General features: G+C 67.2%; 92 protein-coding genes and 2 riboswitches (2 of these 94 running past the window's edge). Of the genes, 41 read left to right on the forward strand and 51 right to left on the reverse strand.

Annotation, left to right across the window (positions count from 1 at the left end; genetic code table 11):
• The 9 genes from prpF to ACFWP0_RS06620 all read right to left on the reverse strand — a co-directional run.
• On the reverse strand, window positions 1–404 hold the start of the coding sequence (gene prpF, locus ACFWP0_RS06580) for a 2-methylaconitate cis-trans isomerase PrpF (protein WP_377840620.1). Its footprint begins 781 nt before the window's first position; the window shows 404 of its 1,185 coding nt (coding positions 1–404); the start codon lies at window positions 402–404; the stop codon falls past the left edge of the window.
• A gap of 73 nt (window positions 405–477) precedes the next feature.
• Complete coding sequence (gene acnD, locus ACFWP0_RS06585; RefSeq protein ID WP_377841176.1) at window positions 478–3,096, reverse strand: Fe/S-dependent 2-methylisocitrate dehydratase AcnD; 2,619 nt, start codon at window positions 3,094–3,096, stop codon at window positions 478–480.
• Window positions 3,096–3,806: a GntR family transcriptional regulator gene (locus tag ACFWP0_RS06590; protein WP_377840622.1), complete on the reverse strand. Its 711-nt coding sequence runs from the start codon at window positions 3,804–3,806 to the stop codon at window positions 3,096–3,098. The genes acnD and ACFWP0_RS06590 overlap by 1 nt, the downstream gene beginning before the upstream one ends.
• Window positions 3,807–4,080: 274 nt before the next feature.
• On the reverse strand, window positions 4,081–5,052 hold the full coding sequence (locus ACFWP0_RS06595) for a hypothetical protein (RefSeq protein WP_377840623.1): 972 nt from the start codon (window positions 5,050–5,052) through the stop codon (window positions 4,081–4,083).
• Between the two features lie 30 nt (window positions 5,053–5,082).
• Window positions 5,083–5,289: a hypothetical protein gene (locus ACFWP0_RS06600; protein WP_377840624.1), complete on the reverse strand. Its 207-nt coding sequence runs from the start codon at window positions 5,287–5,289 to the stop codon at window positions 5,083–5,085.
• Window positions 5,290–5,356: 67 nt separating this feature from the next.
• Window positions 5,357–6,328 carry a hypothetical protein gene (locus tag ACFWP0_RS06605; protein ID WP_377840625.1) on the reverse strand — a complete coding sequence of 324 codons (972 nt, stop codon included), beginning with the start codon at window positions 6,326–6,328 and terminating at the stop codon, window positions 5,357–5,359.
• A gap of 305 nt (window positions 6,329–6,633) precedes the next feature.
• Entirely contained in the window at window positions 6,634–7,605 is a 972-nt protein-coding gene (locus tag ACFWP0_RS06610; RefSeq protein WP_377840627.1) for a hypothetical protein, read from the reverse strand.
• Window positions 7,605–10,463, reverse strand: coding sequence for a toxin VasX (locus tag ACFWP0_RS06615; protein WP_377840628.1), 2,859 nt, complete (start codon window positions 10,461–10,463; stop codon window positions 7,605–7,607). The genes ACFWP0_RS06610 and ACFWP0_RS06615 overlap by 1 nt, the downstream gene beginning before the upstream one ends.
• Before the next feature lie 416 nt (window positions 10,464–10,879).
• Window positions 10,880–11,785: a LysR family transcriptional regulator gene (locus ACFWP0_RS06620; RefSeq protein ID WP_377840630.1), complete on the reverse strand. Its 906-nt coding sequence runs from the start codon at window positions 11,783–11,785 to the stop codon at window positions 10,880–10,882.
• Between the two features lie 111 nt (window positions 11,786–11,896).
• On the opposite strand from ACFWP0_RS06620, the gene ACFWP0_RS06625 reads away from it, so the two are divergent.
• A complete protein-coding gene (locus ACFWP0_RS06625) occupies window positions 11,897–15,433 on the forward strand; it encodes an indolepyruvate ferredoxin oxidoreductase family protein (protein ID WP_377840632.1) in 3,537 nt (1,178 codons plus the stop codon).
• 543 nt (window positions 15,434–15,976) lie between these two features.
• On the opposite strand, the gene ACFWP0_RS06630 is transcribed toward ACFWP0_RS06625, so the two are convergent.
• Both ACFWP0_RS06630 and ACFWP0_RS06635 read right to left on the reverse strand, forming a co-directional pair.
• The gene (locus tag ACFWP0_RS06630) at window positions 15,977–18,328 is read right to left on the reverse strand and encodes a cytochrome P450/oxidoreductase (protein ID WP_377840633.1); all 2,352 of its coding nucleotides are present in this window, start codon (window positions 18,326–18,328) and stop codon (window positions 15,977–15,979) included.
• A 67-nt stretch (window positions 18,329–18,395) separates the two neighbouring features.
• Window positions 18,396–19,385, reverse strand: coding sequence for a Bug family tripartite tricarboxylate transporter substrate binding protein (locus ACFWP0_RS06635; RefSeq protein WP_377840635.1), 990 nt, complete (start codon window positions 19,383–19,385; stop codon window positions 18,396–18,398).
• A 148-nt stretch (window positions 19,386–19,533) separates the two neighbouring features.
• Between ACFWP0_RS06635 and ACFWP0_RS06640 the strand changes: the two genes are divergently transcribed.
• Window positions 19,534–20,376, forward strand: a complete 843-nt coding sequence (locus ACFWP0_RS06640) for an IclR family transcriptional regulator (RefSeq protein WP_377840636.1) — start codon at window positions 19,534–19,536, stop codon at window positions 20,374–20,376.
• A gap of 17 nt (window positions 20,377–20,393) precedes the next feature.
• On the opposite strand, the gene ACFWP0_RS06645 is transcribed toward ACFWP0_RS06640, so the two are convergent.
• Together ACFWP0_RS06645 and ACFWP0_RS06650 are read right to left on the reverse strand one after the other, a co-directional pair.
• Window positions 20,394–21,434, reverse strand: a complete 1,041-nt coding sequence (locus ACFWP0_RS06645; RefSeq protein ID WP_377840638.1) for a DUF2235 domain-containing protein — start codon at window positions 21,432–21,434, stop codon at window positions 20,394–20,396.
• A gap of 279 nt (window positions 21,435–21,713) precedes the next feature.
• The gene (locus tag ACFWP0_RS06650; protein WP_377840640.1) at window positions 21,714–22,139 is read right to left on the reverse strand and encodes an organic hydroperoxide resistance protein; all 426 of its coding nucleotides are present in this window, start codon (window positions 22,137–22,139) and stop codon (window positions 21,714–21,716) included.
• A gap of 247 nt (window positions 22,140–22,386) precedes the next feature.
• On the opposite strand from ACFWP0_RS06650, the gene ACFWP0_RS06655 reads away from it, so the two are divergent.
• The gene (locus ACFWP0_RS06655; RefSeq protein ID WP_377840642.1) at window positions 22,387–23,148 is read left to right on the forward strand and encodes a 5'-methylthioadenosine/adenosylhomocysteine nucleosidase; all 762 of its coding nucleotides are present in this window, start codon (window positions 22,387–22,389) and stop codon (window positions 23,146–23,148) included.
• 3 nt (window positions 23,149–23,151) lie between these two features.
• On the opposite strand, the gene ACFWP0_RS06660 is transcribed toward ACFWP0_RS06655, so the two are convergent.
• The 3 genes from ACFWP0_RS06660 to ACFWP0_RS06670 form a co-directional block, all read right to left on the reverse strand.
• A complete protein-coding gene (locus ACFWP0_RS06660) occupies window positions 23,152–24,498 on the reverse strand; it encodes an ATP-binding protein (protein ID WP_377840643.1) in 1,347 nt (448 codons plus the stop codon).
• Complete coding sequence (locus ACFWP0_RS06665) at window positions 24,495–25,235, reverse strand: response regulator (RefSeq protein WP_377840645.1); 741 nt, start codon at window positions 25,233–25,235, stop codon at window positions 24,495–24,497. The genes ACFWP0_RS06660 and ACFWP0_RS06665 overlap by 4 nt, the downstream gene beginning before the upstream one ends.
• Window positions 25,236–25,316: 81 nt before the next feature.
• A complete protein-coding gene (locus ACFWP0_RS06670) occupies window positions 25,317–25,448 on the reverse strand; it encodes a hypothetical protein (protein ID WP_377840646.1) in 132 nt (43 codons plus the stop codon).
• A 174-nt stretch (window positions 25,449–25,622) separates the two neighbouring features.
• Here ACFWP0_RS06670 and ACFWP0_RS06675 point away from each other — a divergent pair, with 174 nt between their 5' ends.
• Window positions 25,623–26,312 (forward strand): cytochrome c biogenesis CcdA family protein, encoded by a 690-nt coding sequence (locus ACFWP0_RS06675; protein ID WP_377840648.1) that lies wholly within the window; start codon window positions 25,623–25,625, stop codon window positions 26,310–26,312.
• 16 nt (window positions 26,313–26,328) lie between these two features.
• Window positions 26,329–26,853, forward strand: coding sequence for a thioredoxin family protein (locus tag ACFWP0_RS06680; RefSeq protein ID WP_377840650.1), 525 nt, complete (start codon window positions 26,329–26,331; stop codon window positions 26,851–26,853).
• Window positions 26,854–26,867: 14 nt separating this feature from the next.
• On the opposite strand, the gene ACFWP0_RS06685 is transcribed toward ACFWP0_RS06680, so the two are convergent.
• Both ACFWP0_RS06685 and ACFWP0_RS06690 read right to left on the reverse strand, forming a co-directional pair.
• Window positions 26,868–27,032, reverse strand: coding sequence for a hypothetical protein (locus ACFWP0_RS06685; protein WP_377840651.1), 165 nt, complete (start codon window positions 27,030–27,032; stop codon window positions 26,868–26,870).
• 116 nt (window positions 27,033–27,148) lie between these two features.
• On the reverse strand, window positions 27,149–28,552 hold the full coding sequence (locus ACFWP0_RS06690) for a tetratricopeptide repeat protein (RefSeq protein WP_377840653.1): 1,404 nt from the start codon (window positions 28,550–28,552) through the stop codon (window positions 27,149–27,151).
• 154 nt (window positions 28,553–28,706) lie between these two features.
• On the opposite strand from ACFWP0_RS06690, the gene ACFWP0_RS06695 reads away from it, so the two are divergent.
• The 7 genes from ACFWP0_RS06695 to ACFWP0_RS06725 all read left to right on the forward strand — a co-directional run bounded on the left by ACFWP0_RS06695 (window position 28,707) and on the right by ACFWP0_RS06725 (window position 35,225).
• Window positions 28,707–29,138, forward strand: a complete 432-nt coding sequence (locus ACFWP0_RS06695; RefSeq protein WP_377840655.1) for a hypothetical protein — start codon at window positions 28,707–28,709, stop codon at window positions 29,136–29,138.
• A 44-nt stretch (window positions 29,139–29,182) separates the two neighbouring features.
• Window positions 29,183–29,881: a glutathione S-transferase N-terminal domain-containing protein gene (locus tag ACFWP0_RS06700; protein ID WP_377840656.1), complete on the forward strand. Its 699-nt coding sequence runs from the start codon at window positions 29,183–29,185 to the stop codon at window positions 29,879–29,881.
• 3 nt (window positions 29,882–29,884) lie between these two features.
• Complete coding sequence (locus ACFWP0_RS06705) at window positions 29,885–30,811, forward strand: LysR family transcriptional regulator (protein ID WP_377840658.1); 927 nt, start codon at window positions 29,885–29,887, stop codon at window positions 30,809–30,811.
• Window positions 30,812–30,888: 77 nt separating this feature from the next.
• Window positions 30,889–32,304, forward strand: coding sequence for an FAD-dependent tricarballylate dehydrogenase TcuA (gene tcuA / locus ACFWP0_RS06710; RefSeq protein ID WP_377840659.1), 1,416 nt, complete (start codon window positions 30,889–30,891; stop codon window positions 32,302–32,304).
• Entirely contained in the window at window positions 32,291–33,520 is a 1,230-nt protein-coding gene (tcuB, locus tag ACFWP0_RS06715) for a tricarballylate utilization 4Fe-4S protein TcuB (protein ID WP_377840661.1), read from the forward strand. The genes tcuA and tcuB overlap by 14 nt, the downstream gene beginning before the upstream one ends.
• 73 nt (window positions 33,521–33,593) lie before the next feature.
• The gene (locus tag ACFWP0_RS06720; RefSeq protein ID WP_377840662.1) at window positions 33,594–34,571 is read left to right on the forward strand and encodes a Bug family tripartite tricarboxylate transporter substrate binding protein; all 978 of its coding nucleotides are present in this window, start codon (window positions 33,594–33,596) and stop codon (window positions 34,569–34,571) included.
• Window positions 34,572–34,658: 87 nt separating this feature from the next.
• Window positions 34,659–35,225 carry a WG repeat-containing protein gene (locus tag ACFWP0_RS06725; protein WP_377840663.1) on the forward strand — a complete coding sequence of 189 codons (567 nt, stop codon included), beginning with the start codon at window positions 34,659–34,661 and terminating at the stop codon, window positions 35,223–35,225.
• On the opposite strand, the gene ACFWP0_RS06730 is transcribed toward ACFWP0_RS06725, so the two are convergent.
• The 6 genes from ACFWP0_RS06730 to ACFWP0_RS06755 all read right to left on the reverse strand — a co-directional run bounded on the left by ACFWP0_RS06730 (window position 35,222) and on the right by ACFWP0_RS06755 (window position 41,053).
• Window positions 35,222–36,634 carry a PLP-dependent aminotransferase family protein gene (locus ACFWP0_RS06730; protein WP_377840665.1) on the reverse strand — a complete coding sequence of 471 codons (1,413 nt, stop codon included), beginning with the start codon at window positions 36,632–36,634 and terminating at the stop codon, window positions 35,222–35,224. The genes ACFWP0_RS06725 and ACFWP0_RS06730 overlap by 4 nt on opposite strands.
• A gap of 28 nt (window positions 36,635–36,662) precedes the next feature.
• Window positions 36,663–36,806 carry a DUF2474 domain-containing protein gene (locus ACFWP0_RS06735; RefSeq protein WP_377840666.1) on the reverse strand — a complete coding sequence of 48 codons (144 nt, stop codon included), beginning with the start codon at window positions 36,804–36,806 and terminating at the stop codon, window positions 36,663–36,665.
• Window positions 36,806–37,813, reverse strand: coding sequence for a cytochrome d ubiquinol oxidase subunit II (gene cydB / locus ACFWP0_RS06740; RefSeq protein ID WP_377840668.1), 1,008 nt, complete (start codon window positions 37,811–37,813; stop codon window positions 36,806–36,808). The genes ACFWP0_RS06735 and cydB overlap by 1 nt, the downstream gene beginning before the upstream one ends.
• 4 nt (window positions 37,814–37,817) lie before the next feature.
• A complete protein-coding gene (locus tag ACFWP0_RS06745; protein ID WP_377840669.1) occupies window positions 37,818–39,254 on the reverse strand; it encodes a cytochrome ubiquinol oxidase subunit I in 1,437 nt (478 codons plus the stop codon).
• 287 nt (window positions 39,255–39,541) lie between these two features.
• Entirely contained in the window at window positions 39,542–40,414 is an 873-nt protein-coding gene (locus ACFWP0_RS06750) for an EamA family transporter (protein WP_377840671.1), read from the reverse strand.
• 21 nt (window positions 40,415–40,435) lie between these two features.
• Window positions 40,436–41,053 (reverse strand): nitroreductase family protein, encoded by a 618-nt coding sequence (locus tag ACFWP0_RS06755; RefSeq protein ID WP_377840672.1) that lies wholly within the window; start codon window positions 41,051–41,053, stop codon window positions 40,436–40,438.
• 137 nt (window positions 41,054–41,190) lie between these two features.
• On the opposite strand from ACFWP0_RS06755, the gene ACFWP0_RS06760 reads away from it, so the two are divergent.
• The gene (locus ACFWP0_RS06760) at window positions 41,191–42,087 is read left to right on the forward strand and encodes a LysR family transcriptional regulator (protein WP_377840674.1); all 897 of its coding nucleotides are present in this window, start codon (window positions 41,191–41,193) and stop codon (window positions 42,085–42,087) included.
• 21 nt (window positions 42,088–42,108) lie between these two features.
• Here ACFWP0_RS06760 and phbB read toward each other — a convergent pair whose 3' ends face one another.
• Genes phbB through ACFWP0_RS06790 form a run of 6 tightly spaced genes read right to left on the reverse strand, consistent with a single transcriptional unit; the run spans window position 42,109 to window position 49,793 of the window.
• Window positions 42,109–42,855, reverse strand: coding sequence for an acetoacetyl-CoA reductase (gene phbB, locus ACFWP0_RS06765; protein WP_377840675.1), 747 nt, complete (start codon window positions 42,853–42,855; stop codon window positions 42,109–42,111).
• The gene (locus tag ACFWP0_RS06770) at window positions 42,845–43,312 is read right to left on the reverse strand and encodes a hypothetical protein (protein ID WP_377840676.1); all 468 of its coding nucleotides are present in this window, start codon (window positions 43,310–43,312) and stop codon (window positions 42,845–42,847) included. Before ACFWP0_RS06770 ends, phbB begins: the two co-directional genes overlap by 11 nt.
• A 50-nt stretch (window positions 43,313–43,362) precedes the next feature.
• Complete coding sequence (locus tag ACFWP0_RS06775) at window positions 43,363–44,487, reverse strand: ABC transporter permease (RefSeq protein ID WP_377840678.1); 1,125 nt, start codon at window positions 44,485–44,487, stop codon at window positions 43,363–43,365.
• 1 nt (window position 44,488) lies between these two features.
• A complete protein-coding gene (gene rbbA, locus ACFWP0_RS06780; protein ID WP_377840679.1) occupies window positions 44,489–47,227 on the reverse strand; it encodes a ribosome-associated ATPase/putative transporter RbbA in 2,739 nt (912 codons plus the stop codon).
• On the reverse strand, window positions 47,227–48,294 hold the full coding sequence (locus ACFWP0_RS06785) for an HlyD family secretion protein (protein WP_377840681.1): 1,068 nt from the start codon (window positions 48,292–48,294) through the stop codon (window positions 47,227–47,229). The genes rbbA and ACFWP0_RS06785 overlap by 1 nt, the downstream gene beginning before the upstream one ends.
• Window positions 48,295–48,320: 26 nt before the next feature.
• Window positions 48,321–49,793, reverse strand: a complete 1,473-nt coding sequence (locus tag ACFWP0_RS06790; RefSeq protein WP_377840682.1) for an efflux transporter outer membrane subunit — start codon at window positions 49,791–49,793, stop codon at window positions 48,321–48,323.
• 199 nt (window positions 49,794–49,992) lie between these two features.
• Between ACFWP0_RS06790 and ACFWP0_RS06795 the strand changes: the two genes are divergently transcribed.
• Together ACFWP0_RS06795 and ACFWP0_RS06800 are read left to right on the forward strand one after the other, a co-directional pair.
• Window positions 49,993–50,652, forward strand: a complete 660-nt coding sequence (locus ACFWP0_RS06795) for a TetR/AcrR family transcriptional regulator (protein WP_377840684.1) — start codon at window positions 49,993–49,995, stop codon at window positions 50,650–50,652.
• Between the two features lie 92 nt (window positions 50,653–50,744).
• Complete coding sequence (locus tag ACFWP0_RS06800) at window positions 50,745–52,334, forward strand: EAL domain-containing protein (RefSeq protein WP_377840685.1); 1,590 nt, start codon at window positions 50,745–50,747, stop codon at window positions 52,332–52,334.
• Here the strand turns inward: ACFWP0_RS06800 and kch are convergent.
• Together kch and ACFWP0_RS06810 are read right to left on the reverse strand one after the other, a co-directional pair.
• A complete protein-coding gene (gene kch, locus ACFWP0_RS06805) occupies window positions 52,311–53,522 on the reverse strand; it encodes a voltage-gated potassium channel protein (protein WP_377840687.1) in 1,212 nt (403 codons plus the stop codon). The genes ACFWP0_RS06800 and kch overlap by 24 nt on opposite strands.
• Before the next feature lie 445 nt (window positions 53,523–53,967).
• Window positions 53,968–54,783, reverse strand: coding sequence for a response regulator transcription factor (locus tag ACFWP0_RS06810; protein WP_377840689.1), 816 nt, complete (start codon window positions 54,781–54,783; stop codon window positions 53,968–53,970).
• A gap of 601 nt (window positions 54,784–55,384) precedes the next feature.
• Here ACFWP0_RS06810 and ACFWP0_RS06815 point away from each other — a divergent pair.
• Window positions 55,385–55,771: a helix-turn-helix domain-containing protein gene (locus ACFWP0_RS06815; RefSeq protein ID WP_377840691.1), complete on the forward strand. Its 387-nt coding sequence runs from the start codon at window positions 55,385–55,387 to the stop codon at window positions 55,769–55,771.
• Here the strand turns inward: ACFWP0_RS06815 and ACFWP0_RS06820 are convergent.
• Window positions 55,752–56,900 (reverse strand): acyltransferase family protein, encoded by a 1,149-nt coding sequence (locus tag ACFWP0_RS06820; RefSeq protein ID WP_377840693.1) that lies wholly within the window; start codon window positions 56,898–56,900, stop codon window positions 55,752–55,754. The genes ACFWP0_RS06815 and ACFWP0_RS06820 overlap by 20 nt on opposite strands.
• A 307-nt stretch (window positions 56,901–57,207) precedes the next feature.
• Between ACFWP0_RS06820 and ACFWP0_RS06825 the strand changes: the two genes are divergently transcribed.
• From ACFWP0_RS06825 to ACFWP0_RS06835, 3 genes are all read left to right on the forward strand, one after another.
• Window positions 57,208–57,738 carry an META domain-containing protein gene (locus tag ACFWP0_RS06825; RefSeq protein ID WP_377840694.1) on the forward strand — a complete coding sequence of 177 codons (531 nt, stop codon included), beginning with the start codon at window positions 57,208–57,210 and terminating at the stop codon, window positions 57,736–57,738.
• A 30-nt stretch (window positions 57,739–57,768) separates the two neighbouring features.
• Window positions 57,769–58,566 (forward strand): DUF4377 domain-containing protein, encoded by a 798-nt coding sequence (locus ACFWP0_RS06830; protein ID WP_377840696.1) that lies wholly within the window; start codon window positions 57,769–57,771, stop codon window positions 58,564–58,566.
• 85 nt (window positions 58,567–58,651) lie between these two features.
• Window positions 58,652–59,389, forward strand: coding sequence for a sulfurtransferase (locus ACFWP0_RS06835; protein WP_377840697.1), 738 nt, complete (start codon window positions 58,652–58,654; stop codon window positions 59,387–59,389).
• Between the two features lie 66 nt (window positions 59,390–59,455).
• Here the strand turns inward: ACFWP0_RS06835 and metG are convergent, their stop codons facing one another.
• Both metG and ACFWP0_RS06845 read right to left on the reverse strand, forming a co-directional pair.
• Window positions 59,456–61,522, reverse strand: a complete 2,067-nt coding sequence (gene metG / locus ACFWP0_RS06840; protein WP_377840699.1) for a methionine--tRNA ligase — start codon at window positions 61,520–61,522, stop codon at window positions 59,456–59,458.
• A gap of 233 nt (window positions 61,523–61,755) precedes the next feature.
• Window positions 61,756–62,031, reverse strand: a complete 276-nt coding sequence (locus ACFWP0_RS06845; protein WP_175175082.1) for a hypothetical protein — start codon at window positions 62,029–62,031, stop codon at window positions 61,756–61,758.
• Window positions 62,032–62,132: 101 nt separating this feature from the next.
• Between ACFWP0_RS06845 and apbC the strand changes: the two genes are divergently transcribed.
• From apbC to dcd, 4 genes are all read left to right on the forward strand, one after another.
• Window positions 62,133–63,221, forward strand: coding sequence for an iron-sulfur cluster carrier protein ApbC (gene apbC / locus ACFWP0_RS06850; RefSeq protein WP_377840700.1), 1,089 nt, complete (start codon window positions 62,133–62,135; stop codon window positions 63,219–63,221).
• Window positions 63,222–63,225: 4 nt separating this feature from the next.
• On the forward strand, window positions 63,226–65,121 hold the full coding sequence (locus tag ACFWP0_RS06855) for an autotransporter assembly complex family protein (protein WP_377840702.1): 1,896 nt from the start codon (window positions 63,226–63,228) through the stop codon (window positions 65,119–65,121).
• Window positions 65,122–65,177: 56 nt separating this feature from the next.
• Window positions 65,178–68,804, forward strand: a complete 3,627-nt coding sequence (locus tag ACFWP0_RS06860) for a translocation/assembly module TamB domain-containing protein (RefSeq protein WP_377841178.1) — start codon at window positions 65,178–65,180, stop codon at window positions 68,802–68,804.
• A gap of 110 nt (window positions 68,805–68,914) precedes the next feature.
• On the forward strand, window positions 68,915–69,478 hold the full coding sequence (gene dcd, locus ACFWP0_RS06865) for a dCTP deaminase (RefSeq protein ID WP_377840704.1): 564 nt from the start codon (window positions 68,915–68,917) through the stop codon (window positions 69,476–69,478).
• A gap of 1 nt (window position 69,479) precedes the next feature.
• Here dcd and ACFWP0_RS06870 read toward each other — a convergent pair whose 3' ends face one another.
• The gene (locus ACFWP0_RS06870) at window positions 69,480–70,349 is read right to left on the reverse strand and encodes a GNAT family N-acetyltransferase (protein ID WP_377840705.1); all 870 of its coding nucleotides are present in this window, start codon (window positions 70,347–70,349) and stop codon (window positions 69,480–69,482) included.
• A 161-nt stretch (window positions 70,350–70,510) separates the two neighbouring features.
• Between ACFWP0_RS06870 and ACFWP0_RS06875 the strand changes: the two genes are divergently transcribed.
• A complete protein-coding gene (locus ACFWP0_RS06875; RefSeq protein WP_377840707.1) occupies window positions 70,511–71,752 on the forward strand; it encodes a diguanylate cyclase in 1,242 nt (413 codons plus the stop codon).
• A gap of 31 nt (window positions 71,753–71,783) precedes the next feature.
• Here the strand turns inward: ACFWP0_RS06875 and ACFWP0_RS06880 are convergent, their stop codons facing one another.
• Window positions 71,784–72,302, reverse strand: coding sequence for a GNAT family N-acetyltransferase (locus ACFWP0_RS06880; RefSeq protein WP_377840709.1), 519 nt, complete (start codon window positions 72,300–72,302; stop codon window positions 71,784–71,786).
• 117 nt (window positions 72,303–72,419) lie between these two features.
• Between ACFWP0_RS06880 and ACFWP0_RS06885 the strand changes: the two genes are divergently transcribed.
• The 8 genes from ACFWP0_RS06885 to gcvP all read left to right on the forward strand — a co-directional run bounded on the left by ACFWP0_RS06885 (window position 72,420) and on the right by gcvP (window position 83,262).
• Window positions 72,420–72,872, forward strand: coding sequence for a hypothetical protein (locus ACFWP0_RS06885; protein WP_377840711.1), 453 nt, complete (start codon window positions 72,420–72,422; stop codon window positions 72,870–72,872).
• 241 nt (window positions 72,873–73,113) lie between these two features.
• On the forward strand, window positions 73,114–75,375 hold the full coding sequence (locus ACFWP0_RS06890; RefSeq protein ID WP_377840713.1) for an Orn/Lys/Arg decarboxylase N-terminal domain-containing protein: 2,262 nt from the start codon (window positions 73,114–73,116) through the stop codon (window positions 75,373–75,375).
• Between the two features lie 23 nt (window positions 75,376–75,398).
• Window positions 75,399–76,601, forward strand: coding sequence for an NAD(P)/FAD-dependent oxidoreductase (locus ACFWP0_RS06895; protein ID WP_377840714.1), 1,203 nt, complete (start codon window positions 75,399–75,401; stop codon window positions 76,599–76,601).
• Window positions 76,602–76,755: 154 nt separating this feature from the next.
• Entirely contained in the window at window positions 76,756–77,370 is a 615-nt protein-coding gene (locus tag ACFWP0_RS06900; RefSeq protein WP_377840716.1) for a superoxide dismutase, read from the forward strand.
• A 30-nt stretch (window positions 77,371–77,400) separates the two neighbouring features.
• On the forward strand, window positions 77,401–78,294 hold the full coding sequence (locus ACFWP0_RS06905) for a ZIP family metal transporter (RefSeq protein WP_377840718.1): 894 nt from the start codon (window positions 77,401–77,403) through the stop codon (window positions 78,292–78,294).
• Window positions 78,295–78,368: 74 nt separating this feature from the next.
• A riboswitch (glycine riboswitch) is annotated at window positions 78,369–78,464 on the forward strand.
• A gap of 35 nt (window positions 78,465–78,499) precedes the next feature.
• A riboswitch (glycine riboswitch) is annotated at window positions 78,500–78,622 on the forward strand.
• 86 nt (window positions 78,623–78,708) lie between these two features.
• The gene (gcvT, locus tag ACFWP0_RS06910) at window positions 78,709–79,809 is read left to right on the forward strand and encodes a glycine cleavage system aminomethyltransferase GcvT (RefSeq protein ID WP_377840719.1); all 1,101 of its coding nucleotides are present in this window, start codon (window positions 78,709–78,711) and stop codon (window positions 79,807–79,809) included.
• Between the two features lie 99 nt (window positions 79,810–79,908).
• A complete protein-coding gene (gene gcvH, locus ACFWP0_RS06915) occupies window positions 79,909–80,286 on the forward strand; it encodes a glycine cleavage system protein GcvH (protein ID WP_042795177.1) in 378 nt (125 codons plus the stop codon).
• Window positions 80,287–80,388: 102 nt separating this feature from the next.
• Window positions 80,389–83,262, forward strand: a complete 2,874-nt coding sequence (gene gcvP / locus ACFWP0_RS06920) for an aminomethyl-transferring glycine dehydrogenase (RefSeq protein ID WP_377840721.1) — start codon at window positions 80,389–80,391, stop codon at window positions 83,260–83,262.
• 115 nt (window positions 83,263–83,377) lie between these two features.
• Here the strand turns inward: gcvP and ACFWP0_RS06925 are convergent, their stop codons facing one another.
• The 10 genes from ACFWP0_RS06925 to ACFWP0_RS06970 all read right to left on the reverse strand — a co-directional run bounded on the left by ACFWP0_RS06925 (window position 83,378) and on the right by ACFWP0_RS06970 (window position 98,311).
• A complete protein-coding gene (locus ACFWP0_RS06925; protein WP_377840723.1) occupies window positions 83,378–85,336 on the reverse strand; it encodes a DUF945 family protein in 1,959 nt (652 codons plus the stop codon).
• A 227-nt stretch (window positions 85,337–85,563) separates the two neighbouring features.
• Window positions 85,564–87,039 (reverse strand): M81 family metallopeptidase, encoded by a 1,476-nt coding sequence (locus ACFWP0_RS06930; protein ID WP_377840724.1) that lies wholly within the window; start codon window positions 87,037–87,039, stop codon window positions 85,564–85,566.
• A 27-nt stretch (window positions 87,040–87,066) separates the two neighbouring features.
• Complete coding sequence (locus ACFWP0_RS06935) at window positions 87,067–88,476, reverse strand: amidase (RefSeq protein ID WP_377840726.1); 1,410 nt, start codon at window positions 88,474–88,476, stop codon at window positions 87,067–87,069.
• A 26-nt stretch (window positions 88,477–88,502) separates the two neighbouring features.
• Window positions 88,503–90,200 carry an ABC transporter ATP-binding protein gene (locus ACFWP0_RS06940; RefSeq protein ID WP_377840727.1) on the reverse strand — a complete coding sequence of 566 codons (1,698 nt, stop codon included), beginning with the start codon at window positions 90,198–90,200 and terminating at the stop codon, window positions 88,503–88,505.
• Window positions 90,201–90,205: 5 nt separating this feature from the next.
• Entirely contained in the window at window positions 90,206–91,105 is a 900-nt protein-coding gene (locus tag ACFWP0_RS06945; RefSeq protein WP_377840729.1) for an ABC transporter permease, read from the reverse strand.
• Window positions 91,106–91,109: 4 nt separating this feature from the next.
• Window positions 91,110–92,051, reverse strand: coding sequence for an ABC transporter permease (locus ACFWP0_RS06950; protein WP_377840731.1), 942 nt, complete (start codon window positions 92,049–92,051; stop codon window positions 91,110–91,112).
• A 43-nt stretch (window positions 92,052–92,094) separates the two neighbouring features.
• A complete protein-coding gene (locus tag ACFWP0_RS06955) occupies window positions 92,095–93,660 on the reverse strand; it encodes an ABC transporter substrate-binding protein (RefSeq protein WP_377840732.1) in 1,566 nt (521 codons plus the stop codon).
• Window positions 93,661–93,740: 80 nt separating this feature from the next.
• Window positions 93,741–95,249 carry a M81 family metallopeptidase gene (locus tag ACFWP0_RS06960; RefSeq protein WP_377840734.1) on the reverse strand — a complete coding sequence of 503 codons (1,509 nt, stop codon included), beginning with the start codon at window positions 95,247–95,249 and terminating at the stop codon, window positions 93,741–93,743.
• Window positions 95,250–95,375: 126 nt separating this feature from the next.
• Entirely contained in the window at window positions 95,376–96,869 is a 1,494-nt protein-coding gene (locus ACFWP0_RS06965) for a CoA-acylating methylmalonate-semialdehyde dehydrogenase (protein ID WP_377840735.1), read from the reverse strand.
• A gap of 116 nt (window positions 96,870–96,985) precedes the next feature.
• Entirely contained in the window at window positions 96,986–98,311 is a 1,326-nt protein-coding gene (locus ACFWP0_RS06970) for an aspartate aminotransferase family protein (RefSeq protein WP_377840737.1), read from the reverse strand.
• Between the two features lie 160 nt (window positions 98,312–98,471).
• Between ACFWP0_RS06970 and ACFWP0_RS06975 the strand changes: the two genes are divergently transcribed.
• Window positions 98,472–99,890, forward strand: coding sequence for a PLP-dependent aminotransferase family protein (locus ACFWP0_RS06975; protein ID WP_377840738.1), 1,419 nt, complete (start codon window positions 98,472–98,474; stop codon window positions 99,888–99,890).
• Window positions 99,891–99,911: 21 nt separating this feature from the next.
• Here ACFWP0_RS06975 and ACFWP0_RS06980 read toward each other — a convergent pair whose 3' ends face one another.
• From ACFWP0_RS06980 to ACFWP0_RS06995, 4 genes are all read right to left on the reverse strand, one after another.
• Window positions 99,912–100,397 (reverse strand): dihydrofolate reductase, encoded by a 486-nt coding sequence (locus ACFWP0_RS06980; RefSeq protein WP_377840739.1) that lies wholly within the window; start codon window positions 100,395–100,397, stop codon window positions 99,912–99,914.
• An 84-nt stretch (window positions 100,398–100,481) separates the two neighbouring features.
• Complete coding sequence (locus tag ACFWP0_RS06985; RefSeq protein ID WP_377840741.1) at window positions 100,482–102,545, reverse strand: putative bifunctional diguanylate cyclase/phosphodiesterase; 2,064 nt, start codon at window positions 102,543–102,545, stop codon at window positions 100,482–100,484.
• 433 nt (window positions 102,546–102,978) lie between these two features.
• Window positions 102,979–103,950: a thymidylate synthase gene (locus ACFWP0_RS06990; protein WP_377840742.1), complete on the reverse strand. Its 972-nt coding sequence runs from the start codon at window positions 103,948–103,950 to the stop codon at window positions 102,979–102,981.
• A 114-nt stretch (window positions 103,951–104,064) separates the two neighbouring features.
• The gene (locus ACFWP0_RS06995; RefSeq protein ID WP_377840743.1) at window positions 104,065–104,508 is read right to left on the reverse strand and encodes an OsmC family protein; all 444 of its coding nucleotides are present in this window, start codon (window positions 104,506–104,508) and stop codon (window positions 104,065–104,067) included.
• A 122-nt stretch (window positions 104,509–104,630) separates the two neighbouring features.
• On the opposite strand from ACFWP0_RS06995, the gene coq7 reads away from it, so the two are divergent.
• From coq7 to ACFWP0_RS07035, 8 genes are all read left to right on the forward strand, one after another.
• Window positions 104,631–105,308 (forward strand): 2-polyprenyl-3-methyl-6-methoxy-1,4-benzoquinone monooxygenase, encoded by a 678-nt coding sequence (gene coq7 / locus ACFWP0_RS07000; protein WP_377840745.1) that lies wholly within the window; start codon window positions 104,631–104,633, stop codon window positions 105,306–105,308.
• Window positions 105,309–106,087: 779 nt separating this feature from the next.
• The gene (locus ACFWP0_RS07005) at window positions 106,088–107,194 is read left to right on the forward strand and encodes a glycosyltransferase (protein WP_056325286.1); all 1,107 of its coding nucleotides are present in this window, start codon (window positions 106,088–106,090) and stop codon (window positions 107,192–107,194) included.
• 94 nt (window positions 107,195–107,288) lie between these two features.
• Window positions 107,289–108,566: a Vi polysaccharide biosynthesis UDP-N-acetylglucosamine C-6 dehydrogenase TviB gene (gene tviB, locus ACFWP0_RS07010; RefSeq protein WP_377840746.1), complete on the forward strand. Its 1,278-nt coding sequence runs from the start codon at window positions 107,289–107,291 to the stop codon at window positions 108,564–108,566.
• Between the two features lie 11 nt (window positions 108,567–108,577).
• Window positions 108,578–109,603 carry an SDR family oxidoreductase gene (locus ACFWP0_RS07015; protein ID WP_377840748.1) on the forward strand — a complete coding sequence of 342 codons (1,026 nt, stop codon included), beginning with the start codon at window positions 108,578–108,580 and terminating at the stop codon, window positions 109,601–109,603.
• 1 nt (window position 109,604) lies between these two features.
• Window positions 109,605–110,954 (forward strand): murein biosynthesis integral membrane protein MurJ, encoded by a 1,350-nt coding sequence (murJ, locus tag ACFWP0_RS07020; RefSeq protein ID WP_377840749.1) that lies wholly within the window; start codon window positions 109,605–109,607, stop codon window positions 110,952–110,954.
• Window positions 110,955–112,088, forward strand: coding sequence for a glycosyltransferase family 4 protein (locus ACFWP0_RS07025; protein ID WP_377840750.1), 1,134 nt, complete (start codon window positions 110,955–110,957; stop codon window positions 112,086–112,088). It abuts the gene before it with no gap.
• 45 nt (window positions 112,089–112,133) lie between these two features.
• A complete protein-coding gene (gene asnB / locus ACFWP0_RS07030) occupies window positions 112,134–114,065 on the forward strand; it encodes an asparagine synthase (glutamine-hydrolyzing) (protein ID WP_377840751.1) in 1,932 nt (643 codons plus the stop codon).
• A 3-nt stretch (window positions 114,066–114,068) separates the two neighbouring features.
• Window positions 114,069–114,754 carry the 5' portion of a glycosyltransferase family 4 protein gene (locus tag ACFWP0_RS07035; RefSeq protein WP_377840753.1) on the forward strand. 430 nt of this gene lie beyond the right edge of the window, so 686 of the gene's 1,116 nt are visible here — the first part of the coding sequence; its start codon is at window positions 114,069–114,071; its stop codon lies beyond the right edge, outside the window.

The following is a 114,754-nucleotide window of genomic DNA, read 5'->3' on the forward strand; positions in this document are numbered from 1 at the left end:
CGCACGATGGCGATGCCGTCTTGCGGAATGCGGCCCGCGTCGACCAGGCCGTTGGCGATGGCGAACGGGCCCACCGCGGCCGACAGGTTGCCGCAGTTGCCGCTCCAGTCCACGAAAGGCTGGTCGATGGAGACCTGGCCGAACAGGTAGTCCACGTCATGGTCCGGGCGCGCGCTCTTGCCGACGATGACTGTCTTGCTGGTGCTGGACGTGGCGGCGCCCATGCCGTCGATCTGTTTGCCGTAGGGGTCGGGGCTGCCGATCACGCGCATCAGCAGCGCGTCGCGCGCGGCGCCTGGCGCGCGCGCGGATTCGGGCAGGTCGTCCAGCTTGAAGAACACGCCTTTGCTGGTGCCGCCGCGCATGTAGGTGGCGGCAATCTTGGTCTGGGGAGCATGGGCCATGGGGCAGTCCTGATGTCTCGGGAGAGGGGCGGCGGGCGCAGGCGCGCCCGCCAGTCTTGCGTTGCGGGGCGTATCAGCCGGCCAGCTTGCCGGCGCCCGATACGGATTCGGCTTCCAGGAAGTCCTGGGCAAAGCGCTGCAGCACGCCGCCGGCCTCGTAGATCGAGACCTCTTCGGCGGTGTCCAGGCGGCAGGTCACGGGGACTTCAACGGTCTGGCCGCCGCGGCGGTGGATCACCAGCGTCAGGTCGGCGCGCGGCTTGCGTTCGCCGATCACGTCGTAGCTTTCGGTGCCGTCCAGGCCCAGCGTCTTGCGGTTCACGCCCGGCTTGAACTCCAGCGGCAGCACGCCCATGCCGATCAGGTTGGTGCGGTGGATGCGCTCGAAGCCTTCGGCGACGATGGCTTCCACGCCGGCCAGGCGCACGCCCTTGGCGGCCCAGTCGCGCGAGGATCCCTGGCCATAGTCCGCGCCCGCCACGATAATCAGCGGCTGCTTGCGCTCCATGTAGGTCTCGATGGCTTCCCACATGCGCATGACCTGGCCCTCGGGCTCCACGCGCGCCAGCGAGCCCTGCTTGACCGCGCCGTCGTCGCTCTTCACCATTTCATTGAAGAGCTTGGGGTTGGCGAAGGTGGCGCGCTGCGCGGTCAGGTGATCGCCGCGGTGCGTGGCGTAGGAGTTGAAGTCCTCTTCCGGCAGGCCCATCTTGTCCAGGTATTCGCCGGCGGCGCTGTCGAGCAGGATGGCGTTGGACGGCGACAGGTGGTCTGTCGTGATGTTGTCGCCCAGCACGGCCAGCGGCAGCATGCCGCGCAGGCTGCGCTCGCCGGCCAGCGCGCCTTCCCAGTACGGCGGGCGGCGGATGTAGGTGCTTTGCGCGCGCCAGTCGTACAGCGGGCTCACCGCATTCTTGCGGTCGTCCTTGATGCCGAACATGGGGGCGTAGACCTTGCGGAACTGCTCGGGCTTGACCGAGGACTTGACCATGGCGTCGATCTCTTCGTCGCTCGGCCAGATGTCCTTCAGGCGGATCTCGCGGCCGTCGGCGGCAGTGCCCAGCACGTCGCGCTCGATGTCGAAGCGGATGGTGCCGGCGATGGCGTAGGCCACGACCAGCGGCGGCGAGGCCAGGAAGGCCTGCTTGGCGTAGGGATGGATGCGGCCGTCGAAGTTGCGGTTGCCGGACAGCACGGCGGTGGCGTAGAGGTCGCGGTCGATGATCTCTTGCTGGATCGCGGGGTCGAGCGCGCCGGACATGCCGTTGCACGTGGTACAGGCAAACGCCACCACGCCGAAGCCCAGTTTTTCCAGGTCTTGGGTCAGGCCGGCTTCGTCCAGGTACAGCTGCACGGCCTTGGAGCCGGGCGCGAGCGAGCTCTTGACCCAGGGCTTGCGCGCGAGACCCGCGCGGTTGGCGTTGCGCGCCAGCAGGCCCGCCGCGATGACGTTGCGCGGATTGCTGGTGTTGGTGCAGCTGGTGATGGCGGCGATGATGACGGCGCCGTCGGGCATCAGGCCAGGTTCGTTCTCGACCACGCCCGAGATGCCGCGCTCGGCCAGGTCCGCCACCGGCAGGCGGCGGTGCGGGTTGGACGGGCCGGCCAGCGTGCGCACGACGGTGGACAGGTCAAAGCGCAGCACGCGCTCGTACTCGGCGGTGGCCAGGCTGTCGGACCACAGGCCCGCGGTTTTGGCGTAGGTTTCCACCAGCGCGATCTGCTCGTCCTCGCGGCCGGTCAGGCGCAGGTAGTCGATGGTCTGCTGGTCGATCGAGAACATCGCGGCCGTGGCGCCGTACTCGGGCGCCATGTTCGAGATGGTGGCGCGGTCGCCCAGCGTCAGGCTGGAGGCGCCTTCGCCGTAAAACTCCAGGTACGCGCCCACCACCTTTTCCTTGCGCAGGAATTCGGTCAGGGTCAGCACGATGTCGGTCGCGGTGATGCCGGGCTGGGCGCGCCCGGTCAGTTCGACGCCGACGATGTCGGGCAGGCGCATCCAGGACGCGCGGCCCAGCATGACGTTTTCGGCTTCCAGGCCGCCCACGCCGATGGCGATCACGCCCAGCGCGTCCACGTGCGGGGTGTGGCTGTCGGTGCCCACCAGCGTGTCCGGGAAGGCCACGCCGTCCTGCGTGTAGATCACGGGGGACATCCGCTCCAGGTTGATCTGGTGCATGATGCCGTTGCCCGGGGGCACGACCTCGATGTTCTCGAAGGCCTGCTTGGTCCAGTCGATGAAGTGGAAGCGGTCTTCGTTGCGGCGGTCTTCCACGGCGCGGTTCTTGGCGAAGGCGTCGGGATCGTTGCCGTCGAATTCCACGGCCAGCGAGTGGTCGACGATCAGCTGCACCGGCACCACGGGGTTGACCTTGGCCGGATCGCCGCCTTTCTCGGCGATGGCGTCGCGCAGGCCGGCCAGGTCCACCAGCGCCGTCTGGCCCAGGATGTCGTGGCAGACCACGCGCGCGGGAAACCACGGGAAGTCCAGGTCGCGGCGGCGCTCGATGAGCTGCTTGAGCGCGTCGGTCAGCATGGCCGGTTCGCAGCGGCGGACCAGGTTCTCGGCCAATACGCGCGAGGTATAGGGCAGGCCGTCATAGGCGCCGGGGGCGATGGCCTCCACGGCCGCGCGGGCGTCGAAATAGTCCAGGCGGGTGCCGGGCAGGGTCTTGCGGTACGACTGGTTCATCATGCCTCCGTGCGCTGCAGGTTGCTCTGCGCGATCTGTTGTTCGATGTTGATGCGGGATGCGCGGATGTGGCGGCGCATCAGGATTTCGGCCAGCTCGCCGTCGCCGTCGGCGATGGCGTCAAGAATGCGGTGGTGTTCGGCGTAGGCCTGGCGGGGGCGGTTGGGCGTCGTCGAATACTGGATGCGGTACATGCGCGCCAGCTGGTAGAGCTCGTCGCAGAGCATGCGGAACAGCATCTGGTTGCCGCTGCCCTTGACGATGCGGTAGTGGAAATCGTAGTCGCCTTCCTGCTGGTAGTAGCCCAGGCCAGCCTGGAAGGCCTCGTCGCGTTCGTGCGCTTCCAGCACGCCGCGCAGTTCGGCGATTTCCGAGGGCGGCATGCGTTCGGCGGCCAACCGGCAGGCCATGCCTTCCAGCGATTCGCGGATTTCGTAGAGTTCGGACAGTTCCTGCTGGGTCAGGGACACCACGCGGGCGCCGGCATGCGGCACGCGCACCAGCAGCTTCTGGCCTTCCAGCCGGTGCAGGGCCTCGCGCAGCGGACCCCGGCTGACGCCATGGATGCGCGCCAGTTCCGGTTCGGAAATCTTGCTGCCCGGGGCGATCTCGCCCTTGACGATGGCGGACTGGATCTTGCGGAAAATGTGGTCCGAAAGCGTCTCGCCATCGCCCGGCGGGGCGCCCGGCAGGGTCAGCACTTTGCTCATGGTGTCAACAATCTATCCGGTTTTTGTGAAAAAATTCGGAATAAAGCGCGTATGCGCGCCAGATTGTCAACAATTTACCCCGGGGCGGGGTGCGACGCAAGCGTCCGGGGGCGCTTGCGCGGGGCACAGTATTGCCGGGCAGGTCGTGCGCTTCCAAGCGCAGTTAGCCGTTGCGGCTATTGAGTTCGACTGCCGCCGGATCGCTGAAGGAGTTTTCGATCGTCAGGCTCAAGGCCACATATGGGGTCGCCATGCATGCAGCAAAGAGCAGGCCTCACGCGATGGCTGCCGGACGCAGGTTGGATTTTCTTGGCGGAGGCAAACGCACCCCATTGCGATCGCATAGGTAGAAGCTCGCTCCGCGTGGGTCGTAGCGGTAGAAGATGTGCTTGTTTGACGCCACGGGTGTGGTGTCGTGGCCGGACAGGTCCGGGTTTTCGCCACACAGTCGTTCCACTTCATCGGGCCAACGGAATTTGGCTGCCTGATGCGCTGCCCAGCGATCGATCAGGGGGCCAAAGCCTACCCAGTAAAAGGTTGGAATCCGGGGAGGACCGGATGGTTTGCTATAGAAGGGGAGATTGGCCGAGGGCTGAATCGCATCGAGGCCTTCTTCCATGTAGCGGCGGATAAACTCAAAGCGTAGCGCGGCAGAAGGAATGTCACTATCGTCCAGGACGTCGAAACCGCCGTCGAGCCACAGGACACCATTTAGTACGATGCCCTCATGCGTCACGCCGGTCGGCGGGGGAAATGCCAATTGCAGATTGACGCGGCCGGGCATTTTGAGGCGGAAAAAAGGGAGTACGGTGCGCCAAGGCACAGCGACCACATTGCCTCTTCCGTCCATGGTCTGTACTAGCTGTGCCTGTCGATTAAAGCGGATACGCCCTCCTGGACGCGCAATAGCCCAGAGCGCGAGGAAGAACAGCGAGTTGAACAACAGGTATGGTATGACTAAATACCAAAGCGATGGGTCGGTGCAGACATAGGCCACCATAACCACTAAGAAGAAGGTATGCAGCATAGACAACATATAGGCGTCATCGATGAGCTTGCCGCTCCCTAGGCGGCTTTCGATAAAACGCTCGTTGAACAAAGTACGATCGCTGATATCGTTTTCGAATTTCACGTCTCCCGCCCACATCGCCAGGTCCACTGGCTCCATTGGCGCTTGATCGCCGCGCTTCATCCAGCGCGCGATACCATCTTCGAAACTAGGCAAGGTCTTTTTCTTCTTACCCATTAGTTTTTCACCTTGAAGGAAGTTTCTGGATCACTGAAGGCGTTGGGCCAATAGGTCGTCACGGTATCGCACGATTTGTGCGGCCGACTTGAAAGTGGGGTAGCTTCCGCCGTTCACCACTTTGACCTCGTCAGGATCATTGAAGTCCTGCTTCTTGTCCGGATCGCCGAAGGGCTGCTGCCTACCGCTGAAATTCCGATACCGCCATTGCGCCGGCAATTCCACTTTTTCCGGCAATCATGGCGCTTTCGTCTTCCGATCAAAGGTCGCCTGCTGGGTCGGTGTGCGTTCACCAAAAAGGGCATCAAACGTTGGCCGCTGGACGCAAGTTGGAATTTTTCAGCGGGGGCAAACGTACGCCGTTACGATCGCACAGGTAGAAGCTCTCTCCGCGTGGGTCATAGCGGTAGAAGATGTGCGTGTTTGACGCCACGGGTGTGGTGTCGTGGCCGGACAGGTCCGCGTCTTCGGCGCAGAGTCGCTCCACTTCATCGGGCCATCGAAATTTGGCTGCGTGGTAGGCGGCCCAGCGATCTATCAAGGGGCCAAAGCCCACCCAGTAAAAGGTTGGAATCCGTGGGGGACCAGAGGGTTTGCTGTAAGTGGGCAGATCTGCCGTAGGCTGAATCGCATCGAGGCCCTCTTCCATGTAGCGGCGGATGAACTCAAAGCGTAATCCGGCCGAAGGGATGTCGCTGTCGTCAAGGCAGTCGAAACCGCCGTCCAACCACAAGACTCCCTTGTACTCGTAGATCTTGGCTTTATTACCAAGCGGGGGAGGAAATGCTAACTGCAGATCAACGCGGCCTGGCATTTTGAGGCGGAAGAAGGGTTGTACGGTGCGCCAAGGTACGGCGGCCACATTCCCCTTCCCGTCCACCGTCTGCACCAATTGCGCTTGTCGATTAAAGCGGATGCGTCCGCCCGGGCGTGCAAAAGCCCCGATCGACAGAAAGAAAAAAGAGTTGAACAGCAGGTACGGTATGACCAGGTACCAAAGCGACGGGTTCTCGCAGATAGCCGCCACGATGCATATTAGAAAAATGGTGTGCCACATGGAAAGCGTGTAGGTGTTATCAAGGAGTTCGTTTTCCCCAATGCGGCTTTCGATAAATCGCTCGTTGAACAAGCTACGATCGCTGACGTCATTTTCGAATTTCGCGTCCCCCGGCCACATCGCCAGATCGACGGGCTCCATCGGCGCAGTGTCGCCGCGCTTCTTCCAGCGTTCGATTCCTTCCTCGAAACTAATGGTGGGCTTTTGTTTACTGGTCATCAATTTGCCACCTTGAAGGAAATCTCTGGATCACTGAAAGCGTTGGGCCAATAGGTCATCACGGTATCGCACGATATTTGCGGCCGACTTGAAAGCGAGGTGGCTCCGGCCGTTCACCACTTTGACCTCGTCAGGATCATTGAAGTCCTGCTTCTTGTCTGGATCGCCGAAGGGCTGCTGCCTGCCGCTGAAATTCCGATACCGGCATTGCGCCGGCAATTCCTATTTTTCCGGCAATCATGGCGCTTTCGTCTTCAGATCAAAGGTTGCCTGCTGGGTCAATGTGCGTTCACCAAAAAAGGGCATCAAACGTTGGCCGCTGGACGCAAGTTGGAATTTTTCAGCGTGGGCAAACGTACGCCGTTACGATCGCACAGGTAGAAGCTCGCTCCGCGTGGGTCGTAGCGGTAGAAGATGTGCTTGTTTGACGCCACGGGTGTGGTGTCGTGGCCGGACAGGTCCGCGCCTTCTGCACACAGCCTCTCCACTTCATCGGGCCATCGAAATTTGGCCGCCTGGTGCGCTGCCCAGCGGTCGATCAAGGGGCCAAAGCCCACCCAGTAAAAGGTTGGAATCCGTGGGGGACCAGAGGGTTTGCTGTAAGTGGGCAGATCTGCCGTAGGCTGAATCGCATCGAGGCCCTCTTCCATGTAGCGGCGGATGAACTCAAAGCGTAATCCGGCCGAAGGGATGTCGCTGTCGTCAAGGCAGTCGAAACCGCCGTCCAACCACAAGACTCCCTTGTACTCGTAGATCTTGGCTTTATTACCAAGCGGGGGAGGAAATGCTAACTGCAGATCAACGCGGCCTGGCATTTTGAGGCGGAAGAAGGGTTGTACGGTGCGCCAAGGTACGGCGACCACATTCCCCTTCCCGTCCACCGTCTGCACCAATTGCGCTTGTCGATTAAAGCGGATGCGTCCGCCCGGGCGTGCAAAAGCCCCGATCGACAGAAAGAAGAACGAGCTAAATAGCAGATGCGGTATGACCAAGTACCAAAGCGACGGGTTCGAGCAGAAAGCGGCGATTACAACCACCAGAGTAAAAGTGTGCAACATCGAGAGCATGTAGGTATTGTCAAGGAGCTCATTTTCCCCAATGCGGCTTTCGATAAATCGCTCGTTGAACAAGCTACGATCGCTGATGTCATTTTCGAATCTCGCGTCCCCCGGCCACATCGCCAGATCGACGGGCTCCATCGGCGCGGTGTCGCCGCGCTTCTTCCAGCGTTCGATTCCTTCCTCGAAACTAATGGTGGGCTTTTGTTTGCTGGTCATCAATTTGCCACCTTGAAGGAAATTTCCGGGTCACTGAAAGCGTTGGGCCAATAGGTCATCACGGTATCGCCGATCTGTGTTGTCGTTTCGAACGTGATGTAGCCTACGCCGTTCACCAGCTTGACCTTATCCGGATCGCCGAATTCGTACTCCTTATCAGGATCACCGAAGGCTTGCTCCTTGCCCTGGCCGTTGAAGTTCTTGTATTGGGTGAGCGCATACGCGCTGGCTTGCGGTTGCCAGCCGGGCAGCGTCACCGTTATGGTGCGGGCTGGCATGAGATTGACCAGCACGGGACCAATAACAGGAATGGCGGCCTTGCCCAGTTTTTCGTAGAAGTGCATATCCGTTTCGATGCGAGGCTCCTGGTACAAGCGCATGAACTCCAGGCGCTCCTCGCCTGTCGACTCCCATCGCGGCTGCTTGCCCCATAGGCAATGGGCCAGCCAATCGGTGATTTTTTGCTCGGATTTTTGCTCTTCCACATAGCCAGCCCAAAGCGTACGCAGGATGTCGAAGGCTATCAGCCCCAACCCCACTGGGCCGGCTTCGAGTTTGGCGAAATTCGCCAGCGCCGCAGTCCCATATTTCCCGCCAAATTGATTTCCGAACAGATATGCGGCGGCAACTGCCGCTTCGCTGAACTGCATGAGGCCGTCAATGATGATATACGCGCGCACACTGCCGCGTGCATCGTATTGGTCTACACCAGCCTTGAAGGCACCGGCCAATGCCGACACCGCCATAGCCCCAATCATGCTTCTATCCGCCTGCTCCATGACACGCTTGGCAGCGTTGGCGGCAAGGTTGTCGCCTGCAAGAATCGCCCGTTGCCTGGCTACATACTGCATTGCACTTTGCATGCCATACCCACTGGCGACGGTCCCTGCCGCGTTACTGCCGACATCCAACAGCTTGGCCACGATATTCCCATCATGCTGCCCCAATCTCTTGACGGCGTTGGACAGGTTGACCATGCTGCCCCATATGCCCAGCGTACTGGCGCCCATTTTTAGCCCGTGCCAAAGAGACAGCCGCTTCGCTAAACCCCGGACGTATTCCGCCCGTTCCACGTCCTTCAGTCGGGCTGCCTCCGCCTCAAAAAAGGGCATGGTTTCCTCTACCGCCACGCCGAGCTTGGTCCGCCGAAACGGCATCGTGCCCTTGATGCGCAGGCTGTCCCGCAGCTTTCCGGGCACCTCGTCCAACATCACTGGGACGCTACTCTTTCCCAGGCTCCCATCAAGCACCTCGATGATGCGTTGGTAACGCGAGCCAGGGAATTTCTCTGGTGCCGCCAACCCCTTCTTGGCCAGCAGCCCCATCGCGACTTGGCTGATCTGCTGCGAGGCGGTGTCGGGCGGCACCGACTTCAGGAGCGCATCCAACCGGCCCATGGCTGCGCTAGCCAGTTGGTCCCCGCTCATCGATGTCGTTTTCAGGACGGCATCATCGTAGTTGCCGCCGTCCGATTTAACAGGAGTAGGCGCATCAACATAGTTAACGACCACCGGGTTCGCGAGCATCGCGTAGTGGAAGACGCCCGTGGGACCATGCGCCAGCAGTTGTCCGGCCAGGACCTCGCTACCTTTCTCATGGTAAGCAAGCGCCAGGACGCAGCGTGCAATCGCGCCCCGCATTGCGCAAAAACCAAAATTGTCGTTGGCGTCGTACAAGTCCAGGGCAGGCCTCCAGGCTCCTGCGCCCGAATAGGTCCACCAAAGCCAAAGCGGTTCGGTCTTTTGGCTGATTGTCTTTAGCAGGCGGTCTCGCGCCGCACTGTCATTCTCCAGGTACTCCTGCCGCGCCTTATCGTCCAGGAATCTCCGGCGTTTGTCGCGTGCCGCATTGCCAGCTCGATCGGCTTCCCTTTGAGCTCGCAGCAGCGCCTCGCCGGTAGCGGATGTGCCACGCGTGCCCCAGACGATAGTGTCGTTCCCATAGCTGTTCTTGTACGCCTTGTAATAGAGCGGATCGAGCAGCGAATCGGCCACTTTTGAAACCCATAGCGCACGGTGGGATTGCGCGTTGTAGTCGGTCCAGTCAGTGACGGCCGAGGCAACCATGGTGTTCAGTTCGCTCAGCAGGCCCACCGGATCGTGCAGCACAACCGCCAGCCTGGCGCTGCCCGGCCCCTGAGCCATGCTCAGGTCGGCTAGCGTCGGTAGACGGCCACTGTTCGGGTACTCAGACCAAACGACTGGCTTGCCGTCGAGTCCTACAGGCTGCTGATCCGCGACATCTTCCACGCGCAGCGTGTGCTTGACCGGCGGACTGGCTGCCGGGCTAGGGTCATCCTTGAACGCGGCCAGCCAGGGTACGAGGTTCACCTCCGTGCCCAGGGCGCTGCGCACGCCATTCGTATTGCCCTGAAAGGCCGCGAGCTTCGCCGGACTGAGCAAGGTATCGGCAAACCAGATCGCGACCGATCTTGGATCGTGGTCGTAGGCTGGAATGTAGGGAAAGGCCAGCAGCTCGCCGACCAATGCCGTAGGGCGGAATTCATTGTCGAGTTGAAGCCGCTGGAACTGCGCGGGCCGGCGCTGGCCGCCGTTGGTGTCGCCGTCCGGGCTGCGATAGACGAAGCACAGGATCTGCTCCCGGTTGTCCGGGTCATGGATGTACAGGAATCCATCGTCGTCGCGCAGGGGGCGCAACACGTACTCGGTACTGCCCAGTGCGGGAAATCCGCGTTCCAGGTTGGGATGGCGGTATGCGAATCCCCCCTTCTCGGCGGGCGCGACCGCGTAGCGCAGCGGAAAGAAGGGAATGACCTTGCTGCAATTGTGCGGTGATTGGGCGGAGCCGCTCGGCGTGCAGGCGCTCAGTTCCCGTGGTGTTTTGGCGATGACGGTCATGCCGCGGCTCCTTTCGTCAAGACATGCACGCGTTGCAGGCGACGCCGGGCAGGGGATTGCAAGTCGCCCATGACGTTTATGGGCCATGAGTATCTGCCAACGCCAACGCCACGGGTTTAAGACTTGTTCGAAAATTCGGTTCGAAATGCAGTTTGACGAGGCAATTTCAAAATGCGATTCGGCACACGCCCGCGGCGCCAGAACGGAGCACGATGGATCGCGCGACGTCGACTTCGGCCGAAGCGCGATCTACTTAATCCTGCGAGAAGCAGGGGGAAAAACATTCGCTGTGTAGTCTATTTAGCATTCGATATTCTTGGTAATTCTTCTGATGAATATCGTCATAGATAGACGGAATGTTGAGCGAAGGATCGCATGCGGCAAGGACTCGGCGCAGGCGTCGCGGGCTGCCAGCATCAAACCCCGCACGCATACGTCATGAACTGCCGGAACGCGTCGGCGGGCTTGGCCAGACTTGCGCGCGGATGCCAGAGCAGGCCCGCCTCCATCGGCGGCACGGCGTCGATGACGGGCACCGCTTCGATCTTGCGGCCTTCCAGCGACCAGGGCCGGTAGACCATGTCCGATAGCATCGTGATCCCGAATCCGTGCGCCACCAGTCCGCGCAGCGCTTCCATCGAGCGGGTGCGGAACGCGATGTCGGGCTGCAGGCCGTGGGCGCGCCAGTAGTTCAGCGTGGACCGTTCGCCCTCGTCTACTTCCAGCAAGATGTAGGGATACCCGGCGATGTCGGCGAGCGACGGCGCCGCGGCCTGCAGCAGCGGGTGGCCTGAGGCCGTCCAGAGCTGGCGGCGGGACCGGACCAGCACCTGGTGCCCGAAGCGCTCGCGCTTTTCCACGTTGGACAGCAGCGCCACGCCCAGCTCGACGTCGCCGCTGGCCACCGCGTGTTCGATCTCGGGCCGGTCCAGGTCGACCAGATCGAGCACCACGTCGGGGTAGCGGCGGCGAAAGCGCGCCAGCAGGTCGGGCAGGAAGTAGCCCAGCACGGTGTAGGACGCCGCGATCCGCACCGAGCCGCGCAGCGCATAGCGCTGAAAGCCCGGCTCGCGCAGCGCGTCGTCCAGGGAGTCCAGCACGTCGCGGGCGCGCTGGTGAAAGTTGTGCCCTTCGGGCGTCAGCGTGACGCCGTGCGGATGGCGGTCGAACAGGCGCACGCCCAATTGCGCCTCCAGCGCCAGCACGGCATTGGTGACGGCGGATTGCGAGACATGCTGGTCGGCCGCCGCCATGGAAAACCGGCCCGTGCGGGCGGCGGCGGCGAAGTAGCGCAACTGCCGCAGGGTGACATCGTTAGGCATGTGTTTATCAAATACCAGCTACCTGAATATATGAATATACGATAGCCATCGCCATTCCTACACTGCGGAAAACACCAGAAATCCCCCTCGCAGATTGCAGGAGACAAGCCCGTGAACGCCCCTCTACCCCCCGGCGTGGCCGATACCCATGGCCTGGCGCTGGACGACAAATACACCCAGGCCCGCGGCCGCATTTATCTCAGCGGCACGCAGGCGCTGGTGCGCCTGCCCCTGATGCAGAAGCAGCGCGACCAGCAGGCCGGCCTGAATACGGCGGGCTATGTATCCGGCTACCGAGGGTCTCCGCTGGGCGGACTGGACCAGGCCCTGTGGAAGGCCAAGCGGCACCTGAAGGCGAACGACGTGGTGTTCCAGCCCGGCGTGAACGAGGACCTGGCCGCCACGGCCGTGTGGGGCACGCAGCAGGTGAACCTGTTCCCGGGCGCCACGCGCGATGGCGTGTTCGGCATGTGGTACGGCAAGGGGCCGGGGGTGGACCGGTCCGTGGATGTGCTCAAGCACGCCAACTCCGCGGGCACTTCCGCGCACGGCGGGGTGCTGATGCTGGCGGGCGATGACCATGCCGCGAAGTCCTCGTCGGTGGCGCACCAGTCCGAACATGTGCTGATCGCCAGCGGCATCCCGGTGCTGTATCCGTCCAACGTGCAGGAATACCTGGACTACGGCCTGCACGGCTGGGCCATGAGCCGCCATACGGGCCTGTGGGTGGCGATGAAGTGCGTGACCGACGTGGTGGAGTCCAGCGCGTCGGTCGACGTGGACCCGGGGCGCGTGCGTATCGTGCTGCCGCAAGACAGCCTGCCCGCCGGCGGCCTGAACATCCGCTGGCCGGATTCGCCGCTGGCGCAGGAGGCGCGGCTGCTGGACCACAAGTGGTACGCGGCGCTGGCCTACGTGCGGGCCAACAAGCTGAACCGGGTGGTGCTGGATTCGCCGCGCGCGCATTTCGGCATCATGACCGCGGGCAAGGCCTATCTGGACGTGCGCCAGGCGCTGAACGACCTGGGGCTGGACGAGGCGGGCTGCGCGGCGGCCGGCATCCGGGTGCTGAAGGTGGGCTGCATCTGGCCGCTGGACGCGCAGGACGCGCGCGAGTTCGCCACCGGGCTGAAAGAGATCCTGGTCGTCGAGGAAAAGCGCCAGATCCTGGAGTACGCGCTGAAGGAAGAACTCTACAACTGGCGCGACGACGTGCGCCCGCGCGTGTATGGCAAGTTCGACGAGCGCGAGAACGGCGGGGGCGAGTGGTCCACGCCGCGCGGCGGCTGGCTGCTGCCGGCGCGCCATGAGCTGTCGCCCGCGCTGATCGCCCGCGCGATCGCCGCGCGCCTGGAAAGGGCGGACCTGCCGGACGCGCTGCGCGCCCGCATCGCCGCCCGGCTCGCCGTGATCGACGCGAAGGAGCGCGAGGCCGCCCGTCCCACGCTGGTGGAAGAGCGCAAGCCCTGGTTCTGTTCGGGCTGTCCGCACAACACCTCCACCCGCGTGCCGGAGGGCTCGCGCGCGGTGGCCGGCATCGGCTGCCACTACATGGCCATGTGGATGGACCGCAATACCGACACCTTCAGCCAGATGGGCGGCGAGGGCGTTGCCTGGCTGGGGCAGAAGGACTTCACGTCGGAGCGCCACATCTTCGCCAACCTGGGCGACGGCACCTACTTCCATTCCGGCCTGCTGGCCATCCGCGCGGCGGTCGCGGCGCGCGCCAGCATCACCTACAAGATCCTCTACAACGACGCGGTCGCGATGACCGGCGGGCAGCCGGTGGACGGCGTGCTGACCGTGCCGCAGATCGCCGCGCAGATGCAGGCCGAAGGCGTGGGCAAGACGGTGGTCGTGACCGACGAGCCCGAAAAATACACGGGCGCCGCCGCGCTGCCGGCGGGGGTGCAAGTGCATCACCGCAAGGCGCTGGACGACGTGCAGCGCGCCCTGCGCGACCTGGAGGGCACGACGGTGCTCATCTATGACCAGACCTGCGCCACCGAGAAGCGCCGCCGCCGCAAGCGCGGCGAGTATCCCGACCCGCCCCGCCGCGCCTTCATCAACGAAGCGGTGTGCGAAGGCTGCGGCGATTGCTCGGTGAAATCCAACTGCCTGTCGGTGGAGCCGCTGGACACCCCCATGGGGACGAAGCGGCGGATCAACCAGTCCTCCTGCAACAAGGACTTTTCCTGCGTGGACGGCTTCTGCCCCAGCTTCGTGACGGCCGAAGGCGCGGTCCTGCGCAAGCCCGGCCAGGCGGGCGACGCGCCCGCGCTGCCCGCCGCGCCCTTGCCCATGCCGGCCGGCATTGCCGCCGGGGCCGCCTGCCGCGTGGTGATCGCGGGCGTGGGCGGCACGGGCGTGGTCACCATCGGCGCGCTGCTGGGCGCGGCCGCGCACATCGAAGGCAAGGGCGTGACGGTGCTGGACATGGCGGGCCTGGCGCAGAAGGGCGGCGCGGTGCTCAGCCACGTGCAGCTGGCGAACCGTCCCGAAGACCTGCACGCCACCCGCGTGGCGCTGGGCGAGGCGGACCTCGTGATCGGTTGCGATGCGCTGGTGTCGGCGTCGCCGGAAGTGCTGTCGCGCCTGCGCCCGGACCATGGACGCGCCGTGGTGAACAGCAGCGCCGCGCCGACGGCCGCCTTCCTGTCCCAGCCCGCATGGAAGTTCCCGGGCGCGCAGGCCCAGGCCGCGCTGGGCCAGAGCACCGGCGGCCATTGCGACTTCATCGAGGCGGGGCCGCTGGCCGAGTCCTTGCTGGGCGACAGCATCTACGCCAATCCGCTGCTGCTGGGCTATGCCTGGCAGAAGGGCGGCTTGCCGCTGTCGCTGGACAGCCTGCGCCGCGCCATCGAGATCAACGGCGTGTCGGTGGAGAAGAACCTGGCCGCGTTCGAGCTGGGCCGGCAGGCCGCGCACCATGGCGCGGAGGCGTTGCGCCCGGCGGCGCCGGAACGCGTGGCGGCGCTGCCTGAAACCCTGGACGGCATGATCAAGCGCCTGGCCGCGCATGTGCGCGCCTATCAGGACGAGGCCTATGCGGCGCGCTTCCTGGCGGCGGTGGAAGCCGTGCGGACCCGGGAGTCCACGCTTGCGCAAGGGCACGAGGTGACGCGCGCCGTCGCGCGCAACCTGGCCAAGCTCATGACCTACAAGGACGAATACGAAGTCGCGCGCCTGTATGCCGATCCCGTCTTCAAGACCCGGCTGCGGACGCAGTTCGAGGGCGAGCCCGGCCGCGACTACCGGGTGCGCTACTACCTCGCGCCGCCCGCCTTCGCGCGGCGCGACGCGCGGGGCCGTCCGCAGAAGCGCGCCTACGGTCCGTGGATGGCGCTGGCGTTTCGCGCGCTGGCTCCGATGAAACGGGTGCGCGGCACCTGGCTGGATGTGTTCGGCAGGACGGCCGAGCGCCGCATGGAACGGCAGCTGGCGGCCGACTATCTGGCGCTGGCGGGGGAGTTCTCGCGGTCGCTGGACGCCGGCAATCGCGATGCCGCGCTGGCGCTGGCCGGCTTGCCGGACGCGATCCGGGGCTATGGCCACGTCAAGGAAAAGAGCGTGGAGCAGGCGCAGGCCAGGCAGGCCGGCTTGTGGGAACGCTATCGCAACGGGGACCGCGTGCCGCTGGCGGCATGAGCGGCTGGACGGGGGCGTGGTGTACGATCCCCGGTCTGTGCGGGTCGCGCCGCTTGCCCTCTGCCCGGCCATGGAAAACATCCTACGCAAACTTACCGAGGTCGGGCGCGCGACGCAGCCTGAGCTGCTCGTGCAAGTGTCTGACACCCTTGAGACATCATCCCAGGCTGAAGCCCGTCTCTCACAGGTGTCAGACACCGAGGCCGTCGTGCCTCGCGGCCTGAGTTGCTCATGCAGGTGTCTGACACCCTTGAGACGTCATCCCAGGCTGAAGCCCGTCTCTCACGGGTGTCAGACACCGAGGCCGTCGTGCCTCGCGGCCTGAGTTGCTCATGCAGGTGTCTGACACCCTTGAGGCGTCATTCCAGGCTGAAGCCCGTCTCTCACGGGTGTCAGACACCGAGGCCGTCGTGCCTCGCGGCCTGAGTTGCTCATGCAGGTGTCTGACACCCTTGAGACGTCATTCCAGGCTGAAGCCTGTCTCTCACGGGTGTCAGACACCGAGGCCGTCGTGCCTCGGGGGGCGGATGCCGGCATCGCCGTTCACAGTTCCAGCACGATCTTGCCGCCGCCGCAGGCGCGCGAGCAGCAGGCCATCATTTTGCCGTTGGCCTCGCGTTCGGCGCGCGTGAGGACTACGTCGCGGTGGTCGATGTCGCCCTCCAGCACGCGCACCTCGCAGGAGCCGCACAGGCCTTCCTCGCAATCGCTCTGTACGTCGATGTTGGCGCCGCGCAGGGCGGTCAGCAGCGTCTGGTCCGCCGGCACCGTGATGACGATGCCGGAGTCCTTCAGCACCGCCTCGAAGGCCTGTTCCTTAGCCGGATCCAGCGTGCCCAGCGTGGAATGGAAGTGCTCGACGCGCAACGCGTCTTCCGGCCAGGCGGCGCAACAGCCGGCCAGCGCATCCAGCAGGCCCTGCGGGCCGCAGGCATAGATCTGCGTGCCGGCCTCGGGCGCGGCGAGCAGCGCCGCGTAGTCGGCGCGACCGCCTTCATCCTTGATGTGCAGGCGCAGGCGGTCGCCGTGCAGCGGCGCCAGTTCTTCCAGCAGCGCCATGCAGCGGCGCGAGCGGCCGCTGTAATGCAGCTCGTAGTCCAGGCCCAGTTCGCTGGCGCGGCGCGCCATGGCGCTGATGGGCGTGATGCCGATGCCGCCCGCGATCAGGATGAGCTTGCCGGCGGCTTCGTTCAGGCGGAAGTGATTGCGCGGGCCGCGGATGCGCAGGCGCGCGCCGGGCACGGCGTGGGCATGCATCCAGGCGGAGCCGCCGCGGCCGTCCGCCTCCTTCAGCACCGCGATCTCGAACACGCCGGCCTCTGCCGGGTCTCCGCACAGCGAGTACTGGCGCGACAGGCCCGTGTCGCCGCACTCCACATCGATATGCGAGCCGGGCGTCCAGCGGGGCAGAGGCTTGCCGTCGGGCGAGGCCAGGCGCAGGCGCAGGATGCCGTCGGCCGCCTGCACGGCGCTTTGCACCACGACGGGCCGCGTGATGGCGTGGGACGACGGCTCCCCGATGCGCACCGGATGCTGGCCGGCCAGCAGGGCGGGGTTGGCGCGTTCCGGATTGCGCCGCGGATCCCATTCCACCCACAGGTGTTCCGGTCCGCGAAACGAGGTGTTCGGCACGTAGGTGAAGGACTGCTCGGACAGTTTCATGTGCGGCAGGCGGCGCGTCAGCTCTTCCAGGAAGATCTGCATTTCCATGCGCGCCAGGTTCTTGCCCATGCACTGGTGCGATCCATAGCCGAAGGTGAGCTGGTCGCTGGCGTTTTCGCGGCGGATGTCGAACAGGTCCGCGTCGGCGAACTGGCCTTCGTCGTGGTTGGCCGACGACGTTACGATCAGCAGCTTGGAGCCGGCGGGTATGGGCATGCCCGCGATCTCCACGTCGCGCGTGGCCAGGCGGCGCCACGCGGCCACCGAGCCGTTGTGGCGCAGGCATTCCTCGACCGCGTTGGGTATCAGGTCTGGATCTTCGCAGATCTCGCGCCAGGCGTCCGGGTGCTGCAGCAGCAGCTTGATGGCGTTGGCCGATGCGTTGGCGGTGGTTTCATGCGCGGCCACGATGCCGGCCATCATCATGGAATGCAGGTACGAGTCGGTCACGACCTCGGGGTGCGTCTTCTGCTTGCGCAGGCCGTATTGCATCCAGCCGGGGCCCGATGGGTCTTGCCGCATCTTGGCGAGGATCTTGCCGGCGAGCTGCCAGAAGTTGCCCACCGCGTGCGCCACGGCCACCTGCTCTTCGGGCTTGGGCCGGCCCCAGGTGTTGACGGTGTGCGCGATGGAGTACTGGCGCAGCAACTCCATGTCTTCTTCGGGCACGCCCAGGAAATGCAGCGCCACGGTCAGCGGCACTTCCCACAGCATCTGGTCGACCAGGTCGGCGCGGCCGTCGTTGACGAAGCGGTCCACGTATTCGCGCGTCAGGCGGCGCACCATGGGTTCGTGGTGCTTCAGTTCCTCGGGGGTGAACGGGTCCATCAGCACGCGCCGGCGCGGCATGTGGGCGGGCTCGTCCTCGTTCACCAGCGTGCGGTTCATGGCGTAGCCATAGGATTCCAGCACCGCGTTGGCCTCGGGCCCGGTGGGCGTGATTTTCTCCAGCGCGATGGACGGGCTGAACGTGAGGTTGTCGCGGAAGATCGCCTTGATGTCCTCGTAGCGAGTCACCACCCAGTAGCCCAGCTTGGGGCTGTAGAACACCGGCTCCTGGTCGCGCGCCCAGCGCACGTACTCGGGCGGGTCCTGCTGGTAGCCGTCGCCGAAGGGATCGAACTCGGCGGCGCGCGCGCTGACCGGACAGCCCGTGGGGCTTTGCGCGGCGGCCAGCGCGGCGTGGTCGATGGGACAGCCCGAGGGGCGCGAGGGGGAGGGTGCTTGGCTCATGGGATCGTTCCGTGTATTCGTCGTGCGGGCCTGCCGCGCGCGTGGGCTTGCGGCAGGCCGGGGGCGCTCAGTCCAGCGTGATGCGCAGGTCGCTGATGAGCTTTTGCCAGCGGGCGCGCTCGCTCGTCAGCATGTCGGCGTACTGCGCGGGCGTATTGCCCACGGGCTCGATGCCGAACTCCACCAGGCGCTGGCGCGTGGCCGGGTCATTGATGGTGGCCACGACCTGCTTGTTCAGCGCGTCGATGACCGGCTGCGGCGTCCCGGCAGGCACCACCACGCCCACTTGCGCGGCGGCTTCCACGTTCTTCAGGCCGATTTCCGCGAAGGTCGGCACGTCGGGCAGCTGCGGCAGGCGGGTGGGGTTGGCGACGGCCAGGGCCTTCACCTTGCCGCCGTTGATGAAGCCGGCGCCCGCGGCCAGGTCCACCATCATCGCGGGAATCTGGCCGCCGGCCACATCGGCCAGCGCCGGCGACGCGCCGCGATAGGGCACGTGCGTCAGCGTCAGGCCGGATTCGACCTTCAGCAGCTCCATGGCCAGGTGATGCGGGCTGCCCGCGCCGGCCGAGCCGTAGTCCAGCCCTTCCTTGCGGCTCTTGGCCTCGGCCAGGAACTCCTGCACCGTGTTGACCTTCATGGACGGACCGACCACCAGGATCATCGGGAAACGGCCCATCAGCGTGACGGGCGCGAGATCCTTCGCGGGGTCGTACGACAGCTTCTTGTAGAGCGCGGGATTGAACACCAGGGTGCCGTTGTCGGCGGACAGCATCGTGTAGCCGTCGGCCGGGGCGCGCGCGGTTTCCGAGGCCGCGATGGCGGTGTTGCCGCCCGGCTTGTTCTCGATCACCACGGGCTGGCCGAGGCGACCGGTCAGGCCCTGGCCGATGCTGCGCGCCAGGAAGTCGGACCCGCCGCCCGCGGCGTAAGGCACGACCCAGCGCACGGGCTTGGACGGATACGCGGCAGCCGGCTGCTGGGCGGATGCGCTGGCACAGGCCAGCAGGGGCAGGGCCAACAGGCCGGCCAGGACATGGTGTTTCAAGGTGCGCATAGGCGGTCTCCTCATTGGGATGGCCTGATGGCCTCCCTTCTTTTGCGTAAATCATATACGCAATGCGTAATTTTTCAAGAAGGGTTAACCTTGGCCCGTCCCTGGCTTTTCGCCCCATTCCCCGCCTCTTCCGATTCACACAGCCCCTATGAGCAAAGCCCCCGTTCCGCCCGGATCCGCCCTTGATTCCGCACCGGAATCCGCCGCCCGCCCGCGCGAGCGCCGCCAGCGGGTGCAGGCCGCCGAGACCGGCATGACGGTGCTCAAGGGCCTGGCCCGCCTGGGCGGACGCGCCAGCCTCACCGCGCTGGCCGCGCACGTGGACGAAAGCCCGGCCAAGGTGCACCGCTATCTGATGAGCCTGATCGCCGAAGGCCTGGTCGACCAGGAGGTCGCCACGCAGCAGTACCACCTGGGCCTGGAGGCGCTCTTTGTCGGCGTGGCCGCCATGCGCCAGGCCGACCCCTTGCGCATCGGCGAACCGGCGCTTGTCCGCCTGCGCGAGAGCCTGGCCGTGACCTGCTTCATCGCGGTCATGGGCAACAAGGGGCCGACCATCGTCCGCTTCGAAGAGCCGGGCCTGCCGGTGACGGTGAACGTGCGCGTGGGCTCGGTGCTGTCGATGCTGTGGTCGGCCACCGGCCGCGCCTTCCTGGGCGCGCTGGACGAGGCGCCCGTCCAGGCGCTGGCGCTGGCCGAACTGGCCGACGCTCCGCCCGACATGCGGGCCCTGCTGGACCGCGACGACCCGATAGGCGCGTTGCGCCGCGAAGTGCGCGCCGCCGGCTGCGCCACGGTGAAGGACACGAACCTGCGCGGCATCAGCGCCGTGTCGGCGCCGCTGTACGACCACACCGGCCGGCCGTGCGCGGTGCTGACGGCCCTGGGCGCAACGGGCGGCTTCGACGTGTCGGCGGACGGCGCGGTGGTGGCGGCGGTGAAGAAAGAGGCGCTGGCGGCGAGCGTGGCGCTGGGGTACGTGGCGGGCTGAACGGCGGGCCTGGCGGCTTACGAACCCGTCACCGGCAGCTTCCCCAACGCATCCCTGAAATCCGGATACTCCTTCAAGAACGCCTCGTTCTTCTCGAACCGCTTCACCAGCCGGTCATCCACCGTCAGATTCAGCACCGTCTCCCGATCCCACAGCCGGGGCCGTTTCTTCACGTGGATCAGCACCTTCTCCGTGAACTCCTTGTAGGAGTCGTGGGGCTCGCAGTGTTCGTAGTCCGTGGCGACGCGCCGCGCGATGCCGGCTTCCAGCCCCACTTGGCGCGCCTTTTCCTGCAGCCATGACGCGGGCAGCGTCTGCAGGCTTCCGTCCTGGTATCCGCCGCCGATGTCGGAATGCGCGCCGATGAACCAGCGCTGCTCCACCGGGCGGCCGGGCGGACGCGGTCCCGAATCGCCCAGGCGGGTCCATAGCGTCGGGAGGTAGGGCTCGCGGTACTCGTTGGTGGCGATGGCGTGATAGGCGTGGTGGACGTGGTTGCTGAGTTCGGTGTCGTGGAAGTTGTAGAACTTGGAGAAGCCAGGAAAGGAGATGCCGCCCACGGGGATTCCCAGGCTGCCCACCGTGTCCCAGACGCCGACGAAATGCAGGTCGGTTTCACGCGAGAACCTGGCGCGGAACGCGGCGGCTTCGGGAGAGGAGGGGAGACAGTCGTCGCGATACAGCGCGTAGGCTTCGGCGACGCCCTCGCCGGTCGGGTTCTTCAGCAGCCCGCACTTGCGGACCATGCCCGCCAGGCTGCGGGCGGAGTACGCGCCGCGGCTGAAGCCGAAGAGGAAGATGAGGTCGCCGGCGTCATGGCGTTGGCAAAGCCAGCGGTAGCCTTGCTGGATGTTGGCCGACAGCCCCGCGCCGAAGGCGCCGCCCATGAACTTGTCGATGGCGGCCCACAGGCCCTGGCCCTGCGTGCCGACGCCTTCGACGTAGAGCGTCTCTTGCGTGCTGGTCTCGGGCGCGGCTTTATAGAGCTCGTAGGCGTTGGTGCGATCGTTGGGTTCGTTCCAGGTCCCGTCGAAGAATACGGCAAGGTTCTTCACCATGATCGTCTCCACAGATTGAGTCTTTCGCTGCATCTGCTGCTGGCATGGCCCACGCCCGCGGGACGTACGCTATCACGCGGCCGGCGGATTGCCGGACGCGTGATTTCCCTGCTGAAGGGATGTACACCATCTTTCTGACTAGCTAATAAGCGGCAAACCGGCCCGCGCCCCTGGGAGACCGGGGAACACCCAAAAAAGGGGTGCGGCATCACTGCTGCGCAAGTCGCAATCCGCGCCGCGACGGATGGTATCCAGCGCGGCGCGGCGCCCATAAGGCGTTCAGGCGATCTCGAAGCGCACGTCGACGTTGTCGCGGATGGCGCGCGAGTATGGGCAGATCTGGTGCGCGGTTTCGACCAGCAGCTGCTTTTGTCCGGCATCAAGGCCAGGGAGCGAAACCGCCAGGATCACGCCCAGCGCGAAGTTCGCGCCGCCGTCGACCTTGCCCAGCGACACGCTGGCGTCGATGGCCACGTCCGCGGGCACGGCGATTCCGTGGGTCGCGCCGGCGCGTTTCATCGCACCCATGAAGCAGGCGGAGTAGCCCACTCCGAACAGCTGTTCGGGGTTGGTGCCGGGCTTGCCCGATCCGGGCGGGCTGAGCGTCACGTCCAGCGCGCCGTCGCTGCTGCGGCCGGCGCCGTCGCGGCCGCTGGTGGTGTGGGTCTGCGCGGTGTAGAGAACCTGTTCGAGTTGCTTTGCCATGATGGCTCCTGGGTGGCGGCGCGGCGTGGCCGCGCAAGTGGGTAGGAGCCTGCATTGCAACAAGCCGCCGTATCCGCCATGTGTCGGCGGGGCGCCCCGATTGCGTCCTGGCGTATCGCGGCGGCCGCGGGATACGCTGCGATACATAGCTTTGCGGAAGGCGGCGTTGGCGACCGTGGCGGCATTGGGGTATGTTGCGCCGTGGGCGGCATGGAGCCGCGCGCATCATTCAAAGAAGAAGGACATCATGGGACGTCTCGCCATCCTCGGCGCCCTGCACGAAGAAATCGCCGACCTGCTTGCCGCCATGGATCCCGGCGCGGCCATCCACCGCATCGCCATGCGCGACTTTCACGTCGGCACGCTGTGGGGCACGCCCTGCGTGATCGCGCTGAGCCGCATCGGCAAGGTGGCCGCCTCGGCCACGGCCTCCATCGTCATCCAGGAATTCCAGGTGTCGCGAGTGATCTTCACCGGCCTGGCGGGCGGCCTGCATCCGCGGGTGCGGGTGGGCGACGTGGTCGTGGCCAATGCCCTGATGCAGCACGATATGGATGCGCGCCCCTTGTTCGACCGGCACGAGATTCCCTTGCTGGGACGCGTGCGCTTCGATGCCGATCCGGCCTTGAGCGCGGCGCTGAGGGCCAGCGCCCAGGATTTCGTGCGCAACGGCGTGTTGCCGCCTTCTTCGGCGGAAACCACGCGGGCGCAGCCGCAAGTCCACCATGGCCTGATCGCGACCGGCGACGTCTTCGTCAATGACAACGACCTGGCCCATGCGCTGCGCGAGCGTCTGCCCGAGGCGCTGTGCCTGGAAATGGAGGGCGCCGCCATGGCGCAGGTCTGCCATGAGTTCGGCATTCCTTTCGCCGTGATGCGCGTGATCTCCGACAGCGCCGACCATGCCGCCCGCGCCGACTTCACGGATTTCCTGGTGAACCTGGCGCGGCTGTACACGGCAGGGATCCTGAAGCCGCTGCTGATGTCGGGCGCGCTGCGGGACGCCTAGCGTCTACGGCTGCGCGGGGCGGCCGGCATCCTCGTCCGGAGCGATCCTGACTTCGGCCGACAGGCCGCCGCCTTCGCGGTTGCTCAGGATCAGCCTGCCGCCGACGGCCGCCGCCAGTTGCTGCGCGATCGCCAGTCCCAGGCCGGTGCCGCCGGTGTCCCGGCTGCGCGAGCTTTCCAGGCGATAGAAGGGCTCAAGCACGGCGTCCAGTTCGCCGGCGGGTATGCCGGGTCCGCGATCCAGCACGAAGATCGACAAGTGCGCGCCGTCCTCTGCCGCCACGCGCACTTCGGCCGCGCCTGCAAACTTCAGCGCGTTGTCGATCAGGTTGCCCAGGATGCGGCGCAGGGCATGCGGCCGGGTATGGATCGGCGCCTCGCAATGCCCGTCCAGCGCGACCTGCTTGCCCGTGTCCTGGTAGTCGCACACCAGGCTGTCCAGGAAGGCGTTCAGGTCTATCCGCGCGGGCGCTTCCGCCTTGCCGTGCGCGCTGCGGGCGTAGTCGATGCCCTCGCGCACCAGCCGTTCCACTTCTTCCAGGTCCTGGGCCAGCTTGTCGCGGTCGGCGGAAGGCTCCATGAACTCCGTGCGCAGCTTCATGCGGGTGATCGGCGTCTGCAGATCGTGCGAGATGGCGCCCAGCATCTGCATGCGTTCGGCCACGTGGGCGGAGATGCGGTCCTGCATTGCATTGAAGGCGGTGGCGGCATGCGCCACTTCGGCGGGACCGGCTTCGTCCAGCAGCGGGCTTTTCGCGTTCGGGTCCAGATCCTCGGCCGCCTGGGCCAGCCGCGTCAGCGGGCGGACCGCCAGGCGCACGGCGAGCCACGCGCAGCCGATCAGGAGCAGCAGCTGCACGCCCAGCACGACCAGCAGCCATGGCGCCGGCTGCATCCGGGAGAGTCGGATGTCCAGCACCGCCGGCTGGCCGTCCGACAGCACGACTCGCGCCTGGATATGCCGCGGATCGCCCGCCATGGCGCGTATCGTCAGCGGCCGGGCGCTGCCCAGCGCCGCCTCGATGGCGTGCGCGGCGGTGCGCGCCGCATCCGTGCCCAGGGGCTGGTCGGCTTCGCCGTTGCCCAGCAGGTACTGGCGGTTGTTGCTGGACAGGCGCGGCAGCCAGGCCGGGCGTTCCGCGGCGGGCAGGCGGTCCAGGATGTCCATGGCGATGGCGACGTCGCGCTCCAGGTCGCCCAGCATCATGCTGCGGGTGGCGTTGTAGCGTTCGTAGAAGAGCGAGGAGAACGACAGGCCATAGGCCAGGATCAGGCCCGCCAGGAAGATCAGGAACAGCCGGGCGACCAGCGTGCGGGGCCAGGCGCGGCGGCGCGGCGCGGCGGCGGTCACTGATCCGCGTCCGATACGTCGACCGCGGCGGAGAAAACATAGCCTTCGCTGCGGACCGTCTTGATGTACAGGGGCTCGCGCGCGTCCTCGCGCAGGCGCTGGCGCAAGCGGCTGACCAGCAGATCGATCGACCGCCCGAAGAGGTCGGCGTCCCGGCCTTGCGTCAGGTTCAGCAGCTGGTCCCGGTTGAGCACGCGCTGCGGATGGTCCAGGAAGACGCGCAGCAGCCGGTATTCCGCCCCGCTGAGCGACACGATGGTGCCGTCGGCGTCCAGCAGGTGGCGGGCGGTGGTGTCCAGCCGCCAGTCGCCGAACGCGATCTCGCGCCCCGGCTCGGTCACCTGGAAGTTGGGCGGCAGCATCCGCGTGCGGCGCAGGATGGCCTTGATGCGCGCCAGCAGTTCGCGCGCCACGAAGGGCTTGACCAGATAGTCGTCGGCGCCCATCTCCAGGCCCAGGACGCGGTCCATATCGTCGCTGCGCGCCGTCAGCATCAGGATGGGAATGCGGCGGTGCTTGCCGCTGCGCAGTTCCCGGCACAGCACCAGGCCATCGTCGCCCGGCATCATGATGTCCAGCACGATCAGGTCGACATCCAGGCCTTCCAGCAGGGAGCGCATCTGCCGGCCGTCGGCCGCAAGCGTCACGGTCAGGCCGTTCTTCCTGAGGAAGTTGCCGGCGAGCTCGCGTATTTCCCGATCGTCGTCGACGATCATGACGTGATCAATGCGATCCATCTGGGTGCGCCTTTCTGGGTGATGGCGGCGCGCCGGGAGCGGCGCGCTTTAGCGGTGCAGGGATTTTATCCAAGGCGGCTCCTAGCGCTCGCCCGGGGGCAGGGGATCCCGGCGCGGGCGGGTGTTCGAGATCAGCTGGCACTGGAACGGCTTGGCGGCTTCCGCGCTGAAGCCGCCGAACATCAGCAGCAGGACCGCAAGCAGGCGTTTCATGGGGGTCTCCGGATGCAGGGCGTGCAGGGGTTATAGCGCCGGAAGACGCGCGTTGTGTGTCGTACTGTGTACGCCCCGGCGGCGGATACACACGCTTGAAAAATTCCGCCAATCCGGCACAAGCCGGATACGTGCCGCGGGTGCAATGGGGCCTCTTTCCAAAGGACGACCCCCATGGACCTGATCAACACTCCCATCGCCCTGCTCGCCGGCATGCTGACTATCGCGTCGCCTTGCGTGCTGCCCTTGCTGCCGGTGCTGCTGGGCACTTCGCTGGAACGCCCGGACCGGCTGCGTCCCTTGTTCGTGGTGTCCGGCTTCGTGCTGGCGTTTGCCGGCCTGGGCATCGCGCTCAGCGTCTTGTCCAACCTGAATGAGTCGGTGCATGAAGCCGTGCGGTCCACGTCGATCGGCCTATTGGCGTTGTTCGGCCTGGCGCGGATCTGGCCCCAGCCCTACGACCGCCTGATCGCCCGCGTGGGCGGGCCGCTGCAGCGCCTGGCCTTCGGCGCGGGCGGAGCCGGCAACGGCAACGCCGGCGGCTTCCTGCTGGGCCTGTCGCTGGGCGCGGTATGGACGCCCTGCGCGGGGCCTGTCCTGGCGTCGATCCTGGTGCTGGCCGCCAAGGCGCAAGACCTGGGCCAGTCCAGCGCCTTGCTGCTGGCGTTCGCCATCGGCGCGGGCATCCCCATGCTGGCGATCGCCTACGGCGGGCAGGCCATCGCGGTCCGGGCGCGCGGGCTGACCCGCTACACGCACCGCCTGCAGCAAGGCTTTGGCGTGCTGCTGGTCCTGACCGCGGCCGCCATTTATTTCCAGTACGACGTCCTGGCCTACGCCTGGATCAGCAACCTGTTTCTGTGACCCCAAGGAGTTCGATATGTTTGCCACGTTCAAGAAGATTGCCCTGGGCGCGCTGCTGGCCGCCTCCGTGATGCACGGTTCCGCGCAGGCCGCGCCGGCGTCCGTTTCCGCGCCGGAATTCACCGGCATCGAAAAATGGCTCAACAGCGAGCCGCTGACGATGGAGTCGCTGCGCGGCAAGGTGGTGCTGGTGGATTTCTGGACCTACACCTGCATCAACTGCATCCGCACGCTGCCGTACGTCACGAGCTGGCACCAGAAGTACAAGGACCAGGGGCTGGTGGTGGTGGGCGTGCACACGCCGGAGTTCCCGTTCGAGCGGTCTACCCCCAATGTGGAAAAGGCCTTGCAGCGCTTCGGCATCGCGTATCCGGTGGCCCAGGACAACCGCTATGGCACCTGGGAAGCCTACCGCAACCAGTATTGGCCGGCGGTGTACCTGATCGACAAGCAGGGCAGGATCGTCTATCGCCACTTCGGCGAAGGCAGGTACCGGGAGACCGAAGCGGAGATCCAGCGCCTGCTGGCGCAGCCGGGTTAGGGCGGCCGCGGCGCTTACCGGCCCGTATCCGGGTAGTTCGGCCCGGCGTCATGGAAGCCGCCGCTGCTGTAGGGATTGGCCGCGCCGGGATGGGGCGGGCCGCCCGGGCCGGCGGCGCAGCCGCTGAGCAGCAAGGCGGCGGCAAGCAGGGAAAGCAGGTGCATCGCAGGGGATTTCATGGCGAGTCTCCTGCGCCTGCGCATCGGCAGGCGCGTGGCTTGCAGCTTATTTGACGATTATAGGGCGCGCGCAAAACAAGCCCGGCGGCATCTGGCGATAGATGCCGCCGGCTTTTTCATCCTTGGATGTTTCTCAAGTTCTTGGTCCTGGCCCGCGGCTGGTCGCAGCGATCCCGATAGGCCTTCACCGCGCCGGAATCCGCCGGCTGAAAGTAGGGATGCGGATAGCCGGCTTCGCGCATGGCGTCGTACATGCGCCGGCCCCACACGCATTGGCGCTGGGCCTCGTCCCACAGCCGCGCCGCCTGTTCCGGCTGGCCGTTGCGCCACAGCGCCAGGCCGTAGTCGGCCACCATTTCCTGGTCGCGCGGCAGCTCGCGGTAGGCCAGGCGCATCAGGCGCAAGCCTTCGTCGGCTTGGCCTTTCAAGCTCAGGATCCAGCCCAGCGTGCCCTGGTTGTAGGGGCGGGGGCCGGACTGCCGGATGGACTGGCGCGCTTGCGCCTCGGCTTGCGGCAGATAGTCCGGAAAGTCCGCCAGGTAGTAGGCGGTGTCGTTGGCCCAGTCCCGCCCGTCCTCAAGCCGCGCGCGGCCGCGTTTGGACTGGCGCTGCTGCAGCACGATGGCGTCGGCCAGCGCCAGGTCCGGCATGCCCAGCAGGCGTTCGAGGTTGAGACGGTCGCGCAGCACCGGGGACTCGGTGGGCTTGAGCGATTCCGGGAAGCGCCATAGCCGCGCCTGCATGAGCCAGTGGCGGGCCAGTTCGGGCTGGCCCGCCATCAGCAGCACATGGGCCAGGTCCAGCTGCTGCCGCGGGCTGGCCGAGCAGCGCATGGCGTCGATCAGCTGCCGGGCGCCTTGCGCGTCGTCCTGGCTGAACTTGCGGTTGATGGCGTCCAGTTCGTCGAAGCACGCGCGCTCGTCGGTGACGGGCGCGTCGATGGACAGCGAGATGGAGCCGGCCGGCATGTCGTGGCTGAAGTAGGCCGTGGCGCCCTGGCGGGTGGTGTAGCCCAGGTCCACCCATTGTTCGCCCCAGCGCTGGTGCATGGTCATGATGTAGGGCCACGCGGGCAGCGGCGCGCCGTCGTTGCTGGAGTTGAGCTGGAAGAAGTGCCCCCACGGACCGTCGCCGATGCGGCGTATCAGCGTGAAGTCACCGCCGGCATGGGGCTGTTCGGTCCAGACCCAGGCGGTCTGGCCCCGCCCGTCGGTGACGCCATGCAGGATGCCGTCCTGGCTGGGGGTGTCGCGGATGGACTCGTCCTTGCCGGCCAGGAACAGCCGGTACGGCGTGTTGGCGGCCGGCTCGCCGCCTTTGCTGTTCAGCAAGGTCAGGATCAGGCTGCGGCCGTTGTCGCCCCGGCCGTACTGGGGCATGCCGTCGGGCGCGCCCTTGGCGGCGCGCTTCTGGCCGGGCGCGAGGTCCGCGCCCAGCGCGGGGGCTGCCGCCTGGCCGAGCAGGAGCGCGCCCGCCAGCAGTAGCGGGTAAAGCCGGTGTTGCTTGGGAATCGTGGGCACTGCTTGGGATCTCGGCGTGGGGCCCCGGGGGAGGGCGGGCGGCCATTCTCTCAAATATTGGCCAGGGGCAGGCCGCCGGCTGCGTCCGGCGGCAAGCTGTGGCATCCTGCCCGCCTTGCCCACCCGCTGCGCGGCACCCTGCCTGCTTCCCGCCATGCCGAAACTGCTTCCGCGCGTTTGTGATTTCCTGCTGCTGTCCGCCGCGGCGGCGCTTTTTGGCGCCTGCCTGACCTCCGTGCTGACGACCGGGACCTATGGCTGGACGGTTCCCGACGCGCCCTATATGTACGAACCGCGCGACTTCTTCATCGACGCCGCGCTGGCGGGCCTGGCCGGTCTGCTGGTGCTGGCGCTGGCCGAACGCGTGCCCAAGGTGCGGGTATCGGCCCCCTGGCGGGCGGCGGCGACGCTGGCCGCGGCGCTGGTCTCCCTGTACGCGGCGCCGCCGTCCCCCCTGGTGTTCGGCAATACCTGGGCGCCTGGCGAGGCGACGCGGGAATTGTTTCTGGCGCAAATGCACATGGTCCTGCCCATCGCGCTGGCGGTGCTGGCGCTGCGCTGGGGGCTGCGCCGGTATTTGCGCTAGGATTGTCGGCAATTACCCCCCGCCTCCCCTGGAGAATCCCGCGCATGACCTCCCTAGATTCGTTTGCCATCACGAAGAAGTGGCCCGCCCAGCATCCCGACCGCATCCAGCTCTATTCGCTGCCCACGCCCAACGGCGTGAAGGTGTCGATCCTGCTGGAGGAAACCGGCCTGCCTTACGAGCCGCACCGGGTCAGCTTCGATTCCCAGGACCAGTTGTCGCCCGAATTCCTGTCGCTCAGCCCGAACAACAAGATCCCGGCCATCCTCGACCCCAACGGGCCCGACGGCAAGCCGCTGGCGCTGTTCGAGTCCGGCGCCATCCTGATCTACCTGGCCAGCAAGACCGGCCAGTTCATCCCCGCGGACACGGCGGGGCGCTACGAGACGCTGCAATGGGTGATGTTCCAGATGGGCGGCATCGGGCCGATGTTCGGCCAGCTTGGCTTCTTTCATAAATTCGCGGGCAAGGAATACGAAGACAAGCGCCCGCTCGAGCGCTACACGGCGGAGTCCAAGCGCCTGCTGGCCGTGCTGGACCAGCGCCTGGAAGGGCGCGACTGGGTGATGGGCGACCAATACACGGTCGCCGACATCGCGATCCTGCCCTGGGTGCGCAACCTGGTGGGCTTCTACGGCGCGGGAGATCTGGTGGAATTCCACAAGTTCAAGAACGTCGCCCGCGTGCTGGAGGCCTTTGCCGCCCGCCCGGCCGTGGTGAAAGGGCTGAGCATTCCGGGCTGATCCATGGAACTGCGCCAGCTCCGTTATTTCGTGCGCGTTGTCGAGGCGGGCAGCATCGGCCGGGCGGCCACGTCGATCGGCATGGTCACGTCCGCGCTCAGCCAGCAGATCAGCCGGCTGGAAGGCGAGCTCTCGACCCGCCTGCTGCAGCGCAGCGCCAGCGGCGTGGTGCCCACGGATGCGGGGCTGGCGTTCTTCCGCCAGGCGCAGCTGGCCCTGCGCCATGCGGACGACGCGGTCCAGGCGGCCCAGCAGGCGCGGCTGGCCGGCCACGTCAGCGTCGGCCTGTCGTCCACCACGGCGGCGATCCTGGGGGCGCCTTTCCTGCAGGCCATGAACGAGCGCTACCCCGATATCCGCCTGCATCTGGTCGAGGCGCTGTCGGGCCATCTCAGCGACATGCTCAACGGCCGCCTGCTGGACCTGGCCATCGTCTTTCACGCCGAGTCCGCGCGCCGCTGGAGCATCATGCCGCTGCTGGACGAGCCCCTGTTTCTCTGCGCCCGGCGCGATATGCCGGGCCTGCCCCCCGGCGACACGACGCGGCTCGAAGCGATCGCGGACCTGCCGCTGGTGCTGCCCAGCGGCCGCCACGGCCTGCGGGCGCTGGTCAATAACGCCTTCCTGCAGCTGGGTCAGACGCCCCGGGTGGTGGCCGAGGTCGACGGCCTGTCGCTGCTGATGGACGTGGTCCAGCTGGGCATCGCCGCCACCATCCAGCCCAGTTCGGCCACGGCGCGCATCGCGCCCGGCCAGTTGCACATGCTCCGCATCGACGACGCGAACCTGTTCCGCCCCAATCTGCTGGCCAGCCTGTCGGAAGACGAGCTGTCGCCCGCGGCGCTGGCCGCCCGGCTGGTGCTGGCCGATGTGTCGCGCATGCTGGCCCGGGACGGAAAATGGGCGGTCGTCGCCCTTCACGATTCGTGAAGACCCGTTGACGCCCGCCTGATATCCCGGCGCCGCGCCGCCCGGTAGAGTCTGCTCCTTGAATTGGGGAAGATGGCATGGTTGACGTCTTGGTGGTGGGTGGGGGCAATGCGGCGCTGTGCGCGGCCCTGATGGCGCGCGAGGCCGGCGCCAGCGTGTTGCTTCTAGAGGCGGCGCCTTCGGCCTGGCGGGGCGGGAACTCGCAGCACACGCGCAATCTGCGCTGCATGCACGATGCGCCGCAGGACGTGCTGACCGACGCGTACCCCGAGGAAGAATACTGGCAGGACCTGCTCAAGGTGACGGGCGGACTGACCAACGAACACCTGGCGCGGCTGGTCATCCGCGAGTCCTCCACCTGTCGCGACTGGATGCGCCGGCATGGCGTGAACTTCCAGCCGCCGCTGTCGGGGGCGCTGCACGTGGCGCGCACCAATGCCTTCTTCATGGGCGGCGGCAAGGCGCTGGTCAATGCCTATTACCGCAGCGCCGAGGCGCTGGGCGTGAAGATCCGCTACAACGCCCCGGTCGACTCGCTGGAACTGGACAACGGCCGCTTCGTGGCGGCGCGCATCGGCGAGGAACGCATCGAGGCCCGCGCCTGTGTGCTGGCCGCCGGCGGCTTCGAGTCCAACCGCGAATGGCTGCGCGAGGCCTGGGGCCAGAACGAGCGCGGCGAATGGCCGGCCGACAATTTCCTGATCCGCGGCACGCGCTTCAACATGGGCGTGCTGCTGAAGTTCATGCTGGACGCCGGCGCGGACAGCATCGGCGACCCTTCCCAATCGCACTGCGTGGCCATCGACGCCCGCGCGCCGCTGTATGACGGCGGCATCTGCACGCGCATCGATTGCGTGTCGCTGGGCGTGGTGGTCAACCGGGAGGCCGTGCGCTTCTATGACGAGGGCGAGGACTTCTGGCCCAAGCGCTACGCCATCTGGGGCCGCCTGACCGCCATGCAGCCGGGCCAGATCGCCTATTCCATCATCGACGCCAAGGCGATCGGCCGCTTCATGCCGCCGGTGTTCCCCGGCGTGAAGGCCGATACCCTGCCCGAACTGGCTGAAAAGCTGGGCCTGGACCCCGCCACCTTCGAGCAGACCATACGCCAATACAACGCGTCGTGCCGCGTGGGCAAGTTCGACCACACCGCGCTGGACGACTGCCACACCGAAGGCCTGGCGCCCGCCAAGACGCACTGGGCCCGGCCCATCGACACGGCGCCGTTCTACGGCTATGCCTTGCGGCCCGGCATCACCTTTACCTATCTGGGCCTGAAGGTGGACGACACCGCCGCGGTCCGGTTCAACGACCAGCCCAGCGACAACCTGTTCGTCGCGGGCGAAATGATGGCCGGCAATGTGCTGGGCAAGGGCTATACGGCGGGGGTGGGCATGTCCATCGGCACGGCCTTCGGCCGCATCGCCGGCACCCGGGCCGCCGCCGCCGCGCGCCGCCAGCAACCTGCGGGAGCACAACATGAAGCAGCTTGAAGCCCTGGCCCGCGAGGCGCAGTCGTTCTCCAACAGCCACTCCGGATCCGGGCCGGCCATGGCCGAACAGCCCGTGCATTTCCACGGCAGGAACGCCAAGCCGCTGGCCGAAACGCTGACGGACGACGAAGCCGAAGTGGCGCGCGTCATGCAGATCTGCAACGCCTGCCGCTATTGCGAAGGGTTCTGCGCGGTGTTTCCCGCCATGACCCGCCGCCTGGAATTCGGCAAGGCCGACCTGAACTACCTGGCCAACCTGTGCCACAACTGCGGCGCCTGTCTGCACGCTTGCCAGTACGCGCCGCCGCACGAGTTCGCGGTGAACGTGCCGCAGGCCATGGCCAAGGTCCGGGTGCAGACTTACACCGACTACGCATGGCCGGCCGCGCTGGGCGCGCTGTACAAGCGCAACGGGCTGGCCCTGTCGCTGGCCACGGCCGCCGGCATGGCGCTGTTCCTGGTGCTGGCGGTGCTGATGGCGGGCGGCCTGTTCCATGAGCCGATGGCGGGCAATTTCTATGCCGTGTTCCCGCACAACACGCTGGCGCTGATGTTCGGCGTGGTGTTCGGATTCTCCATGCTGGCGCTGGGCGTGGGCGTGACGCGTTTCTGGCGCAACGTCAGCCCGGGCGCGGCGTCGGGCGCCGCGGTGGCGGAGGCCGCGCACGACGCGCTGCGCCTGCGCTACCTGGACGGCGGCCACGGCAAGGGCTGCAACAACGCCGACGACGCCTTCACCCTGTGGCGCCGGCGCTTCCATCACTTCACGTTCTACGGCTTCATGCTGTGCTTTGCGGCCACCTGCGTGGCCACGCTGTACCACTACCTGCTGGACCAGCAAGCCCCGTATCCGTTCTGGAGCGCGCCGGTGCTGCTGGGCACCACGGGCGGCATCGGCCTCTTGATCGGCCCGGCCGGCCTGCTGTGGCTGAACATCAAGCGTCATCCGCAACAGGGCGACGCGGCGCAAAAGCCGATGGACCGCGGGTTCATCATGCTGCTGTTCCTGACCAGCGCCACGGGCCTGGCCTTGCTGGCGGGCCGCGACGGCAGCGCGATGGCCCTGCTGCTGGCGATCCACCTGGGCGTGGTGATGGCGCTGTTCCTGACCTTGCCCTACGGCAAGTTCGCGCACGGCATCTATCGCTCGGCCGCGCTGCTGAAGTGGTCCATCGAAAAACGCCAGCCCAACAAGCTGCAGCTGGGCTCCGACTGAACGGACCGGCCTCATCGCGGGCATGACGGCGCCCTGGAAGGCGCCGCAACCGACAACAAACCTGGAGACTTCAATGTTCCGTACCCGACTGCTGGCGCGCGTTGCGCTGGCCGCCTGTCTGACGCCGGCGCTGCCGGCGGCGCACGCGCAATCCTTCCCCGCCAAGCCCATCACGCTGGCCGTGCCGCATTCGGCCGGCGGCACCTCCGACATCCTGGCGCGCACGGTCGCCGCCGAGGCGGCCAAGACGCTCGGCCAGACCATCGTCATCGACAACAAGGGCGGCGCCAACGGCACCATCGCGGCCAAGCAGGTGGCGACATCCGCGCCGGACGGCTATACGCTGCTGCTGGCCACCGCCAGCACGCACGGCATCAACCCGTCGCTGTATTCGCGCATCTCCTATGACGCCGTCAAGGACTTCACGCCTGTCACCCTGCTGGCCACCGTGCCCAACGTGCTGGTGGTGGGCCCGAACGTAAAGGCGGCCAATGTGCAGGAACTGATCGCGTACATCCGCTCGCAGGGCGACAAGACCAACATGGGATCGGCGGGCGCCGGCACGCCGGGCCACCTGGCCGGCGAGATGTTCAAGAGCGAGGCCAAGCTCGAATTCACGCACGTGCCCTACAAGGGCGGCAGCCCCGCCATCACGGACCTGATCGGCGGGCAGATCGATTTCATGTTCACCACCATCCCAGGCGTGCTGCCGCACGTGAAGGCGGGCACGCTGCGCGCGCTGGCCGTCACGTCGCCGGAGCGCTCGTCCGCGATGCCCGAGGTGCCGACGATGGCGGAATCGGGCCTGCCGGGCTTTCAGGCCGTGTCCTGGCACGGCATCGTCGCGCCCGCCGGCACGCCCGACGCGGTGGTGGCCAGGCTGAACGAGGCATTGGGCGGCGCCCTGGCCGCGCCGGACGTGAAGCAGCGCCTGATGGAAGAGGGCGCGCGGGCGTCCGGCGTGAACACCGCCGAGTTCGGCAAGTTCATCCAAACGGAAATCGCGGCGTGGGCGAAGGCCGTGAAGGACTCGGGCGCGACCGCCAATTGATGCGCGGCACGGCCCGTCCGGGCCGCGCTGTGTTGCCGGCGGGCGGGCGCCGCCGGCGGGCAATGACGCCATGCTAGGATGGCCCGCATGCTGATTGCCGCCTTGCTCTCCATGCTTGCCCTGGCCTCGGGCAACGCCGCCGACTACGACCTGCCGTGCCTGTACGCGGACAAGGAAACGGGCGGAATGCTGGAGCGCGCCGACCATTGTGCCCGCGCCGCCGGCGACTCCGTGGAATTCCAGCCCCAGGCGCTTGAGCGCATGGATTTCGAAGGCGACGGCCTGTCGCCCGTGTTCACCAACCGCTCCTGGCATTGGGTGCGGCCCGATGGCCGCGCCGTGGCGGTCGTCACTTTCGACAACGGCGCCGACGACTTCGAAGACGGACTGGCGCGCGGTCCCTGGGCCGGCGGCATGGCCTATTTCGACAAGCAGCTCAACCGCGTGCTGGCCACGCCCTACGATTGGGGCGACCGGTTCAGCGGCGGCCTGGCCGCCGTGTGCAAGGGCTGCCGCGCCATGCGGACGCCGGATGGCGAGCACAGCTACTTGGCGGGCGGCGAATGGGGCGCGATCGACCGCCAGGGCAGGCTCGCGCTGCCGCTGCGGCCCGATGCGGCGTCCTTGCAGCGCGAGATCGAAGCGCGCCGCTAGGCGCTGCCCAGTAGTTTGCCCAGCGTCGCCATCCCTTGCTCCATCCCGGAATTCCAGGGATGCCCGTGGTTCAGGCGCAGGAAATTCCCGAAGGCGCCCGACGCCGAAAACAGCGGACCCGGCGCAATGCTGATGCCGTGGTCCAGCGCGGCGCGGTGCACCTTCAGCGTGTCGATATGCGCCGGCAGTTCCACCCACACGAAGTATCCGCCGGCCGGCCGCGTGGCGCGCGTGCCCTTGGGGAAGTAGCGGGCAATGGCCTGCAGCAGTTCGCCCTGCTGCAAGGCCAGCGCCTGGCGGAACTGCCGCAGATGGCGGTCAAAGCCGCCTTTTTCCAGGTAGGCCGCGATGGCGGCCTGCGTGGGGGCGGCGGTGGCCAGGCTGGTGGTCAGCTTGTTGCGCATGATCTTGCGGGTGTAGCGGCCGCCGGCCACCCAGCCCACCCGGTAGCCCGGCGCCAGCGTCTTGGAAAACGAAGAGCAGTGCATCACGATGCCCTCGGTGTCGAAGGCCTTGGCGGGCCGCGGCCGGGTCTCGCCGAAGTACAGCTCGCCGTACACGTCGTCCTCGATCAGCGCCACGCCGTGCCGCGTCAGCAGCCTGACCAGCGCTTCCTTTTTCTCGTCGGGCATCAGGCTGCCCAGCGGGTTCTGGAAGGTGGTCATCAGCCAGCAGGCGCGCGGGCGGTGGCGCAGGATGGCCGCTTCCAGCGCCTGCAGGTCGATGCCTTCGCGCGGATGCGTGGCCACTTCGATAGCGTGCAACTGGTTGCGCTCCAGCGACTGCAGCGCGGCGTAGAACGTGGGGGACTCGACGATCACCGCGTCGCCGGGGTTCGTGACCGCCGCCAGGCACAGGTTCAGCGCGTCCAGCGCGCCGTTGGCGATGACGATGTCGTCCACCGGCACGGACAGGCCGTCCGCCAGGTAGCGCAGGGCGATGGCGCGGCGCAGGGCGGCGTCGCCGGGGCTGAGATCGTCGATGGATCCCCACGGGTCCAGCTTCTGGACCGTGGCCGCCATGAACTTGGCCAGCCGGCCGTAGGGCAGCAGCGAAGGGCTGGGAAACGCGGAGCCGAACGGCAGCATGTCGCGCCGCAAGGTGGCGTTGAGCACCTGCAGCACGTTGTCGCTGACGTCCACCGGATGGCGGCCCGCGCTGGCGCTGGACAGGCCGTCCGGCTCGGGCAGCGCGGCGTGCGGCGCGCGCAGCACGTAATAGCCCGAGCGGTCGCGCGCGCGGATCAGGCCGCGCGCCTCCAGCAGGTAATAGGCCTTGAACACCGTGGACGGACTGACTCCGCGGCTGGCGCTGGTCTGCCGCACCGACGGCAGGCGGTCGCCCACCTGCAGCAGGCCCGACAGGATGGAGGCGGTGATTTCTTCGGTCAGGCGTTCATAGCGCTTCATGGAGGATCCGTGTGCGGGATGCAGGGGGTCAGGTGGACATGCCGATGGATCTCATGACCAGGCGCAGCGCGTAGGCCGCCACGCCCAGCGCGAGGACGCTGCAGGCCCAGATCGCCGCCAGCCACAGCAGGCGGCTGCGCCACGAGGGCAGGGAAGGTTGCGTGCCGTTCATCAATGGAACTCCTCGCCGGTGCGCACCTTGCCCCGGAACACGTAGTACGACCAGGCGGTGTACATGAGAATAATCGGAATGATCGCCAAGGCTCCCACCAATGCGAAGCCCTGGCTTTGCGGGGGCGCAGACGCCGTCCAGATGGAGACGTCGGGCGGGATGATCGCGGGCCAGATGCTGATGCCCAGGCCGCTGTAGCCCAGGAACACCAGGGCCAGCGACAGCACGAAGGGGCCGGCGGCCGGCAGGCCCTTGACGCGGCGGATCAACTCGAAGCCCGCCGCGGCCACCAGCAGGGGCACCGGGAAGAACCAGAACATGTTGGGCAGGCTGAACCAGCGCTGCGCGATCTGCGGCTGCGCAAGCGGCGTCCAAACGCTCAGCGCGGCGATGACGGCCAGCAGCGCCAGCGTCAGCGGCCGCGCGATCTCGCACATGTGGCGATGCAGCCGGCCTTCGGTCTTCATGATGAGCCACGTGCAGCCCAGCAGCGCATAGGCCGCCACCAGCCCCGCGCCGGTGAACATCGAAAACGGGCTGATCCAGTCCCAGGGCCCGCCGGCGTAGGCGCGGTTCACGACCGGGATGCCTTCGATGTAGGCGCCCAGCGTGACCCCCTGGAAAAACGTGGCGCACACGGAGCCGAGGACGAAGGCGCGGTCCCACAGCGGGCGGTGGTGCTCGTCGGCCTTGAAGCGGAACTCGAAGGCCACGCCGCGAAAGACCAGGCCCAGCAGCATGAAGACCAGCGGCAGATGCAGCGCGCTCAGGATCACCGAGTAGGCCAGCGGAAACGCCGCCATCAGGCCCGCGCCGCCCAGCACCAGCCAGGTCTCGTTGCCGTCCCACACAGGCGCCACGGTATTGACCATCGCGTCGCGCTCTTCGCGGTCGGTGATCAGCGGAAACAGGATGCCGATGCCCAGATCGAAGCCATCCATGATCACGTACATCATCACGCCGAACAGGATGACGACGGCCCAAATCAGTGCAAGGTCGATGCCCATGGCCTCATGCTCCCGAATGCTTGCGTTGCGCGGGCTCGATGCCCGCCAGGGTGGACGCGGCGGACAGCGGCCGCGACGGCTGGCGCGGTTCGCCCGGGCCGCCGGACAGCGGCGCGTGGCCGGGCGCGGGGCTGGGGCCCATGCGGATCAGGCGCAGCATGTAGGACACGCCCGCGCCGAACACCAGCAGGTACACCGCCACGAAGAGCGCCAGGGTCAGCGTCAGTTCGCCCACGCCGTGCGGCGTGGCGGCGTCCGCCGTGCGCATGACGCCATACACCACCCAGGGCTGGCGCCCGATCTCGGTGACGTACCAGCCGGCCAGCATGGCCACGATGCCGGACGGCCCCATCCACAGCGCGCAGCGGTGCAGCCAGCGCGACTCGTACAGCCGGTGCCGCCAGCGCGCCCACAGCGCCCACGCGGCCAGGGCGATCATCAAGAGGCCCAGCCCCACCATGACGCGGAACGACCAGAACACCACGGCGGAGTTGGGCCGGTCTTCGGGCGGGTAGGACTTCAGCCCGGGGAACTGGCCGTCCCAGCTGTGCGTGAGGATCAGGCTGCCCAGGCGCGGGATGTTCACGGCGTAGCGCGTTTCCTCGCGCTCCATGTCGGGGATGCCGAACAGCGTTAGCGGCACGCCCGCGCCCGGCTCGTTTTCCCAATGCCCTTCGATGGCGGCGATCTTGGCGGGCTGGTGCTTGAGCGTGTTCAGGCCATGGAAGTCGCCCACCACCGCCTGCAGCGGCGCCACCAGCAGCAGCATGCCCATCGCCATCGCGAACATCTTCTTCACCGCCGGGCTGCGGTCGCCGCGCAGCAGATGCCAGGCGCCGGACGCGCCCACCATCAGCGCGGTGGCCAGGAAGGCGGCAATGCCCATATGCGCCAGGCGGTAGGGGAAGGACGGGTTGAAGATCACCGCCAGCCAGTCCGTGGGCACCACGCGCCCGTCCAGGATCTCGTAGCCGGCGGGCGTCTGCATCCAGCTGTTGGACGCGAGGATCCAGGTGGCCGACACCAGCGTGCCCAAGGCCACCATGACGGTCGAAAAGAAATGCAGGCCGGGGCCCACGCGCGACCAGCCGAACAGCATCACGCCCAGGAAGCCGGCTTCCAGGAAGAAGGCGGTCAGCACCTCATAGGCCAGCAGCGGGCCGGTGACGCTGCCCGCGAAATCGGAGAAGAAGCTCCAGTTGGTGCCGAACTGGTAGGCCATCACCAGGCCGGATACGACGCCCATGCCGAAGTTGACGGCGAAGATCTTGGTCCAGAAGTGATAGAGGTCCCGGTAGACGGTCTTGCCCGTGCGCAGCCAGAAGCCCTCCAGCACTGCCAGGTAGCTGGCCAGCCCGATGGTGATGGCGGGAAAGACGATGTGAAACGAGATGGTGAAGCCGAACTGTATTCGGGCTAGCAATAGCGCGTCGCTATCCATGGCGGTATTCCTGACTTTCGTGGCCAGCGCTGGCAAACCGCCACAAGACGGCGTGCGCTGACGGGTGTTGACCTGCACCACGAAGGTAGGACTTTGGCCGTGATTAGTACAGATTCAGAGAGACGATAAAAAAGCGGATCAGTTTGCGGCTGATCCGCCGGAACAGGCGGTGTTCCATAGGGAAATTCACTGTGCTGTTAACACTGGCGATTCCGCCTGGTTACAAAAAAAGCAGTACAGAGCAAGACGCTGCATCCCTTGATCCGGCCCCCGGAAAAGGGGCCTGCCTACGCGCTGGCGACCTGCTTCCAGGGCTGACGTTGCGCGCGCTGGCTCAGCCACACGCTGCCCACCACGATCGCCATCCCGGCCAACTGCGCGGCGCTGAGGCTCTGGCCCAGCAGCCCCCAGCCCAGCAGCACCGCGGAGATCGGGCTCAGAAAGCCCAGCGACGACACCACCGCGGGCTCCAGCCGCGCCACGCCGCGAAACCACAGCACATAGGTCAGCGCCGCGCCGATCAGCCCCAGGTAGGCCAGGCCCAGCACGTTCAGCGGGGTCAGCGGCGGCAGCGACGGCTCGGCCAGCAGCGCCGCCGGCGCCAGCAGGATGCCGCCCGCCGTCAATTGCCAGGACGTGAAGGTCAGCGCCGACACGGGCGGCTGCCAGCGGCGGCTCAGCACCGTGCCCAGCGCCATCGACACGGCGCTGGCCAGGCCGGCGGCGATGCCGACCGGGTCCAGCGCGGCCTTGGGGCCGAGGACCAGCAGCGCGACCCCGGCAAGCCCGGCCACGGCGGCAACGACGGACAGGCTGCGCACGGGCGAGCCCAGCAGGGCTCGGGCAAGCCCGATCACGACCAGCGGCTGGATGGCGCCCAGCGTGGCCGCCACGCCGCCGGGCAGGCGATAGGCGGCGACGAACAGCAGCGCCCAGAACACCGAAAAGTTCAGCGCCCCAAGCACGAGGGCGCGCAGCCACCAGATGCCTTGCGGCAGCTGGCGCACGGCCAGCAGCAGCAGGATGCCGGCGGGCAGGGCGCGCAGCATCGCGACCGTCAGCGGGTAGTCCGGCGGCAGCATCAAGGTGGTGACCACATAGGTGCTGCCCCAGATGGCGGGGGCCAGCGCGGTCAGAAGCAGGTCGGTGTTGCGGCTCATGGCGGTTCGCTCCGGCGGCGCTCAGGCCAGCTCCAGCACGTCCAGGATCGGACGGCGCGGCTTTTGCGGCCAGTTGCCTTCCTTGGCGTAACCCATGGCGACCAGCATGACGGGCACCTCGTCCTGCGCCAGGCCGAAGGCCGCCGCGACGCCTGCCGGGTCGAAGCCGGTCATCGGGCTGGCGGCCAGGCCTTGCGCCTGCCCGGCCAGCATCAGCGTCGAGGCGCCGAAGGTTGCGCTGCGCACCGCCTCGTCGCGCTGGGTCTGCGGCGAATCGGCGTAGAGCTGGCTGGCCGCGGATTCCCATGCCTGCACCATGCCGGCCGGCATGAAGCCCGCCTCCACCGACGGGCGCAGGCGGTCGGCCATCCACGAGGCCTGCGGCAGCACGCCCACCACGATGAAGGTCACCGCCGCGTCGGTGACCTTGGGCTGGTTCCAGGCCAGTTCGCGCAGGCGGCGGCGGCCCTCGCGGCTGCGCACGGCGATGAAGCGCCAGTTCTGCAGGTTGAAGGCGCTGGGCGCGCGCGTGGCCCAGGAAATCAGCGTGTGGATGCGGTCGTCGTCCAGCTCGCGGGCCGGGTCGAAGGCGTTGACGGAATTGCGCTGCGCAATGGCGTCGGTCAGGGCGTGGTTCATGTCGGTCGTCCAATCAGGGCGGTGTATTGCCGGCGCGGCGGGTGTGCGCCGGCTCCATGACCACAGGCTAATTGAATGCTCGCTTCGCGATAATATCCATTTCAATGTCAATATCATTCACTATGGGTGAATAATCGATGGACCATCTGACCGCCCTGAAGGTATTCAGAAAAGTGGTGGAGCAGGGGGGCTTTGCCGCGGCCTCGCGCCAGCTCGGTTTGTCGCCGGCGGCGGTCAGCAAGAACATCGCCGAACTGGAGGCCCACGTCGCCGCGCGCCTCTTGAACCGCACGACCCGCCGCATGAGCCTGACCGAAGCCGGATCGCGGTACTACGAGCAGGTGGCGCGCATCCTGGACGACCTGCACGAAGCCGAGCAGTCGCTGGGGCCGATGCAGCAGGCGCCGTCGGGCACGCTGCGCGTGAGCGCGCCGATGTCCCTGAGCCTCGTCCGGCTGTCCGCCGCCATCCCCCGCTTTCTTGAGCGCTATCCCCTGGTGTCGCTGGACCTGAACCTGGAGGACCGGCGCGTCGACATCGTGAAGGAAGGCTTCGACCTGGCCATCCGGGGCAGCGACCGGCTGGAGGATTCCAGCCTGGTGGCGCGCAAGCTGATGACGCTGGACCATGTGCTGTGCGCCGCGCCCGCCTACTTCCAGCGCCACGGCGTGCCGGACTCGCCGCAGGCCTTGCGCGGGCTGGAGTGCGTGCAATTCACGCTGTCGGGCCATGCGGACGAATGGACCTTCCAGCGCGCGGGCCAGACGCATCGCGTGCCGGTGCGGGGGCGCTACAAGGTCAGCTCCAGCCTGGCGGTGCGCGATGCGCTGCGCGCGGGCTTCGGCGTGAGCCTGGTGCCGCGCGTGTATGTGCAGGGCGATCTGGACAGCGGCGCGCTGCAGGCCGCGCTGCAGGACTGGTCGCCCGACCAGACCTTTGTGTATGCGGTGTATCCGTCGCGCCGCCACATGGTGGCCAAGGTGCGCGCGTTCGTGGATTTCCTGCTTGACGAGCTGGACGCGCCGCGCGAGTAGCCGCGGCGCGCCGCCGCGCCGTCAGTACATGTGCTGGCCGCCGTTCATGGCCACGTTGCTGCCGGTCATGAAGCCCGCCGCGTCGCTGCAGATGAACGCCACCAGGGCCCCGATTTCCTCGGGCTCGCCCAGCCGGCCCAGCGGAATCTGCGGCAATATCTTTTCCTTCAGCACCTCCTCGGGCACGGCCTGCACCATGCGCGTGGCCAGGTAGCCCGGCGACACGGTGTTCACCGTCACGCCCTTTTTGGCCAGTTCCAGCGCCAGCGACTTGGTAAAGCCGTGTATGCCCGCCTTCGAGGCGGCGTAGTTGGTCTGTCCGAACGCGCCCTTGCTGCCGTTCACGGACGAGATGTTCACGATGCGGCCCCAGCCCCGGTCCGCCATGGCGCCGCACAGGGGCTGCGTCATGTTGAACATGGAATCCAGGTTGCTGTGCATCACTTCGGCCCAGTTTTCGGCGGTCATCTTGCGCAGGCTGGCGTCGCGGGTGATGCCTGCGTTGTTCACCAGGATGTCGATCTGGCGGCCGTCCTGCTCCAGCTGGCCGGCCAGCGCCTGGCACGAGGCGAAGTCGGCCACGTCCACCTTGTACATGGCGAATTTGCGGCCCTGGGCCGCCTCTTCGGCCACCCACTCCCGCGTGGCGCTTTCGCTGGAGTGGTAGGTGACGATGACGTCGTGGCCGGCGTCATGCAGCGCCACGGCGATGGCGCGGCCCAGGCAGCCGGCCCCGCCCGTGATCAGGGCCGTGCGCTTAGCTGTCATGGCGGGCCCCCGGCATGCTGGCGTCGCGCATGGCCGAGCACGCGGCCGCCATCTGGTTCGACATGGCGGACCACATCTGCGTCAGGGGAGACGCGTCGACGCCCGCGCCGGCGCTGGTGGCGAGCTTGAACCATTCGCTCATCGCCTGTCCCAGGCCGGCCGCCAGCGCGGCCTGCTCTTGCAGCGCGGCATGGGTGATGGCCTGGCTGGCTTCCAGCTGGCATTGCCACCGCTTGCGCGTGATCTCGCCCAGCGCGGGGGCGATCTCCTGCCAGTCGCCGCCCGGCTTCAGCGGGGCCAGGGTGGCAAGGTACTGGCTGGTGTTCTCGGTGGCCAGGCGCTGGCCCAGCGCGATCCACCGCTGCTGGCTTTCCTGCGCAAGCAGCGCCAGGCGCTGGCAATAGGCGGCGTTGGCGCCGGCGAGGCCCTGGGGCATGGAGGCTGTAGTCTTCTTCATCATCCGTCCTTTTAAGAGAAGTGGTAAGGGGCAACGAATACATACTGGCCTCATGCCATCTGGCTGAGGGTCTTGCGAAAGCGGGCCAGGGATAACGCGAACAGGACTGTGCCGATCAGCGCCAGCGCCAGGAAGGGTTGCCACACGACGCTGATGCCCGCGCCGCGATAGAGAATGGCCTGGCCAAGTTCCACGAAATGGGTCGTGGGGGCGGCCAGCATGATGTTCTGCACGAACTCCGGCATGCTTTCGCGCGGCGTGGTGCCGCCGGACAGCATTTGCAGGGGCAGCAGCACCAGTACGAGCAACATGCCGAACTGGGGCATGCTGCGTGCAAGCGTGGCCATGAAGATGCCCATGGAGGTCGTTGCGAACAGGTGCAGCGCCACCCCGGCCAGGAATAGCGCCACCGATCCTTCGACCGGCACGTGCAGCAGGCCGCGCACCACGAACGTCAACGATAGCCCAGCGGACGCCAGTACGACCAGCCCCATCGACCATACCTTGGCAACCATGATCTCGGTCGGCGTCACGGGCATGACGAGCAGATGCTCGATGGTGCCGTGCTCGCGCTCGCGGATCAGCGCCGCGCCGGTCAGGATGATCGACAGCATCGTGACGTTGTTGATGATCTCCATCAGCGCGCCGAACCAGGCCTGCGTCAGGTTCGGGTTGAACCGCATGCGCACTGCCAGGTCCACCGGCAGCTCGGCGGGGGCGCGATAGCGCCTGACGAATTCGTTGATTTCGTCGGTGATGATCTGCTGGATGTAGCTGCTGCCCGTGAACGCCTGGCTCATCCGCGTCGCGTCTACGTTCAGCTGTATCTCCGCCGGCTTGCCGGCCAGCACGTCGCGCTGGAAATTCGGCGGGATGTTGACCGAGAAGGTGTAGCGCCCCGCGTCCATGCCCGCGTCGGCCTCGGCCGACGTGGTCATTTGCGGCGGAGTGAAGTGGGGCGGGTAGAAGGCCGAGGCGATGCGCGCCGACAGCGGGGACGCATCTTCGTCCACCACCGCGATGGGGGCGTTGTGCAGCGTCTCGGGCACGGCGGTGGCGGCGGTGTAGATCATCAGCGTGAACGACACGAGGATCAGGATCAGCATCATCGGGTCGCGGGCCAGGCTCCACAGCTCCTTGACCCCCAGGCGGTAGATATTGGCCAGGCGCCTCATGTCAGGTCTCCTGCTTCTTCAACAGCAGCACCGAGGCGCCCAGGATGACGGGTATCGCCGCCAGCAGGGGCCAGAACGACCCTTGCAGATCGGAGAGGGCCAGGGCCTTGCTGAACACGCCGCGGCTGATGGCGAGCATGTGCGTGGCGGGGTAGATCTCTCCGATCAGCCGCCCGCCGCCTTCCAGCGACGACACCGGGTTGAGCAGGCCCGCGAACTGCACGGCGGGCACCAGCGTGCCGATCATGGTGAAGAACAGCGCCGCGATCTGGCTGCGCGTGAAGGTGGAGGCCAGCAGCCCGATGGCGGTGGCCACCACGCTGTAGATCAGCGCGGCCAGGAGCAGGGTGGCGAAGCTGCCGGTGATGGGAACGCCGAACAGCGTTACCGCCAGCAGGGTCATCAGCAGGAAGTTCAGCATCGCCAGCGCCACGTACGGCGCCTGCTTGCCCAGCAGGAACTCCAGCCGCGTCACGGGCGTGACGTAGAGGTTGATGATCGAGCCCAGCTCCTTTTCGCGCACGACCGCCAGCGCGGTCAGCATGGCCGGCATCATCAGCAGCAGCAGGGGAATCACCGCCGGCACCATGGCGGGCAGGCTGCGCACATCGGGGTTGTAGCGGAAGCGGGTCTCGATGCCGACGGACGACGCAGCGCTTGCGCCCAGCCTTTCGCGGGCCTGCTGCGCCAGCCAGCCCTGGTGCATGCCCATCACATAGCCGCGGATGGTCTCCGCGCGCTGCGGCATGGCGCCGTCGATCCACACGCCGATCTGCGCGTTCTTGCCGCGCTGCGCGTCGCGCGCGAAGCCCTGCGGGATCTCTATCGCCAGGGACAGTTCGCCGCTGCGCATGCGCGCATCCATGTCGGCGTAGTCGGCAATGGGCGGGCGCTCGATGAAGTAGCGCGAGCCCGACAGGTTCAGGCTGTAGTTCTGGCTCAGGCTGGTCTGGTCGCGGTCCATGACGGCGTAGCGCAGGTCCTCGACGTCCAGGCTGATGCCATAGCCCATCACGAACATCAGCAGCAGCGATCCCATCAGGGCCAGCGTGGCGCGAACCGGGTCGCGCCGCAGCTCCAGGGATTCGCGCCACATGTAGCTCAGCGCCCGCCCGATGCTGAATCCGCGCTGCGGCGGCTGCGGGGCCGCGGGCTCGGCCTCGGCGGGCGGCGCCGCGCCGGCCTCGGCCGCGGTCCCGGCGCCCGCGTCCACCAGGTAGGCGATGAAGGCCTCTTCCAGCGTCTTTGCGCCGCGCATCCGCGTGATTTCGGCGGGCGACGCGCTGATCAGCACCTTGCCCGCATGCATCAGCGACATGCGGTCGCAGCGCTGGGCCTCGTTCATGAAGTGCGTCGAGATGAATATCGTGACGTGGTCTTGCCGCGCCAGCTCGATCAGCAGGCGCCAGAAGTTGTCGCGGGCGACGGGGTCCACGCCCGAGGTCGGTTCGTCCAGGATCAGCAGCTCGGGCTTGTGCACCATGGCCACCGCCAGCGACAGGCGCTGGCGCACGCCCATGGGCAGGTTCTCGGGCAGCGCGTCCAGCGCCTCGCCCAGGTCGAAGCGGCCCGCCATCTCGTCCACGCGCGCGGGGATATCGGCCTCGGGAACGTGGAACAGGCGGGCGTGCAGCACCAGGTTCTGCCGCACGGTCAGCTCTCCGTACAGCGAGAACGCCTGCGACATATAGCCCACGCGGCGGCGCGTATCGATATTGCGCGGGTCGACTTCCTTGCCGAACAGCCAGGCCTGGCCCTCGCTGGCGGGCAGCAGCCCGGTCAGCATTTTCATGGTGGTCGATTTGCCGCAGCCGTTGGATCCCAGGAAGCCGAATATCTCGCCGCGGCGGATGCGGAAGTTGACGTGGTCCACGGCCACGAAGTCGCCGAACCGCATGGTCAGGTCGCGCGCCTCGATGGCGACCTCGGCGTCGTCGTCGAGCGCCAGCGGCACGATCTCCACCGGCTTGTGCCCGCGCCGCTTGGCTTCTGGCAGCAGCGCGATGAAGGCGGCCTCCAGCGAATCCGCGCCGGTGCGCTGCTCCAGCTCCTCGGGCGTGCCGGTGGCCAGCACGCGGCCTTCGTCCATGGCAATCAGCCAGTCGAAGCGCTGCGCCTCGTCCATGTAGGCCGTCGCCACGATCACGCTCATGCCGCCGCGCTCCCGGCGGATGTCGTTGATCAGGTCCCAGAACTGCGCGCGAGCCAGCGGGTCGACGCCGGTCGTGGGCTCGTCCAGGATGAGCAGGTCGGGGTCGTGGATCAGCGCGCAGCACAGGCCCAGCTTCTGCTTCATCCCGCCCGACAGCTTGCCCGCGGGCCGCGACAGGAAGGCGGACATGCCGGTGCTGCGCGTCAGGCTGTCGATGCGGCGGCGGCGCTCGGCCTCGTCATGGCCGAACAGGCGGCCGAAGAATTGCAGGTTCTCTTCCACCGACAAGGTGGGGTACAGGTTCTTGCCCAGCCCCTGCGGCATGTAGGCGATGCGCGGGCAGACCTCGTCGCGGTGCCGGCTGCTGGCCATGTCGCCGCCCAGCACCATGACCTTGCCCTGCTGCACGGCGCGCGATCCGGCCACCAGCGCCAGCAGGCTGGACTTGCCCACGCCGTCCGGGCCGATCAGCCCCACCATGCGTCCGGCCGGTATGTCCAGCGCGATGCCGTCCAGCGCCAGCGTCTTGCCGTAGCGCAGGCTGACGTCCGACAGCGTGACGACGGGCGCGGGGGCCGGGGCGGCCATCACGGCACCTTGACTTCAAGGTTGGCGGGCCATTGCGCGTCGGCGTCCAGCTTGATCCACGCCACGCCCGGCAGGCCGGTCTTGACCTGCTTGAGGTGCCGCAGCAGCAGTTCGGGGCTGATCTGCGCCTTGACGCGGAACATCAGCTTCTGCCGCTCGCTCGCGGTCTCGACCGTCTTGGGGGTGAACTGCGCCGTGCTGGCCACGAACGACACCTTGGCGGGGATGACGTATTCGGGGGCGGCGTCCAGGACGATGCGCACGTCCTGACCCAGCGCCACGCGGCCGGCGGCCTGTTCGGGCAGGAAGAACGTCATGTAGACGTCGGCCAGGTCCACCATGTTGAGCACCTTGCCGCCGGCGCCCAGCACCTCGCCGGGTTGCGCCACGCGGTACTGCACGCGGCCGGCGCGCGGGGCGCGCAGCTCGCTGTCGGCGATGTCGGCGTCGATGCGCGCAACGGTGGCCTGGGCCGCGGCGATGGCCGATTGCGCGCCGACCTGGGCGGCGCGGGCCGCCTCGATGGCGGCGGCCGCCGCCGTCACCTGGGCGCGCGCGGCGTGCACCGCCGCCTGCGCGCTGCGCACGCGGGCGCGGTCGTCGTCCAATTCCTGGATGGAGGAGGCGCCTTCCCTGGACAGCGTTTCGGAGCGCGCCAGGCGGCGGCGCGCCGCGTCCAGCTCGCTTTCACGCTGCACCACCACGGCTTCGGCAGCCAGCTTGTCGCTTTCGCGCTGCGCCACCTGCGCCGCGGCGCTGGCCGCGCTGTTGATCGCCTGTTGATGCTGGGCGCGCGCCTCTTCGCGCTGCGCCTGCAGCGTGTCGATCTGCATGCGCGCGAGCGGCTGGCCGGCGGACACGAAGTCGCCCTCGACGGCCAGCACTGCCTGCACGCGCCCGGCCAGTTTGGTGGCCACGTCGATCTCGGTGGCCTCGATCCGGCCGTTGCCGCTGATGAAGCCCTCGCCCGGGCCGGTGTCGGCCAGCAGGCGCCATCCGTAGTAGCCCGCGGCGGCAAGGGCCAGGACGGCAAGCAGGGGAATCAGTTTTCGGGTGGGCAGGCGCATGGCGGCGGATCCTTTATCGTTTCTTGTCAGCTGCGGGGAGCGTCCGGGCCGGCCGGCGGCGGCGCTTGCGTGCCTCCGCCCAGCGCCGCGTACAGGCCGACGCGGCTGGACAGGAGCGCGCGGCGCGTCTGCACCAGCTGCTGCTGCGCGGCCAGCAGGTCGCGCTTGGCGTCCAGGACTTCCAGATAGGGGGAGGCGCCGTGGTCGTAGCGCAGCTGGGCCAGGCGCGCGCGCTCGCTTTGCGCGGCCACGGTGGCGCGCAGCACGTCCACCTGTTCGGCCAGCCAGCGGCGGGCGGAGAGCGCGTCGGACACGTCCCTGAAGGCGGCCTGTATGGTCTTCTCGTAGTTCGCGACGGCCTGGTCCCGCCGCGCTTCGCTCAGGTCCAGGGACGACTGCCGGCGGCCCGCGTCGAAGATCGGCAGGTTGATGCTGGGCGCGAAATTCCAGGCGCGGCTGCCACCCGCGAACAGGCCGTCCAGTTCGGCGCTGGCGGCGCCGAAGGCGCCGGTCAGCGTGATGCTGGGCAGGAACGCGGCGCGCGCCGCGCCGATATTGGCGTTGGCGGCCTGGAGCTGATGTTCCGCGGCGACGATGTCGGGGCGGTTGGTCAGCAGGTCGGACGGCAGGCCGGCCGGCAGCGCATGCATGACGGCGTCGTCGTTCAGCCGGGCCTGCTGCCTGGGCAGGTCCAGCGGGGCGCCCACCAGCAGCTCCAGCGCGTGCGCCTGGGCGGCGCGGGTCTGTTCCAGCTCCGCGCCCAGCGCCTTGGCCTGCTGCCACAGCGTTTCCACCTGCGTCAGATCCAGTTTCGATATCGCGCCTACTTCAAAGCGGCGGCGGAAGATGCGCAGCGATTCCGCGCGCGACTCGATGGTTTCGCGGGTGAGCTCCAGCCGCTCGTCCAGTTCGCGCAGCGTCAGGTAGCTGTCGGCGACCTGGGCGACCAGGCTCAGGGTGGCGGCCTGGGCGGCGGCCTCCGTGGCCAGGTAGTTCTGCAGCGCGGCGTCGTTCAGGCTGCGCACGCGGCCCCAGAAGTCCAGCTCCCAGCTCGCCATGCCGACGCCCACCTGGTATTGGCTGGAGACTTGCGGCTGGCCCGTGAGGTTCAGGTCTCCCGGCACGCGGGCGCGGGAGCCGTCGGCCTGCGCGCCGATGGTGGGGAACTGGTCCGCGCGCTGGATGCCGTACAGGGCGCGGGCTTCTTCCACGCGCAGCAAGGCCCCGCGCAGGTCGCGGTTGTTGTCCAGCGCGGTGGCGATCAGCCCCTGCAGCGTGGGGTCCGAGAAGTACGTGCGCCAGGAGATCCGGGCGGCGACGTCGGGGTGCGCGGCGGCCTGCTCCGCGGAGTAATCTGCCTGGGCGTAAGCGGCGGGCACCGGCAAGGCGGGGCGCTGGTACTCGGGCGCGAGCGAGGCGCAGCCCCCGGCCAGCAACGCCGACAGGGCGGCGGGGGCGAGGCGCACAGCGATCTTGGCGGCAAACGCAGGACGAGTCATGCGGCGGTTCTCCAGCACAAGGGCGCCGGACGCATTCCGGGCGGGGCGGGCTTGTGGCCCGGACGCCCCGGAAGACCCGACACCAGGGTCATGCGTTTATTGTGCCGGCCGTGCCTTGAGCAGTCCTTGATCCGGATCAAACTAGCGACTGACCGGTCGGTTTTTAATGGCTGGAGTTCGAAAAAATGGAGCGGCAGGGATGGACAGGCAGCGCAGTCGTCTTCCTCCGGCCGTGCGGGTCGGGCAGATCCTCGACGCCGCATTGCAGGAGTTTTCCCAAGCGGGATATGCGGGCGCCAGGATGGACGACATCGCGCAGCGCGCCGGCTTGTCCAAGGGCGGCCTGTACGCCCATTTCGCCAGCAAGGAAGCCGTCTTCGAAGCGCTGCTTGCGCGCCACCTGAGCCCGCCGAGGCTCGACGTCGACGCCATCGTCGATGGGGCCGCCACGCCGCGGGACCTGGCCGAACGCATCGCGGACCACCTGCACCTCAGCCTTGCCAACCCCGCCATGGTCAGCACCATGCGCCTGCTGCTGGCCGAAAGCGGCCGGGTGCCGCATCTGGCGGCGCGCTGGCGCCAGGAAACCGCCGCGGCGCACGAGGCGGACCTTGGGCGGCTGCTGGCGCGCGCGCACGCGCGCGGCCTGTGCCGCGACGGGGTGGCGCTGGATCAGCCCTGGCTGCTGCTGGCGCCCGTCGTGCACACCATCGTCATGGCCGCGCTGTTCGGGCAGGACGAGCGCATCCCATTGCCGGAGCGGCGCCAGGCGCACGTGGCGATGATCTGCGAACTGCTCGCCCCTGAGGCGCAGGCTTCGCGTCCGCGCCGGCCGGCCGGGGCGCGCAGCGCTTCTTGACGTTGCGCCGCGCTTGGTGTCCCATCCCCACAGTTGGCATTCCCAACATCGGACCACCCGGCAGCGAGGACACTTTGGCGACATCGGGGTTGATGGATCGTGTACCGTCGTGGCGCTATCTGCCCGTGGCCTTGGCCCTGGTGCTTCCGGTGCTCGTCTGCGTGGGCTGGACCTGGTGGCACGCCAAGCAAGAGCAGCGCTACGAAGCCGAGTCGGCCGCGCGCATCGTGCGCGTGCAGACGGAGCACATCCTCTCGCAAGCCTGGGAACTGCTGGACAGGGTGGCCGCGCTGACCGCCGTGTCCTGCGCCCGCGCGCTTCCCGACCTGCAGCGCTGGGGCACGCTGAATCCGTACTTCCGTTCCCTGATCCTCACCCGCCAGGACCGCATCTACTGTTCGTCCGCGCTGGGCGTGACCGATGAGACGATCAGCGATTTCCGCGAGTGGCCGGCGGGCATCGCGCCCGGCCGGTGGCTGTTCACGGTGGTCGGAACGCCGCTGGCGCCGGACCGTCCCGCCATCCTGCTCGGCAAGCCAGGGATCGAGGGGCAGGCCGCCGTCGTCGTGGTCGATGGCCGCTATGTGCAGGATCTGCTGAACGCCGTCGCGACGCTGCGCGATTATCAGCTTGAGCTGCTGGTGGGCGAGGGCGGCGCGCCCATCCGCAGCGATTCCTGGGGCGCGTCGGCCGTGCCCGCCGCGCTCGTGTACAGCGAGACCACCAACGACAGCGGCCGGTCCGCGCTGACCATACGCGTGATGGCGCCGTCCGAGGCGCTGGTGCAGGCCTGGCAGCAGCTGATGATGACCTACCTGCCGGCGGCGGCGCTGCTGGGCGTCGGGCTGGCCTTCGGCGCCTACCGCCTGCAGGCGAACCGCCAGTCGTACAAGGAGCAGTTGCGCCGCGCCATGCGCGCCGGCGAATTCCAGGTGCATTACCAGCCGGTGTATGGCCAGGCGACGGGACAGTGCGAAGGCGTGGAGGCGCTGATGCGCTGGGAGCGCCCCGGCGCGGGCTTTGTGCGGCCCGACATCTTCATCGCGGCCGCCGAAGCCGAGGGCATGATCGTGCCCCTGACCCGGCATCTGTTCGCGCTCATCGAACGCGACTTGCGGGCCTGGACCACGCCGCCGGGCTTTCACGTGGGTGTGAACATCGCACCCGAGCACCTGTCCAGTCCCGCGCTGAAATCCGATGTGGAGGCGTTCGTGGCGAACACCGCGGCGCGCCAGCCCCTGGTCGTGCTGGAAATCACCGAGCGCAGCCTGGTCTCGGACGACGGGCAGGCGCGGCGCAACATCGACGCATTGCGCGCCCAGGGCGTGCGCGTGGCGATCGACGACTTCGGCGCCGGCCATTGTTCACTGTCGTACCTGCAGCGCTTCCCGGTGGACTACCTGAAGATCGACAAGGGCTTCGTGCACGCCATCGAGCCCTCCGGCGAAGATGCGCCGGTGCTGGACGTGATCATCGCCTTGTCGCACCGCCTGGGCCTGGCGGTGGTGGCCGAAGGCGTCGAGACCGAGCTGCAGTTCAACTACCTGGCCGCGCGCGGCGTCGCCTTCATCCAGGGCTATCTGTTTGCCCGGCCCATGCCCTCGGCGGAGTTTCTTCGCTGGTACGCCGGGCATGCGGCGCCCGGCGGCGCGGCGCGCTCAGGAGGCCTTGGGCTCGGCTGAGGCTTTGGCGAAGAACAGGTCGGTGATGGCCTGGCTGTCCAGGGGTTCGCCGTTGATCGCGCGGGTCAGCAGTTCGGCGCCCAGGAGCTGCACGGAAAAGACCAGGTCGGGCTGCACGCGCCGGATCTTCTCCAGGTGCTTGCTGGTGTTGACCAGCGCCACGGTCTTGGCGCCGGCGTCGCCGGTCGCTTCCTTCGCGGCCAGCACGATGAATGCGTTTTCGGCATCGTCTTCGCGCAGCGCCAGCACGTAGCGCGCCCGCGCCACGCCTGCGCTGTGCAGCACCTCCACGCTGGAGGCGTCGCCTTCGATCAGGTCGGTTGCCGCCGGATATTCCTGCGCCATGCCGGCGGGCACGATCACCGTGCATTCCTCGCCGCGGCGGCGCAGGCCCTGATAGACGCTCTGCGCCAGGGGTGTCGCGCCCGCGATGATGATGTGGTTTTTTCTCATGGCGGTGGAAAGCCTGCCTTTGACCAGCCGTTTCAGGTTGCCGCCGATCACCGGCCCGGCGATCGCGCTGACGGAAGTGGCGAATACGGTGATGCCGAGAATGATAATCGAGGCCGTGAACAGCCTGGCCGTGCCGGTATGAGGAACGATGTCGCCGTAGCCGACCGTCGACATGGACACGATGGAGAAGTAGAACGCCGTGCCCGCATCCAGGATCGGCGGATTGAATTCGTGGCCCAGGTACAGCGTGCCGAAAATGGCGTAGATCAGCAGCGACAGCACGCTGACCAGCGCGAACAGCGAGCCAGCGGCCACGCTGGCGCGGTCAAAGCGGCGCCAGTAGACGACGAGCGCAATCACCAGCACCATCGTGTAGATGCCCAGCCCGGAGCGGCCGCCGTCGCCCAGGATGGCGAAGGTGCCGATGCCGACCAGCAGCACAAGCGAGAAGGCCCACGCGATGCGCGCCTTCAGGATCAGTCCCAGCGCGATCACTTGCAGGCCCACCCCAAGCACCAGCCGCGGTATCTCCAGCAGGCCCACCACCCGCATCACGTCATGCCAATTGTCCAGCGCGAGCCAGAACGAATACTCGCGCGCGCGCACTTCGCGCAGCACCGGATGCATGAAGGCATAGCCGTCGAGCGCCACCAGGATGGCCAGGCACCAGTTGGGCGGAAACAGCGCCAGAATCCTGCGAAGCCGGTGCCGGAGGGATGGCTGGGATATGGGCATGGGGATGGGGTCTGTCTGGGTCCTTTGCCGGCATTTTAGGCCGCCTCGCGCAGGTCCCTCCTATACCAGATAGGTATGGAGGACTATCAACAAAGAATTACTGGAAACTCGTTCGAAGTCCTAAACTCCCCTCATCACGCGGCTATCCGGAAGGAACGCCGCTGATACGGGCGATAAGCCCGCCAGCAGCCAGGGCGGACGGATTGCCAGGCGTTGATCACGTTGCAGCCTGTGCAGGGACTAGAGACCCGGCGCGGGTTCACGGTCGGACCGTGCGTGAGTAGTATGAGGCACGAATGTTGGAATCGCGTGATCCAGGTAGAAGGCATCGGTGCCGGCCGATGACTCCGGGCTCACGTGTTGTTTTAGCGCGGCGTCTTACCTTTCGGGGCAGCGCCGCGTTTTTTTCGCCCGGCGCCTGCCCGGGGCCCTTGCCGGGCCCGCATCACACCGACGCGCTCGCGTCCGCCGTTTCACGGCGCCAGGCATCCTGGCCGTCCACGCGGCTGTCTTCCACCGATACCCGATAGTCCAGATCCAGCGCGATGTCCGCTGCGAACATGTAGCCCCATCCGTGCACGGCGCGTATCGGCAGGGTCATCTGGTTCGCGGTCGCCTTGCGGCGCAGGCGGCTGATCATCACGTCCACGAAGCGGCGCCGCGTGATGCCGTTGTCGGCATCGTCCGCGCCGTCCGCCAGGAACGCGTCGCGGCTGACCTTGCGGTCGGGCGCATTCACGAGCCGCGACAGGAAGTCGCGTTCGCCGGTGGTCAGCCCCAAGGTCCGGCCCCGGGGGCTGATCAGGGTCCAGCCCTTGTTGGCCAGCCGCCATGCTTCCTGGGCGGGCTCGTCCGAGGCCTGCGGGTCGGCGGCGGCATCCATGCCGTCCAGGCCCACCGCGCGGCGCACCAGCGCCTGGAGCACCGCGGCCAGTTCCAGCCCGGTGACGTCCGGCGGCAGGCAGGCGTCAGCGCCGCAGAGCAGGGTGCGGATGCGGCTTTCTGCGTCGGCGAACCCCGCGATGGCCACGATGCCCAGCCCACGGTCCATGGCGCGCAGCCGCACCGCGGCATTGTGGACGTCGGTCAGGGGCGCCTCCAGCACCACCAGGGGGCTGGGCCGGCGGGAGTAGCGGTCGTAGACATCAACCAGGTCATGGCAGCGGCGGACATTGAATCCCAAATGGGAAAGGGCCTCCACCAGTCGGGCTTGCCTGGCATCGTCGTTGCCAAGAAAGATGACATCCAGCGTGTTGTTCATTGATGCTTCCAATGAGGCGGCGCGGCAGGGAGGCCGCGCCGGGAATGGGCCGTGGCGTCAGCGGTGCGTGTCATGCCCCTTCCTATGATGCGCACCACGACGAAGCCGTCTGGCCGATGTGTTCGCGGTTCCATGCGGAAGTCACGCCCGTGTTTCATTTAAACACGGGCGTGTTTTTTTGTGAAGATACGTTTCTGTGGTTTCGACTGGTAACAGAGATTGGCCGGCAAGCCGCCTAGAAGGGGTTGAAACGCTGTTTGTTTTCGCTTTTTGGGCCGCAAAATATTATGTATTACCGATACATTATTTTCTCGTCCGAGCTGGCAAATCGCCATAAACTCAGCCCGGCTTTTTGCAGTCCCGCCTGGGGCGCGAGCGGTGCGTTGACAAGCTTCCGCAGGCCGGCAGGCAATTCATAAGTCGATGATAGATATGGTTTTTGTGCCGTCATTCTTGGACGGGCGAGCCGGGCGCGGGCCCGGTGCGCGCTCGGCCAAGCAGAGCGATGTTGCGATTTACGGATTAGCCCAGAAATTGGGGTCTAGTCCGTTTATTTGGCAACAGTATCGAGATGTTTTAATTAAAAAATAAATTCATATTAATGTCTCAGGTTGATCGATTGGACACGTTTAGCCATCGTCTGCGCAACGCAAGAGTGCTTCAGGGATGGACTCAAAAGGACTTGGCAGTCGCAAGCAACCTGTCGCAAAGCGCCATCGGCAACTACGAAAGCGGGCAGCGCCAGCAGCCCTCAAGCGAGGCGCTCATCAAGCTGACGCGCGCCTTGCGCGTCAATCCCCTATGGCTCAGCACGGGCGAAGGTCCGATGCTGAATCCTGGCCACGCGGGCGGCACGGCGAATTCGCCGATGCCGCCCGCGTGGCCATTCGAGACCGTTTCCTACGCCACCTACGCCCGCCTCAGCTCGCAGGAAAAGCGGCAGATCGAGCTGGTGCTGGCCGCCTACATCAAGGCACGCGGTGAATAGTCCCGATCGGCTGGGCAGGCGCCTGGGGACGCCGCCGCGCGCTGGCCGCGGGCGCCGCTTCGCCGCCCGCGTCCGTGCGCAGACGGCTGCGCAGGCGTTCCACGGGGTCCGAGATCAAAGCATTAAGCAACGCTGAGAACGCGATACAGCTCGCGATCACCAGGGCCGCGAACAGCATGGGCTGGTGCTCCTGGACATCGTGGAGCAGCCAGCTGAACCCCATGATCACCAGCGAATGGCAGATGTAGATCGGATAGCTCAGTTCCCCGATGGCCTTGTCCAGGCGGTGCCGGGACTGGAACAGGAACGCCAGCGGCAGCAGCGCCGCGAAGAACATGACGGCCAGGCCATCGCGCACCGTCGGGTTGATGCCGATCGAGAAATGCAGCAGGCTGTAGGCGAACAAGGCGGCAGTGCCCAGTTCCGGCAGGCGCTTGACGCGCTGGGTCCAGGCCTTCATGCGCGGCAGCAGCACCTGGTGCGATAGCGAGCCAATCAGGAACAGCGCGAGCTCCGTGGGAAAGAAGCGGTAGGTCCAGGGGTCGGACAGGCCGACTCCCGTCGCGATGAGCACCCCGCGCAGCGCCAGCGACGCCGCCAGCAAGGCCAGCAGGCGGCGCGGCGAGCCCAGCACGAAGGGCGCCACCAGGTAGAAGCTCATCTCGACGCCCAGGGTCCAGGCCTGGGGCACCAGCAGCCCCTCGTACAGCGGCACGTCGCTGTTCGCGAAGCTGCCCGTGAACGCCAGCGCGGAATCCTTGATGCCGAAGAACATCAGCCAGTCCTGGCCCAGGATGAAAATGTTGGAAAGCACCAGGAAGAGTTCGGCGCTGAAGGGCAGGGCGTCGTAGAAGCGGAAGAAGGCGCCGCCGCTCAGCACATGGGCCATCAGCGTCATGGCGGCCACGGCCAGGTAGATCGGGAACAGGCGCAGGAAGCGGTTGGCGTAGAACTTGCCCACCGCGCCCTGGTAATGGTCCGTGGCTGTCAGCACGTATGAAATCAGGAAGCCCGATATCACGTAGAAAAGCTGTACCGCCAGCCTGCCGCCGACCAGCTGATCGGCGTAGCCGGCGCCCAGATGATCCAGCACTACCGATAGCGCCAGTAAGGTTCTCAAGAATCCCATCGCCGTGTCTCCCGGGTTGGTATTGTTTTTTGGCCCGATGGGCCGGACACCTGCGCCTGCGGTAAATGCGTGCTCCGCTCCTCTTTCCCCGTTCTGCCCAGCCTGGCCGGAGTCACGATCTGCAGCTGATTCTGCGCGCCGCCGCAAGCCGCCGCCATGCGGCATTCGGCCCAGCAGGCTGCGCCATCGGAGCTAGTGCCCGTAATTTCCGTGCTTCTTTTGGATACGGCTGTAGGGCGGAGAAAATCGCCTGCCGGCCCGATGCCGGTTACAGTCGAGGGGTGTGAATTTTTTCGGAGTCCCGCACATGCCTACCCTTCTGTCTTCGCGTTGCCGGCTGCTCTGCCTCAGTCTCCTGACGGCGGCCCTGGCCGGTTGCGCCGGCTCCATCGGGGGCGCCCGCCCGGAAGGCGCCGCCGCCGCCAACGCCGCCAGCAGCGCGGATTCGCTGGCCCAGACCAGTTGGGAGCTGGTGCGCTGGACTCAACCAGGAGGCGTGCTGCGGGATATCCCCCACGGCGACAACGGCGAGCCCATACGGCTGACCTTCCTGGCGCAAGGCAAGCAATACCGCGTCGACGGCTTTTCCGGCTGCAACCGCTACATGGGCGCGTACAAGCTCCAAAGCGGCAAGCTGTTCATCGACGCGCCCGCCATGACGCGCATGGCCTGCGTGCCGCCCGAACGCGCCAAACTGGAAGCCGACTACCTGCGCGGCCTGACCGCCATCGACACGTTCACGCTGGACAGCGGCGGCGCCCCGCGCCACCTGACGTTCAATCTGCGCGGCGGCGACGTGCTGGAGTTCGAGCGGCGCCAGGATCCGCCGACGCCGTAATATTGCGGCCGACCTGTCCCGGAGATCCGCATGTTCTCTTCCGCTTCCTTGCGCCGGCTGGCGCCTTGCCTGCTGTCCATCGGGCTTGCCGCCTGCTCGTCGCCGCCCCAGCGCGCCGCGGACGGGCAGGACCCCCGCTTCCAGCCCGCCGCGGCCTCGGACATCCTGGCCCAGACCAGCTGGGACCTGGCGCGCTGGACGCTGCCCGGCGGCGCATTGCGCCCCGTGCCGCATCCGTCCTCTAGCTCCCGCCCCATCACGGCCAGCTTCATCCACGACCGGGGCTCGCCCCTCATGGCGGGGTTTGCCGGCTGCAATCAGTACAGCGCGCCCTACACCATCGCCAACGGCCTGCTGATCCTGCGGTCCCATCCCGTGTCGACGATGATGGCGTGCGCGCCGCAGGCCATGAAACTCGAACAGGATTTCCTGGCCGGCCTCACACGCATCACCGCCACCTCGCTGGACAACACCAATAATCCGCAGCGCATGACCTGGGTGCTCAGCACCGGCGATACGCTGGACTTCGGACGCCGCGTGGATCCGGTGGCGGGCGGCCAGATCGGGCCGACCAAGCTCGTCTATGTGAATTCGGAACGCGTGCCTTGCAGCGCCGGCGCCGGCCGAGCCATGTGCTATCAGGTGCGGGACAGCGCGTCTCAGCCCTGGCAGTCGTGGTATGGCGAGATCACCGGCTTCAATTTCCAGCCCGGCATCCGCTACCGGCTGCGCGTGGTCGAGGTCCAGGACCCGAATCCACCGGCCGGCGCCTCCTCATTGCGCTGGGTGCTGGACGCGGTGATCGAGCAGGAAATCGCCGCTCGCTGAGCGGCGTCCGGGGCGGCGGCGGGCGGGGCAACCCGCCCAGCGATTACTATTACGGGCTTCGCCGTCCGTTTTTCATCGCTTTGCCATGACTTCCGTCGTCAATATTGCCGCCTACAAGTTCGTTACGCTGGATTCCCTGCCCGAGTTGCGCGCCCGCCTGCTGGTCCAGGCTGGCGACGCCGCGCTCAAGGGCACGATCCTTCTGGCCGAAGAGGGCATCAACCTGTTCCTGGCGGGCGCCGCCGAAGGCATAGACGCCTTCCTGCGCGGCCTGCGCGCGGACGCGCGCTTCGCCGACCTGGAAGTGAAGTTCAGCCATAGCGGCGAGGCGCCGTTCCGCAAGCTGCTGGTCAAGATCAAGCGCGAGATCATCCGGATGGATCATCCGGCCATCCGCCCCGCCGCGGGACGCGCGCCGGGCGTGGATGCGCATACGCTGGCGCGCTGGCTGGAGCAGGGCGCGGACGACGCCGGCCGGCCGGTCGTCATGCTGGACACGCGCAACGCTTTCGAAGTGGACGAGGGCACCTTCAAGAACGCCATCGACTGGCGCATCGACCGCTTTACGCAATTTCCGGCCGCGGTGCAGGCGAATCGCGCGCAGTTCGAGGGCAAGACGGTCGTCAGCTTCTGCACCGGCGGCATCCGCTGCGAAAAGGCCGCCATCTACATGAACGAAGCCGGCATCCAGAATGTCTACCAGCTCGACGGCGGCATCCTCAAGTACTTCGAGGAAACCGGCGGTCCGGGCTACGAGGGCAAGTGCTTCGTGTTCGACGAGCGGATCTCGCTGGATCCGGCGCTGGCGCCCAGCAACGCCTAGTCCGCCGTCCAGAAACGCAAAAGAGCCCGCCGATGGCGGGCTCTTTTCATGCGCGGGCCGGGCGGATCAGCGCACGCGCATGCCGGGCTTGGCGCCCGGGAACGGCTCCAGCACGTAGATGCCGGCATCCACGGCTTCGTCCGCGTGGCTGGCGGCCAGCACCATGCCTTCGGAGACGCCGAATTTCATCTTGCGCGGGGCCAGGTTGGCCACCATGACGGTCAGCTTGCCGATGAGGTCTTCCGGCTTGTAGGCCGATTTGATGCCCGAGAACACGTTGCGGTGGCGGCCTTCGCCCACGTCCAGCGTCATGCGCAGCAGCTTGGTCGAGCCTTCCACGTGTTCGCAATTGACGATCTGCGCGATGCGCAGGTCGACTCGCGCGAAGTCGTCGATGGAGATGGTCTCGGCCAGCGGCTCGCCGCCGGGCACCACGACGGGCGCGGCGGGCGGCTCGAACAGGTCTTCCAGCATCTGCGGCTCGACGCGCTGCATCAGGTGCTTGAACGGCGCGACGCGCTGCGGCAGCACCGAGGCGTCCGCCCAGGTGAACGGCGCCTGCGCGCCGAACAGCTCCAGCGCCACGCGTTCGGCCAGCGACGGCAGCACGGGGGCCAGCATCACGGACAGGGCCTTGAAACCCGCCAGCGAACGCGAGCAGATGTCTTGCAGCGCAGCCTTCTGCGCGTCTTCCGCCGTGGCGATGCCCTTGGCCAGCACCCACGGCTGAGCCGTGTCGAACGCCTGGTTGATGCGGTCGGCGTAGGCCATGATCTCGCGGATGGCGCGGTTGTACTCGCGCGCTTCGAACGCGGCGCGGATGGACTCGGCCTGTTCGGCGTATTCCGCGGCCAGCGCGGCCGTGTCGCCCGAATAGCCCAGCACGCCGTCGAAATGCTTGGTGATGAAGCTGGCGGCGCGGCTGGCGATGTTGACGTACTTGCCGACCAGGTCGCTATTGACGCGGGCGATGAAGTCCTCGGGGTTGAAGTCCATGTCTTCGACCCGCGCATTCAGCTTGGCGGCGATGTAATAGCGCATCCATTCGGCGTTCATGCCGATTTCCAGGTAGCGCAGCGGCGAAATGCCGGTGCCGCGGCTCTTGGACATCTTTTCGCCGCTGACGGTGATGAACCCGTGCACGTTCACGGCGTCCGGCGTCTTGCGGCCGGCGAACTTCAGCATCGCGGGCCAGAACAGCGCGTGGAAGTACACGATGTCCTTGCCGATGAAGTGCACCTGCTCGGTGTCGCCGTTGGGGTCGAGCAGGGCGTCGAAGTCCAGGCCCTTGACCTCGCAGTAGGACTTCAGGGAGGCCAGGTAGCCCACCGGCGCATCCAGCCACACGTAGAAGTACTTGCCCGGCGCGTCCGGGATCTCGATGCCGAAGTAGGGCGCATCGCGGGAAATGTCCCAGTCGCCCAGCTTGGCCTCGCCGTCTTCCGCGCCCAGCCACTCGCGCGTCTTGGCGAGCATTTCGGGCTGCAGGTGCTTGCCGCCGTGCTTGTTCGAGCCGTTGGTCCACTGCTGCAGGAACTCCACGCAGCGCGGATCGGACAGCTTGAAGAAGAAGTGGTCTGACGACTTCAGCACGGGCGTGGCGCCGCTCAGCGCCGAGTACGGGTTGATCAGCTCGGTGGGCGCGTAGACCGCGCCGCAGACTTCGCAGGAGTCGCCGTACTGGTCCTTGGCGTGGCACTTGGGGCATTCGCCCTTGATGTAGCGGTCGGCCAGGAACATGCCCTTGACCGGATCGTAGAACTGCTCGATGGAGCGCGTTTCGATCAGGCCCTGGGCCTTCAACGCGCGATAGATGTCATGCGACAGCGCGACGTTCTCGGGCGAATCCGTGGAGTGCCAGTGGTCAAAGCGGATGTGAAAGCCGTTCAGGTATTGCGGGCGCTCGGCCGCGTAGCGGGCGACCAGCGCCTGCGGCGTGATGCCTTCTTTTTCCGCCTTCAGCATGATCGGCGCGCCATGCACGTCGTCCGCACCCACGAAATGCACCGTGTGGCCCGCCATTCGCATCGAACGAACCCAGATATCGGCCTGGATGTACTCCATGATGTGGCCGATGTGGAAAGATCCGTTGGCGTAGGGCAGCGCAGTGGTGACAAAAAGGGTGCGAGACATGGTTGTCGATAGAGGTTGAGGGGAAAAGGGATTTGGCCGGCCATTTTAGGGCAAGCGCGCGGACTCGCCTGGGGGCGACCGGAAAAGCACGCAACCCGCCCTCGCGGCAAGGCGAATCAGGCGGGTTGATGAAGGAAGGCGCCGGCGCAGGCACGGCGAATCTGCCGGATCTGCGCAATACGCAGCGGCCCGCTCGCGCCGCAGGCGGCGCGAAGCGCATCGGAAAGCCGCCGTCAGCGGATTTCGCGGGCCTCGACGTCGATCACGTCGCCGCGCGGCTGCGTGGCGAACGGGGCGGTGGCGGACTGGAACGGTCCCGGACGGACGCCTTGGCGCTGGCTCCAATAGGCGCGAACGCCGAAAGGCTTGCCGCGCACTTTGGCGACCACGTACAGGATCGCCACGGCGATTGCCGTGGAAAGCATGAACACCAGCGCCATCGCCATGCCGATCAAGGCCAGGGCGGCGAATAGGACGGCACGAAAGAAGCGGATAAGTGTGTTGGTCATGAATGTCGGATGCAAAACGCAGCGAAAGGTTCCCGTGTATCCGCTATCCTTTAGGGGATGGCGGCCCGCAGAAGCCGCGCTGCCTACGGAACCATAGTGACATGAGTATAACGATAGAACACATCCGCGCTGCGCTGCGCGCCGCGCAAGACCCGAATACCGGCATGGATTTGGGTGTTTCTGTAAAAGATCGTGACATCCAGCTGGGCGGCGGCGTTGTCGCATTGACCCTGGAATTGGGCTATCCGGCCGACGGCGCCCGCGAACAGGTCCGCGCCATCGCCGTGGCCGCGCTGGCCGCGGCGGGCGTGCCCGACGCCCAAGTGACCGTGACGTGGAAGGTGGCCGCGCACGCGGTGCAGAAGGGCTTGAAGCCCCTGCCCAACGTGCGCAACATTATTGCAGTGGCTTCCGGCAAGGGCGGCGTGGGCAAGAGCACCACCGCCGTGAACCTGGCCCTGGCCCTGGCGGCAGAAGGCGCCAAGGTCGGCGTGCTGGATGCGGACATCTACGGCCCCAGCGTGCCGACGATGCTGGGCATGTCGGGCAGGCCCGAGAGCCTGGACAACAAAAGCATGGAGCCGCTGACCGGCCACGGCCTGCAGGCCAACTCCATCGGCTTCCTGATCGACGCCGACTCTCCCGCCATCTGGCGCGGCCCGATGGTGACGCAGGCGCTGGAACAGCTGCTGCGCCAGACCAACTGGCGCGACCTGGACTACCTGATCGTCGACATGCCCCCGGGCACGGGCGACGTGGCCCTGACCCTGGCCCAGAAGGTGCCGGTGGTGGGCGCCATCATCGTCACCACGCCGCAGGACGTGGCCTTGCTGGATGCGCGCAAGGGCCTGCGCATGTTCCAGAAAGTGGACGTGCCGATCCTGGGCGTGGTCGAGAACATGGCCATCCACATCTGCTCGCAGTGCGGGCACGCCGAGCATATCTTTGGCGAAGGCGGCGGCCAGCGCATGGCCGAGCAATATCAAACGCCGTGGCTGGGCAGCCTGCCGCTGACCCTGGTGATCCGCGAGCAGACCGACGCCGGCACGCCGACCGTGGTGTCGGACGCGGGCAGCGAAGCCGCGTCGCTCTATCGCGCCATCGCAAGAAAGCTGGCAGCGGGCGTCGCCGCGCTTCCTCGCGACATGGCCGGGAAATTCCCTTCCATCGTCGTGCAGCAACCGACCTGAAAACATGCGGTGGGCTGCCCGCGCCTTCTTGGCAGGACTGTGCGTGATGGCGGGCGAGGCGTTGGCCAAGCGCCCGGAGGTCATTGTGGACCCAGGGGGCGTGCCCCCCGCCGCGCTGCAGGCGATCACCCAGGCCGTCGACGCGATCGCGCGGCTGGCCGAGGACCAGGACGGCGGTGAAATCAACCGCCTGCGCCGGCGCGCGCGCGACGCGACGCTGGCGGCCCTGGCGACCCAGGGCTATTTTTCGCCCAAGGTAACGCTGGAGGCCGGCACCGACATCGGCGGCGAAACCTGGGACATCGCCATCGTCCCCGGCAAGCGCACGACCGTCGAATCCGTGAACCTGGAGTTCGCGGGCCGGATCACGCGTCCCGAGTACGCGCAGCGCGTGCAGAGGCTGCGCGACGACTGGCGGCTCAAGCAGGGACAGCCTTTCATCAACAGCGATTGGAACCGGGCCAAGTCGACGCTGCTGGACGCCGTGTCCACGCGCGATTTCCTGCTGGCGCGCATGACGTCCTCGCGGGCCGACATCGATGCCGACAACGCGACCGCCAGGCTGCACGTCTCGATCGACAGCGGGCCGCAGGTCCGCATGGGCGAACTGAATACGCAAGGCCTCAAGCGAGTGCCGGATACGCTGATCGAACGCTATGTCCGCTACAGGGTGGGGTCGCCCTTTGACCAGGACCGCCTGGACCAGTGGCAGCAGGACCTGCAGTCCACCGCCTTTTTCCGTGGCGCCTTCGTTTCGCTGCAGGAGCCCGGCGACGGCCTGCGGCAGCCGACGGACCCCATTTCGGACCGCGCCCGCGCGCCGGGCGCAGCCGATGCCGCGGCCGCCGCGCCGGCGGGAGACCCGGCGGTGTCGGGCGGCGTGCCGCCTCCGCCGCCCCAGTTCGACTCCTACGGCGAAGTGACCCTGCCCGTGCAGGTGCGCGTGGTCGAAGCGCCGCCCAAGCGCTTTTCCGCGTCGATCGGCGTCGACGACGAGGCCGGCGTGCGCGTGGAATCCCTGTACCGCCAAAATGTGGTGTTCGGCCAGCCCGTCACGATGGAAACCGGCTTCGGGGTGGATCGCCTGCGCCAGCGCGCCTTCATGGATATTCTCCTGCCCCCGACCGAGCGCGGCTACCGGGACTCCATCGGCGTGCTGGCGGACCGCTCCGACATCCAGGGCCTGGAAGTGACCCGCTACGCGCTGGGCGCCACCCGCACGCGGGAGCGCAAGGGCGCGGGCGACAGCCGGGTCGAATACGAAACGCGCTGGGGCATGCTGCTGGCGCAGGATCACGTCAAGATCGACGGCGGCGACAGCTACACGCTGCCCACGATCACCGCGACGGCCGAATGGCTGCGGCGCGACGTCGACAACAAATACGATCCGCGCGAGGGCAACCTGATCTCGGTGGGCGGCGGGGTCGGCGTCACGCTGGATACGGGCGAGCCCTATACCCGCATGCGGCTGCGCGGCCAGAAATGGTGGCCCATCGGCAAGCTGGACGTCCTGATGATACGCGGCGAGGTTGGCCGCGTATGGTCCAACGGCAATGTGCAGGTGCCTGACGATTTCGGCTTTCGCACCGGCGGCGCGCGGTCCATCCGCGGCTACCGCTACCAGAGCATCGGCCTGCAGCGCGACAACGCGGTCGTGGGCGCGCCCACGCTGCTGGTCGGCAGCATCGAGTACGACCATTATTTCGATGAACGCTGGGGCATGGGCGTCTTCGTCGACGCGGGCGATGCCGCCGAGTCGTTCGGCGACATGTCGATGGCGGTGGGCTACGGCGTCGGCGCCCGCGTGCGCACGCCGGCGGGCCCGCTGTTCCTGGACCTGGCCTATGGCCAGCGCGAACGCGACCTGCGCGTGCATTTCTCGCTGGGGATCGCGTTTTGAAGTTCTTGCGTAAATTCCTGCGCCATGTGCTGGTGTGGTGGCTGCCTGGGCTGGCCATGCTTGCCGTGCTGGCGGGCGGATTCGTGTTCTGGCTGGCGGCGTCGCAGAGCGGCACGCGCTTGCTGCTGACCACCGCCGCCGAGCAATTGAACGGGCAGGCGCTGGACGTGAACGGCTCGCTCCTGCGCGGCGTGACGGTGGGCAGGCTGGATTTGGACGTAAACGGCACGCGCATCGATATCAGCGACCTGCATCTGGACGTGCATTGGCGAGCGCTGGGCGACCGGCTGCTGCACGTGCGCGACGTGTCGGCCGGGTCGGTCCGCGTGGCCATGGCTTCCTCGCCCGAGGAGCCGCCCGCAGAAGACGACGAGCCCTTCACGCTGCCGGCCTTGCCGGTGGACATTGCCGTGGACCGGGTGGCGCTGGGGGAATTCCATCTGCTTCAGGACGGCCAGCCTTTGCCCGTGACGCTGGGTAATCTGAACGCGACCTTCGCCGCCGGGCAGACAGGCGCGCAGCTGCGGATCGCCAGCCTCCGAGTCGGCCACGAGGTGGGCGAGGCCGACGTAAGCGGTCAGGCCGAACTGCAGGGCATGGCGGACCCCTGGCCCTTTGCCGCGCGCCTGGACGTGACGGCGCGGGGCTCGGGTCCCGAGTCTCCGCTGTGCCAGGCCGACCGGCTGAGCGGCGTCTTCGGACCGGCGAAGGCGCAGCCCAAGCCCAAGCCCGTCGACGCGGCTCGCGGACCCGGCAAGGGGCGGGCCGGCGCCGCCGCGAACGGCAAGGGCAAGTCCGGCCAGGCCCCGCCCGCCGCGCCGCCCGAGCTGGTCGGGCCGCCGGCGCCCGCTTGCCAGGTCGTGCTGCGCGCGGACGCGGCGGGTTCGCTGGAGGGTATCCAGGCCAAGCTGGACGGCACGGGCTCCGGCCTGGTGCTGGACGTGGTGGCCGATCTGGCGCCGCGCACGGCCCTGGTGCTGCGCAGCGCCCGGGCGCGGGCCGAGCTGCCGGACAAATCCACGCTGGCGGCGCAGTTCGACCTGCAGGCGGGCGACGCCCCGGGCCGCGACCGGATCGTCGGCTCGCTCAACGCCCAGCGCCTGGACCTGGCTCCCTGGACGGGAGACGCCATTCCGCGGGCGCTGCTGACCATGCGCGCCGACGTGCAGGCCGATATCGAGAATTTGAGCCAACTGCGCCATGCCGCCGTCGATGTGCGGTTCGAAGAGGGCAGCCGCTGGAACCAGCACGCCTTGAGCGGGGCGCTGAAGGCGCAGGTGGACGTGGCCGGCACGGCGCCGGGAGCGGCCACGCCGGACCCGGCGCTCGACCCGCTGGCGGGACTGCGGATCCACGGCCTGGACGTGGACCTGAGGCTGGGGAGCAACCGCATCCGGGCGGCAGGGGAACTGGGCGGCGCGGACGGCGCGCTGACGCTGGACGCGCAAGCGCCCCAGCTGGAAGCATTCTGGCCGGGCGTGCCCGGCGGCGCGCAAGTGCAGGGCAGGCTCAACGGCAACGCGGCCGCCCACCGGGGCGACATCACCGCCACCTACACCCCCCCCAGGCCCCGTCCCGGCTTGCTAGGCCAATCCCGGGCGCAAGCCAACCTGGTCTTTGCCGGCGGCTGGGGCAGGGGCGCCGCGGGCCAGCCTGACGCCGCGCTGGTGGGCTGGCGCGGCACATTCTCCCGGCTGACAGCCGACACCGCCGGCTTTGCCGTGTCCGTGGATCGTCCGGTCGCGCTGTCGTTCCTGCCGTCCGCCGTTGCGCCGCAATGGCAATGGCAGGTCGGCCAGACCGCCCTGAGCCTGACGCTGCCGGGCAAGGAACGCCTGACCCTGGCGCACCAGGGCTCGCGCGGCGGCGGCAAGCGCTGGGAATCCGCCGGGCAGGCCGACAACCTCGTGATCAGCGCCTCCATCGCGCGCCAGCTCGTCGGCGCGTTCGATCCCGAAGCCGCCGCCCAGCTGGGCAAGCAATCCGGGCGCGTGAACGCCATGGTCCCGGACGGCCAGCGCCGCATCGCGCTGGATCTGCTGTGGGACTTGAAGTTCGACGGACGCCTGGCCGGCCGGGCCCGCATCGCCCGCCGCACGGGCGATCTGCTGATCCCGGGCGATCCGCCCATCCCGCTGGGCGTGAAGACGCTGGTGCTGGACCTGACAGCCACGCCCACGTCGGCCAATGCCAGCCGGCTGGACGCCAGGGTGGACCTGTCCACCGACAAGATGGGCTCGGTCAATGGCTCCGGCACGGCGGTGCTGGTGGTGGACGCCCAGGGCGGCATGGCGCTGGATCCCCGCCAGCCGCTGCGCGCCAGGCTCAACGCCGACATCACCGACCTGGCCTGGGTGGGCCTGTTCGTGGGCGATTCGATGGAGATCGGGGGCGCGCTCAAGGCCGACCTGGAAGCCCAGGGCACGCTGGCGGGCCGCTGGACCGCCACGGGCAACATCCGCGGCGAAAAGTTGCGGATGGTGCGCATCGATGACGGCGTGCGGCTGATAGACGGCACGCTTTCCGCCCGGCTGGACGGCGAAAGGCTGGTGCTGGACAGCCTGCGCTTCCCGGCGTCGCTGCGGGTCATGCCGGCGGAATGGCGCACCAAGGAATGGATCACGAGCAACCCCGGCGCGAAGGGCGGATACGCCGAAGCCAAGGGCGAATGGAACATCATGGACGGCGGCGGCAACGTGCGCCTGACGCTCTTTCGCTTTCCCGCCTTGCAGCGTTCGGACCGCTACGCCATGGTGTCCGGCACCATCGAGGTCAGGGCGGCCATGCCGCGCCTGGACATCGTCGGGAACCTGAGCGCCGACGCGGGCTGGTTCAGCCTGGAGATCCTGCAGGGCGTGCCCTCGCTGGATGACGACGTGAGGGTGATCCGCGGGGGCAAGGACCCCTCGGCGGTCTCGACGCCCCTGCAAACCAGCATGAACCTCAAATTCGACATGGGACCGCGGTTCTACATCACCGGCATGGGGCTGGACGCCGGCCTGCTGGGCTCCATCCAGATCCAGCTCAACGACGGCCGGCTGACGGGCTGGGGGCAACTGCGCACGCGCGGCGGCGGCATCGAGGCCTATGGCCAGAGGCTGCGCCTGAGCCGGGGCACCCTGACGTTCCAGGGCCGGCTGGACAACCCCCTGCTGGACATCGAGGCCTTGCGCACGGGCGAACTGGTCGAGGCCGGCGTGCGGGTGGTGGGTACGGCGCAGCGGCCCCGCATCGACCTGGTGTCCTACCCGGACGTCAGCGACGTCGAAAAGCTGTCCTGGCTGCTGCTGGGGCGCGGCCCCGACGAAAGCGGCGGCGACGCGGCCTTGCTGGTGTCGATAGGCACGGCCTTGCTGGGGGGCGGGCAGCCGTTCTTCAAGCAGTTCGGGCTGGACGACGTCGCGGTGCGCACCGGGAACATGGGCAGTTCGGGCAGCATCCTGCCCGACCGCACGGTGGCCGGCAACGTGAACCGGGACATCGGCAGCGATCTCTCGACGCAGTTCCTGGTGGCCAGCAAGAACTTCGCCAACGGCATCACGCTCAGCGTGGAGCAGGCGCTGTCGGGCAGCGATACCGTCGGGCGGGCCAGCTACCGCCTGGCGCGGGGCCTGTCCCTGGATCTCAAGGGCGGTTCGGTCAACGGGATCTCCCTGGTGTACCGGACCCTCTTTGGCAACTGATCCGGGCGCGCGGGCGCAGCGGGACAAGGGCGTCCCGCCGCGCCCGCGGGCAGGGCGGACGCGCTCGGGATAAAATGAGGCCCATTTCATCCCCTAGCACCCTTCCCACCATGAGCATCAAAAGCGACCGCTGGATCCGCCGCCAGGCCGAAGCCGGCATGATCGAACCCTTTGAACCGGGGCAGGTCCGCTCGGCCAATGGCGGGCGCATCGTCAGCTACGGCACCAGCAGTTACGGCTACGACGTGCGCTGCGCCGACGAATTCAAGATCTTCACGAACATCAACTCCACTATCGTCGACCCCAAGAATTTCGACGAAGGCTCGTTCGTGGATTTCAAGGGCGGTGTCTGCATCATTCCCCCGAACTCCTTCGCGCTGGCCCGCACGGTCGAGTACTTCCGTATTCCCCGCAGCGTGCTGACGATCTGCCTGGGCAAGAGCACCTACGCGCGCTGCGGCATCATCGTCAACGTCACGCCGCTGGAACCCGAATGGGAAGGCCACGTCACGCTGGAATTCTCGAACACCACGCCGCTGCCCGCCAAGATCTACGCCGGCGAAGGCTGCGCGCAGATGCTGTTCCTGGAAAGCGACGAAGTGTGCGAGACCTCTTACCGCGACCGTGGCGGCAAGTACCAGGGCCAGCGCGGCGTCACGCTGCCGCGCACCTGATTCAGGGCTTTGGCGCCGGCGCCGGGCGCAGGTAGTCGATATCCCATTCGCTTTCGTCCGTCTGGACGAAGCCGTGCCGGCGATAAAAGCGGTTCGAGTCGCTGTCGCGCAGCGCGCCCACGCGCACCGGCAGCCCGCGGCTGTCGGCAGTTTCCAGGATCCGCCGCATGACCAGGCCGCCCAGGCCTTGTCCCTGCGCGGCGGGCCGCACATACAGGTGGTCCAGGCGCAGGCCGTCGCCGTCGGGGCGCAAGGCGTAGAAGCCGATGCGTTCTCCGTCCTGCTCGATGGACCACGTGTGTTCCGGCCGGAACGTGGCGCGCAGGCGCGAGCGCGCCCGCGCCGGATCGAAGCGTCCCAGCCGCTCCAGGCTTTCGCGCATGGCCTCGATCCGCAGCGCCAGCAGCGCCTCGAAGTCCGCTTCGGACACCGGCTGGAACCGCAGCGTCCGCGTCCCGGAGGGTTTCTCCGAGGTCAGCGCGTCGTAGCCTTGCCCCAGGAATTGCAGGATGCAGATGCCGTGGCCGTACGGATCGCTCAGGTGCGCGATCCGGCCCCAGGCGTGTGTTTGGGCGGGGTCTTCCAGATTTGCGCCCGCCGCCACCGCCTGCGCGACCGCAAGGTCCACGTCGTCCACCACCACGTCCAGATGTACGGGCGTCCAATGCCGCGCGTAGTCGCGCGGCTGGCGCGTGGCGCCCGCCGCCGGCGTGCCCGCAGCTTTTTCCAGCAGATAGATGGGCGCCTGCGCGCCCAGCATTTCCGCGGCCTGCGGCCCCAGTCGTCGCTGCAGTTTCAGCCCGAACGCGCGTTGATAGAAGTCGATGGCGTGTTCAAGGTCGGGCACATCGATGTTGACCAGGATTCTCATGGGTGCTTTCCGCCGTATGAAGCGTAAAAACATAGCACGGGCGCAATGCCTGGTGTTACGCGCCTTGCGCTAAAGAACCCCACGCCGCGTCCGTAAAAAGAGTACATGTGTTTGCCGATTTGGCGACGTCATCTCTGCAAGCGTGAGCAAGGCCCCGATCCGTGCGTTACCCCCACATTCCCTGGTTGCCCCTTCTGTTCTATCCCGCGCTGCCTGTGGCCGCGGCGGTGGGACTTCTGCTCTGGCGGGAATGGCCGCCCGCGCTGACCCTGATCGTGCCGTTCGTGCCGTGGGTGATGGCCCTGATCGGCGCGGCGATCTGCCTGATGTACCAGCGCTCGCAGACGATGGCGCTGATGCTGTGCGTGCTCGCCGTCAGCGCGGCCTGGCCCACGCTCGCGCGCCAGGCGCCCTGGGCGATGGGCCCCATGCTGGCTTGGTGGTCGCTCGTGTACACGATCAACGCCTTGTGGTCGGAACGTTCCAGCATGCTGAGGGACATGGCGGCCCGCATCGCCCTGATGGCCGCGGGCGCGGCCGCGATCGCGCTGGCCGGCAAGGAAGGCGTGGGCGATTTCTTCGGCACGCTTGCGCTGCAAGGCATGCTGGCGCGCCTGGGCGTGCCGGTCGAGGCTTTGGCGGCGCTGCTGGCCACCGGCCTGACCCTGACGCTGCTGCTGTTGCGCTATGGGCGTCCGCAGCAGGCCGGGCAGTGGCTGGGCTTTGTGTGCATGGCCTGGGCCTTGCCGCGCGGCGCGAACCATCCCATCGAACTGGCGCTGATGTCCGCCACCTCGCTCACCGCGCTGTGCATTTCGCTGGCGCACGAAGGCTTTCACATGGCGTTCCGCGACGAGCTCACCGGCTTGCCGGGCCGGCGCGCGCTGAACGAGCGGCTGCAGCGCATGGGTCGCGTCTATACGCTGGCGATGGCCGACGTGGATCACTTCAAGGCGTTCAACGATACGCACGGCCATGACGTCGGCGACCAGGTGCTGCGCATGGTGGCGTCCCAGCTGCGCCGCGTGCCGGGCGGCGGCCAGGCCTATCGCTATGGCGGCGAAGAATTCACGCTGGTGTTCCCGGGCAAGACCGCGGCCGAAGCCATGCCGCACCTGGAAGCCGTCAGACGCGCCATCGAGGCCTACCAGATGCGGCTGCGCGACAAGCCGGCCCGGCCCAAGGCCGATCAGGTCGGCCAGCGCCGGCGCGGCGGCCGCGCAAGCCGTGGTTCACGGCCGCTGCGCGTGACGGTGAGCATAGGCGTGGCCGAGCGCGGCGACGCGCTGCGCGCGCCGGAAGCCGTGATCAAGGCGGCCGACCAGGCGCTCTACAAGGCCAAGGGCGGCGGACGCAACCAGGTGTGCGCCTACGGCGCGCGCCGGCGGGCCAGCGCGGCCTGACCGCCGCGCGGGTGCGGCTCTGGGCGCGGCGCTATTTGCCGGCCAGCGGCAGCGCCATCAGCGCTTCGTCGTAAAGCTCGCCGTTCACGCACAGCGCTTCGGGCTCGTGCCCGTACACGGCAAACCCAAGACTGGCGTACAGCGCGGCCGCCGCCGCGTTGTTGGCGGTCACGCTCAATTGCACCTGCCGGATGCCGCGCATGGTCCGCGCATGGGCGATCGCCGCGTGCATCAGCAGCCGGCCCAGTCCGCGCCCGCGCTGCGAGGGCGTCACGTACATGCTCCAGATGTGCGCCTTGTGGCGCATCTTCAGCATGCGCTGGCGCCCCACGCCCACCATGCCGGCAAGCGCGCCGTCCACAAACACGCCGAACATGGCGCCATCGTTGGCCGGCGCGATCCATTCGCGGATGTCCTCCAATGTCAGCGTGTGTTCCTCTTCGTAACTCGATCCGAAGGATTCCGGGGTTTCAACCAGCGCGTCCAGGCGCAATTGCCGCAGGGACGCGGCATCTGAGGCGGTCAGACGTCGGACGAGAGGATCGGACATGGGGGAAATGGAGTGTTGGGAATAGGGAACGTTCTGGGGCGTTTTGGGCAGTATAGGCGGGCGGGCCTGCCTATAATGGACCTAATGCCGCTTGCGGTTTTCACAAAGGAGCCACTGATGTTCGGTTTCCTCAAGATAAACCAGGACGCCACGCGCGACGAAGTCCAGGAAGAATTCGTGGCTCGTGTGGCGGATGCCGCGCAGGATTTCGTGCAGGCCGCCGGTTCCACCGGCGCCGTGCTGGACTACTCGCTGTCCAGCGTGCACGCGCTGGATGACGCGCTCGAGGCCGCCCATCTCGGGACGCTGCCTCTGACCCCCATGCAAACCGTCGGCGCCGCCGCGTACCTGTACGAGGTCGGCCGCCGCGCGCATGGCGGCTTGTACGAAGTCTGCGACGACGAGGACCCCGTTGTCCTGGTTTGCGGCGAGCCCGGGGCCGAGGTCTGCTTTGGCGCCATTGCCAAGGTCGAGCGGCGCATCCGCTACGGCGCCGCCGAGGCGATACCCGCCTACTTCGACCTGTTCTCGGCCGCCTTGCAGACGGGCGAAGCCCGGACCATCCGCTAGGCTTTGCTCCGCAGGGCCGCCCCTGTTCCTGTGCTGAAAGCGCCCGCTTTTGGCGTCAGGACAACGGCCGGCGCGCCTTCTGGGGATTTCCCTTAGGACTGTAAGAAAAACAGCCCTACAATTCCGCCATTCCCGCCTCCCCGGCGGGTGCTCGCGCCGTCTGTCATTGGACGGGTTTTTACTAGCAGTACCGTCGCGCCGCGATACGCGTCCGATTCGCCTTGCCCCCAGGAGCGCCTGCATGAAATTCCGCTTCCCCATTTTCATCATCGACGAGGACTACCGTTCCGAGAACGCGTCCGGTTTGGGTATCCGTGCCTTGTCAGCTGCGATCGAGGCCGAGGGCGTCGAGGTGATCGGGGTGACCAGTTACGGCGACCTGAGTTCGTTTGCGCAACAGCAAAGCCGCGCCAGCGCCTTCATCCTGTCGATCGACGATGAAGAGTTCGACGTGGACTCGCCGGAGGACGTGGCCAGCGCGATCAAGAATCTGCGCATGTTCATCGGCGAGCTGCGCTTTCGCAATGCCGACATCCCCATCTACCTGTACGGGGAAACGCGCACCTCGGAGCACATCCCGAACGACATCCTGCGCGAACTGCACGGCTTCATCCACATGTTCGAGGACACGCCCGAATTCGTGGCGCGCCACATCATCCGCGAAGCCCGCAGCTACGTCGACAGCCTGCCGCCGCCGTTCTTCCGCGAGCTGGTCAAGTACGCGCAGGACGGTTCGTATTCCTGGCACTGCCCGGGCCACTCGGGCGGCGTGGCGTTCCTGAAGAGCCCGGTGGGACGGATGTTCCACCAGTTCTTCGGCGAGAACATGCTGCGCGCCGACGTCTGCAACGCCGTGGACGAACTGGGCCAGCTGCTGGACCACACCGGCCCCATCGCCGAGTCCGAGCTGAACGCCGCGCGCATCTTCCACGCGGACCACTGCTTCTTCGTGACCAACGGCACCTCGACCTCGAACAAGGTCGTCTGGCATGCCAACGTCGCCGCCGGCGACGTCGTGGTGGTGGACCGCAACTGCCACAAGTCGATCCTGCACGCCATCACGATGACGGGCGCGATCCCGGTGTTCCTGCGCCCCACGCGCAACCACCTGGGCATCATCGGCCCGATCCCGCTGGAAGAATTCCACCCGGACAACATCCGCAAGAAGATCGAAGCCAACCCCTTCGCGCGCGAAGCGGTGAACAAGAATCCGCGCATCCTGACGCTGACGCAGAGCACGTACGACGGCGTCATCTACAACGTGGAAATGATCAAGCAGCAACTGGGCAGCTACGTCGACACGCTGCACTTTGACGAAGCCTGGCTGCCGCACGCCTCGTTCCACGAGTTCTACCAGGACATGCATGCCATCGGGCAGGACCGCCCGCGCAGCCAGGATGCGATGGTCTTCGCCACGCACTCCACGCACAAGCTGCTGGCCGGCATCTCGCAAGCCTCGCAGATCATCGTGCAGGAGTCCGAGACCCGCAAGCTGGACCGCAACGTGTTCAACGAGGCGTACCTGATGCACACGTCCACGTCGCCCCAGTACGCGATCATCGCGTCCTGCGACGTGGCCGCGGCCATGATGGAGCCGCCCGGAGGCACCGCGCTGGTCGAGGAGAGCATCCGCGAAGCCCTGGACTTTCGCCGCGCCATGCGCAAGGTGGAGTCCGAGTTCGGCAAGAACGACTGGTGGTTCAAGGTCTGGGGCCCGAACCGCCTGGTGTCCGAAGGCATCGGCAACCGCGACGAATGGATCCTGGAATCCAACGACCATTGGCACGGCTTCGGCGAAATGGCCGAAGGCTTCAACATGCTGGACCCGATCAAGGCCACGGTCATCACGCCCGGGCTGGACATGTCGGGCAGCTTCGGCGAAACCGGCATTCCCGCCGCCCTGGTCTCCAAGTACCTGACCGAGCATGGCGTGGTGGTCGAGAAGACGGGCCTGTACTCGTTCTTCATCCTGTTCACCATCGGCATCACCAAGGGCCGCTGGAACACGCTCCTGACCGCCTTGCAGCAGTTCAAGGACGACTACGACCGCAACCAGCCGCTGTGGCGCATCCTGCCGGAGTTCTGCCGCGACCATCGCCGCTACGAGCGCATGGGCCTGCGCGATCTGTGCCAGCAGATCCACGAAGCCTATCGCGAGCGCGACGTGGCCCGCCTGACGACCGAGATGTATCTCAGCGACATGGTGCCCGCGCTGAAGCCGTCGGACGCATTTGCCCGCATGGCGCACCGCGAGGTCGAGCGCGTCGACATCGACAAGCTGGAAGGCCGCGTCACCGGCGTGCTGCTGACGCCGTATCCTCCGGGCATTCCGCTGCTGATTCCTGGCGAACGCTTCAACCGCACCATCGTCCAGTACCTGCAGTTCGCGCGCGAATTCAACGAACGCTTCCCCGGCTTCGAAACCTATATTCACGGCCTGGCCGATGAAATTGGTCCCGATGGCGAAAAGCGCTATTACGTTGATTGCCTGATCGAAGAGTAAGACCCGGCGGGTCTGGAGTCCTGATGTTTGATGTAGCCGTACTCGGCGCCGGCGCCGCTGGCATGATGTGTGCAGCGGTAGCCGGCCAGCGCGGCTTGCGCGTGGTGCTGGTCGACCATGCGGAGCGCCTGGCGGAGAAGATCCGCATATCCGGCGGAGGCCGCTGCAACTTCACGAACATCGGCGCCGGGCCCGCCAATTTCCTTTCCGACAATCCGCATTTCTGCCGGTCTGCCCTGTCGGCCTACACGCCGCAGGATTTCCTGGCGCTGATGAAGCGCCACCACATCGCCTGGCACGAGAAGCATCGCGGCCAGCTGTTCTGCAACGATTCCAGCGAATCCGTCATCGACATGCTGCGCGCCGAGTGCGACGCGGGCAATGTGCAATGGCGCATGGGCTGTCCGGTGGCCGAGATCGCCCACGGCGAGCAGGGGTTCGAACTGCGCACCGGCCAGGGCGCGATCCGCGCCGCCAAGCTGGTGGTGGCGACGGGCGGCATGGCGATCCCGCAGTTGGGCGCCACCGACTTCGGCTTGAAGATTGCGCGCCAGTTCGGCCTGAAAGTGGTGGAGCCGCGGCCCGCGCTCGTGCCGCTGACGTTCGACCCCGCGCACTGGCAGGCCTTGTCCGAGCTGTCGGGCGTGGCGCTGGAAGTGAACCTGCACACGGGGCAGGGCAAGACGCGCGGCGAGTTCCTGGAGGACTTGCTGTTCACGCACCGGGGGCTGTCCGGCCCCGCCATCCTGCAGATATCAAGCTTCTGGAAGCCCGGGGAGCCGATCGTGATCGACCTGGCGCCGGGCCGGGACCTGGCCGAAGCGCTGCTGGCGTCCAAGTCCGGCAACCGGCAGCAGCTGCATACGGTGCTGGCCGGGCTGTGGCCCAAGCGCCTGGCCGACCGCTGGCTGCACCTGGCGGAGCAGGGCGGCAAGCCCGGGCTGGCGGCGCTGCGCCTGGCGGATGCGCCGGACAAGACCTTGCGCGCGCTGGCGCAGGACATCCATCAATGGGCACTGGTGCCCAGCGGCACCGCCGGCTACAAGAAAGCCGAAGTGATGCGCGGCGGCGTGGACACGCGCGGCCTGGACCAGAAGTCCATGCAGGCCAAGACCACCCCTGGCCTGTACTTTATCGGCGAAGCCGTGGATGTCACGGGCTGGCTGGGCGGCTACAACTTCCAATGGGCCTGGGCCTCGGGCGTGGCCTGCGGCAAGGCGCTCTAGGCGGCGCCCGGCCCGCGGGCGCCTGACGGCGCGCCGGGCCCGCGGCAGAAATTGTCGATCCGCCATTGTGATATTAAATAAAAATACATATCATTTATGTTTTCGATATTGATCTATGTCCTCCGCCCGGAGGACGGATCCGACGGAGACATGCATGGCCTACACCCTTCCGAACCTGCCGTACGCCTATGACGCGCTGGAGCCTCACATCGACGCGATGACGATGGAGATCCATTACAGCAAACATCACCAGACCTACGTCACCAGCCTGAACGCCGCGCTGGAAGGGGCGGGCATCGTCACGGACGAACCCGTCGAAGCCCTTGTCGCGCGCCTGGACGAATTGCCCGAGGCCATCCGCGGCGCCGTCCGCAATCACGGCGGCGGCCATGCCAACCACAGCTTGTTCTGGTCCGTCATGTCGCCCGAAGGCGGCGGCGAGCCGGACGGCGCGCTGGCGGCGGCCATCGAATCCGAGCTGGGCGGCCTGGCGGCGTTCCGCGAGGCGTTCACCAAGGCGGCCCTGACCCGCTTCGGCAGCGGCTGGGCCTGGCTGAGCGTGACCCCGGAGGGCAAGCTGGCGGTCGAGAGCAGCGCCAACCAGGACAGCCCGCTGATGCACGGCAATACGCCGATCCTCGGCCTGGACGTCTGGGAGCACGCCTATTATCTGAAGTACCAGAACCGCCGGCCGGAATATATCGGCGCCTTCTACAATGTGGTGAACTGGCCCGAAGTGGCGCGCCGCTACGCAGCGGCAAAGGGCTGAGCGCAACGCTCGCAAGGAGTGCCGCGGCACATGAATACCTTCAGCCGTCATCGCTTGCGGCCAGCAGCCACCAGCATCAGCGTCTGGACGCTGGCTGTCATGGTGTCCTGCCTGGGCCTGCACCAGCTCTGGGTCTACCTGGACGTGCGGGCGCCGCACGTGGCCGACGCGCTGCTGGGCGGGCTGGTCGCGGCCGGCGCGACCGCGCTGGGCACGCTGCCCATCCTGTTCGCCCGCACTATCCCCCAGAAGGCGCAGGACAGCATGTTCGGCTTCGGGGCCGGCGTGATGCTCGCGGCCAGCGCGTTTTCGCTCGTGGCGCCGGGCGTCGCCGCGGGCCGGGAGCTGGGCTACGGGCCCTGGGGCGCCGGCCTGACGGTCGGCGCCGCCGTGCTGCTGGGGGCGGCGGTCCTGCTGCTCATGGACCGCACTCTGCCGCACGAGCACTTCATCAAGGGCAGGGAGGGCATGGAGGCCCACCGGCTGCGCCGCACCTGGCTGTTCGTGTTCGCCATCACGCTGCACAACCTGCCCGAGGGCCTGGCGATCGGCGTGGGCTATGCCGGCGGGGACCCCGTGCGCGGCACGGCGCTGGCGACCGGCATCGCCATCCAGGATATTCCCGAAGGGCTGGTGGTGGCCGTGGCCTTGCTGGCCGCCGGCTACAAGCGGACCTTCGCCGTGGCCCTGGGCATGCTGTCGGGCCTGGTCGAACCGCTGGGCGCGGTGCTGGGGGCCGCCATCGTCGGCTGGTCGGCGCCGCTCCTGCCTTGGGGGCTGGGCTTTGCCGCGGGCGCCATGCTGTTCGTCATCAGCCACGAGATCATCCCGGAATCGCACCGCAAGGGGCACGAGATCTACGCGACCTGCGGGCTGATGCTGGGCTTCGTGCTGATGATGCTGCTGGATACGGCGCTGGCCTAGCGGGGCCTGACGGCGAGCGCCTCGTTTTCCGCCTTTTCGGCACGCGGCTTTCGTTGTATGCTTTCGGCGCTGTCACGCATGTTGCGGGAGAGAGCGGCCCGTAAGTCCGGCCGCCGCCGAAGGCGCAATTCGCCCAGAATCGCTCAGGCAACCGATACCGCACATGCTTGCTCCGTCCCGGTTTTCTTACCCGCTGGACGCGGCAAAACAGCACTCTGGAGAGACCTGGCGCCGCCCCTGAACTAGGGACATAGCGAGCAGCCCAGGCGCCGAAGGTGCAAACCCGCCACGCGGGGCAACTCTCAGGCAAAAGGACAGAGGGGCGGAAGATTCAGCCGTGGCGCGGGCGCAGTCCGCTTGCCGCCACCGGCATTCCGTAACCCTGGCATCACTGCCGCCCCGGAGTTCCCGCGCATGTCCGCAACCCTCAAACGCACCCCGCTGGCCGAAGAACACATCGCCGCCGGCGCCCGAATGGTCGATTTCGGCGGCTGGGACATGCCCCTGGCCTACGGCTCGCAGCTCGAGGAGCACCATGCGGTGCGCCAGGACGCCGGCATGTTCGATGTCTCGCACATGCTCAACGTCGACGTGACGGGCCCCGACGCCTACGCTTTCCTGCAGCGCCTGGTCGCCAATGACGTCTCCAAGCTGACGGTGCCGGGCAAGGCGCTCTACAGCTGCATGCTGAATCCGCAGGGCGGCGTCATCGACGACCTGATCATCTATTTCTTCGCGGCCGACGAATGGCGCGTCGTGGTCAACGCGGGCACGGCCGACAAGGACGTCGCCTGGATGCAGCGCGTGAAGCAGGCCGGCTCGTTCGACGTCGTCATTGCTCCGCGCCGCGACCTGGCCATGGTGGCCGTGCAGGGCCCCAACGCCCGCGCCAAGCTGTGGGCAGCGCGCCCGGCGTGGCAAGCCGCCACCGAACCCCTGACCCCCTTTGTCGCCGCCATCGTGGGCGACGACACGCTGGTCGCCCGCACGGGCTACACCGGCGAAGACGGCTTCGAAATCGTGCTGCCCGCCGCCGAGGTGGCGCAGCTCTGGCGCGACCTGGCTGCCCAGGGCGTGCGTCCGGCCGGCCTGGGCGCGCGCGACACGCTGCGCCTGGAAGCCGGCATGAATCTGTACGGCCAGGATATGGACGAGCTGACCCAGCCCGGCGAAGCCGGCCTGACCTGGACGGTGTCGCTGAAGAACGCCGACCGCCGTTTCATCGGCCGCGACGCGCTGGAGCAGTTCGCCACCCCCGCCGCCTTCCTTGGCCTGAAGCTGCAAGAGCGCGGCGTCATGCGCGCGCACATGGCCGTGCGCACTCCGCAAGGCGCGGGCGAACTCACCAGCGGCACCATGTCGCCCACGCTGGGCGTGTCCATCGGCTTTGCCCGCCTGCCGCAAGGCGTGCGTCCGGGCGATACGGTGGAGGTCGACATCCGCGGCAAATGGGTGCCCGCCCTGGTCTGCAAGCTGCCATTTGTCCGTAACGGCAAAGCCGTCGAACACTCGTAAACTCGAAGCTTCGCGCGAGCGCCGGCCCGGCCTGGGCGACGGCCGCCCGCGCGAGGCGCGCAACACCATTCATCTACCCGCATTCCCTCAGGAGTTCCCATGAGTCTGCCCACCGATCGCAAGTACACCGAGTCCCATGAATGGGTCAAAGCCGAAGGCGACGTGTTCGTCGTCGGCATCACCGACACCGCCCAGGATCAATTGGGCGATCTGGTTTTCGTTGGCGACGTAAAGGTCGGCGCCAAGCTGAACGCGGGCGAAACCGCCGGCGTGGTCGAGTCGGTCAAGGCCGCCTCGGACATCTACGCGCCGGTGGCCGGCGAAATCGTCGCCTTCAACGAAGAACTCGAAAACAACCCCAACCTGATCAACGAATCGGCTTTCACCGCCTGGATCTTCAAGATCAAGCCGGTCAACGCCGCCGACGCCGACAAGCTGCTGGACGCCGCCGGCTACGAAGCCGTCGCCAACGGCTAAGCCGGCTCGTGGCGGGCGAGGGGCCGACCAGGCGCCGCGCCCGCCACGCAAGAAGCACTACCGTCCGTCCCTCGACGACACCCGCTACCCCGAGATCTCCCCATGTCGCGCGCCCTAGACACTCATACCGACTTCATTCCCCGCCACATCGGCCCCTCCGACGCCGACCAGGCCGCCATGCTTGCCGTCATCGGCAGCGCCAGCCTGGATGCCCTGATCGAAGAAGTCGTGCCCCCGAAGATCCGCAGCCAGGCGCCGCTGGCGCTGCCGCCCTCGCGCAGCGAAGCCGACGTGCTGGCCGAACTGAAGCAGATCGCGGGCCGCAACAAGGTCTACCGCAACTACATCGGGCAGGGGTACTACGGCACGCAGACGCCCAATGTGGTGTTGCGCAACATTCTTGAGAATCCCGCCTGGTACACGGCCTACACGCCCTACCAGCCCGAGATCTCCCAGGGCCGCCTCGAAGCCCTGCTGAACTACCAGACCATGGTCGCCGACCTGACCGGGCTGGACATCTCCAATGCCTCGCTGCTGGACGAAAGCACCGCCGCCGCCGAAGCCATGACGCTCGCCCGCCGCGGCGCCAAGTCGCAGAGCCCGGTGTTCTTCATTTCGCGCCACGTGCATCCCCAGACCATCGAAGTCGTGCGCACGCGCGCCGAGGGCCTGGACATCGAGATCGCCGTGGGCGACGAGGCCGAAGGCCTGCCCGAGTGCTTCGGCGTACTGCTGCAGTACCCGCACAGCACGGGCTCCGTCTCCGACTACCGCAAGCTGGCCGAAGCCGCCCATGCGCAAGGCGCCGTGGTCGCCTGCGCCACCGACCTGCTGGCGCTGGCCCTGTTGGCCGCCCCGGGCGAGTGGGGCGCGGACATCGCCATCGGCTCGGCCCAGCGTTTTGGCGTGCCGTTCGGTTTTGGCGGCCCGCACGCCGGCTTCATGGCCTGCAAGGATTCGTTCAAGCGCAACATGGCCGGCCGCCTGGTCGGCGTGTCCAAGGACGCCCAGGGCAACCCGGCCATGCGCCTGGCGCTGCAAACGCGCGAGCAGCACATCCGCCGCGAGAAGGCCACCTCCAACATCTGCACCGCGCAGGTGCTGCTGGCCGTGATGGCCGGCATGTACGCCGTGTGGCATGGCCCCGCCGGCATCCGCCGCATCGCCGAGCGCGTGCAGCGCAGCACCGCCATCCTGCGCGCCGAGCTCATCAAGCTGGGCGTGAAGGTCGTCAACGACACCTTCTTCGACACCCTGCTGCTCGAAACCGGCGCCGCGACCCCCGCCATCCTGACCGCCGCCGACTGCGAGCACATCAACCTGCGCCGCGTCGATGGCGCCCGCCTGGCGGTCTCGCTGGACGAGACCGTCACCGTCGCCGACCTGCAAGCGCTGGTCAACGTCTTCGCCTCCGGCCTGGAACGCGATGACGTCGAGCTCGACATCGACGCGCTGGACGCGGCGGCCGCCGGCGGCATCCCCGCGCCGGTGGTCCGCGAAAGCGCGATCCTGACGCATCCGGTGTTCTCCAGCGTGCAGTCCGAGACCGACATGCTGCGCTACCTGCGCAAGCTGGCCGACAAGGACCTGGCCCTGGACCGCACGATGATCCCGCTGGGTTCGTGCACCATGAAGCTGAACGCCACGGCCGAGATGATTCCCATCACCTGGCCCGAATTCGCGCTGATCCACCCGTTCGCGCCGGCGTCGCAAAGCCAGGGCTACAACGAGCTGATCGACCGCCTGTCGGCCGCGCTGTGCGAAATCACCGGCTACGACAACATCAGCCTGCAGCCCAACTCGGGCGCGCAAGGCGAGTACGCCGGCCTCCTGGCCATCCGCGGCTATCACCAGGCCAACGGCCAGCACCAGCGCAACATCTGCCTGATCCCGTCGTCGGCGCACGGCACCAACCCCGCCTCGGCCCAGCTGGCCGGCATGGACGTGGTGGTGGTGGCCTCCGACGCCAACGGCAACGTGGACCTGGCCGACCTGCGCGCCAAGATCGAACAGGTCGGCGACAAGCTGGCCGCCCTGATGATCACGTATCCGTCGACCCACGGCGTGTTCGAAGAAGCCGTGACCGAGATCTGCGATCTGGTCCACAAGGCCGGCGGGCAGGTCTACCTGGACGGCGCCAACATGAACGCGATGGTCGGCGTGGCCCAGCCCGGCAAGTTCGGCTCGGACGTGTCGCACCTGAATCTGCACAAGACGTTCTGCATTCCGCACGGCGGCGGCGGCCCGGGCGTAGGCCCCGTGGCGGTGCGCGCGCACCTAGCGCCCTACCTGCCCGGCGTGGTGAACGAACAGGGCAAGCTGGCCGGCGACGCCCGCGTCGGCCCGGTCTCGGCCGCGCCGTTCGGCTCCGCCGGCATCCTGCCGATCCCGTTCGTGTACATCGCGCTGATGGGCGCCGACGGCCTGCGCCGCGCGACCGAGGTGGCCATCCTGAACGCCAACTACATCGCCACCCGCCTGCGCGGCCACTATCCGGTCCTGTACGCGGGCCGCAACGGCCGCGTGGCGCACGAGTGCATCCTGGACGTGCGCCCGCTCAAGGAAACCAGCGGCATCAGCGCCGAAGACATCGCCAAGCGCCTGATGGACTATGGCTTCCACGCGCCGACCATGAGCTTCCCGGTGGCCGGCACCCTGATGGTCGAACCGACCGAATCCGAGGGCGTGGCCGAGCTGGACCGCTTCATCGACGCGATGATCTCGATCCGCGAGGAAATCGCCCAGGTCGAACGCGGCGAACGCGATCGCGACGACAACGTCCTGAAGAACGCGCCGCACACCGCGCAGATGCTGCTGGCCGAGGAATGGCTGCACGACTATCCGCGCCAGCAGGCCGCCTACCCGGTCGCGTCCCTGCGCGACGCCAAGTACTGGCCGCCCGTGGCCCGTGTGGACAACGCGTACGGCGACCGCAACCTGGTGTGCGCCTGCCTGCCGGTCGAGGCCTACGCCTGAGGTCTTGAAGAGAGGCCCGGCGCGGGCCGGGCGCCTCTTTCCCTCTGGTCCGGGCAACAAAAAGCCCCCGTCTTTCACCGACGGGGGCTTTTTCATTGCCTTCAGACTGGCAGGATTACTTGGCGGGCGCTGCCTTGCTGGCGGCGCCGAAGTCTTCCGCGATGCTCATGAACGTGTTGAGCAGGATCTGCAGGTTGTCCTTGCCGATTCCGCCTTCCGCATTCATGTCCATCTGCAGCACGGCCCGGTTCTTTTCGTCCAGGTAGGCGCGGGTCCAGCGGTATTCCTGGTTCCAGGCGTTGATGGCCTTCAGCGACATCGGCTTCTTGCTGGTGTAGGTGGCGGTCATCACCAGGTCCAGGCATTTTTCGGTGAAGTCGTTGCACAGGAATTCCAGGCGCAGATCGCTGGCGCCGGTGGAGCCTGCGTTCAGGACCAGCACGGGGCCTTCGTCGCCGTCCGACTTGTTCACCGTGTAGCCCATGTCGTCCAGCATGCTGGCCACGGATTCCAGGTTGAAATCCTCCATCACGCCGACGGCGGGCGCGGCGGCTGCAGGCTCTTCCTCGGACTCCATGCCGATGCCCGGGGCTTCTTCCCCGTCGTCCATCGAGCCCAGGCCGGAGGCGCCCAGGAGGCCGCTGAAGAGTTCTTCGGCGGGGATCTTCTTGCCGTTCAGGTCGCCCATGCCGTCGGCAAAGGTGAACTTGCCGACGATGTTGTCGCCGTCGTTCTTGCCGACGTTGAACATTTCGGCCATGCCGGACATCTGGCGCACCTGCTCGTCGGCCTCGGCGGCTGCCTTGTCCGCCGCCAGGCCTTCCTTCTTGATGGCGTACTGCGTCATCAGGTCTTGGATCATGGGCTTGGAGATGACCAGCGTGGCGTCGATCTTCTTGATGGCCTGGACCGCGATTTCCTGGGGCGTCAGATCCTTGGCGTTGGCCGGATTGGCCAGATCCAGCGTGAAGGTCAGCTTGCTTTCGCCCTTGGCCGTCTTCCAGCTCAGGGGATCGATGCTGAACGACGGGTTGCCCGCCAGCAGCTTGCCGGCGTTGTCCAGCAGCACCTGGAACTGCTCGTCCTTCAGGCCTTCGTCGTCCGCGCCCAGCATGTACTGGCGCACGAGCTGGTTGTAGGTCTCGGACAACTGCTTGATGGCCTGGCCGTCCAGCTTGGCCAGCTTGACCACGGCCTGGCCGTTGCCCAGCGCCACGTCGTTCACGGTGATGTCGCCGGTCTGGTAGGCGGCCTGCGCGTTGATCGACTTGTCGTCTTCGGAGAGCTTCACGCCGTAGCCGAAGTTGTCCAGCGCGACCTTGACCTCATCGCCGGGCCGGGTGACGTCGATGCGCTTGATCTTCAGGTCCGAATCGCCGATCGAGACGCCGAACTTGCCCATGCGGCTGTTGACGTCGATGGTCATGCCGGCCACCGAGATCACGACCGGGTCGGGACTCTTGGCGCCGTCGACGGCCAGCTTGTCCATCACGCCATGGGCGGTGACGGCCTGCGTGTCGCGGTCGAAGGTGCCGTCGATCAGCATGCCGCTGAAATCGACCGAATTGCCCTCGTGGGTGACCGTCACCGGCGCGATCCTGGCGGTCGAGCTGGAGTGGCCGCCGTAGCTGACGATGGTGTCGGCGGACAGGGGCGAGACGTCCTTGGTCAACTCGAACACGGGCTTGATGTTGTCCGTCTTGGCGATTTCCGCGTGGACGAACGCCAGCTTCGGCGCGACGGCGCCGCGCGCCAGCGCGCTCTTGGGGAAGGGGCCGTGTTCGACGTTGGCGTCGAATTCGATCATGCCGGCGGGCATGTCGTCGGGGCTCTTGTCGTTCTTGACGAACGACAGGCCGTAGCGCGCCTGCGTCGAGAACAGGCTGCGCTCGTACTTCAGTTGATCCAGGCGCAGACCGAACAAAGGCGTGAGCTTTGCCAGCTTTTCATTGGCTTCGGCCAGATGGCGCTGCGAGCTTTCCTCGATGCGCTTGCCGGTGTACCACGTGGCGCCTACCCAGCTTCCCGCTCCCACTATGACCACCCCCAGGGTGATCGCTACGCTCTTTTTCATCGTTCTGCTTATATCGTTGATTTTCGAGTCATATCCGATGGTTGCGGCGGTTCCGCCGCCACGCCTGTGACAGCGGGCCCATCCGGAATACACGTATTCATCGGCCCGTAAGGCCCGCGGCGAGTATACCGAGACGCGTGTCTCCTCAACCACGAGTCAGTTACCGAAGATTTCAAAATGAAAGCCGGCGCTGTCGCGCCGGCTGTTTTGTCGACAATTTCGAGGGTTTACAGCGGATCGAGCGGGTAGATCGGACGCCGCACGTTCTTGAATTCGAGCTGGCCGTAGTCGGACGTGGTGACGCCCACGCCCGTGCACTCGATGATGTCGGTAGCCATGTCCGAGAACCCCGCGCGCCAGTGCACCCGGCTCTTGAGCACGACATAGCGCTTTTGCAGCGGGTCGATGCCGGCCGACAGCAGGCAGTTGATGTCGAAGGGCTCCTGGTGGCGCGACACCACCACGATCTCCACCCGGCCGGTGTCGATGACGACGGTCAGGCCGGTGTCGTTGCGCACGCCGCGATACATGGGGCCGCGGTTCAGGTAGACGCCATCGAACACCAGCTTGACGCGGCCGGTCACTTCCAGCGGTTCGCTGGGCTCCTTGATGGCGGGCATGGCGAGCTTGCCGCCCAGCTTGAGCGTGATGGTCTTGCCCACGCCGGCGCCGGCCGCCTCCAGCGCCGCCTGCGGGTCGCAGATGGCGTAGAAGACCACGTTGTCGAGCTCCTGGCGCAGCACTTCGGCCAGGACGGCGGTGGTGTCCATGGTGCCGCCCGAGCCGGTGTTGTCGAAGTGGTCCAGCAGCACGACGGGGCCTTGCCCGATGGCCTTGGCGCGCGCGATGGTGGGCGCCAGCGGCTCGGGGTGAAACACCCAGTCGGCGCGGCCGGCCCAGGCTCGCTCCAGCAGTTCGTCGCGGTATCGCTCGGCGTCGGCCAGGTTGGCGTCGGTACAGACCACGGCGCTCAGGCCCGCCTCGCGGATGTCGGCGTGGGGAAAGCCCACGAAGACGGAGGCGGCCAGCACGCCGCCGGCCTCCAGCTCCTTGCACCGTTCCTGCAGGGGCTTGTTCGGGGCCGCGTGCGTGCCCTGGCGCATGATGTGCGGCAGCATGGGTTTGTTGGCCCAGGCCATCACCGGCTTGATCTCGCCCTTCAGGGCGCGAACGATGACGTTGGCGGCGCGCACGCCCGACTCGCGGATGTCCACGTGCGGATAGGTATGGAATCCGCTGATGACTGTGGCGTTGCGCACGATGTCGTCGTAGATGTTGGCGTGCATGTCCAGCGTCACGGCCACCGGGGTCTTGGGATCGATTTCGCGCAGGCGGCGCAGCAGGTCGCCTTCGGCGTCCTCAACGCCCTCGGCGACCATCGCGCCGTGCAGGTCCAGCAGGATGGCGTCGAAGCCGCCGCGCTTGACCTCGTCCAGGATCAGCCTGCACAGCCGTTCGTGGGTCTCGGCGCTGGCGGGGCCGCTGGGCCAGGACTCCGCCGCGACTGGCACGACCATCTCGGCGCCTTCGCGGCGCGCCACCTCGATGTAGCCGCCCAGGCCGCTGTCGGTGTTCTCGTAGGCCTTGATGGCGCGGTCGCCGGCCAGGATTTCGGGGTCGCCGCGGAAAAAGCGTTCAAGCGGGGTCGGCACGGGCGAAAAAGTATTCGTCTCGTGCTTGATCATTGCCAAAAGCCAACGCATGGGAGTTCCTGTGGTTGCCGTGGAAAGTCAGTTCGTCGTGGGCGGCTGCGGCCAGGGGCGCTGCGCGGGGCGCATCCGTTCCCAGGCGCGCGCCAGGCGCAGGACGCCCAGGTCGTCAAAGCGCGCGCCCGCGATTTGCAGCCCGATGGGCAGGCCGGTCCGGGTGTAGCCGCAATTGACCGACGCGGCGGGCTGCTCGCTCATGTTGAAGGGCAGCGTGAAGCCGATGTGGTGCATCGTGGTCGCGACGTCGTTGGTGGGAGAAGGCCATTCGGCGTTGTAGGCCACCACGGGCGCCACGGGCGACAGCACGTAGTCATACGGGGCGCAGGCCGCGACGGTCCTGGCCCGCACGTTCAGCGTTTCGTAGTAGCTGCGGAACACGGCTTCGCCGGATTGGCCGCCGCCGCTCTCCGCCCAGGCGCGGATGAAGGGCAGGATCTTCGCGCGGCGCGCCTCGGGCAGCGCGCCCAGGTCGATCGCCGAGCGGGTGCGCCAGAAGCGGTCCACGCCGTCCAGCATGTCGGGCGTCATCCAGGGCTGCATGGGCGCGACGATGGCGCCCGCCGCCTCGAAGGCGCGCGCGGCGGCCTCGACGGCCTCGCGGGTCTCGGGGTCCAGGGGCAGCCCGCAGCCGGCATCCAGCAGCAGGCCGATGCGCAGGCCGCGCACGTCCTGCTCCAGGTTCAGCCAGTCGAAGTCCTGGAAGGGCAGGCTCATGTGGTCGCGCGCGTCGGGCTGCGACAGCACGCCCATCATCAGCGCCGCATCGGCGATGGTGCGCGTCATGGGGCCGGCGCAGCGGCCCATGAAGGGCGGATCGATGGGGATGCGGCCCAGGCTGGGCTTGAGCGTGGCGATGCCGCACCAGGCGGCCGGCAGGCGGACGGAGCCGCCGATGTCGGTGCCGATGTGCAGCGGGCCATAGCCGGCCGCCGCCGCCGCGCCCGCGCCGGCGCTGGAGCCGCCGGGGTTCTTGGACAGGTCCCAGGGATTGCGCGTGAGCGCATGGAAGCTGGACAGCCCCGACGACAGCATGCCGTAGTCGGGCATGGTGGTCTTGCCGAGCAGCACAGCGCCGGCTTCGCGCATGCGCGCCGCGGGCGGGGCGTCGGCCGCCGCGGGGGCGAGGTCGGTCGCCGCGGTGCCCAGCGGTATCGGCACGCCGCGGGTGGCGATGTTTTCCTTGATGGTGGCGGGCACGCCGTCCAGCGAGTAGCCGCCGCAGGATTGGGGCTCGCCCTTCATCCAGCGGGCCTCGGAGGCGCGCGCCATGGCCAGCGCGCCTTCCGGGTCCAGCGCGTAGGTGGCCTTGAGCTGCGGCTCCCAGCGCTCGATGTGCTCCAGCACGGAGCGGGTCGCTTCGACGGGCGAGAGGGTCTTGTCGCGATACGCCTGCAGGAGTTCCTGGGCGGACAGTTCATGCGGTTGTGGCATCTCGGTTCCTGTGTGCGGCCCGGGCGTCAGGGCGCGGGGGCCGCGGCGGGCATCAGGCCGGCCGCGATGGGCCGGAAGTTGCGGAAGTCCCAGTCGCGGCCGGGCGCCGCGTCGATCAGGGCGCGTGTGTATTCATGGCGAGGCTCGGTCAGCACGGTTTCGGCGGAGCCGGTCTCCACGACCTTGCCCCGCTGCATCACCATGATGGTGTCGCAGATCTGCGCGGCCACTCGCAGGTCGTGCGTGATGAACAGCACGCCCACGCCGGTGCGCTGGCGCACCTGCTCCAGCAGTTCCAGCACCTGCGCCTGCACCGACACGTCCAGGGCGGACACGGCTTCGTCGGCCACCAGGATCTCCGGGTCCATGACCAGCGCGCGCGCGATGCAGATGCGCTGGCGCTGGCCGCCGGAGAACTGGTGCGGATAGCGGCGCATGGCGTCCGGGCTCATGCCCACGACGGTCAGGGTTTCTCCGGCGCGCTTGACCGCCTGCTCCCGCGGCATGCCGAAGTTGAGCAGACCCTCGATGATGGATTCGCCGACGGTGCGGCGCGGGTTGAGCGAACGGTACGGATCCTGGAACACGATCTGGATGCGGCGGCGCACGGGGCGCAGCGCGGATCCGGACAAGGTGCTCAGGTCTTCGCCGCCCATCATCATGTGGCCGGCCGTGGGTTCGATCAGGCGCACGATGCAGCGCGCCACCGTGGACTTTCCCGAACCGGATTCCCCCACGATGCCGAGGATTTCCCCCTTGCGCAGCGTCAGGTTCACGTCGGAGGCGGCGATGACGTTGTGCGCGGACTTGCGGGAAAACAGCGAGATCTTGCCGCCATAGGTTCGGCCCAGTCCCTTGACGTGCAGGACCGGCACGCCCGCGGGCGCGTCGCGTCGCGAGGGCACGAGGCTGGGCACCGACGAGACCAGCCGGCGGGTGTAGGACTGCTTGGGCTCGGCCAGGATTTCGTTGCGCGTTCCGCTTTCGATCAGGTCGCCGCGGTTCATGACGACGATGCGGTCGGCGATCTCGGCCACCACGCCGAAGTCGTGGGTGATGAACAGCACGGCCGTCTTGTGCTTGACCTGCAGTTCCTTGATCAGCGCCAGGATCTGCTTTTGCGTGGTGACGTCCAGCGCCGTGGTGGGTTCGTCGGCGATCAGCAGCTTGGGCTCCAGGATCAGCGCCATCGCGATGACGATGCGCTGGCGCTGGCCGCCCGACAACTGGTGCGGATAGGCCTCGAAGATGCGCTCGACGTCCGGCAGGTGCACCGACTGGAACATTTCCAGCACCTTGGCGCGGCGTTCGGCGGCCGACATATTCTTGCGATGCAGGCGCAGCACTTCGTCGACCTGCTTGCCCACCGTATGCACGGGGTTCAGCGCGGTCATGGGTTCCTGGAACACCATGGCCATGCGCGTGGCGCGCATCTCGCGCAGCCGTCGCTGCGTGGCGGTGGCGACGTCTTCGCCCTCCACGCGGACCGAGCCGGCGCTGATCTTGAGGATGCCTTGCGGCAGCAGGCCCATGACGGCCAGCGACGTGACGGACTTGCCCGAACCGGACTCGCCGACCACGCACACCGTTTCGCCGGCATGCACGTCCAGGCTCAGGTTGCGCACGACGCGGTTGCCGGCGCCGGCGACTTCCACCGACAGGTTGCGGATGGCCAGGATGGCGGACGAGGTATCGCCCGCGGGCGGGATGGGGGAGTAGGTCATCGGCATCAGATCCTGCGCACCATTTTCGGGTCCAGCGCGTCGCGCAAGGCGTCGCCCAGGATGTTCACGCTGAGCACGGTCAGCGACAGGAACAGCCCGGGAAAGAGAATCAGCCCGGGCAGCATGCGGAAGTACATGCGGCCTTCGGACATGATGTTGCCCCAGGACGCGATCTCGGGCGGAATGCCCGCGCCCAGGAAGCTCAGGATGGCCTCGGTCAGCATGGCGGATGCGAAGACGTAGGTGCCCTGCACGGTCAGCGGCGCGATGGTGCTTGGAACCATGTGGCGCCACAGCAGGAGCGGCAGCGGCGTGCCCAGCGCCAGCGCGGCCTCGACGTAGGGCTCGCCCCGCACCGTCAGGATCTGGCCGCGCACCAGCCGCACCACCCGCGGAATTTCCGGGATGGTGATGGCCACGAGCACTGTCGTGATGCTGGCGCCGGTGACCGACACCAGCGCGATCGCCAGCAGGATGCCGGGGATGGCCATGATGGCGTCCATGGTGCGCATGATCGGGCCGTCCAGCGAGCGGAACCATCCGGCGATCACGCCGATGACCAGCCCGATGGCAACGCTGACGACCGCCGCGCCCAGGCCGGCAATGAGCGAGATGCGGGCGCCGTAGGCCACGCGGGACCAGACGTCGCGGCCGAAGGCGTCCGTGCCCAGCAGGTAGTCCGTGAACGGCTGCTTCAGCCGCGCGCCCGGGTTCAGGAGCGTGGGGTCCACCGTGCCCAGCCAGGGCGCGAACAGGGCGATGGCGACGATCGCCGCCAGCACCACGAGCGCGAGCATGACGGGCCAGCTCTTGAGCCCCTGGCGGACTTGCCGCCAGGCGGTGATGTGGGGGCTGCCGCCTCCGGGGAGGTCGGCGGCCGCGTCGATTGGCGATTGCATGTTCATGGCGTCAGTACCTGATCCGCGGGTCGAACACCGTGTAGGCGCAATCGACGACAAGATTGATGAACACGTAGACGAACGCGAAGAAGAGCGTCAGGCCCTGGATGACGGGATAGTCGCGCGCCAGCACGGCTTCCACCACCAGCCGGCCCAGGCCGGGGATGTTAAACACCGATTCGGTCACGACCACGCCGCTGATCAGCAGCGCGATGCCCAGCCCCACCACCGTCGCGATGGGCACGGCCGCGTTGCGCAGGGCATGGCCCAGCAGCACGCCGGTTTCGCCCAGGCCCTTGGAGCGGGCCGTCCGGATGAAGTCCTCGCCCATGACCTCGATGACGCTGGTGCGCGTGATGCGCGCGATCAGCGCCACGTAGACCGTGGACAAGGCGAGCGATGGCAGGATGAGCCGGTGCAGGAACGGCCAGAAGCCTTTTTCAAGCGGCGTGTAGCCCTGGACGTTGAACCAGCCCAGCTTGATGGCGAACAGCCAGATCAGCAGGTAGCCCGTGACGAACACCGGCACCGAGAACCCCAGCACCGAAAAGCCCATCACCGCGCGGTCGAGCAGCTTGCCTTGCCGCCACGCCGCCAGGATGCCCAGCGGGATGGCGACGATCAGGGTGAAGGCCAGGGTCAGCACCGCCAGGCTCATGGACGGCTCCAGACGCTGCGCGATCAGCTTGGCGACCGGCACGCCGGACATCAGGGACGTGCCCAGATCGCCTTGCAGGAGCTTTGCGCCCCAGATGAAGAACTGCTTGATGACCGGCTGGTCCAGGCCCATCGTCTGCCGTATCTGGACGATACGTTCAGGCGTGGCGCCGTCGCCCGCCATGATGATGGCGGGATCTCCCGGGCTGAAACGCAATATCGCGAAGACCACCACCGCGACCATCACCAGAACGGGGATGGTCGCGAGGAGCCGGCGTGAGACAAATGCCAGCATGTAATTCCCCCTGTACCAGGGCCTGTTCACAGGCCCTTGCCCGTCAAGGGGCTTTTTTGACGTTCCAGAATGCGAAGACCGGCGCATGCACCAGGCCCGAGAGCTTGGTCGAGTAGACGGTGGGCACGGACATCTGGCCCAGCGGCACGTACAGGCCCTCGTCGATGCCGATGCGCTGCACTTCCTCGGCGATCTTCTTCTGTTCGGCGGGATCGGCGGTGAGCGCCATCTTCGTGCGCAATTCCTCGATCTGCGGGAAGTCGGGCCAGCCGAACCAGGCGTTGTCGCCGTTGGCCGCGGCCGGGGCGGAACGGACCGGATCCATCACGTCCGTGGCGTACCAGTTGGTGTTGTGGACGTTCCAGCCGCCTTCAGCCGGCGCCGATTTCGAGGCGCGGCGCGTGGCCACGCTCTGCCAGTCCATCGCCGCCAGGTTGACGTTGAAGCCGGCTTGGCGCAGCGCCTGGGCCATCACCACGGGCTGGGCGGACAAGGTGCCGACGTCGGTGGCGTGCATGACGAGGATGGGCGTGTTGTCGTAGCCGGCTTCCTTCAGGAGCGCCTTCGCCTTCTCGATGTTGGACGGGACGACCATCTCCTTGCCGATATCGCTTTCCAGCGGCGTGCCGCAGCCCCACAGCGAGGCGCAGGTCTTCCAGTACTTCGGATTGCCGACCAGCGCCTTCATCACGTCTTCCTGGCCGATCGCGTACATGGCGGCCTGGCGGATCTTCTTGTTGTTGAAGGGGGGGTACTTGAAGTTGAAGCGGTACATCGTGAAGTAGCCGACCGGGCTGAGCGACTCTTCCTTCAGGTCCTTGTTGCCTTCGATCATCGGCAGCAGGTCGTAGGGGAACTGCTCGACGAAGTCGATTTCGCCGCCGAGCAGCGCGTTGGCCGTGGTCAGGGCGTCGGGCATGACGTCCCATTCGACCCTGTCGACGTGGACGACCTTGCCGCCGGCCAGGCCGCTGACGGGCTCCTTGCGCGGCACGTAGTCGGCGTTCTTCGCGTAGACGGTCTTCACGCCCGGCTTGAACTCGATGACCTTGAAGGGGCCCGAGCCGGTCATGTCGGTGATGGGCTGGCCGATAGCCTGCTCCGCGATGCGCTTGGGCATCATGAAGGGCGCGGTGCCGGTGGGCTTGGACAAGGCGCGCAGCGCGAGGTCCGTGGGTTCTTTCATGACGATGCGGAAGGTCTTGGCGTCGACGGCTTCGATCTTGTCGGTGAACTTGAGCAGCGTGCGGCCCATGCCGTCGCCGGCGGCCCAGCGCTTGATCGAGGCGACGCAGTCTTCCGAGGTGACCGGCTTGCCGTCATGCCATTTCTGGCCGTCGCGCAGCGTCATGGTGTAGGTTTTGCCGTCGGGCGAGACTTCCCACTTCTCAAGCATCTGCGGCTGGACCTTGTTGTCGGCGTCGGTGGCCAGCAAGGTGTCGTAGATCATGTAGCCGTGCCACGTCGTGATGTACGCGGTGGTGGCGTGCGGATCGGTCAGGCGCAAAGGCGAGTGCATCACCGTCTTGATGACGGTCTCGGCGTAGGCGCCGTGGGCCATCATGAGGGTTGCGCCGGCCAACGCGGCCGCTCGGGCAAACTTGAGCATGTATTTCCCCTTGAAACGTAGTGAGCGGCGCTGTCGGCCGCTACATCGTTAACGCGCCGCGCAAGGGCGGCGCGCGAGGGTCAGGCGGTAGCGGGCCGGCCGCGAAACTCCGGTCCGCAAGGCGCCATTCTGATGCCGGGACGCAACCGTGTCCATGGTTGTTTTGCCGCATCCATAAGCATGGAGCCAGGGGCGGCGCAAACCAGGATCGTGTGCGCGATGGGCGTGAAATCCGCGCGAAAGTGCGCGGAGCTCTTGACCACCAGGATCGCGGCGCGCGTCGGTTCCACGCCCGCGAAGCGGAACATCTCCTGGTCCGCCATCTGCACCTTGTTCGAGGCGACGATGATGCGCACGCCGCCGATGCGCAGGCAGGCGCTGGGCCCCAGGTCCATGTGGAAACCGCGATAGAACGCGCCGTGCGTATCGAAGCGTCCCTCCGAAGTTTTCTCGACTATGAATTCGGTGTCCAGGGGTTCGTCGTCGGGAATACCCGAGTGTCCACCCAGTGCAATCCGAACCTTGTTTCCGGCGCCCGCGCGGTGCGCGGCAAGCGCGGCCGCGGGGTCGACGATCAGGCCGATGGCCGTGTCGCGCGCGTCATGCCGGATCAGCGCGCGCAGCACGCCGGTGGTGTCCGAGCTGCCGCCCGCGCCGGGGTTGTCCTGCGCGTCCGCGATAACGACGGGTTTGGCGGCGTCGCGCGCCAGGCGCATGGCTTCCTGCACGGCCTCGTCCGGCGTGTACAGCTTGCCGCCGAAGTCGCGCTCGGCGTTCAGCACGGCGCGCGCCAGTTCGTCCGCCGCCGCGTCGGCGTCGTCCTGCGTCGCGCCATAGGCCCACACCGTGGGCGCGCATTCGGGAAAGTCCGCGGCCGGGAAGCCGGTGGCGAACGACAGGCTGGTGGCGCCGCGCGCTTCGACTTCGCCCACCAGCTGGTACAGGCTGCGCGAGGGTTCGATGTCGGTGGATTGCCAGCACAGCGAGATCAGGTAGGGCAGGGCGCGCAAGGCCGCGTAGGGGCGCGGCACGCCCGCCAGCCGCATCGACAGCAGTCCGGCGGCGCGCTGGCCCGTTTCGGCCATGTCGATATGGGGGTAGGTCCGGTAGCAGACCAGCGCATCGGCGTGGCGGACCATCGCGCGGGTCACGTTGGCGTGCAGGTCCAGGCTGGCGACCACCGGCACGTCGGGGCCCACCAGGTCGCGCACGCGCTTGAGCAATTCGCCTTCGCCGTCGTCCAGGTGTTCGGTCACCATGGCGCCGTGCAGGTCCAGGTAGACCCCGTCCAGCGGCATGGCCAGGGACAGGCCCTGCAGGATCATCGCGCTGATGCGTTCGAACGCATCCTGGGTGACCGGCCCGGAGGGGCTGGCCGCGGCCCAGGTGGTGGGCAGGAGCGTGTGCTGCCCCATGGCTTCGATGAAGCCCGCCACCGGTATGTTGGCCCCCGCGACCGCCTGGAACATCGCGGGTCCGCTGACCAGCTTGGGCCAGCCTCCGCCCTTCTCCGCAAAATCTTCCCACGCCGCGCGCGACGGCGCGAACGTATTGGTTTCATGCTGAAAGCCGCCTATCCCGATGCGCATCAGGATTCCCCTTGTCGTATGGATGTTCTGGCAAACCGTCCCAAGCCGGGTCGCGCGGAGCCGGCTCCGCCGGTCCGCAGCGACGCCCCCCTGGGGGGGAAGCGCGCAGCGCTTCGGGGGGGGAAATCACTTAGCCACAGGCATGGTGAATTCGGCGCCCTTGGCGATGCTGTCCGGCCAGCGCTGCATCACGCTCTTGTAGCGCGAATAGAAGCGGATGCCTTCCTCGCCGTAGGCGTGGTGGTCGCCGAACAGCGAACGCTTCCAGCCGCCGAACGAATGCCAGGCCATGGGCACGGGAATCGGCACGTTGATGCCGACCATGCCCACCTTGATCTGGCGGGCGAACGCGCGCGCCACGCCGCCGTCGGAAGTGAAGCAGGCGACGCCGTTGCCGAATTCATGGGCGTTGATGAGTTCGACCGCGCTGGCGAAATCGGGCACGCGCACGATGCACAGGACCGGCCCGAAGATTTCTTCGCGGTAGATGTTCATCGCGGGCTTCACGTTGTCGAACAGCGTGCCGCCCAGGAAGAAGCCCTTCTCGTTGCCGGGCACCTTGAGGCCGCGGCCGTCCACCAGCAGGTCGGCGCCGGCGGCGATGCCGTCCTCGATGTAGCCCGTCACCTTGTTGCGGTGCTGCGCGGTGACCAGGGGGCCCATCTCGGCGTCCGGCTGCATGCCGTCCTTGACCACCAGCGCCTTCACGCGCGGGATCAGGCGCTCGACCACCTTGTCGGCCACGTCGCCCACCGCGACGGCCACGGAGATGGCCATGCAGCGCTCGCCGGCGGAGCCGTAGGCCGCGCCCATCAGCGCGTCGGTGACCTGGTCCAGATCCGCGTCGGGCATGACGACCAGGTGGTTCTTGGCGCCGCCGAGCGCCTGTACGCGCTTGCCGCGCCTGGTGCCTTCCGAATAGATGTATTCCGCGATCGGCGTGGAGCCCACGAAGGACAGCGCTTCGACGTCGGGGTGAGAGATCAGCGCATCCACGGCGAGCTTGTCGCCATGCACCACGTTGAAGACGCCGCCGGGCAGGCCGGCCTCGGTCAGCAGCTCGGCCAGGCGCAGGGAGGCGGACGGGTCGCGTTCCGACGGCTTGAGCACGAAGGTGTTGCCGCAGGCGATGGCCACGGGAAACATCCAGCAGGGCACCATCATCGGGAAGTTGAACGGCGTGACGCCGGCCACCACGCCCAGGGCCTGGCGCATGCTCCAGTTGTCGATGCCGCCGCCGATCTGGTCGGAGTACTGGCCCTTGAGCAGCTGCGGAATGCCGCAGGCGAATTCGACGATCTCGATCCCGCGCATCACTTCGCCCTTGGCGTCGGAGAACACCTTGCCGTGTTCGCGGGTGATCAGTTCGGCCAGTTCGTCCTGGTGCTTGTCCAGCAGCGCCTTGAAGTTGAACAGGATGCGGGCGCGCTTGAGCGCCGGGGTTTCGGACCAGGCCGGAAAGGCCTCTTTGGCGGCGGCCACGGCCAGCGCCACGTCCTCGACGGAGGCCAGCGGCACGGCGGAGGAGATCTCGCCGGTGGCGGGATCGAAGCCATCGGCGTAGCGGCTGCTGCGGCCTTCGTAGTGCTGGCCGTTGATGAAATGGGGGATCTTCTTCATGAGGTGCGGAACTCGAAGCGGGGGATTCGTCAAGAAAGCCCGCGGGCGGCCATCGGCCGCCCGCGGGACTGCGTTATCAAAGCATGCGGCCGCGCCGCGGGGCGGGAATGCCCATGTCAGGAAACTTCTTTCAGGACCCGGCCGATCTGGTCGAACAGCTGCCCGATCTGGGCCTCGTCGATGATCAGCGGGGGCGAGACGGCGATGATGTCACCGGTATAGCGCACCATCAAGCCGCTATCGAAGCACTTCTGGAAGACCTCGCCGGCGCGTGCGCCGGGGGCGCCGGCGCGCGGGGCCAATTCAATGCCGGCGACGAGGCCGAGGTTGCGCACGTCGATGACGTGCGGCGCGCCCTTCAGGCCGTGCGCGGCTTCCTGGAAGGCGGTGGACAGCTTGCGGGCGCGGCCGAACAGGTCTTCGCGGCGGTAGATGTCCAGCGTGGCCAGGATGGCGGCGGCGGCCAGGGGATGGGCGGAATAGGTGTAGCCGTGGAAGAACTCGATGCCGCCGGCGGGGCCGTTGACGATGGCGTCGTGGACTTCGCGCTTGACCGCGACCGCGCCGGCCGGCACGGCGGCGTTGCTGACGCCCTTGGCCATGGCGATGATGTCCGGCGTCACGCCGAAGAACTCGGAGGCCGTGGCGGCGCCCAGGCGGCCGTAGGCGGTGATGACTTCGTCAAAAATCAGCAGGATGCCGTGCTTGGAGGTGATCTCGCGCAGCTTTTCCAGGTAGCCCTTGGGCGGGATCAGCACGCCGGTCGAGCCGGCCATGGGTTCGACGATCACCGCGGCGATGGTGGAGGCATCGTGCAGCGCGACGATGCGTTCCAGCTCTTCGGCCAGATGGGCGCCCCAGGCGGGCTGGCCCTTGGAGTAGGCGTTCTGCTCCAGGTTGTGCGTGTGGGGCAGGTGGTCCACGGCGGGCAGCAGCGCGCCGGAGAAGGTCTTGCGGTTGGTCGAGATGCCGCCGACCGAGATGCCGCCGAAGCCCACGCCGTGATAGCCGCGCTCGCGGCCGATCAGGCGGGTGCGCTGGCCTTCGCCGCGCGCGCGGTGGTAGGCCAGGGCGATTTTCAGGGAGGTGTCGACGGACTCGGAACCCGAGTTCGTGAAGAAGACGCGGTCCAGGCCCTGCGGCATCAGGCCGGCTACGGCGGTGGCGGCTTCGAAAGCCAGGGGATGGCCCAGCTGGAAGCCTGGCGCGTAGTCCATGATGCCGGCCTGGCGGGAGATCGCCTCGACGATTTCCTGGCGGCCGTGGCCGGCGTTGACGCACCACAGGCCGGCGGTGCCGTCCAGGATCTGGCGGCCGTCCGCCGAGGTGTAGTGCATGCCTTTGGCCGTTGCCAGCATGCGCGGGTGAGCCTTGAACTGCTTGTTGGCAGTGAAGGGCATCCAGAGATGGGACAGGTCGGGCAACTGGGCGGGGGCGTTCATGATGACTCCAGGGGATGGACAACCGCGGGCCTGGCGCGAAGACTGTGCAGCCTGCGGGATTCAAATGATTCTGGTGCGTCCCGGGAGGAATGAAAATATACAATCCGCGCATTTGCCGCTAACTGTATAGTTATTAGCGGCACAACTGTACAGTTATCCCGTGATCGATTTCCAGCCCAACCGCGCCCGCGGTCTAGCGCCCACGCTTGTCGAGCAGTTGGTGGCCGCCATCCTGCGCGCCATCGAAGAGCAGACCTTGCGTCCGGGTATGTCCCTACCCTCGGTGCGCGAGTTCGCGCGCCAGTACGGCGTCAGCACCTTCACGGTGGCCAGCGCCTACAGCCGCCTGGTGTCGATGGGGTGGCTGGCGGCGCGACCCGGCGCGGGCTACCGGGTGGCCTCGCCGGAAGCGCCGGCGCGGCGGGCCGAGCCGCTGTCTTGGGAGCCTCCGCGCCTGAATGCCGGCTGGCTGCTGTCGGATATCTTTGCCGACCACTCCATTCCCATCAAATCGGGCTGCGGCTGGCTGCCGGGCGAATGGCTGAATGAAGAAGGGCTGCATGTGGCGCTGCGCCACATGGGGCGCGTGCCGGCGATGCGCATCGCGAACTACGGGCATCCTTATGGCTATGCGCCGCTGCGCGAGACCATCGCGGCCAGCCTGAGCGCGCAGGGCATGGAGGTCGAGGTATCGCAGGTGCTGCTGACGCAGGGCGTGACGCATGGCCTGGACATGGTGATCCGCACCCTGCTGCGGCTCGGCGACACCGTGGTGGTGGAGCAGCCGGCCTACGCCAATCTCCTGCAGATGTTGCGGCTGGCGGGCCTGCGCGTGGTGTCGGTGCCCAGGACTGTCGAGGGACTGGATTGCGAGGCCCTGGAGCGCGTGGCTGCCCAGCACCGGCCCCGCGCCCTGTTCGTCAATACCGTGCTGCAAAATCCCTCCGGCGCCAGCATCGGCATGGCCAACGCGTTTCGCATCCTGCAGGCGGCCGAGCGGCATGGCCTGTGGGTGGTGGAGGACGACATCTCGCGCGAGCTGGCGCCCGGCGTGACGCCCATGCTGGCCGCCCTGGACGGGGCGCGCCGGGTCGTCTACCTGGGCGGCTACTCGAAAGTCATCAGCCCGTCTGTGCGGGTGGGCTATGTGGTGGCGCACCGGGACCTGGCCCGCGACATCGCGCGCACCAAGATGGCGGTGGGCCTGACCTCGCCGGAGATCATGGAGCGCATCGTCCATCAGGTCATCCGCGAGGGCCGCTACCGTGCTCACATTGCGCGCACCCGCGAACGGCTCGCCGGGGCCCACGCGGGCGTGACCGGGCTGATGCGGCAGCACGGCTTCGAGATCTACGGCCGGCCGCAGGGGGGGCTGTTCCTGTGGGCCAAGGTGGCGGGCCAGTGGCGCGAATGCGGCGCCAACGGCCTGGCCGAGCTGGCGCTCAAGGACGGCATCTGGCTGGCGCCCGGCTCCTATTTCGAGGCGGACGAGGCCGACACCCCCTGGGTGCGCTTTAACGTGGCGTATTCCGAGGCGCCCGCGCTGTGGCGCTTCATGCGCAACGCGGGCGCGGCGTAGCGCCCGGGGTGGCCAGGCGCTCTAGGCGCGCTCGTAGGTGACGAAGTCGTAGTCGTAGCCGTTCTCGGCGGCTTGCGGCTCGCGCGCCGTTTCCTTCCACTGGAAGGACGGCAGCAGCGGGAAGAATGCATCGCCCTCGACCTCGGCGTGGACTTCGGTGGCCAGTACGCGCCGCGCCAGCGGCAGGGCTTGCGCGTAGATCTGCGCGCCGCCGATCACAAAGGCTTCTTCGATGTCGCCGCAGGCGGCCACGGCCGCTTCCAGCGTGGGCGCCAGAATCGCGCCCGCGGCGCTGAAGTCCGGATTGCGGCTGATCACGATATTGCTGCGGCCGGGCAGGGGGCGGCCCAGCGAGTCCCAGGTCTTGCGGCCCATGATGATGGGATGGCCCAGCGTGCTGCGCTTGAAATGCGCCAGGTCGCCCGGCAGCTTCCAGGGCAGGGCGTTATCGCGTCCGATGACGCGGTTGGCGGAGTAGGCGACGATCAGGGTAAGGCTGGCGGGCATTCGGGATTGCAGCGGTAGGGGTTCGGCCGGTTGGACGCCGTAAGCGTAGCAAATTTGCGCGCGGGCCCGGGCTGGCGTACCCGGTCAGCCCGTCGCGTGCTCCAGGAATTCGGTGGCGGGCATGGGCTTGCCCAGCAAAAAGCCTTGCAGCGAATCGCAGCCCAGGCCGGTCAGGAATTTCTGCTGCGCCGCGGTTTCGACGCCTTCGGCCACGATGCGCAGGTTCAATTGCTGCGCCAGCGCGATGATGGCCGAGACGATGGCGGCGTCCTCGTTGTCGTTGTCCAGCTGGTTCACGAAGCCGCGGTCGATCTTCAGCTCGGTGGCGGGCAGCCGCTTGAGGTACAGCAGGCTGGAGTAGCCCGTGCCGAAGTCGTCGATGGAGATGGTGACGCCCAGCGCGGACAGGCGCTTGAGCACGGCCAGGCTGGCCTCCGCATCGCGCATGGCGGTGGATTCGGTTACTTCCAGGGTCAGGCAGGCCGGCGGAACGTCATGCCGCGCCAGCGCCGAGCGCACCGTTTCAACCAGGCTGGCATGGGCGAATTGCAGTGCCGAGATGTTCACGGCGATGGTCCAGTGCCCCTGGCCGGCATCGATCCATTCCCGCATCTGGCGGCAGGCTTCGTTGATGACCCATTCCCCGATGGGCAGGATCAGGCCGGTCTTTTCCGCCGTGGGTATGAACTGGTCCGGACCCACCAGGCCGCGAGTGGGGTGGTTCCAGCGCAGCAGCGCCTCCGCTCCCATGATGGGGCCGGCGGGCGCTTCGTACTTGGGCTGGTAATGCAGCACGAACTGGTCCCGCTCCTGCGCCAGACGCAGGTCGTGCAGCAGCTCGATCTGCTCGTGCGCGTCCGCGTTCATCGACGGTTCGAAGAAACTGTAGCCGGTGCCGCCCAGGCGCTTGGCGTGGTACATGGCCGCGTCGGCGTTCGTCAGCAGGGCGTGGGTGTCTTCGCCGTCGTTCGGGTAGACGGCGATGCCCACGCTCGAGGTCACCAGCACTTCGTGCCCATAGACCATGACGGGGCGGGCGATAGCCTCGATCAGCCGGTCGGCCACGTTGGCGGCGTCGGTCGGCTCGATCACTTCGCTCAGGACGATGAACTCGTCGCCGCCCAGGCGGGCAACCGTGTCCTGCGTGCGCAGGGCCTGCCGGATGCGCTGGGCCAGGTCGATCAGCAGGGCGTCGCCGGTGTGGTGGCCGTAGGCGTCGTTGACCGCCTTGAAACCGTCCAGGTCGAAGAACAGCACGGCGAAATAGCCCTTGCGCCGGCTGGCGCTTTCGATGGCCTGCTCCAGCCGGTCTTCCAGCAGGATGCGGTTGGGCAGTTTGGTCAGGGTGTCGTGCAGCGCCAGCTGCACCAGCTCTTCGTTGGCTTCGGCAAGCGAAGACGCCAGGGCGGAGGTGCGGGCCTCCAGCCGGTTGTCCAGCACGGCGACGACCAGGGCGATGGCCAGCACGCTCAGGGTCACGGCGGTCACCGCGATGGCCAGCCAGCCGGCGGACAGGCCGCCGTCGGCGGCCATGCAGATGCTGCCGGCGGGAAAGCCCGCGGCTTCCATGCCCGTGTAGTGCATGCCGACGATGGCCAGGCCCATGACCACGGCGGCCAGCGGCCGGGACAGCGCCACGCGCGGCCCGTCGTGGCGCAGGCGATAGGTGATCCACAGCGCCGCGCCCGAGGCGCCCACCGCGATGGCGATGGACAGCGCGAACCATATCGGATCGTAGTCGATGCCGGGCGCCATGCGCATCGCGGCCATGCCGATGTAGTGCATCGCGGCGATGCCCGCGCCCATCAGCAGCGCGCCGATCGCCAGCCTGCGCCAGGGCAGTTCGTCCTTGCAGACGATCCACAGGGCGAAGGCCGAGCAGCCGATCGCGATGGCCAGGGAGAGTCCCGTCAACGGCAGGTCATAGCCCATGGGAATGGGCAGGGTGAAAGCCAGCATGCCGACGAAATGCATGGACCAGATGCCGATGCCCATGGCGAACGCGCCGCCGGCCAGCCAGTATCGCGCGGCGGGCAGCCCATTCGCGGCCCTGACGCGGTTGGCCATCCCCAACGCCGTGTATGACGCCAGGATGGCGACCCCTAGGGATACGAGGACGAGCGAAGGGTTATAAGTTCCAACGAGCATTTGTGGGGTCCTGTCCTGAGCGCATACAGCCGCCGCGCGGGCCTTAATTCAATTCAATTCAATTGGTAGTCAACAGTTGCAACCCGGGTCGCAAGGAAGATCCTGCTATCGACGCTGGCGATTCTGACACTCTCTGGTAGGGATTGGGGGATGCGGCTGAGCAACGCCAGCGGTCGGCGTTGCCCGGCGCGTGCCCGGATTCGCGGCAAGCGGCAGGCACGGCGCGCCAGTGGCCGGTCGGAAGCCATGGGGCGTGCGGCATGCTGGACGCGCGTCCGTGGCTAAGGGATGGGTTATACCGAAATCGGGCTTCCAGAAGCTCACCAATCTTCACCTGCCGCCGGTGAGCGCGGGGAATTCGCCGCCGGGCGGGCGCCCGGCGTGTCGTCGCGGTGTTCGGGCAGGCCGCCGCGGGCGGCCTGCGCCGGCGTGCTCAGACGGCCATGGCCGCCGTGAGCGGAGCGTGATGGGTATAGCCGGAAAGCGAGAAATCGCCCGGTTCCACCTTTTCCAGCCACTCGGGTTCGTAGCGGCCTGTAACGGCGAAATCGGGAATGCGATCCGACAGCACCAGCCGGGGCGACTCGTAGGGCTCGCGCTTGAGCTGTTCGCGCAGCATCGGCAGGTGGTTCTCGTAGATGTGGGCGTCGCCGATGAAGTAGGTGAACCAGCGCGGGGTGTAGCCGGTCAGGCGGCCCACCAGGTGCAGCAGCGCCGCGCCTTCCGTCAGGTTGAACGGCGTGCCCAGGCCCACGTCGTTGGAACGGATATACAGGCAGAGCGAGATCTCTCGGGTCGTCGCGTTGGGCAGGAACTGATAGAGCAGATGGCACGGAGGCAGCGCCATTTCCTCTATCTGGGCCCAGTTCCAGCCATGGAACAGGATGCGGCGGTCGCCCGGGCGCTCATGGATGGTGTCCAGGCACTGCCGCAGCTGGTCCACCGCCTTGTACAGCAGCACCTTGGGCACGCCGCCTTCCTCAAGCTCGGCCACCTTGGCGTAGCCGCGCGACAGGGCGTCTTCGATCTGTGCCGGGCGGCTGGCGTCCAGCATCTTGTAGGCCGGCCACTGGCGCCATTGCACGCCGTACACGGGCCCCAGGTCGTCCGGGCCTTCGCGGTACGGGTTGGCCAGCCACTGGCTGTTCTCGTTGGCGTTCTGGTCCCAGACCTTGCATCCGAGCTCGCGGAATTCCGCGGCGCTGCGCGAGGCGCGCATGAAACCCACCATCTCGCCGATGGCGGACTTGAACGCCAGCTTCTTGGTGGTGACGGCGGGGAACCCTTTTTGCAGGTCGAAGCGCAGCGAGGCGCCCGGCATGCTCAGGGTGCGTATGCCCGTCCGGTTTTCCTGCCACGCGCCGGTGTCCAGGATGGATTGAACGAGGTCCAGGTATTGTTTCATGGCGGTCCTTGTGTTCGCCCGCTTGGGTGACGCAGACTGGCCGCCGCGACCGGATCGCGGCGGCGCTTATAAAAGATAGGGATAAGTCGGATTACACCACGCCGCGGGCGAGGCTCAGGCGGCGGCCGCGGCTTCCTGCGTGTCGACGATCTCGACCGAGAACGTCAGCGCCGCGGTCTTCTCCAGCATGGCCGAGGCCGAGCAGTATTTTTCGTGGGAAAGCTGCACGGCGCGCTCCACCGCGGCGCGCGGCAGGTTGCGGCCGGTGACGGTGAACGCGAAATGGATGCGCGTGAAGACCTTGGGGTCGGCGTCGGCGCGGTCGGCCTGGAGCTTGACGCTGCAGCCGCTGACCGCGTGGCGGCCGCGCTTGAGGATCAGCACCACGTCGTAGGCGGTGCAGCCGCCCGTGCCGGCCAGCAGCATTTCCATCGGGCGGGGCGCAAGATTGTGTCCGCCGCCGTCCACGGCGCCGTCCATCACGGCCACGTGGCCGCTGCCCGTGCTGGCGGTAAAGAGCATGCCGTTGGGGCCGCCCCAGTCGATCGTGCATTCCATTTTGTCGTGTCCTTGAGCTTGAGCGCAGTCAATGGTTGATGATACCTGTTGCGTACAATTCCAGGCACGAGAGCCCCGCCCCGCATCAGGGGTGTGTGCGCCAGTTTTGTCTAGGAGTTGTCATGTCCACCACCCTGTTCCGATCCGGCCCCGCTTCCTTCCTGCGCCGCGCGAGCCCCCTGGATGCCTTGCTGGCCGAAGCTGACCGCGCGCTGCGGGTATTGTCCGGAAGCGCGTCCGCCGGCCGGCCCTATCCGGCGAAGGCGGAGGAGGCCCCGCAGGCCATGTCGGCGCAAGAGAAGCGGCACGCCGCCGGACTGATGCGGGTGAATCATGTCGGCGAGGTCTGCGCCCAGGCGCTGTACCGCGGCCAGGCGTCCGTCTGCCGCGAACCGGCGCCCCGCGCATTGCTGCTGAATGCCGCCGCCGAGGAAGTGGACCACCTGGTCTGGTGCAATCAGCGCCTGGACGAGCTGGGCAGCCGGCCCAGCCTGCTCAATCCGGTCTGGTACGCCGGTTCGTTCGCACTGGGCGTACTGGCCAGCGTCGCGGGCGTGCCTCGCAACCTGGGTTTCATGGCCGAAACCGAGAAGCAGGTCGAGGCGCATCTGGAAGAGCATCTGCGCACCTTGCCGGTGCAGGACGAACGGTCGCGCCAGATCGTGCAAAAGATGAAGGAAGACGAGGCCCAGCACCGCGCCAGCGCTGAAGAGGCGGGGGGCGTGCCGCTGCCCGCGCCCGTGAAAATGGCCATGCGGGCCATGTCCAAGGTCATGACGAGCACCGCTTACTGGATCTGAAAGCAGCGCGGCCGAAAATGCTGCAATGCGCAAAATCGGCCGCATCATGGTGCCATCCGCACTATTTTGGTGCAAAAACCAGGGTGGGATTACCCGCTGTGGTCTAGGGTAAGTCCGCAAGGGGTTAACCCCTTCGGCAAAAACCCGGTTTTCGTTAAGGTCATTGATTGGCGCGGGTCTTCAGGGGGCGGGGCGGAAATTTGCAGCAAAAACGCAACGCGGATTCGGGCCAGGAAAAGAGATCAAAAAAATTCTTGCATCGCACAAAAAACCTCGGTACTATTCAGTCATCGGATGTTGAAACGCAGACGGCGCGGTGAAAAACCCCGAATGCGCGGCGAGCAGAAATCCCGCTCCCCAACATGCCACGGTTGTCTCCTCCACCCTCCTCCTTTGGTGGATTTAGCCCGAGATCTCACGATCTCGGGCTTTTTTTTCGCCCCAATTAATGCGTCCCTATTTTATGCGGGGCCGAGCTCGCGCTTGAACCGGGCGGCATTGTTCCGCTATGGCAGTCTTCGCGTTTTCCCTGGGATATTTCGCGTGCGCCAGGGCGGAAAGCTCTACAATCTCCTCATGAAACCTGTATTTCCGCGCGTCCGCGGTGTTGTTGCATCAGCGCCTTCCAAACGCAGGCTCGCCGGCGCACAAGCGGCGCCGCCCCGGGTGTTACGTTCTGTGCCGCGGAATTGCACTTCCTTATCCCTCCCATATATGGGCGTTACACCTGCCTCCGATAATGGCGGGCCTGTCTCGATAGACCAACCAGAGGTGATCCTGTGACCTGGCTGTACATATGCGTGGTCGCGTTCATGGTGGGGGGACTCATCGTGGCGTCCGAGCGCTGGCATGGCGCTTTTACCGGCGACAGCGACCTCAACAAGCCCCAAGCCAACCATTCCCGCGCCACGCCCCGCGTCGGCGGACTGGCCGTGCTTGCGGGTACGCTCGCGGGCCTTCTGGTGCTCGGCCCCAGCAACATGACCCTGACCTGGCTTTGGCCGGCGCTGTTCGTTGCCGCGCTGCCCGTGTTCGTGGCCGGCCTGCTTGAAGACATCACGAAAGACATCGGCGCCAGCAAGCGCCTGCTGGCCGCCTTCCTGTCCGCCGCGATCGCCTGGTGGCTGCTGGGCGGCGTGAGCCGCGTGGGCATGGCGCCCGTGGATTACGTCCTGTCGTTCTGGCCGGTATCGCTGCTGTTCACCATGTTCGCGGTCGGCGGCTGCACGCATGCGCTGAACATCGTGGACGGCATGAACGGCCTGGCCGGCATGGTCGCCACCCTGATGGCGGTGTCGATCAGCCTGGTGGCCCTGCAGGTGGGCGACGTGCCGATCTTCCTGGTGGCTGCCGCGCTGGCCTCGGCCACGCTGGGCTTCCTGGTCTGGAACTTCCCGTTCGGGCGCGTGTTCCTGGGCGATGGCGGCGCGTACTTCCTGGGCTTCATGCTGGCCGAGCTGGCGGTGCTGCTGGTGGTGCGCAATCCGTCGGTGTCGCCGTTCTACGCCCTGGCGGTGCTGTTCTACCCCGTATTCGAAACCGGTTTTTCGATCTGGCGCCGCCGCTTCAAGCGCGGCGTGCCGGTGGACCAGCCGGATGCGCTGCACTTGCACCAGCTGGTTTTCCGCCGACTGGTCCGCGTGACCTTCAGCCGTGGCCGGCGCCATGCCGTGCCGGCGCTGTGCAACGCGCTGGCGTCCCCGTACATGTGGGTGCTTGCGCTGATCGGGCTGGTGCCGGCCACGATCTGGTGGGACAACGCCTGGGCCCTGAGCGCCAGCCTGGTTGTGTTCGCCAGCGTCTACATCTGGCTGTATGCGCGATTGGTGTCCTGGCGCCGTCCGGGCTGGCTGCTGTTGCCGTCAGTCTTGCGAACCACCGACTAGTTTGAGCGCCCCGGCGACCGCCGCCGGGGGCTCGGTTATCTATCACCCGACCATATTTAAAATGCCGTAATCGTTCTACGGTGAAGGGAGAGTTATGTTGCGAATTCAGGATGTGAAACTCGCTGTCGTTGGCCTCGGCTACGTCGGTCTGCCCTTGGCGGTGGAATTCGGCAAGAAGCGCTCGGTCATCGGGTTCGATATCAATACGCGCCGCATCGACGCGCTGAAGGCCGGACACGACCACACGCTGGAAGTCAGCGACGCCGAGCTGGCGCAAGCCGCCCAACTGACCTACACCGCCGACCGCGCCGAACTGGGCCAGGCCAACGTGTTCATCGTGACCGTGCCCACCCCGATCGACGAATACAAGCAGCCGGACCTCACGCCGCTGGTCAAGGCCAGCGAGACCATCGGCGCCGTGCTCAAGCGCGGCGACATCGTCATCTATGAATCCACCGTCTATCCGGGCGCGACCGAGGAAGACTGCGTGCCGGTGCTCGAACGCGTGTCGGGCCTGAAGTTCAACGTGGACTTCTACGCCGGCTACAGCCCCGAGCGCATCAACCCGGGCGACAAGGAACACCGCGTCAGCACGATCAAGAAGGTCACCTCCGGCTCCACGCCCGAAGTGGCTGAGCTGGTCGACCAGCTCTACAAGCAGATCATCACCGCCGGCACCCACAAGGCCTCCAGCATCCGCGTGGCCGAAGCCGCCAAGGTGATCGAGAACACGCAGCGCGACGTGAACATCGCGCTGATCAACGAACTGGCCCTGATCTTCAACAAGATGGGCATCGACACCGAAGCCGTGCTCGCCGCCGCGGGCACCAAGTGGAACTTCCTGCCGTTCCGCCCGGGCCTGGTGGGCGGCCACTGCATCGGCGTGGACCCGTACTACCTGACGCACAAGGCGCAATCCATCGGCTACCACCCCGAGATCATCCTGGCGGGCCGCCGCCTGAACGACTCGATGGGCGGCTACGTGGTGTCGCAGCTGGTCAAGACCATGACCAAGAACCGCATCCATGTGCAGGGCGCGCGCGTGCTGGTGATGGGCCTGGCCTTCAAGGAAAACTGCCCCGACCTGCGCAACACGCGCATCGTGGACATCGTCCGTGAACTGGGCGACTACAACGTCGACGTGGACGTCTATGACCCGTGGGTCGACGCCGAGGAAGCCGTGCACGAATACGGCCTGACCCCGGTGGACAAGCCCGAGGAAGGCAAGTACGACGCCGTGATCCTCGCGGTGGCGCACCACCAGTTCAAGGCGATGGGCGCGGAGGGCATCCGCAAGCTCGGCAAGGCGCAACACATTCTTTACGACCTGAAGTACGTGCTGTCGCCCGCCGAATCCGATCTGCGTCTGTAAAGGATTTCGCAATGACCACACGTTTTGAGACCATCACCCAGGAACTGTCCGCCCACCCGCGCAAGTGGCTGGTGACCGGCTGCGCCGGCTTCATCGGTTCGAATCTGCTGGAAACCCTGCTCAAGCTGGGCCAGTCCGTGACCGGCCTGGACAACTTCGCCACGGGCCATCAGCGCAACCTGGACGAGGTGCGCGCCTCGGTCTCCCCCGAGCAATGGGCGCGCTTCACCTTCGTGGAAGGCGACATCCGCGACCTGGACGCATGCCGCCGCGCCACGGAAGGCGCGGACTTCGTGCTGCACCAGGCCGCGCTGGGTTCGGTGCCGCGTTCGCTGAACGATCCGATCACCACCAACGAGGTGAACATCGGCGGCTTCCTGAACATGCTGGTGGCCGCTCGCGACGCCAAGGTGAAGTCGTTCGTCTATGCGGCTTCCAGTTCGACCTACGGCGACCATCCGGCGCTGCCCAAGGTGGAAGAGAACATCGGCAAGCCCCTGTCGCCTTACGCCGTGACCAAGTACGTGAACGAGCTGTACGCCGACGTGTTCGCGCGGTCGTATGGCTTCGAGACCGTGGGCCTGCGGTACTTCAACGTGTTCGGCAAGCGCCAGGACCCTGACGGCGCCTACGCCGCCGTGATCCCGAAGTGGACCGCCGCGATGATCCAGGGCAAGGACGTCACCATCAACGGCGACGGCGAGACCAGCCGCGACTTCTGCTTCGTGGACAACGCGGTGCAGGCCAACATCCTGGGCGCGATGGCCGCGCCGGAAGCGCGCAACCAGGTCTACAACGTGGCCGTCAGCGGCCGCAGCACCCTGAATGAACTGTTCAGCTTCCTGGTGCAGGCCCTGGGCAACCAGGGTGTGGCCTACGCCAAGCAGCCGGTGTACGCGGACTTCCGCGCCGGCGACGTGCGCCACTCGCAGGCGGACGTGAGCAAGGCGGGCCGCCTGCTGGGCTATGCGCCGTCGCACACGGTGCTGCAAGGCCTGGAAGTGGCCATGCCCTGGTACACGCAATTCCTGCGTTGATTTGAAAGCACTCATCCGAAAACTCGGCAACATCCACCCGGACCATCAGCGCATATTCAAGGGCGCGTTCCGGGTGGCCGTGTTCCTGTTGCTGGGCAAGGCCGCCGGCGCCATCAAGGAGATGGCGGTGGCGTACCGCTACGGCGTCAGCGACGCCGTCGACGCCTACCAGTTCACGATGACCATGGCCACCTGGCTGCCGGTCACGATCGTGGGCGTGCTGTCGGTGGTGCTGATTCCGGTGCTGGTGCGGCTGCGCCGCGCCGAGGACGCCGAACGAAAACAATTCATCCACGAGCTGCAAGGATGGGTCGCGGCGGCAGGCGTCGCGCTGGCCATCCTGACATGGTTCGCCTGGCCCTACGTGGCCAACGGGCTGGGCCAGGGCCTGTCCGCGCGCGTGCGCGAGATGACGGGCGACCTGCTGCTCGCCTTTGCCCCCGTGTCGGCCTTGCTGCTGATCGCCGGCATCAGCGCCGCGCGCCTGCGCGCCCAGGAGCGGCACGTCAACACCTTGCTGGACAGCGTGCCCGCCGTGGCGACGCTGGCCTGGGTCATGCTGGCCGTCAGCGTCGATGGCGTCGGGCCGCTGCTGTGGGGCACGCTGGTTGGCTACGCCATCCAGACCGTCTGGCTGGCCTGGCTGGCGGCGCGCGCCGACGGCGGGTTCTGGGGCGCGCCGCGCCTGACCCTGCGCTCGCCGCACTGGCCCGAACTGATGAGCGCCGCCGGCGTGATGCTGATCGGCCAGGTGGCCATGAGCTTTGTCGGACCGCTGGACCAATACGCCGCCGCCAACCTGGGCGCCAACGCCAACGCCACGCTGGGCTATGCCAGCCGGCTGCTGTCCCTGCTGCTGGGCATCGGGGCGGTGTCCGTGGGCCGCGCCGCGCTGCCCGTGCTGGCCGATGTGCAGGCCCGCGGCGACACCGCGCGCGCGCGCGGCATGGCGCTCAAATGGTCGGTGCTGATGGTGGGCGCGGGCGCCGTCGCGGTTGCGGTGGGCTGGGTGCTGGCGCCGAGGGGCGTGTCGGTGCTGTTCCAGCGCGGCGCGTTCACCGCCGAAAATACCGAAGCCGTCGCGCATGTGCTGCGCTGGGGGCTGTTGCAACTGCCGTTCTACTTCGGCGTGCTGATCCTGGTGCAGTTGCTGGCCAGCCAGAACCGCTACCGGATCATGGCCGCCATCGCGGTCGCCAATTTTGCGCTGAAGGCCGTGCTGAACACCGTGCTGGCGCCCAGGATGGGCGCGGCCGGGATCATGCTGGCCACCAGCCTCATGTATGTGCTGTCCTTCGCCTGCTACCTGGTGGTGGCGATGCGCAAGGCTGAACCCAGGAAGGCCGATTGAATGTCCGTAGCCGACTCCGCCCGCCCGATGCGCGTGTTGCTGTTCATCCATTCGCTGCATGGCGGCGGCGCTGAACGGGTCGCCGCCGACCTGAGCGCCCACTGGGCCGGCATGGGCCGCGAGGTCATGGTGGTGACGCAGGCCGGCGCCGAGGGCGACGCCTACACGCTGCACCCCAAGGTCCGCCGCGAAATCCTCCATACGGCGGGCGAGGGCGGGGGGCTGCGCGGCATCTGGGGCAATGTGCAGCGCGTGCGCGCGCTCCGCCGGGTGGTCAAGGCCTTCCGGCCCGACATCGTGCTGGGCATGATGACGACGGCGTCCGTGCTGTCCGTGCTCGCCTGCGCGGGCCTGGGCTGCCGCGTGATCGCCACCGAGCATACGCATCCGCCGTCCCAGGCCCTGTCGGGATTCTGGCAGCGCCTGCGCCGCCTGACCTATCCGCGCGCCGCGCGCGTGGTGGCGTTGACCCGCGGCACCGCCGACTGGCTGGAACGGCATGTGCCGGGCTCCAGGCTGGCGGTCATACCCAATCCCGTCCACTTCCCGCTGCCGCGCGCCGAGCCCATCCTGACCCCGGTCGCGGGCGATGGGCGCAAGCGCCTGCTGGCGGTCGGGAGGCTGCATGCGGACAAGGGGTTTGACCTGCTGATCCAGGCCTACGCGCAATTGGCGGCATCGCATCCCGACTGGGATCTGGTTATTCTGGGCGAGGGCGAAGAACGCCCGGCGCTGGAGGCGCAGGTGCGCGAGACCGGGCTGGAATCGCGCATCGCGATGCCCGGGCGCGCCGGCAATGTCGGCGACTGGTACGACAGCGCCCAGTTGTATGTGCTGACGTCGCGCTTTGAAGGCCTGTCCAATACCTTGCTCGAATCCATGGCCAGCGGACTGGCCGCCGTGTCATTCGATTGCGACACGGGCCCGCGCGAGATCGTGCGCGAAGGCGTCGACGGCGTGCTGGTGCGGCCCAATGGCGACGTGCCCGCCTTGTGCAAGGCGCTGGCTGCCGTCATGAGCGATGACGACGGCCGCTTGCGCATGGGGCAGGCGGCAACAGAGGTGCGCGACCGGTTTTCGGCCGCGCGCGTACTGCGGAAATGGCAGGAAATTTTTGACGATGCGCGCGGCTAGGGCCGCGCAACGCATCGTTGCTACGGTGACCACGAGAACCTCATCATGTGTGGAATAGTCGGAATTTGGGGCCCTATCGGGAACAAGGCGCAAGTGCTGGCGGAAAGCTGCCGCCGCATCCGCCACCGCGGGCCGGACAGCAATGGTTTCTGGGAAGACGCCGGCGCCGAGCTGGCGCTGGCGCACGTCCGCCTGGCGATCCTTGACCTGACCGAAGCGGGCCACCAGCCCATGACGTCCGCCTGCGGCCGATATGTGATGGTGTTCAACGGCGAGATCTACAACCACCTGGACATCCGCAAGCAGCTGGAGCAATCGGCGCTGGCGCCGTCCTGGCGCGGGCATTCCGATACCGAGACCCTGCTGGCGGGCTTTACCGCGCTGGGCATCGAGGCCACCTTGCAGGCCGCTGTGGGCATGTTCGCCATCGCGCTGTGGGATAGGGCATCGCGCAAGCTCGTCCTGGCGCGCGACCGCATGGGCGAAAAGCCGCTGTACTACGGCTTTTCGGGCGCGGAGCTGGTCTTCGCCTCGGAGCTCAAGGGCCTGATGCCGATCCCCGGCTTCGGCCGCGAGCTGAACCGCAACGCGCTGGCCTCGTTCATGCGGCACAACTACATTCCGGCGCCGCAATCCATCTATGAAGGCATCGCCAAGCTGCCGCCGGGCACCTGGGTCGAGTTCACCGCCGACGATACCCGCAGCCGCCGCATGCCCGAGCCGCGCGTGTACTGGTCGGCGCGCGAAGCCGCCGACACCGCCGCCCGCTCAAGGCTGACGTTCGAATCGGACGCGCAAGCCACGGATGCGCTGGAAGGCGTGCTGTCCAAGGCCGTCGGCGGGCAGATGCTGTCGGACGTGAGCCTGGGCGCATTCCTGTCTGGCGGCATCGATTCGTCGACCATCGTGGCGCTGATGCAGGCGCAAAGCTCGCAGCCCGTGCGCACCTTCGCCATCGGCTTTCACGAGAAGGGCTACGACGAGGCGCAGCATGCCAAGGCCGTCGCCACGCACCTGGGCACCGATCACACCGAACTCTACGTGACGGCCGACGATGCGCTGGCGGTGGTGCCGTCGCTCGCGGACATGTATGACGAGCCGTTCGCGGATTCGTCGCAGATTCCCACGTCGCTGGTGACGCGCATGGCGCGCCAGCACGTGACGGTGGCCTTGTCCGGCGATGGCGGCGACGAGCTCTTCGGCGGCTATTCGCGCTACTTCCGCGTGAACAACTGGTGGCAGCAATGCGAGCGGGTCCCCGCGCTGCTGCGCAAGCCCGCGGGGGCGCTGCTCAGCGCTTCGACCCATCTGCCCGGGCGCGGCGCCTGGCGCGGCAAGGTCGGCAAGCTGGGCGAGCTGCTGCGCGCCGATACGCGTGGCGAGTTCTACCGCCTCTTCGTATCCTACTGGTCCGATCCGTCCAGCGTGGTGAAGGGCGGCGTCGAGCCCATATCGGAGTTCGCCAAGGCGATGCAGGGCTCCACCTTCGAATCCATGATGAAGCTGGACGCGGTGACCTACCTGCCCGACGACATCCTGGTCAAGGTGGACCGGGCGGCCATGGCGGTCAGCCTGGAAACGCGCGTGCCGCTGATCGATCACCGCGTGTACGAATTCGCCTGGAGCCTGCCGCACCAGTACAAGGTGCGCGGCAACACCGGCAAGTGGCTGCTGCGCCAAGTGCTGCATCGCCACGTGCCGCAGGCGCTGGTGGACCGCCCCAAGCGCGGCTTTGCCGTGCCGCTGGCCGCCTGGCTGCGCGGCCCCTTGCGCGAGTGGGCCGATGCGCTCCTGGACCCGGCGCGCCTGCGCCAGGAGGGCTGGTTCGAACCCGAGCCCATCCTGCGCAAGTGGCGCGAACACACGTCGGGGCATCGCAACTGGGACAGCCATCTGTGGGGCGTGCTGATGATGCAGGCCTGGCTGGATCGCTATCGCGCGGGAATGGACCAAGGAGGAACGGTTGGGAGTCTCTGACGAATGAAAATACTGATGCTGGTCAGTTCCATGCATGCCGGCGGCGCCGAACGGGTGGCCGCGACCCTGGTCAACGCATGGTCCGAACGCGGGGACGCCGTCATCCTGACGCCGACCTATTCCTCCAAGGGAACCTGCTTTTATCCCTTGTCGGACAAGGTCCAGCTGACGTGGCTGGCTGACCTGGCGGGCACGCGGGTGTCGGGGGCGATGGCCGCCTTCAGGCGGCTTCTGACGCTGCGCAAGCACATCCGCGACACCAAGCCGGACGTGGTGGTGTCCTTCCTGACCAACGTCAATGTGGCGGCGATCCTTGCCACTCGCGGCCTGCGCGTGCCGCTCATCGTCTGCGAACGCACCAACCCGGTCGCCGAAACCACCACCGGCGGCGTCTGGCGCATGCTGCGCCGCGTCCTGTATCCGCATGCCGACATGGTGACGGTCCAGGCGGAAGACACCGCCGGCCCGTTCGCGCGCCAGGTGCCGGGCATCAAGCGCCTGGCCGTCATTCCCAATCCCTTGCCCGCGCCGCTGCTGGACGCGCCGCGGGTGCAGCAGCGCGACGACGGCGGCCCGCGCGAGCTGCTGGCGATGGGGCGGCTGGTCCCCGACAAGCAGTTCGGCCTGTTGATCGATATCTTCGCGCAGTTGGCGCCGGAGTTCCCGGACTGGAACCTGCGCATCTGGGG

The sequence above is a fragment of the Achromobacter sp. NPDC058515 genome, from assembly GCF_042721735.1.
In the GTDB taxonomy this organism is placed as follows: domain Bacteria; phylum Pseudomonadota; class Gammaproteobacteria; order Burkholderiales; family Burkholderiaceae_B; genus Achromobacter.

What these genes read in the sequence shown, in the direction of transcription:
- ACFWP0_RS06960 (WP_377840734.1), bottom strand. Translation starts at nt 95,249, where the DNA reads ATGCGCATCGGGATAGGCGGCTTTCAGCATGAAACCAATACGTTCGCG.
- ACFWP0_RS06590 (WP_377840622.1), bottom strand. Translation starts at nt 3,806, where the DNA reads ATGAGCAAAGTGCTGACCCTGCCGGGCGCCCCGCCGGGCGATGGCGAG.
- tcuB (WP_377840661.1), top strand. Translation starts at nt 32,291, where the DNA reads ATGAAGCAGCTTGAAGCCCTGGCCCGCGAGGCGCAGTCGTTCTCCAAC.
- ACFWP0_RS06685 (WP_377840651.1), bottom strand. Translation starts at nt 27,032, where the DNA reads ATGAAATCCCCTGCGATGCACCTGCTTTCCCTGCTTGCCGCCGCCTTG.
- ACFWP0_RS06640 (WP_377840636.1), top strand. Translation starts at nt 19,534, where the DNA reads ATGAGCAAAGCCCCCGTTCCGCCCGGATCCGCCCTTGATTCCGCACCG.
- ACFWP0_RS06825 (WP_377840694.1), top strand. Translation starts at nt 57,208, where the DNA reads ATGCCTACCCTTCTGTCTTCGCGTTGCCGGCTGCTCTGCCTCAGTCTC.
- ACFWP0_RS06775 (WP_377840678.1), bottom strand. Translation starts at nt 44,487, where the DNA reads ATGAGGCGCCTGGCCAATATCTACCGCCTGGGGGTCAAGGAGCTGTGG.
- ACFWP0_RS06670 (WP_377840646.1), bottom strand. Translation starts at nt 25,448, where the DNA reads ATGAAACGCCTGCTTGCGGTCCTGCTGCTGATGTTCGGCGGCTTCAGC.
- ACFWP0_RS06995 (WP_377840743.1), bottom strand. Translation starts at nt 104,508, where the DNA reads ATGGAATGCACGATCGACTGGGGCGGCCCCAACGGCATGCTCTTTACC.
- acnD (WP_377841176.1), bottom strand. Translation starts at nt 3,096, where the DNA reads ATGAACCAGTCGTACCGCAAGACCCTGCCCGGCACCCGCCTGGACTAT.
- ACFWP0_RS06900 (WP_377840716.1), top strand. Translation starts at nt 76,756, where the DNA reads ATGGCCTACACCCTTCCGAACCTGCCGTACGCCTATGACGCGCTGGAG.
- ACFWP0_RS06695 (WP_377840655.1), top strand. Translation starts at nt 28,707, where the DNA reads ATGCCGAAACTGCTTCCGCGCGTTTGTGATTTCCTGCTGCTGTCCGCC.
- ACFWP0_RS06870 (WP_377840705.1), bottom strand. Translation starts at nt 70,349, where the DNA reads ATGAGAATCCTGGTCAACATCGATGTGCCCGACCTTGAACACGCCATC.
- ACFWP0_RS06935 (WP_377840726.1), bottom strand. Translation starts at nt 88,476, where the DNA reads ATGCCACAACCGCATGAACTGTCCGCCCAGGAACTCCTGCAGGCGTAT.
- ACFWP0_RS06970 (WP_377840737.1), bottom strand. Translation starts at nt 98,311, where the DNA reads ATGAACGCCCCCGCCCAGTTGCCCGACCTGTCCCATCTCTGGATGCCC.
- ACFWP0_RS06665 (WP_377840645.1), bottom strand. Translation starts at nt 25,235, where the DNA reads ATGGATCGCATTGATCACGTCATGATCGTCGACGACGATCGGGAAATA.
- ACFWP0_RS06925 (WP_377840723.1), bottom strand. Translation starts at nt 85,336, where the DNA reads ATGAAAAAGAGCGTAGCGATCACCCTGGGGGTGGTCATAGTGGGAGCG.
- ACFWP0_RS06620 (WP_377840630.1), bottom strand. Translation starts at nt 11,785, where the DNA reads ATGCCTAACGATGTCACCCTGCGGCAGTTGCGCTACTTCGCCGCCGCC.
- gcvH (WP_042795177.1), top strand. Translation starts at nt 79,909, where the DNA reads ATGAGTCTGCCCACCGATCGCAAGTACACCGAGTCCCATGAATGGGTC.
- ACFWP0_RS06645 (WP_377840638.1), bottom strand. Translation starts at nt 21,434, where the DNA reads ATGGTGAAGAACCTTGCCGTATTCTTCGACGGGACCTGGAACGAACCC.
- ACFWP0_RS06635 (WP_377840635.1), bottom strand. Translation starts at nt 19,385, where the DNA reads ATGCGCACCTTGAAACACCATGTCCTGGCCGGCCTGTTGGCCCTGCCC.
- rbbA (WP_377840679.1), bottom strand. Translation starts at nt 47,227, where the DNA reads ATGGCCGCCCCGGCCCCCGCGCCCGTCGTCACGCTGTCGGACGTCAGC.
- ACFWP0_RS06895 (WP_377840714.1), top strand. Translation starts at nt 75,399, where the DNA reads ATGTTTGATGTAGCCGTACTCGGCGCCGGCGCCGCTGGCATGATGTGT.
- ACFWP0_RS06770 (WP_377840676.1), bottom strand. Translation starts at nt 43,312, where the DNA reads ATGAAGAAGACTACAGCCTCCATGCCCCAGGGCCTCGCCGGCGCCAAC.
- asnB (WP_377840751.1), top strand. Translation starts at nt 112,134, where the DNA reads ATGTGTGGAATAGTCGGAATTTGGGGCCCTATCGGGAACAAGGCGCAA.
- ACFWP0_RS06965 (WP_377840735.1), bottom strand. Translation starts at nt 96,869, where the DNA reads ATGAAGAAGATCCCCCATTTCATCAACGGCCAGCACTACGAAGGCCGC.
- ACFWP0_RS06940 (WP_377840727.1), bottom strand. Translation starts at nt 90,200, where the DNA reads ATGACCTACTCCCCCATCCCGCCCGCGGGCGATACCTCGTCCGCCATC.
- phbB (WP_377840675.1), bottom strand. Translation starts at nt 42,855, where the DNA reads ATGACAGCTAAGCGCACGGCCCTGATCACGGGCGGGGCCGGCTGCCTG.
- ACFWP0_RS06700 (WP_377840656.1), top strand. Translation starts at nt 29,183, where the DNA reads ATGACCTCCCTAGATTCGTTTGCCATCACGAAGAAGTGGCCCGCCCAG.
- ACFWP0_RS06655 (WP_377840642.1), top strand. Translation starts at nt 22,387, where the DNA reads ATGGGACGTCTCGCCATCCTCGGCGCCCTGCACGAAGAAATCGCCGAC.
- cydB (WP_377840668.1), bottom strand. Translation starts at nt 37,813, where the DNA reads ATGGGCATCGACCTTGCACTGATTTGGGCCGTCGTCATCCTGTTCGGC.
- ACFWP0_RS06880 (WP_377840709.1), bottom strand. Translation starts at nt 72,302, where the DNA reads ATGTCCGATCCTCTCGTCCGACGTCTGACCGCCTCAGATGCCGCGTCC.
- ACFWP0_RS06860 (WP_377841178.1), top strand. Translation starts at nt 65,178, where the DNA reads ATGCTTGCCGTGCTGGCGGGCGGATTCGTGTTCTGGCTGGCGGCGTCG.
- ACFWP0_RS06930 (WP_377840724.1), bottom strand. Translation starts at nt 87,039, where the DNA reads ATGCGTTGGCTTTTGGCAATGATCAAGCACGAGACGAATACTTTTTCG.
- ACFWP0_RS06785 (WP_377840681.1), bottom strand. Translation starts at nt 48,294, where the DNA reads ATGCGCCTGCCCACCCGAAAACTGATTCCCCTGCTTGCCGTCCTGGCC.
- ACFWP0_RS06605 (WP_377840625.1), bottom strand. Translation starts at nt 6,328, where the DNA reads ATGACCAGTAAACAAAAGCCCACCATTAGTTTCGAGGAAGGAATCGAA.
- ACFWP0_RS06835 (WP_377840697.1), top strand. Translation starts at nt 58,652, where the DNA reads ATGACTTCCGTCGTCAATATTGCCGCCTACAAGTTCGTTACGCTGGAT.
- ACFWP0_RS06725 (WP_377840663.1), top strand. Translation starts at nt 34,659, where the DNA reads ATGCTGATTGCCGCCTTGCTCTCCATGCTTGCCCTGGCCTCGGGCAAC.
- ACFWP0_RS06885 (WP_377840711.1), top strand. Translation starts at nt 72,420, where the DNA reads ATGTTCGGTTTCCTCAAGATAAACCAGGACGCCACGCGCGACGAAGTC.
- coq7 (WP_377840745.1), top strand. Translation starts at nt 104,631, where the DNA reads ATGTCCACCACCCTGTTCCGATCCGGCCCCGCTTCCTTCCTGCGCCGC.
- ACFWP0_RS06985 (WP_377840741.1), bottom strand. Translation starts at nt 102,545, where the DNA reads ATGCTCGTTGGAACTTATAACCCTTCGCTCGTCCTCGTATCCCTAGGG.
- kch (WP_377840687.1), bottom strand. Translation starts at nt 53,522, where the DNA reads ATGCCCATATCCCAGCCATCCCTCCGGCACCGGCTTCGCAGGATTCTG.
- ACFWP0_RS06745 (WP_377840669.1), bottom strand. Translation starts at nt 39,254, where the DNA reads ATGGATAGCGACGCGCTATTGCTAGCCCGAATACAGTTCGGCTTCACC.
- ACFWP0_RS07015 (WP_377840748.1), top strand. Translation starts at nt 108,578, where the DNA reads ATGACCACACGTTTTGAGACCATCACCCAGGAACTGTCCGCCCACCCG.
- dcd (WP_377840704.1), top strand. Translation starts at nt 68,915, where the DNA reads ATGAGCATCAAAAGCGACCGCTGGATCCGCCGCCAGGCCGAAGCCGGC.
- ACFWP0_RS06990 (WP_377840742.1), bottom strand. Translation starts at nt 103,950, where the DNA reads ATGAAACAATACCTGGACCTCGTTCAATCCATCCTGGACACCGGCGCG.
- ACFWP0_RS06905 (WP_377840718.1), top strand. Translation starts at nt 77,401, where the DNA reads ATGAATACCTTCAGCCGTCATCGCTTGCGGCCAGCAGCCACCAGCATC.
- ACFWP0_RS06955 (WP_377840732.1), bottom strand. Translation starts at nt 93,660, where the DNA reads ATGCTCAAGTTTGCCCGAGCGGCCGCGTTGGCCGGCGCAACCCTCATG.
- ACFWP0_RS06950 (WP_377840731.1), bottom strand. Translation starts at nt 92,051, where the DNA reads ATGCTGGCATTTGTCTCACGCCGGCTCCTCGCGACCATCCCCGTTCTG.
- ACFWP0_RS06815 (WP_377840691.1), top strand. Translation starts at nt 55,385, where the DNA reads ATGTCTCAGGTTGATCGATTGGACACGTTTAGCCATCGTCTGCGCAAC.
- ACFWP0_RS06830 (WP_377840696.1), top strand. Translation starts at nt 57,769, where the DNA reads ATGTTCTCTTCCGCTTCCTTGCGCCGGCTGGCGCCTTGCCTGCTGTCC.
- ACFWP0_RS06980 (WP_377840739.1), bottom strand. Translation starts at nt 100,397, where the DNA reads ATGCCCGCCAGCCTTACCCTGATCGTCGCCTACTCCGCCAACCGCGTC.
- ACFWP0_RS06630 (WP_377840633.1), bottom strand. Translation starts at nt 18,328, where the DNA reads ATGAGCCAAGCACCCTCCCCCTCGCGCCCCTCGGGCTGTCCCATCGAC.
- ACFWP0_RS06595 (WP_377840623.1), bottom strand. Translation starts at nt 5,052, where the DNA reads ATGGGTAAGAAGAAAAAGACCTTGCCTAGTTTCGAAGATGGTATCGCG.
- ACFWP0_RS06705 (WP_377840658.1), top strand. Translation starts at nt 29,885, where the DNA reads ATGGAACTGCGCCAGCTCCGTTATTTCGTGCGCGTTGTCGAGGCGGGC.
- ACFWP0_RS06795 (WP_377840684.1), top strand. Translation starts at nt 49,993, where the DNA reads ATGGACAGGCAGCGCAGTCGTCTTCCTCCGGCCGTGCGGGTCGGGCAG.
- ACFWP0_RS06675 (WP_377840648.1), top strand. Translation starts at nt 25,623, where the DNA reads ATGGACCTGATCAACACTCCCATCGCCCTGCTCGCCGGCATGCTGACT.
- ACFWP0_RS06760 (WP_377840674.1), top strand. Translation starts at nt 41,191, where the DNA reads ATGGACCATCTGACCGCCCTGAAGGTATTCAGAAAAGTGGTGGAGCAG.
- ACFWP0_RS06735 (WP_377840666.1), bottom strand. Translation starts at nt 36,806, where the DNA reads ATGAACGGCACGCAACCTTCCCTGCCCTCGTGGCGCAGCCGCCTGCTG.
- ACFWP0_RS06610 (WP_377840627.1), bottom strand. Translation starts at nt 7,605, where the DNA reads ATGACCAGCAAACAAAAGCCCACCATTAGTTTCGAGGAAGGAATCGAA.
- ACFWP0_RS06855 (WP_377840702.1), top strand. Translation starts at nt 63,226, where the DNA reads ATGCGGTGGGCTGCCCGCGCCTTCTTGGCAGGACTGTGCGTGATGGCG.
- tcuA (WP_377840659.1), top strand. Translation starts at nt 30,889, where the DNA reads ATGGTTGACGTCTTGGTGGTGGGTGGGGGCAATGCGGCGCTGTGCGCG.
- apbC (WP_377840700.1), top strand. Translation starts at nt 62,133, where the DNA reads ATGAGTATAACGATAGAACACATCCGCGCTGCGCTGCGCGCCGCGCAA.
- tviB (WP_377840746.1), top strand. Translation starts at nt 107,289, where the DNA reads ATGTTGCGAATTCAGGATGTGAAACTCGCTGTCGTTGGCCTCGGCTAC.
- ACFWP0_RS06680 (WP_377840650.1), top strand. Translation starts at nt 26,329, where the DNA reads ATGTTTGCCACGTTCAAGAAGATTGCCCTGGGCGCGCTGCTGGCCGCC.
- ACFWP0_RS06730 (WP_377840665.1), bottom strand. Translation starts at nt 36,634, where the DNA reads ATGAAGCGCTATGAACGCCTGACCGAAGAAATCACCGCCTCCATCCTG.
- ACFWP0_RS06800 (WP_377840685.1), top strand. Translation starts at nt 50,745, where the DNA reads ATGGATCGTGTACCGTCGTGGCGCTATCTGCCCGTGGCCTTGGCCCTG.
- ACFWP0_RS06650 (WP_377840640.1), bottom strand. Translation starts at nt 22,139, where the DNA reads ATGGCAAAGCAACTCGAACAGGTTCTCTACACCGCGCAGACCCACACC.
- ACFWP0_RS06945 (WP_377840729.1), bottom strand. Translation starts at nt 91,105, where the DNA reads ATGAACATGCAATCGCCAATCGACGCGGCCGCCGACCTCCCCGGAGGC.
- gcvT (WP_377840719.1), top strand. Translation starts at nt 78,709, where the DNA reads ATGTCCGCAACCCTCAAACGCACCCCGCTGGCCGAAGAACACATCGCC.
- ACFWP0_RS06890 (WP_377840713.1), top strand. Translation starts at nt 73,114, where the DNA reads ATGAAATTCCGCTTCCCCATTTTCATCATCGACGAGGACTACCGTTCC.
- ACFWP0_RS06615 (WP_377840628.1), bottom strand. Translation starts at nt 10,463, where the DNA reads ATGACCGTCATCGCCAAAACACCACGGGAACTGAGCGCCTGCACGCCG.
- ACFWP0_RS06755 (WP_377840672.1), bottom strand. Translation starts at nt 41,053, where the DNA reads ATGAACCACGCCCTGACCGACGCCATTGCGCAGCGCAATTCCGTCAAC.
- ACFWP0_RS06750 (WP_377840671.1), bottom strand. Translation starts at nt 40,414, where the DNA reads ATGAGCCGCAACACCGACCTGCTTCTGACCGCGCTGGCCCCCGCCATC.
- metG (WP_377840699.1), bottom strand. Translation starts at nt 61,522, where the DNA reads ATGTCTCGCACCCTTTTTGTCACCACTGCGCTGCCCTACGCCAACGGA.
- ACFWP0_RS06790 (WP_377840682.1), bottom strand. Translation starts at nt 49,793, where the DNA reads ATGACTCGTCCTGCGTTTGCCGCCAAGATCGCTGTGCGCCTCGCCCCC.
- ACFWP0_RS07025 (WP_377840750.1), top strand. Translation starts at nt 110,955, where the DNA reads ATGTCCGTAGCCGACTCCGCCCGCCCGATGCGCGTGTTGCTGTTCATC.
- ACFWP0_RS06720 (WP_377840662.1), top strand. Translation starts at nt 33,594, where the DNA reads ATGTTCCGTACCCGACTGCTGGCGCGCGTTGCGCTGGCCGCCTGTCTG.
- gcvP (WP_377840721.1), top strand. Translation starts at nt 80,389, where the DNA reads ATGTCGCGCGCCCTAGACACTCATACCGACTTCATTCCCCGCCACATC.
- ACFWP0_RS06810 (WP_377840689.1), bottom strand. Translation starts at nt 54,783, where the DNA reads ATGAACAACACGCTGGATGTCATCTTTCTTGGCAACGACGATGCCAGG.
- ACFWP0_RS06820 (WP_377840693.1), bottom strand. Translation starts at nt 56,900, where the DNA reads ATGGGATTCTTGAGAACCTTACTGGCGCTATCGGTAGTGCTGGATCAT.
- ACFWP0_RS06845 (WP_175175082.1), bottom strand. Translation starts at nt 62,031, where the DNA reads ATGACCAACACACTTATCCGCTTCTTTCGTGCCGTCCTATTCGCCGCC.